Raw genomic sequence first — 87,447 nt, 5'->3', positions numbered from 1 at the left:
CCATCTTGCGCTGGTTGATCACCGCCCCCACCGCCAGCCCGATCGCGGCCTCGCCATGAAGAGGAGCGCGTTTGCGCCGTGTCGCATCCCGGATCCGCGCCAGTTCCGTCTCGGTGGCCACGAGCAGCGCCTCGCGCTTGCGCCGTCGTTCGGTCGCCAGGGCGGCGTTGCGACAGGCGATCAGCCGCTCGCCCGGATAATCGGGCGACGTGATCGCGGCGATATCGCGCTCGTCGAACAGCGACATCTGCAGCGGTCCTCGGCAAGATCCTGGATCTGCCCCGCGCGCAGGCAGCTGATCCAGTCCAGCCCCCGCCGGCTTGATCGTCTCGCGGATCCGCGCCGTGGTGATCATTCCGCGATCACCCACCAGGACGACGCGCTCGAGATGGAACCGGCGCTTGAGTTTCTCCACCTGGGCGGCGATCGTCGCCGGATCGGCGGTGTTGCCTTCGAACACTTCCACTGCGATCGGCCGCCCCTCGCGATCGCACAGCAGACCATAGACGATCTGCGGCCGATCGGGCCGGTGATCCCGGCTGTATCCGTGGTGTGCCAGTTCGCAATGCCGGCCTTCGAGGTAGGATGAACTGACGTCGTAGAGCACCAGCGTGCCGTCGCGCAGATGGCGCCTTGCAAACTCCCGTTCGATCCGCCCCTGCTGCGTGCCCAGCCAGTCCAGCGCCGCATAGATCTCGCGCTCTTCAATGACACCGAGATCAAGCATCTGCCCGAGGCTCGATGTTGCGGTCTCCGGGTTCAGGCCGCGCAGGGTCGAGAGCTTCGATCCCGGCGCGATCACCCGGCCGGCGATCAGCGCCAGGGCGAGACTGCGCTCGCGCGACGCCCTCCGGCCCAGCAGGCGGGGTATCCCGAGCTTGCGCATCATCCCGAGTGCCGCCGCCACATGACCATGCGGCAGCGAACGCCGGATCTCCAGCGCCTGATCGGCACCACCAACCACCGCGCCACCCGCGAGCAGCGCTCGTAGGCCATCGATCAACGCGGGCGGCATCTGGCTCAGATTGGCGATGGTACGCTTGTGAACCTTCCGCCCCTCGCGGAAACTCTCCCGCAACAGCACGGCCGGCGCCGATCGGCCATTCGGAACCACATCGATGAACATAACCCGAGCGAATCACAGATCGAGTCGCACCGCAAGCCCCATTTATGGACACAAAACGCTCGCAAGAAATCAGCGCTACGCGAGGCTATCCGCCACGTTCAGGTCATTCCCAAGTAAAACTTCAGGCTAGGGACCTCGTGCACGTCCGTGAGATGAAAAACGAGTGTCTCGTTTCGGTGCCAAGCTTCTACCCGAGTGGCGCCGGAGCGATTGTCAGCATAACCGTTGAAGGCAATGCATTTCGGGTAAGTGATCTCGGTTTTGGATACCGGGAATCAAAAATGGTGGGAGCTGAAGTGGTTTTTGTCCGTCGAGCCAAAAAGGCGGCGGATAGGATAGGCGTGCAGTTTCTCGACAGATCATTCAGTGCAATTGCGACGTTTGAGCAGCTTGCTGCTACTATCACTGATATTTCTGGCGTTTCCACTGAAACAACACATCAGGCAGTTGCGCGTATTCAAAACGAAGGTGAGGGTGAAGTTGCCTCTCATCTACTTGAGAAATTGACCGCTTTATTCGGAGCGTCCAACGTTGAAAGTATCCCGGACTTTCGGGGCGCATCTAGCCGTGAGTGGGATATTACTGCCGTTGTTAAAAAGGGGAAGCAAACAGCCGCGTTTAAAGCGGTAGGTAATCACGCCATGTCAGTTTATTACGCGCACGCGGCGCTTAATGATATAGCTCTGTTGAAGAACGCACCAAAAACCATTTCTGTTGTCAAAAACATTACTGAGATGGGCAATTTATACAATATATTGGCGCAGGTTGGAGATGTTATTGAAGAAGACGCTTCAAATGAAGCATTTAAAATGGCATTGGCAGCATAAATCGCGATGACTTTGACAGAAATTTTTCGGTTTCGATATAATCATGGTTTTATCTTCAAAAACATTTTTGTAAAAATACGTAAATAATTTCATTTTTGCCCAACATATAATCAAAATGCTGAGCAAAAGTTTTTGCTTCTTTTTTCAAAAAGAAGCTCTTTTGCTCCCCTTCCCCCGCCTGACCCCTCACACGGAGAAATACTTCGCGTGGGGGTTCAAAACGACGATGGCGCTGGTGGATTGTTCGGGGTGGAGCTGGAGTTCATCCGAGAGCGACACGCCGATGCGTTCGGCGTCGAGGAGGCGGAGCAAAAGACTCTGGTCCTCGAGGTTCGGGCAGGCGGGGTAGCCGAAGGAGTAGCGTGAGCCGCGGTAGGACTGGGCGAGCATTTTTTCCATGTCGCGGTCGTCTTCGGCGGAAAAAACCGAGTTCGGCGCGGATGCGTTTGTGGGTGTATTCGGCCATGGCCTCGGCCATTTCGACGGAGAGGCCGTGGAGGTAGAGGTAGTCCTGGTAGCGGTTTTCCTCGAACCAGGCGCGGGCGGTGTCGGAGGCTTTTTCGCCCATGGTGACGACTTGCAGGCCGATGACGTCGCGTTCGGCGTCGTCCACGTCGCGGAAGAAGTCGGCGATGCATTCGCCGTCGTCGCGGGGCTGGCGCGGGAGGGTGAAGCGGGCGAGTTCGGTGGCGCCGTCCTCGGCGAAGAGGATGAGGTCGTTGCCCTGGCCGGCGGCTTTCCAGTAGCCGTAGATGGCCTGGGGCTTGAGGATGGAGTCGGCGGCGCAGAGGTCGAGCATGCGCTTCATGACGGGGCGGAGTTCCTGGCGGGCCCAGCCCATGAAGTCTTCCAGCGACTTGCCCTGCTTGCGGAAGCCCCACTGGAACTGGAAGAGGGAGCGTTCGTTGATGTAGGGGACGAGGGCTTTCTGCGGGGCCTCGATGATTTTCGCACCCCAGAAGGGCGGGGTGAGGACGGGGGTTTCGCGGGTGAGGCGGCGGCGGCGGGCCTGGACGGCGGAGATGTCGACCGGCGCGAAGCCGCGGGCGTCGGCCTGGCCGAGGGTGCGTTTGGTGTTGCGGGCCTTGCCGCGGCGCTTGGACTGGAGGGCGGCGAGGTAATCGTCGAAGCCGTTGCCGGTGACCTTGTCCATCAGATGGAGGCCGTCGAAGGCGTCGCGGGCGTAGGCGACGCGGCCGGAGGCGTAGGCGGCGACGCAGTCTTCCTCGACATAGTTGCGGGTGAGTGCTGCGCCGCCGAGGAGGACGGGGATGTCGAGCCCCTGGCGGGACATTTCCTGGAGGTTTTCGCGCATGACGACGGTGGATTTGACGAGGAGGCCGGACATGCCGATGGCGTGGGCGCGGTGTTCCCTGGCGGCGGCGACCATGTCGGCCAGGGGGACCTTGATGCCGAGATTGACGACGCGGTAGCCGTTGTTGGTCAGGATGATGTCGACGAGGTTCTTGCCGATGTCGTGGACGTCGCCCTTCACGGTGGCGAGGACGATGGTGCCTTTCTGCTGGCCCTCGACGCGCTCCATGTAGGGTTCGAGGTAGGCGACGGCGGCCTTCATGGTTTCGGCGGATTGCAGGACGAAGGGGAGCTGCATCTTGCCGGCGCCGAACAGTTCGCCCACGGTTTTCATGCCATCGAGCAGGAGGTTGTTGATGATGTCGAGCGGGGCGTGGGATTTCATCGCCTCGTCGAGATCGTCGGCGAGGCCCTTGCGGTCGCCATCGACGATGCGGTCGCGCAGGCGGCCCTCGACGGTGTCGGCCTTGACCTTTTTCACGGCGTCGGCGGCCTTGCGGTCGGCGAACATTTCGAGGACGCGCTGGAGGGGGTCGTAATCCTCGCGGCGGCGGTCGAAGATGAGGTCTTCCATGACCTGCACTTCCTCGGGCGGAATGAGGTGCAGGGGGCGGATTTTGGAGACGTGGACGATGGCGCCGGTCATGCCGGCCTTTACCGCGTGGTCGAGGAAGACGGAGTTCAGCACCGCGCGGGCGGCGGGGTTGAGGCCGAAGGAGATGTTGGACAGGCCGAGGATGATCTGGATGTCGGGGAAGGCATCGCGGATCAGCCTGATGCCTTCGAGGGTCCAGAGGCCGAGCTTGCGGTCGTCCTCGTTGCCGGTGGCGATGGTGAAGGTGAGCGGGTCGATCAGCAGGTCGGATTGCGGGAGGCCGTGCTTGCGGCATGCGAAATCGACCAGGCGGGTGGCGATTTCGAGCTTCTGCGCCGGCTCCTTGGCCATGCCGACCTCATCGATGGTGAGGGCGATGACGGCGGCGCCGAACTTGCGGGCGAGCACCATGCGCTCTTCGGCGATGTGTTCGCCATCCTCGAAATTGATCGAGTTGATGATGGGCTTGCCGCCGTGGAGCTTGAGGGCGGCCTCGATGACCGGGGTTTCGGTGGAGTCGATCACCAGCGGCGCGTTCACCGAGGAGGTGAAGCGGGTGATGACCTCGGACATTTCGCCGAGTTCGTCGCGGCCGACGAAGGCGGTGCAGATGTCGAGCGCGTTGGAGGCCTCGGCGACCTGTTCGCGGCCCATGGCGACGCAGCCGTCCCAGTCGTGCTTTTCCTGGAGCTCGCGCCATTTCTTCGAGCCGTTGGCGTTGCAGCGCTCGCCGATGGAGAAATAGGCGTTTTCCTGGCGCAGCGGGGTGGCACCGTAGAGGCTGGCGACGGAGGGCATCCAGACCGGCTTGCGCGGGACCGGCGCGGGGCGGATTTCGCCATTGCGGCGGAGCATGGCGTCGAGGGCGGCGATATGCGGGGTGGAGGTGCCGCAGCAGCCGCCGATGAGGTTGATGCCGTCCTCGCGGATGAAGCGTTCGAGCCAGGTGGCGAGTTCGGCTGGGGCGAGCGGGTAATGGGTCTTGCCATCGACCAGCTCGGGCAGGCCGGCATTGGGCTGCACCGAGATCAGGCCGGGCCAGTTCTGCGAGAGGTAGCGGACATGCTCGGCCATTTCCTGCGGGCCGGTGGCGCAGTTCAGGCCGATCAGCGGCACGTCGAGCGCCTCGATCACGGTGGCGGCGGCGGCGATGTCCGGCCCGACGAGGAGGGTGCCGGTGGTTTCGACGGTGACCTGGACGAAGATCGGGGTATCGCGGTTCAGCTCGGCGCGGGCGATCTTCGCGCCGTTGACGGCGGCCTTGATCTGCAGCGTGTCCTGGCAGGTTTCGATCAGGATGGCGTCGACCCCGCCTTCGATCAGGCCGCGGCACTGCTCGGCGAGGCCGGCTTCGAGCGGGTCGTAGGCGATGTTGCCGAGGGTGGGCAGCTTGGTGCCGGGGCCGACGCTGCCGATCACGTAGCGGTCGCGCCCGTCGGCGAAGGTTTCGGCGGCCTCGCGGGCGAGTTCGGCGGCGATGCGGTTGATCTCGCGGGCGCGGTCGCCCAGCTCGAATTCGGCGAGGGTGATGGGCGAGCCGCCGAAGCTGTTGGTTTCGACCATGTCGGCGCCGGCTTCGAAGTAGCCGCGATGGATTTCGCGCACGAGGTCGGGGCGGGAGAGGTTCAGCACCTCGGTGCAGTTTTCCTTGCCCCAGTAATCGCGCTCGGTATCGAGGGTGAGGGCCTGGACGCGCGAGCCCATGCCGCCGTCGCACAGGAGGACACGGTGGCGGAGGGCTTCGAGAAGTGAAATTCCGGTCATGATGCAAGCAGATATAGGAACGGCGCGAGAATTCCAATCGGCGGCGGCGGGGGCGCGTGACGCCGGGCGGGATCAGGCGAGATGGCGGCGGGCGGCGGCGGCGACATCGCGGGTCAGGCGGCGCAGCGGGGCGGCGTGGAGGCGGGCCGCCGTCCAGTAGAGAGCGACGTCGAGCGGCTGGGCCGGGGGGAGTTCGACGAGGCGGCCGGCGGCGAGATGCGGCGCGGCGAGGGCGAGCGGGTGCAGGCCCCAGCCGAGGCCGGCCAAGGCGAGATCGAGAAAGGCGTGCGGCGAGGGCACGAAATGGGTGGGGCCGGCGAGGCTGACGCCGTGCGCCGCCTGCGCCCAGCGCGCCTGCAACGTATCGCGCCGGTCGAAGCGCAGATGCGGGGCGGCCGCCAGGGCGGTGGCGGTGACGCCATCCGGGAAATGGCGGGCAAGGAAAGCGGGGCTGGAGCAGGCGGCATAGCGCAGGGCGCCGAGCGGGATGGTGCGGCAGCCCTGGGCGGGATCGGGATCGGCGGTGACGGCGGCCAGCACCTCGCCGGCGCGCAGGCGGGCGGCGGTGCGGGATTCGTCATCCAGCACGAGGTCCAGGAGGGTTGAGCCATCGCGGCCGAAACCGGCGATGGCGTCGGGGAACCAGGTGGCGAGGCTGTCGGCGTTGACCGCGATGCGGATGGTTGGCGCATGGCCGGCGGCCGCCTCGGGCAGGAGCGGCGCGAGATCGGCTTCGAGCAGGTGAACGCGATCGGCATGGGCGCAGAGGCGGCTGCCCAGCGCGGTCGGCGTGCAGGGCTGGCCGCGGATGACCAGGACCGCGCCGATCCGCTCCTCAAGACCGCGGACACGCTGGGAGATCGCGGACGGGGTAACGCCGAGCACGGCGGCGGCGCGCTCGAAACTGCCTTCGCGGAGCACCGCGCGCAGGGCGGCAAGGGCGGGATAATCCAGCACGGGTGAAGCGATGCTTCATCGACATTAGAAAAACAAGCTTTCCTGTTTTGTCCGGCGCGCCCATAGGCGGACGCATGAGCGGATATGCAGCTTCCTTTCTCGCCGGGTATGCGGCTTCGGCGGCGCTGATCGTCGCGATCGGGGCGCAGAACCTGTTCGTGCTGCGGCAGGGGCTGCGGCGCGAGCATGTCGGCGCGGTGGTGGCGTTCTGCGCCCTCGCGGATGCGGTGCTGATCGCCGCCGGGGTGGGCGGGGTGGGCGCGTTCATCGGCGCCGCGCCGCGCTTCACGCTGGCGCTGACGCTGGGCGGGGCGGCGTTTCTCGGCTGGAACGGCATCGCGTCGCTCCGGCGGCGGGCGCCGACGGCCGTCGACCTTGGCGCGGGCGAGCGGGTGACGCTGCGCCGCGCGCTGCTGGCGACGGCGGGGTTCACCTTTCTCAACCCGCATGTCTATCTCGACACCGTGCTGCTGCTGGGCGCGATCGGGGCGACGCAGCCGGCGGCGCTGCGGCCGGTTTTCGCCGCCGGGGCGATGAGCGCCAGCCTTTCGTGGTTCGCCGCGCTCGGCTTCGGCGCGCGCGCGCTGCGGCCGGTGTTCGGCCGGCCCGCCGCGTGGTGGGTGCTGGACCGGGTGGTCGGCGTCACCATGCTGCTGCTCGCCGCCTCGCTGTTGCTGAAGGCCATGACATTCCCGGCATGAAGGCCGCCGGATTGCGGAGGCGGCGCTGAAGCGGGAAATAGCCCACGAGATGGAGGGCTGGATGACGGGGACCGGAGGCGACGGCGCGCGCGAGCGCGACAACCAGGGCGCGCACATGCGCGACAAACACGGCGCGCATCCGCACGACAAACACGGCGCGCATCCGCACGACAAACACGGCGCGCATCCGCGCGACAAACACGGCGCGCATCCGCACGACAAACACGGCGCGCATCCGCGCGACGGCGGATTCGCGACCGGGGTGGCGGCGGTGCTGTTCGCCGCGCTGGTCTGGGGCACGACGGGCACGGCGGCGACGTTCGCGCCCGCGGTCGGGCCGCTGGCGATCGGCGCCTGCGCGATGGGGATCGGCGGGCTGTTGCAGGCGCTGCTCGCCGCACCGCGCATCCTGCGCGACCTGCCGGCGCTGGCGCGGCACGGGCGGTTGCTGGCGGCGGGGGGCGTCGCGGTCGCGCTGTATCCCCTCGCCTTTTACAGCTCGATGCGGCTCTCCGGCGTTGCGGTGGGAACGGTGGTGACGCTCGGCTCGGCGCCGATCTTCTCCGCACTGATCGAGCGCGCGCTCGCCGGCACGCGGCTCTCCGCCCGCTGGGTTGCCGGCGCGCTGCCGGGGATTGCCGGCATGGCGCTGCTTGCCCTTTCCGAACCCGGGGCGACGGCGGGCGATGGGAGCAGCCTCGGCATCGCGCTCGGCCTCGTCGGCGGGCTGACTTATGCGCTCTATGCCTGGACGGCGCGGGGGATGATGCTGCGCGGCGTCCGCTCGATGGTGGCGATGGGGGCGACGTTCGGGATCGGCGGCGCGCTGCTGATGCCGGTGCTGCTGGCGACCGGCGGCGCCTTTCTCGACTCCTGGGGCAATGCGGCGGTGGGCATCTACATGGCGGCGGTGCCGATGTTTCTCGGCTATCTCTGCTTCGGCCTCGGGCTGGCGCGGATTCCGGTGAGTGTGGCGACGACGATCACGTTGGTCGAGCCGGTGGTGGCGGCGGTGCTGGCGGTACTCGTCGTCGGCGAGCGGCTGCCGGCGGCGGGCTGGGCGGGGGCGGCGCTGGTGCTCGCCGGGCTGGTGGTGACGGCGGCGCCGGGACGGCGCGGCGGCGGAGCGAAGGGAGCGTGACGATGCGGATCGGCGTGCGGTTCGGCGGCGCGGCGGGAGCGGATGAGGCGGCGCTGGTGCAGGAGGGTTTTGATCCGCCCGCCGACGTGGCGGCGGTGGCGCGGTTCGGCGTGGCGCCGGCGCGGCCGGGGCACGGGATCGGCTGCGCCTGCTGCGTGCCGCGCGGGCCCGCGGCGCTGGCGCTGACGGAGCTGTTTCTCGGCCGGGCGCGGGGGACGCTGCCGGATTTCGCCGCCGTCGTGGTTGTCGCGGATACTAACGGAGAAGCCGCCGTCCGCACCGCGCTGGAGACCGATATTCTGCTCCGCGCCCGGTTTTTCGCGCTGGACTGAAATTTTTTCCGGCTTGGCGCCTTCGCCTATTTTCATCGATTTATCAATATATTGTTGTTCGGACTGATGCGCCTGGCGGTGTGCCGGGGGCTCAGTTCCGTCGCTCCATGATGTTAGTATTATTGACGCACGTTAGCGTATCTACTAACAATACACTCATCCACGAAGGAGATGAGCGATGCCCGAACGCCGCATCTGGACCGACGCCGCCGACCAGACGATCCGCCGCATGCGGGGGGACGGGGCGACCTGGGCGGCGATTGCCGCCGTGCTCGGCCTGTCGCGCAACACGATCATCGAGCGCGGGCGGCGGCTCTGCGCCGCCGGCGGGCCGAGCCAGGCGGCGCGGCCGAAGCCGCCGCCGGAGGACGATCCGAACCGCCCGCCGCTGCCGGCCGGGCATCCGCGCTCCTGGGGGCTGCTGACGCGCGGGACGATTCTGGAGGGCGCGGCGTTCGTTCCTCTCGCCGCCCCCGGGCGGGAGGATGAGCGATGAGCGCGGCGCGGGCACATCGCGCGGCCGAAATTCGGGTGCGGCGTGCGGGCGAGGTGCTCGGCTCGGGGATCGGCGCCGCCGGCGCGGCGCGGCGGGTGGAGATCGGCCCCTGCCCGGCGGTGAGCGGGGCGGCGGACCCGATCGGCGCGATCGCGCAGCGGCTGGAGGCGGCAGGGGCGTGCCTGCTGGCGCTGCCGGAGCGGGGCTATTCGCCGCATCTGCGGATCAGCCGCTACGAGGTGGTGCGCAGCGCGCTCGACGCCTATGGCTGGGAGGCCTCGCGCATCCGCCCGCCGCACCCCTCGGGGGCGGAGATCGACCGGATGGACGAGGCGCTCGGCTGGCTCGCCGCGATTCCGGAGGAGCGGTTCGTGCTGCGGCGGATTCTGGGCGCGCGGGCGCTGACCCATCCGCTGACCGGGCGGCACCTGTTTCCCTGGCGCAGGCTCGGCGGCGTGCTGGGGGCGGACCACAAATCGGTCCAGCGTTGGCATCGCGAGGGGCTCGGGATCATCCACGCGGCGCTGGTCGCGGCGGAGCGAAAACTTGCCCAAAGCAGCGCGGCGGGCTAAGCCGCCCCATCCTTATCCAAGATCGGGTGTCATTTCATGAAGCAGCAGGCGAATCTGATCCGCGCCGGCCAGGTGATCGAGCATGATGGTCGCCGCTGGACGGTGCTCAAGCAGCAGATCATCACTCCGGGCAAGGGCGGCGCGTTCATCCAGGTGGAGATGCGCGACCTCAAGACCGGGAACAAGACCAACGAACGCTGGCGCACCGCCGACACGGTCGAGCGGCTGATGACGGACAACCGCGACTACACCTATTCCTATACCGACGGCGACAATCTCGTGCTGATGGACGGCGAAACCTTCGAGCAGTTTCTGGTGCCGGCAGCCCTGCTGGGTGACCAGGCGCCGTTCCTGCAGGACAACATGGCGGTGATCGTCGATCTCGTGGAGGGCGACCCGGTCGGCATCCACCTGCCGGCGACGGTGACGCTGGATATCGTCGAGGCCGATCCGGTGGTGAAGGGGCAGACCGCGTCCTCCTCCTACAAGCCGGCGAAGCTGTCGAACGGGGTGAAGGTGATGGTTCCGCCCTTCATCGAGGCGGGGGAGCGCATCGTCGTCCGCACCGAGGATTCGACCTACGTCGAGCGGGCCAAGGGCTGAGGCCGCGCGCGGCGGAGCCGCCGCGCCCGACCGTTTTCCGGAGTAACGAGCCATGACACCCCGCCGTTCCGCGCACATGACCATCATGGTCGCCGCGGCCCAGAAGGCCGCGCGCCGGCTGATCCGCGATTTCAACGAGGTCGAGCATCTCCAGGTCTCGGTAAAGGGGCCGTCCGACTTCGTCAGCCAGGCGGACATGCGCGCCGAGCAGACGATCCGCGAGGAGCTGGAGCGCGCCCGGCCCGGCTACGCCTTCCTGATGGAGGAAAGCGGCGCGCATGGCTCGGAGAACTGGGCGTGGCGGTGGATCGTCGATCCGCTCGACGGGACGACCAATTTCCTGCACGCGATTCCGAACTGGGCGATCTCGATCGCGCTGGAAAAGCGGCTGGCGGATGGCAGCAGCGAGATCGCCGCGGCGATGGTGATGGCGCCGGCGCTGGACGAGCTGTTCTGGGCCGAAAAGGGCGCCGGCGCTTATCTGAACGACCGCCGGCTGCGCGTGTCCTCGCGCAGGGAGTGGTCGAGCGCGCTGTTCGCCACCGGGATTCCCTTCGCCCGCACCGCGCCGCGCAACCGCCTCGCCTTCGCCCGCGTGCTCGGCGCGCTGATGCCCGAGACGGCGGGCGTGCGGCGGATGGGGGCGGCGGCGCTCGATCTCGCCTGGACCGCCGCCGGGCGGTTCGATGGCTATTTCGAATATGGCACCCATCCGTGGGACATCGCCGCCGGCGCCTTGCTGGTGCGCGAGGCCGGCGGCTACGCCACGGCACCCGATGGCAGCGATGCGGTGACCGGCGATATCGTCGCCGGCAATCCGCATATTCATGCGCGGCTGCGCGAGCTGGCGGCCTCGGCGCTGGAGAGTGCCAGGGCCTGAAACGAACCGGCCCGAGCTGGCCGGCCCGAGCTGGCCGGCCCGAGCTGGTCGGCCCGAGCTGGTCGGCATTGAGCGGCATGGGAGACATGCGCTAATGTCGGGCGGAATGCGACAGGGTTTTTTCCTTGCGGCGTGCGCGGCGGCCGCGGTCATGCTCACGGGTCCGGCGGGGGCACAGGTTGTCGTCAATCCGCAGGCGCTGCGCCAGCTCGGCGGCCCCGCGCCGGCCCGGAACCCGGCGGTGACGCGGCGCGCGATGCCGGATCGCCGGGAGGACCACCGGATTGCAGAGCATCGCAAACCGGCGCATCGCGCGGTGAGACATGCGGTGAAACATCCTGTGGCGGCGCATGTGGCGGCGGCGCGGCTGCCGATGCCGCCGCCGCCGCCGCCCGTCATCGCGACCAGGCGCCCTGCCCCGCCGCCCAAACCGCCGGCAAAACCAGTGGCGCCGGCGCCGCTCGTGATCGTGTTTCCGGGCGACGAGGCGACGCCCGGCCCGGCGGCGGCGGCTTCGGTCAGGCGGTTTCTCGCCGCCTCCCGGCCGCGCGGGCTGCGGTTTCTGGTGCGGGCGACCGCGCCGGGCGGCTCGGATGACCCCTCGGAGGCGCGGCGGCTGGCGCTGCGGCGGGGGCTCGCGGTGCGCGGCATGCTGGTCGCCGCCGGCATTCCGGCGCAGCGTATCATCGTGCAGGCACTCGGCGATGCGCCAGATGCGCCGGACGACCGCGTGACGCTGAGCACCCTTCCCTGAACTGGAGCGAACATGACCCGCCCGAACAGCTACCTGATCCGCATGCTGGTGTTTCTGGTGGTGGTCTATGGCCTGGCCGCTTTCCTCGCGCCGGTGCTGAAATCGTTCTTCCTCGCCAATCCGGTGGTCAATTCGGTGATCGCGGTGGTCGAGGTGTTCGGGATTTTCTGGAATTTGCGGCAGGTGATGCGGCTGAGCCCGGAAGTGGACTGGGTGGAGCGGTTCCAGCGCTCGCGCGCCTCGATCGAGCATGGGCCGAAGCCGCGGCTGCTGCTGCCGATGGCGAGGATGTTCGGCGGCCGGCAGGATGACGGGCGGCGGGTGACGCTCTCGGTCGCCAGCATGCGCACCATGCTCGATGGCATCGCCAGCCGGCTCGACGAAAGCCGCGAGACCTCGCGCTATGTCACCGGGGTGATGATCTTTCTCGGCCTGCTCGGGACGTTCTGGGGCCTGCTGAAGACGGTGCATGCGGTGGCCGCGGTGATCGCGGCGATGAACCTCGCGGGCGGGGATGTGAACGGGATGTTCGCCCAGCTCAAGGCCGGGCTCGCCGGGCCGCTGGCGGGGATGGGCACAGCGTTCTCATCCTCGATGTTCGGGCTGTCGGGCGCGCTGATCCTGGGGTTCCTCGACCTGACGGCGGGCCAGGCGATGAACCGCTTCTTCAACGATCTGGAGGAATGGCTCGCCGGGCTGACGCGGGTTTCGAGCGGCGCGATCGCCGCCGAGGCGGAAGGGGGGCTGCCGGCCTATGTGCAGGCGGTGCTGGAGCAGAGCGCCGAGACTGTCGAATCGCTGCAGCGCCTGCTGATGCGCAGCGAGGAGGGGCGCGGCGAGACGGCGCAGACGATCCAGGTGCTGAGCGAGCGGATGACGGTGCTGGCGGAATCGATCCAGGCCTCGCAGCGGGTGATGCTGCGGGTGGGCGAAGGGGTGGCGGCGCTTTCACGCATCGTCGAGCGCGGCGAGGAGCGCAAGGACAACGAGGTCGCGCGGGCGCATCTGCGCAATATCGAGCTGCTGATGGCGCGGCTGATCGCCGAGGCGGAACAGGGGCGCGTGCAGGGCCTGGCCGATCTGCGCCACGACCTGAAGATCCTGACCAGAACCGTGGCGGCGCGGTTCGACGAGGCGAAGGGCTGAGCCATGGCGCGCACCATTCGCGGCCGCAACAACGGGCTGGAGATCTGGCCGGGCTATGTCGACGCGCTGTCGACCCTGCTGATGGTGACGATTTTCGTGCTGCTCGTGTTTGTCCTGGCGGAGGCGTTTCTCTCGGTGGCGCTGTCGAGCCGGAACAAGACGATCGGCGCGCTGCGCAGCGAGATCGCGCAGCTTTCGCAGGTTCTGGCATTGCAGAAGGCGAAGACCGCCTCGTTGCAGGACGAGCTGTCCAGCATGGCGGCGCTGATGAAGGCGACGAAGACGCGGGAAGCGGCGCTGATGGCGGCGAATTCAACGCTGAGCTCGGCCAATGCGGCGCTGAACGCGAAGACCGCGACGCTCGGCGCCGCCGTGGCGGCGGCGGGCGGAAAGCTCGCCGGGCAGGTGAAGCTGAACGCTCAGGAGATCGCGACCGTCAGCCTGCTCAACCAGCAGATCGCGGCGCTGCGGTTGCAGCTCGCGACCATCGCCGCCGCACTCGATGCGGCGCAGAAGAAGGACCAGGAAGAGCATGTGCAGATCGCCGATCTCGGCAAGCAGCTGAACGAGGCGCTGGCGCGCAAGGTGCAGTCGCTCGAACAGTATCGCAGCGAGTTCTTCGGCGTGCTGCGCCAGGCGCTGGCGGGGCAGAAGGACATCAAGGTGGTGGGCGACCGCTTCGTGTTCGAGAGCGCGGTGCTGTTCCCCTCCGACTCGGCGCAGCTTTCGGCCACGGGCAAGGCGGAGATCGCCAAGGTGGCGCAGGCGATCGAAACGATCGCGCCGAAGATCCCCGCCAAGATCAACTGGGTGCTGAGCGTCACCGGCTATGCCGACAAGGAGGCGATCACCGGCGGGCCGTACAAGGACAATTTCGACCTCTCGGCGGCGCGCGCGCTTTCCGTGCTGCATCTGCTGATCGCGGATGGGGTGCCGAAGAGCCGGGTGGTGGCGGCCGGGTTCGGCGCGGATCACCCGATCGCCAGCGGCGACACGCCGAAGGACCTGGCGCAGAACCGGCGGATCGAGTTCCGGCTCACCTCGGCGGATTGAGCGGCCGCGCCCTGCCTTCGGCTCAGGCGACCAGCGGGGCGCGGAGGGCGGCGGCGCGGGCCCAGCTTTCGCCGGCGTCCTGGTCGAACAGTTCGGCGAGTTTCTTCATCATCGTGCCGCCGAGTTCCTCGGCGTCGACCAGGGTGACGGCGCGGCGATAGTAGCGCGTGACGTCGTGGCCGATGCCGATGGCGACGAGTTCGACGAAGTCGCGGCTTTCGATGTCGCGGATCACATCGCGCAGGTGGCGTTCGAGATAGCTGCCCTGGTTGACCGAGAGGGTGGAATCGTCGACCGGCGCGCCATCGGAGATGACCATCAGGATGCGGCGGTGCTCGGGGCGGGCGCAGAGGCGGCGATAGGCCCAGGCCAGGGCCTCGCCGTCGATGTTTTCCTTGAGCAGCCCCTCGCGCAGCATCAGGCCGAGATTGCGGCGGGCGCGGCGCCAGGGTTCGTCGGCGCCCTTGTAGACGATGTGGCGGAGATCGTTCAGCCGGCCGGGATTGCGCGGCTTGCCGTCCGCCACCCATTTCTCGCGGCTCTGCCCGCCCTTCCAGGCGCGGGTGGTGAAGCCGAGGATTTCGACCTTCACCGCGCAGCGCTCCAGCGTGCGGGCCAGGATGTCGCCGCACATGGCGGCGACCGAGATCGGCCGGCCGCGCATCGAGCCGGAATTGTCGATCAGCAGGGTCACCACCGTGTCGCGGAATTCCATCTCGCGCTCGCGCTTGAAGGAGAGCGGCAGCAGCGGGTCGGCGACGACGCGGGCGAGGCGGCCGACATCGAGCAAACCTTCCTCCAGGTCAAAATCCCAGGCGCGCTGCTGCTGGGCGAGCAGGCGGCGCTGGAGGCGGTTGGCGAGCTTGGAGACCACGCCGTGGAGATGCTGGAGCTGCTGGTCGAGCTGCTGGCGCAGGCGGGCGAGTTCCTCGGGATCGCAGAGCTGCGCGGCGCTGACCTCCTCGTCGAAGGCGCGGGTATAGGCGTGGTAGGCGGCGCCGGTGTCATCCTCCACCGGCTTGCGGCGCTGCTGCGGGCCGGCGGGCGCCTCGTCCGGCGCGGCGGCGGAATCGTCGTCGGTCTCCTCGTCGGCCTCGGCGTCGGAGGCTTCGGATTCGAGCTGATCTGGCGCCTCGGCGAGCTGGTCCTGGTCGTCCTCGCGGGTCTGCGGCTCGCCCTCGCCGGAATTGTCCTGCGAGAGGGATTGTTCGCCCTGCTCGCCCTGTTCCTCGCTGTCCTCGCCTTCTTCGGCCTCGGACTCGGCCTCGGCGAGGTCCATCACCGCGAGCAGGCGGCGGGCGGCGCGGGCGAAGGCGTCCTGGTCGGTGCGCTCGGCGGCGAGATCGTCCAGCGCCTGGTCGGCGTCGCCGGAGAGGGTTTCGCGCCAGAGGTCGAGAATGTGGCGGGCGGACTCGGGGATCGAGGCCGGGTCCATCCGCTGGCGGGCGAGCAGGCCGAGCGCCTGGGCGGTGGGGAGTTGCTCGGCGCGGCTCATCCGGTCGAGCCCCTCGGCCTCGGAATCCTCGTTCAGCTTGCGCTGGAGATTGGCGGCGACACCCTGCATGTGGGCGGCGCCGACGATCTCGACGCGGGCCTGTTCCAGCGCGTCGTAGGCGTCGCGGGCGTCGCGGGCGACGGGAGCGCGGGCGGCGTGGATGGCGTCGTCGTGATGGCGCAGGCGCAGCGCCATCGCATCGGCGATGCCGCGCAGCCGGGCCATCTCGGCCGGCGGCAGGGCGCGGGTGGGCGCCGGCAGGCGGGCGCGCTTGCCGGCGAGGCCCGCCGCACCCGGCTGATAGGCGACCTGCACCTCGTCCGACCCGGCGATGGCGCGCATGGCGCCGGCGGTGGCGCGCTTGAATTCCTCGCTGCGGGAGGGTTCGGCCGGCATCAGGCGCCGCGGCGGGGATGCACGCCGGTTTCAACCTCCGCGTTGAAGCAGCGCTGGTAGTATTCGGCGACGGTGGCGCGCTCGGCCTCGTCGCACTTGTTGAGGAAGGTGAGGCGGAAGGCGAAGCCGACATCGTTGAAGATGCGGGCGTTCTCGGCCCAGGTGATGACGGTGCGCGGGGACATCACGGTCGAGATGTCGCCGTTGATGAAGCCCGCACGGGTGAGATCGGCCAGGGCGACCATGCTCTCGATCCGCTTTTTCTCCGCGGCATCCGCCTCGGAGATGCCGAGCTTGGCCATGACGATGGAGACTTCCTGGCCGTGCGGCAGGTAGTTCAGCGTGGCGACGATGTTCCAGCGGTCCATCTGGCCCTGATTGATCTGCTGGGTGCCGTGATAGAGGCCGGTGGTGTCGCCGAGGCCGACGGTGTTGGCGGTGGCGAAGAGGCGAAAGGCCGGATGCGGGCGGATGACGCGGTTCTGGTCGAGCAGGGTGAGCTTGCCCTCGACCTCCAGCACGCGCTGGATGACGAACATCACGTCCGGCCGGCCGGCGTCGTATTCGTCGAAGACCAGCGCGCAGGGGTGCTGCAGCGCCCAGGGCAGCAGCCCCTCGCGGAATTCGGTGACCTGCTTGCCGTCCTTCAGCACGATCGCGTCCTTGCCGACGAGGTCGATGCGGGAGATGTGGCTGTCGAGATTGACGCGGATGCAGGGCCAGTTGAGGCGGGCGGCGACCTGCTCGATATGCGTCGACTTGCCGGTGCCGTGATAGCCCTGGATCATCACCCGGCGGTTGAGGGCGAAGCCGGCGAGGATGGCGATGGTGGTTTCGGGGTCGAAGCGGTAGGTGTCGTCCGTCTCGGGGACGTGTTCGGTGCGCTCGGAAAAGGCCGGGATGTCGAAGCCGCAATCGATGCCGAAGACCTCGCGCGCCGAGACGGTGCGGTCCGGCAGGTTGATCGCCGAGGTCGGCGTGCCGCGGGTTTCGGCCAGTGCAGCGATATTGTTCATCGGTCGTTCATCCTCACAGCTCGGGGTCAGACTACTCGCCATGGCGCGGCGCGCAAGGGATCAGGCGCCGGCGGCGGCGCGGGGCTGCCCCTCGGCCGGCAGGCGGGAGCGCAGCGTGGCATAGGCGAGGTTGATGGTCTTGAGGCGTTCCTCGGCGCTGCGGTCACCGCCATTGGCGTCGGGGTGGTGACGCTTGGCAAGTTCCTTGTAGCGGGCGCGCACCGCCTCGCGGGTGACGGGCCAGGCGAGGCCAAGCACATCGAGCGCCTCGCGCAGCTCCGGCGGGGCGCGCTCGGGTTCGGGCCGGCGGGGGCGGCCGATGCCGGAAAACGCGGCGAGTTCGGCCTCGACCGCCTCGCCGACGGCGCCGGCGCGGCCGAGCGGCCAGGTCGGGCGCTGCCAGGCGGTGTCGGCGCGCAGATGCGCCTCGATCTCGCCGGGGCTCATGCCCTTGTAGTAGTCCCAGCCGGCATTGTAGGCGCGGACATGCTCAAGGCAGAACCAGTGCCAGTCGCGCAAATTCTCGCGCGAGCGGGGGGCGCGGTATTCGCCGGGCTTGTCGCAGTCGGGCATGTCGCAGGCGCGGCCCGGGGCATCCGGGTCGGGCGCGAAGGCGCGCACGCGGCGGGTGGTCCGGGTCATGGGCATAGTCTCGTCATGACCGCTAATTTGCCCTTTGTCGGCGTCTTGGCAACCGGGCGGCGGCGGCGCACAATCCACCCATGACATCACGATCCGACCGAATCCGCGCGATCCTCGGCGAATGTTTCGCCCCCGAGCTGCTGGAATTGAAGGACGACAGCGCGAAACACGCCAGCCATATCGGCCGGATGACCGGGCCGGGCCACGCGCCGGAGGCGGGCGAGACGCATTACCGGCTGCGGATGGTGGCCGGGGCGTTCCGGGGGATGAACCGGGTGGCGCGGCAGCGGGCGGTGAACGAGGCGCTGAAGGCCGAGTTCGAGACCGGGCTGCACGCGCTCAGCCTCGACCTCAAGACGCCGGACGAAACCTGAGCGCGAAACCAGGCGCGCTGTTGCTGGACCGGCGCTTCGCGCCGCTGTTCTGGTGCCAGGCCTTCGCCGCCTTCAACGACAATTTCCTCAAGACCGCGCTGGTGGTGCTGATTCTCTACCGCGCGAAGGGCAGCCCCGCGCTGGTGGCGCTGGCGGGCGGGGTGTTCATCCTGCCCTACCTGCTGTGCTCGGGGATTGCCGGGGAGATGGCGGACCGGTTCGACAAGGCGCGGGTCGCGACCGTGGTGAAGGGGGTCGAGATCGGCGCGGCGGGGCTCGCGGTGGCGGGGTTTCTCGCCGGTTCGGTGCCGGTGCTGTTCGCCGCCCTGCTCGGCTTCGGGGTGCTGGCGGCGCTGTTCGGGCCGGTGAAATACGGGCTGCTGCCGGACCTGCTGGAGACGGCGCGGCTGCCGCTCGCCAACGCGATGGTGGATTTCGCGACCTTCCTCGCGATTCTGGCGGGGACGGCGCTGGGCGGGCTGCTCGGCGCGCGGGAGCCCTGGCTGCTCGGCGCCGTGGTGATGGGGTTCGCCCTGCTCGCCTTCGGGGCGGCGGCGCTGATCCCCGGCCGGGGGCGGCGCGGCCGGGGCTGAAGCTCTCGGCGAGCCCGGTGGCGGCCTCGGCGGATCTGCTGCGCACGCTGCGCGGCGCGGCCCCGCTGTGGCGGGCGGCGCTGGTCAACGCCTGGTTCTGGTTCGCCGGGATCACCTGCATGACGCTGCTGCCGGTGCTGACGCGGACGACGCTGATGCGCGGGCCGGGGGCGGTGACGCTGGGGCTGACGGTGTTCTCGCTTGGGATCGGCGCGGGGAGTTTTCTGGCCGCGTCACGGCTGCGCGGGCGGATCGCGCTGGCGCCGGCTTGGGGCGGGACGGTGGCGGTCGGCATCGCGGCGCTGGCGCTGGGGGCGCTGGCGGCGGCCGACCGGTTCGGGGTGACGCTGGCGCTGCTGTTCGTCGCAGCCCTCGGCGGCGGGGTGATCGCGGTGCCGAGCTTCGCCGCGGTGCAGGCCTGGGCGCCGGCGGAGGCGCGGGCGCGGGCGGTGGCGGGGACGAACATTCTCTCCGCCGCCGGGATGGTCGCGGCGAGCCTGATCCTGACCGCGCTGCTGCACGCGGGAATCGGGCCCCGTGCGCTGTTCGCGGGGCTCGGGGCGATCGCGCTCAGTCTCGCGCTGGCGGCGCGCCGGTAAATTTCGCCGGGCGCTTTTCGCGGAAGGCGGTCACACCCTCGGCGAAATCCGGCGTGCTTCCCATGCGGCGCTGGAGGTCGCGTTCGAGATCGAGCTGGGCGTCGAGCCCGTTGGCGCCGGCGGCGTTGAAGGCGGCCTTCATCGCGGCGAGCGCCTGGGTCGGGCGGGCGGCGAGATCGGCCGCCACGGCAAGGGCGGCGGCGAGGAAGCCCTCGTCGGGCAGGCAGCGCCAGATCAGGCCCCAGTCGGCGGCCTGGCGGGCGGTGATGGTCTCGCCCAACATGGCAAGGCCGCGGGCGCGGGCATCGCCCACCGCGCGGGGGAGGAAATGAGTGCCGCCGGCATCCGGGATCAGGCCGATGCGGATGAAGGCCTGGGTAAAATTCGCCGCCTCGCAGGCGAGCACGATATCCGCCGCGAGGGCGAGATTGGCGCCGGCGCCGGCGGCGACGCCGTTGACGGCGGCGACGATCGGCTTCGGCAGGGCGCGCATGCGGCGGACCAGCGGGTTGTAATGCCGGTCGATCGAGGCGCCGAGATCGCGCGGGCCGCCGCCGAGGGACTGGTTGAGATCGGCGCCGGCGCAGAACCCCTGCCCTCGCCGGTCAGCAGCACGGCGCGGACCGAATCGTCGGCCTCGATGGCGGCGAAGGCGGCGGCGAGCGCCTCGTGCACCGCCTCGTTCAGCGCGTTCAGACGGTCGGGCCGGTTGAGCTTCAGCACCCGCACCGCCCCGACGCTTTCCACGATCAGCTCTGCCGCCATTTCTGTTCCTCCCTGCGTTCCGGGCGACTAGTGTGCGCCTGTGCGCCGAGTATGGCGAGAACTGACGCATACGGCAATGAGGAGACGAAATGAGCATCTCGATCGCGATCCATGGCGGGGCGGGCACGATGCGGGCGGCGGACATGACGCCGGAGATGGCCGAGGCGCGGCACGAGGGGCTGCGGCGGGCGCTGCGCGCGGGCTGGGACGTGCTGAGCGAGGGCGGTTCGGCGCTGGACGCGGTGGCGGCGGCGGTGGTGATGCTGGAGGACGATCCGCTGTTCAATGCCGGGCGCGGGGCGGTGCTGACCGATGCCGGCACGCTGGAGATGGACGCCGCGATCATGAGCGGGGCGGATCGCGCGGCGGGGGCGGTGGCCGGGATCTGCGGGCCGGTGAACCCGGTGCTGGCGGCGCGGGCGGTGATGGAGACGACGCCGCATGTGCTGATGATCGGCGACGGCGCGCTGGCGGTGGCGCGGGCGGCGGGGCTGGAATTCGAGACCGAGACCTATTTCGAGACGCCGAACCGGCGGGCGGCGCTGGAGAGGGAGCTGGCGCGCCGGGCCACGGGCGCGCCGGACACGCGCTCGGACGCCGACCGGCACGGCACGGTGGGGGCGGTGGCGCGGGATGCGCACGGTCATCTCGCGGCGGCGACCTCGACCGGGGGGATCACCGCCAAGCGCGCCGGGCGGGTGGGCGACACGCCGGTGTTCGGCGCCGGCACCTTCGCCGATGACGAGACCTGCGCGGTGAGCTGCACCGGGACGGGCGAGGTGTTCATCCGCTACACCGCCGCCGCCGAGATCGCGGCGCGGCTGCGCTACAAGGGCGAGAGCCTGGCGAAGGCGGCGGCGGACGTGATCGCCGAGCTGGCGCCGCGCGGCGGCGATGGCGGGCTGATCGCGCTCGGCACTGGCGGCGACCCGGTGATGCCGTTCAATTCGTCCGGCATGTATCGCGGCATGATCGGCGGCGACAGGATGCTGCGCACGGCGATCCACCGCGAGGAATTTCGCGCCGTTGCGGTGTGAGTTGCTGGCATTTCCCTTGCACCGGGCGGGGCGTGACGCTAGCTCGTGCAGCTGAATTGGATGAGGATGAAGGCAGATGGCGTATAGAGTTGCAGTTGTCGGGGCCACCGGCGCGGTCGGGCGCGAGATGCTCAAGACGCTCGCGGAGCGGAACTTTCCCGCCTCCGAGGTGATCGCCCTCGCCTCCCCGCGCTCGGCGGGGCAGCAGGTGAGTTTCGGCGACGAGGCGATTCTCACCGTGAAGAACCTGGAGACCTTCGATTTCCGCGGGGTGGATTTCGGCCTGTTCTCACCGGGGGCCTCGATTTCGGCGGTGCATGCGCCGCGCGCCGCCGAGGCGGGGTGCATCGTGATCGACAACACCAGCCAGTTCCGCATGGACCCGGACGTGCCGCTGGTGGTGCCGGAGGTGAACACCCATGCGCTGGAAGCGTTCATGGCGAAGCCGGACTGGCGGCGGATCATCGCCAATCCGAACTGCTCGACGATCCAGATGGTGGTGGCGCTGAAGCCGCTGCACGAGAAATTCGGCATAAGCCGGGTGTCGGTCGCGACGTATCAGTCGGTCTCCGGCGCGGGCAAGGAGGGGATGGACGAGCTGGAGCGCGCGACAAAGGCCACCTATGTCCACGAGGTGACGAAGCCGGAAGTCTTCACCAAGCCGATCGCCTTCAACGTGATCCCGCATATCGACGTGTTCATGAAGGACGGGGCGACCAAGGAAGAGTGGAAGATGACGGTCGAGACCCGCAAGATCCTCGACCCGGACATCGCGGTGTTCGCGACCTGCGTGCGCGTGCCGGTGTTCATCGGCCATGGCGAGGCGGTGCATGTCGAGTTCGCCAACCCGGCCCCGCTGGAGGCGGCGCGGGCGGCGCTGCGCGCGGCGCCCGGCGTGACGCTGTTCGACGAGCGCGAGGATGGCGGCTACGTCACCCCGCTGGAATGCCAGGGCGAGGACGCGGTGTACGTGTCACGGCTGCGGGTCGATCCCACGGTGCCGCACGGGCTCGGCTTCTGGTGCGTTTCGGACAATCTGCGCAAGGGCGCGGCGCTGAACGCGGTGCAGATCGCCGAGACCATCATCAAGCGTGGGCTGATCGGCCGGAAGGCCGCCTGATTATCCGGGAAGGCCGATTGACGAGACCGCGTCGATCGGCCTAAACCGCTCCGCGTTGGCGGACGTAGCTCAGCTGGTAGAGCGCCAGGTTGTGGTCCTGGATGTCGTGGGTTCGAGCCCCATCGTTCGCCCCAATTTTTCCTCCTCACAGTTCCACCATGACAGATGTATCGGGTTCTCATCTCCGGGCGGTGATCCTGGCCGGCGGCGCTGGGCGGCGGCTCGGCGGGGTGGACAAGGCGCTGCTGATCCTGCACGGACGAACGATGCTCGATCATGCCATCGCCACACTCGCCGGACAGGTTGACGCCACAGCGCTCAGCGCCGCCGGCGATGCGGCGCGGTTTGCACGGTTCGGGCTGGAGGTGCTGGACGATGGGCGGCATCGCGGCAAGGGACCGCTGGCCGGGGTTCTCGCCGGGATGCGCTGGGCGGCGGCTTCAGGCGGCGAGACGCTGCTGAGCCTGCCGGTGGACACGCCCTTCGCGCCGCGCGACCTCGTGGCCCGGCTCGGCGCCGCCCCGGCGGAGGCGGCATCGCGCGGGCGGCGGCATCATCTCGTCGCACTCTGGCCGGTGACGGCGGCCGATGCGCTGGAGCGCTTCCTCGACGGACCGGGACCGTATCGGGTATCGGGCTTCGCGGCGACGATCGGGATGCGCGCGGTGGCGTTCGCTGACGCGCCCGACCCGTTCGTGAACATCAACACGCAGGCGGATCTCGACGCGGCGGAGGCCGGGCGGTGCTGAACGCCTTCATCGCCGATTTCCTCTATGCGGTGGTCGCGCTGTTCGTGATCATCGATCCGGTCGGCACCGCGATCATCTTCGCCGCGCTCACCATCCATGACGACGCGGCGAAGCGGCGGACGATCGCGAAGCGGGCCGCGCTGATCAGCTTCCTCGTGCTGCTGGTGTTCGGCCTTGCGGGGGAAAAGCTGCTGCGGCTGCTCGGGATCGGGATTCCGGCCTTGCAGATCGCCGGCGGCGCGCTGCTGTTCCTCTCGGCCAAGGACATGGTGACGGCGAAGGGCGAGTTGCGGGCGAGCAGCGAGGAGCGCACCGCCGCGAGCGAATCGACCGAGGATATCAGCGTGTTTCCGCTGGCGATTCCGCTGATCGCCGGGCCGGGCGGAATGACCACGATGGTGCTGCTGCACGCCAAGGCGGGCGGGCAGCCGGGCGCGGTGCTGGCCAACGCGCTGGCGCTGGCGGCGATGATCGTGGCCACCCTGGTGTCGATGCTGGGCGCGCGGCGGCTGGCGCGGCTGATGGGCACGACCGGGGCGAGCGTGGTGGGCCGGGTTCTGGGCATTCTGGTGGCGGCGCTGGCCGCACAGTTCATCATCGAGGGCACGCAGGCGGCGCTGCATCTCGGCTGAGGCGGAAATCTCCGCCGTTTTCAATATTGTAGATGCAACGCGGATTGACCGGACCGGAAGCGTCTGGCACCGTCATCGCAACGGGAGACGGGCAAATGACCAGATCTGAACTGATCGCCGCGCTGGCGGCGGATCATCCGCACCTGACTCTAGCGGATGTCGAACGCATCGTGACCGCGATGTTCGACCAGATGACCGCGACACTCGCCGCTGGCGGACGGGTGGAGCTGCGCGGCTTCGGCGCGTTCTCGGTGAAGCAGCGGCAGGCGCGGGCGGGGCGCAACCCCAGGACCGGCGAGACGGTGAAGGTGGACGAGAAGACCGTGCCGTTCTTCCGCGCCGGGCGCGAATTGCGCGAGATGGTCAACGCGGGCATGAAACCGCTCGAAGCCGGGGCGGATGACGCCGCGGACGATGACGACGACGAGGACGAGGAGTAGACCGCTGAAGACGATCCGGCTCAGTCTCGGGGCGCTGGTGATTCTGGCGCTGGCGATTTTCCTGTTGTCGAACCGCGCGCCGGTGATGGTGGCGTTCTTTCCGTTCGGCACGATGGGCACAGTGGCGCTGGGCGCGATCGTGCTGATCGCCTTCGGGCTGGGCGTGCTGCTGGGCATGCTGATCCATCTGCCACGGCGGATGCGGGCGCAGCGCCGGGCGAAGCGGGCCGAGCGCCAGCTCGCCGCGCTGCAGGCGCAGCCGCCGGCACCGGCCGCGCCGGCGGACGAAACGCTCAGCCTGCCGCCGGCCGCCTGAGATGGGCGCGGCAGGACATGGCGCGCGGCGGCTGATCGCCGCGATCGATACGCCTGCGCTCGATGAGGCGAGACGCCTGATCGGCGCGGTGGGGCCGCATTGCGGGCTGGTGAAGCTGGGGCTGGAGGCGTTCTGCGCCAACGGGCCGGCGCTGCTGGAGGCAGCAGCGGGGCATGACGTGTTTCTCGATCTCAAGCTGCACGACATTCCGAACACGGTGGCCGGGGCGGTGCGCGCGCTGCTGCCGTTGCGGCCGGCGATGCTGACGGTGCACGCCGCGGGCGGCAGCGCCATGATCGCGGCGGCGCGGGAGGCGGCGGAGATGGCGGGCGCGGCGCGGCCGCGATTGCTCGCGGTGACGGTACTGACCAGTCTTTCGGCCGGCGCGCTGGCGGAGACCGGGGTGGCCGGCGGGCCGCGCCAGCAGGTGCTGCGGCTGGCGAAGCTGGCGCTGGCCGCCGGGGCGGACGGGCTGGTGTGCAGCGCCGAGGAGATTTCGGTGCTGCGCGACGCGTTCGGCGCCGATCCGGTGCTGGTGGTGCCGGGCATAAGGCCCGCGGGCACGGATCATGGGGATCAGGCGCGGGTGGCGACGCCGGAAGCGGCGATCGCGGCGGGGGCGAGCTATATCGTGGTCGGCCGGCCGATCACCACGGCCGCCGATCCGGCAGCGGCGGCGGCTTCCATCGCCGCGTCGATCGGCTGATGGCGCGGGCGAAGATCTGCGGGCTGCGCACACGGGAGACCTGGCTGGCGGCGACGGCGGCCGGGGCGGACTGGGTGGGGTTCGTGTTCTTTCCGCGCTCGCCGCGATTCGTCACGATCGAGGCGCTGAAGGCGATCGGCGCCGATGCGCGGGTGCCGAGGGTGGGGCTGTTCGTCGCCCCCGAACCGGAAGCGATCGAGGCGGTGCTGAAGGTGCAGGACCTCGAATGTCTACAGATTTATGCCGGCGCGGCAGACTGTCGGGCGATGCGGGCGCGGTTCGGCGCGAAAGTGTGGCGGGCCGTGGGGGTTTCGGGCGTTGCCGACCTGCCGCGCGACGATGAGGGACTGGACGGGTTCGTGATCGAATCGAAGCCGCCGCCAGGCGCGGACCGGCCGGGCGGCAATGCGACCGCGTTCGACTGGGCGGTGATGCGGGGCTGGCGGGCTCCCGCCCCGTGGCTGCTGGCGGGCGGGCTGACGCCGGCGAACGTGGCTGATGCGGTGCGCGCGAGCGGGGCGGCGGCGGTGGATGTGTCATCCGGGTGGAGAGCGCGCCGGGAGAGAAATCGGTGCCGCTGATCCGGGATTTCATCGCGGCGGCGCACGCGGCCTGAGGCCGGGCCGACGGTTGCCAGGCGCGAGCTATTTCTGGGTGCGGGCGCAGAAATAGGTGGCGCGGCCGGACTGGACCGTGCGGCTGATGCCCGCGCAGGCGGCGGGGCCGGGGCAGCGTTCGCAGGGTTGGCCGGCGCGGTCGTAGACTTTCCAGGCGTGCTGGAAATAGCCGAGTTCGCCGGAGGGCTGGACATAGTCGCGCAGCGAGGAGCCGCCGGCGGCGATGGCGTCCGTGAGTGTGGTCTTGATCGCCGGCACCAGACGCCCTGCCCTGCCCCGCCCGATCGTGCCGGCGAGGCGATGCGGGAGGATGCCGGCGCGGAACAGCGCCTCGCTGACATAGATGTTGCCGAGGCCGGCGACGATCGACTGGTCGAGCAGGGCCGCCTTGATCGGGGTTTTCTTCCCCGCGAGGGATGCGGCGAGGGTGGCGGGTGAAAACGCATCGTCGAGCGGTTCGGGGCCGAGGCCGGCGATCAGGCGATGGGTATCCTCGGCCTCGGTCGCGACGAGGTCGAGCGCGCCGAAGCGGCGGGGATCAACGAAGCCGATCACGGCGCCGTCGTCGGTTTCGAGCGTGAGATGCTGGTGCGGCTGGGGGGCGGAATCGATCGTCATCCGGCCGGACATGCCGAGATGGATCAGCACCGACAGCGCGCGGTCGAGCCGCATGAACATGTATTTGCCGCGGCGGCGGAACCCCTCGACGCGGGCGCCGGAAAGGAACTGCACGAAGCCCTCGGGGATCGGCCAGCGCAGGTCCGGCCGGGCAAGGACGACGCGGGCGAGGCGGCGGCCTTCGAGCTTCGCGGCGAGGCCGCGCATCACGGTTTCGACTTCGGGGAGTTCCGGCATGGTGCGATTGGGGCTATAGCCTGAGCCCATGGCCGATACCAGCAGCGAGACCGTCGATTTCGGGTTTTCCACCGTGCCGCGCGGCGAGAAGCGGCGGAAGGTGCGGGAGGTGTTCGACAGCGTCGCCGGGCGCTACGACGTCATGAACGACCTGATGTCGCTCGGCGTTCACCGGCTGTGGAAGCGGGAATTCGTGTCGATGATGGACCCGCGGCCGCATCGCACGCTGCTCGATCTTGCCGGCGGGACCGGGGATATTTCGCTGCGCTGGCTTGCCGCCGGCGGCGGCCCGGTGCTGATGACCGACATCAACGAGGCGATGCTGCGCGTCGGCCGCGGACGGGCGGAGGAGCGGGCGCGGATCGACGGGATCGGGTTCGCGGTGGCGGATGCCGAGGCGCTGCCGCTCGGCGATGGCAGCGTCGATCGGGTGTCGATCGCGTTCGGGCTGCGCAACTGCACCGACAAGGACAGGGTGCTGGCCGAGGCGCGGCGGGTGTTGAAGCCGGGCGGGCGGTTCTTCTGCCTGGAGTTCTCGCGCTTGCAGGTGGCGGCGGCGCAGCCGCTCTACGAGAAATGGTCGTTCGTGGCGCTGCCGGCGATCGGCGCGCGGGTGGCGCAGGACCGCGAGAGCTATCAGTATCTCGCCGAGAGCATCCGCATGTTCCCCGACCAGGAGACGCTGGCGGGGATGATGCGGCGGGCGGGATTCGAGCGGGTGGCCTATCGGAACCTGAGCGGCGGGATCGCGGCGATTCATTCGGGATGGCGGCTGTGAGCGCGCGCCTCGCCGGGCGGCTGGTGCTGCTCGTCATCGGCGGGGGGATCGCGGCCTACAAGGCGCTGGAGCTGATCCGGCTGATCCGCAAGGAGGGCGGCGCGGTGCGCGCGGTGATCACCGCCGGGGGAGAGAAATTCGTCACCCCGCTTTCGGTGCAGGCGCTGTGCGAGGACCGGGTGCATACCGAGCTGTTCTCGCTGACCGGCGAGAGCGAAATGGGGCATATCCAGCTCTCGCGCAGCGCGGATCTGGTTGTGGTGGCGCCGGCCTCGGCGGATCTGCTCGCGAAGATGGCGGCGGGGATGGCGGATGACCTGGCGACCACGCTGCTGCTCGCCACCGACAAGGAGGTGCTGGTCGCACCGGCGATGAACGTGCGGATGTGGACGCATCCGGCGACGGTGGAGAATCTGGCGACGCTGCGGCGGCGCGGGGTTTCGGTGGTTGGGCCCGAGGAGGGGCCGATGGCCTGCGGCGAGTTCGGGCCGGGACGGCTGGCGGAGCCGCCGGCGATCCTGGAGGCGATCGTGGCCAGGCTCGGCGGCGACCGGACGCTGGCCGGGCGGCATGTGGTGGTGACCAGTGGGCCGACGCATGAGCCGATCGACCCGGTGCGCTACATCGCCAACCGCAGTTCGGGCAAGCAGGGCCACGCGATCGCCGCGGCGCTGGCGCGGCGCGGGGCGCGGGTGACGCTGGTCTCGGGGCCGGTGGCGCTGGCCGATCCGGCGGGGGTGACGGTCGTGCGGGTCGAGACAGCGCTGGAGATGCGCGCGGCGGTGCTTGCCGCCCTGCCCGCCGATGCCGCGGTGTTCTGCGCCGCGGTCGCGGACTGGCGGGTCGAGGCGCAGGGGCGGAAGATCAAGAAGACCGGCGCGCCGCCGGCGCTGGCGCTGGTGGAAAACCCCGACATTCTCGCGGAAGTCTCGCGGCTTGAGGGGCGGCGGCCGCGCCTTGTCGTAGGCTTCGCGGCGGAGACCGGCGATCTGGTCGCGCAGGCGACGGCGAAGCGGGCGCGCAAGGGGTGCGACTGGATCGTGGCCAATGACGTCGGCGCGGGAACCGGCATCATGGGTGGCGCCGAGAACGAGGTCGTGCTGATTACCGGCGGGGGTGCGGAGCCCTGGCCGCGCGCCGGGAAGGACGCGGTGGCGGAGCGACTTGCAGAGAGGATTTCAGGGATTTTCCAATGACGATTTCAGTTGCCGTGAAGCGGCTGGCGCATGGCGCCGGCCTGCCCTTGCCCGACTATGCCACCGCCGGATCGGCGGGGCTCGACCTGCTGGCGGCGGTGAGCAGCACCGTGCTGATCGCGCCGGGGACGCGGGCGCTGGTGCCGACCGGGCTCGCCATCGCGCTGCCGCCCGAGTTCGAGTTGCAGATCCGCCCGCGCTCGGGCCTCGCGCTCAAGCATGGGATCGTGATTCCGAACAGTCCGGGGACGATCGACAGCGATTATCGCGGCGAGATCCAGGTGATCGTGCTGAATGCCGGGCGCGAGGCGTTCGAGGTAACGCGGGGCATGCGGATCGCGCAGGCGGTGCTGGCACCGGTGTCGCGCCTGGTGTGGCAGGAGACCGACGATCTCGACCGGACCGCGCGCGAGGCGGGCGGGTTCGGCAGCACCGGCCTCGATTTCCCGATGGGGAACTAGCTCTCTAGGTCCGCCCTGCCCTGCGTGCGCGACCCGGTGAAGCGGGCGACGAGCGGGAAGAAAGCGGCATGGGGCAGCAGGCGCAGGATGCGCAGCGGGCGGGCCAGGCCCTCGGGGAAGGCGATGAGGAAGCGCCCGGCATCGAGCCCGCGCAGGATGGCGTGGGCGGCGGCGGCGGATTCCATCAGGAAGGGCATCGGGAAGCGGTTCTGCGCGGTGAGCGGCGATTTCACGAAGCCGGGGCAGATCGCCGAGATCGCCACACCGTGGCGGTCGAGGTCGAATTTCAGGGCTTCGGCGGTCGCGATCAGCGCCGCCTTGGTCGCCGAATAGGAGACCGAGCCGGGCAGGCCGGCGAGGCCGGCGAGCGAGGACATCAGCGCGATCTGGCCGCGCTTGCGGGCGATCATCGCCGGCATCGCCAGTTCGAGCGCGTGCGCGGTGCCGAGCAGATTCAGCTCGACCTGGCGGCGCAGGCGATCGGCGGTGAAGGTTTCCGCGGTATCGCGCTCATAGGTGCCGGCGTTGAGGATGGCGCGGGCGATCGGGCCGTCGCGGGTGATGGTGTTCACCGCCTCGCGCAGCGAGGCGGGATCGGTCACGTCGGCCGGCGCGACGATGATGCGGCTCGGATGGGTTTCGGCGAGGGCGCGAAGCTCGGCCTCGCGCCGTGCGGTGATGGCGACGCGCCAGCCCTGCGCCACATGCGCCTCGGCCAGGGCGCGGCCGATGCCGCTGGAGGCGCCGGTGATCCAGACGATGCCATCGGCGCTGGTGACGGGTTTCACACGCGGTCTCCGTGTTGCAGGCGGCGGCGCAGCAGGGCGGCGCGGTCGCGCAGGGCGTGGCGTTTGGACTCCGCCATCTTGTGCCACGTTCGCACCGGCATCGCCATGCGCGGATTGGCGGCGAAACGATCGGCGTGGCGGGCGATGAAATCCCAGTAGAGCGCGTTGAAGGGGCAGGCGCGCGGGCCGGTGGCGTCCTTCACGTCGTAATGGCAGCCCGCGCAGTAATCGCTCATGCGGGCGATATAGGCGCCGGAGGCGGCGTAGGGTTTCGAACCGACGATGCCGCCATCGGCGTGCAGCGCCATGCCGCGGGTGTTGGGCATTTCCACCCATTCATAGGCATCGGCGTAGACCGCGAGATACCAGCGATCGACCGCATCCGGGGCGATGCCGGCGAGGAGGGCGAAATTGCCGGTGACCATCAGGCGCTGGATGTGATGGGCGTAGGCGCGGCGCAGCGTCTGCCCGATCGCCTGGGCCATGCAGCGCATGTCGGTTTCGCCGGTCCAGTAGAAATCCGGCAGCGGAAGGTCGGCGCCGAGGGCATTCAGCGTCGCGTAGCCGGGCATGTGCCGCCAGTAGATGCCGCGGATGAACTCGCGCCAGCCGATTATCTGGCGGATGAAGCCCTCGACGGCGTTGAGCGGGGCGCGGCCGGCCGCGTATTCCGCCTCGGCGCGGCGGCAGAGATCGAGCGGGTCGAGCAGGCCGAGATTGAGCGGGACGGAGACCAGGGAATGGAACATGAAATCCTGGTCCGCCGCCATCGCGTCCTGCCAGTCGCCGAAGCCGGGGAGACGGCGGGCGAGGAAATCGGCGAAACCCGCCTCGGCGTCGCGCGCGGTGACCGGCCAGTCGAACCCATCGAGGCTGCCGTAATGAGTGGCGAAGCGGGCGGCGACGAGGGCGAGCACCTCGCGCGTTTCGTCCGCAGGCGGGAAGCGTTTCGCCGCGGGGGGCGCCAACCCGGCGGGCAGCGATTTGCGGTTCTCGGGGTCGTAGTTCCATTTGCCGCCGACCGGGTCGTCGCCCTCCATCAGGATGCGGTGGCGGCGGCGCATCTCGCGGTAGAAGAACTCCATGCGGAGCTGCTTTTTCGCGCCGGCCCAGGCGGCGAAATCGGCGCGGGAGCAGAGGAAGCGGGTGTCGTCGCGGATCTCGCAGGGGATGCCGGTCTGCGCCGCCCAGCCGCGCATGGCCTCGAGCACGCGGTATTCGCCGGGTTCGGTGGCGATGATGGCATCGGGCTTCAGCGCGGCGCAGGCGCGGGCGAGTTCGCCAGCGAGCGTGCCGGTATTCGCCGGATCGTCGAGCGTGACGTAGCGGACGGCGACGCCGCGGGCGCGCAGGGCCCTGGCGAAATGGCGCATCGCCGCGAGGACGAGCGCGATCTTCTGCGGATGGTGCGGGACATAGGTGCATTCCCCCATCACCTCGGCCATCAGCACCGTGTCAGCGCCGGGGTCGAGGCCCGCGAGGGAGGCGATGGCGGGCGAGAGCTGGTCGCCCAGGATGACGCGGAGCTGGCCGGGCATCAGCCGAGGATCGGGCGGTAGGTGATGTGGCCGCGATGATGGAAATCGAGGCCGGACCAGGTGTTGGCCTGGTTGTAGAAGACCGCGAGGCGGATCGGGCCGGAGAGCTGGTAGCGCGAGGCGGTGACGCTGCCGGAGGGCATGGCGGGCAGGCGGAACCAGCCCTCGCGGGTGACGGTCGGCCGGTCGGCATGGCCGGTCTGCATGTTGATCATCGGGCCGTTCAGCATCGCCTTGTTCCAGTAGGTGAGCGGCAGGGCGTCGGGCGGGGCGGTATGCCGGGCGATGCGGTTGCCGGAGATGACGACGCCGGCATCGGTGCGCTCGACATCGAGACGGATGCGGGTGCCGTTGTTGTCGATCGCGCTGGTGGCGGACTGGAAGGCGCCGCGCTGCCAGTGTTCGACGATATGGGCGCGGTAGGTGAAGAGCGGGATGCCGATGAGGCCGACCTTGAGATCGACGTGGTTGTCGACCGTCAGGCGCGTGCCATCGACGAGGAAGCGCAGATGCTGGACGCCGACATGGCTGCCGTTGCGATAGACGTCGAACGCGAGGCTGCGGTGCCGCGGCAGCCTTGGCGGCTTCAGAATGACGCCGGCGGCCGCCGCGAGAACGCCGCGCCGGGCGATGGGGATGTCGGTCATCGGTCCTCCTTCACGGTGTTGCGGTTACGGGCGCGGGCGGCGAACGGATGCCGATCCACCGCAAGCGCAATGCTCCGTTGTGATAAATAGGGCCGCCGCTCTGGATCGCGAGGGCGGAGCCGCGCATAAACGGGCGCCCAACCCTGCCGCGAAAGAAAAACATGCACCAGCTCATCCTCATGCGCCATGCCAAAGCCGAGCCGGCCCGGGGCGACCAGGCCGATCACGACCGCGCGCTGAGCCCGGCGGGGCGGGCGGCGGCGCAGCGCATGCGCGCCCGGCTGCGGGAGCTGGCGATCGAGCCGGACGTGGTGCTGGTATCCTCGGCGCGGCGCACGCGCGAGACGCTGGACGGCGTTGCGTTCTGGGATGGGCAGCCGATCATCGACGTGGTCGACGGGCTCTACATGGCGCCGGCGGCGCGGATGCTGGAGATGCTGCGCGAGCTGCGCGAGACGATGCTGAGCGTGCTGGTGGTTGGCCATAATCCGGGGCTGCACGAGCTGGCGCTGATGCTGGCCGCCGGCGCGCAGGAGCGCGGCGCGGCGCATGCCCAGCTGGAGGAGGGATTTCCGACGATGCGGGCCGCCGAATTCCTGGTGCTGACCCCCTGGCGCGAGCTGAAGCCGAAAACGACGCGGTTGCAGCGGGTGATCGACCCGCCTCCCGCGAGTGCTGCATGAGTGTCATGTTGCAGGCGCGAAGGTTGCGCGATCACGCCCGAAGGATTTACAAAACAGTCACCCAGATCGATTAGTCTCGGCACCCGACCGGGAAGCGGATCAGGACGGTTCGACCGGACAGCAGAGGAATCTTGACCATGAGCAGCACGACCGAAGGCGCGCACGCGACGCACGCGACGCACGCGACGCTTACGATACCCGGAAGCGACAAGACGGCCGAACTCCCGCTCCTGACCGGCACGCTCGGCCCGCAGGTGGCCGATATCCGCAAGCTCCAGGCGCAGACCGGCATCTTCACCTTCGATCCCGGCTATGGCGAGACCGCCTCGTGCGAGAGCAAGATCACCTATATCGACGGCGATGAGGGGGTGCTGCTGTATCGCGGCTATCCGATCGATCAGCTCGCCGAGAAATCGACCTTTCTCGAGGTCGCGCATCTGCTGATGTTCGGCGAGCTGCCGACGGAAGCGGAGTTCGAGGCGTTCAACCGCGGCGTGACCATGCACACGATGCTGCACGAGCAGGTGCGCCGCTTCTTCGACGGGTTCCGGCGCGACGCGCACCCGATGGCGGTGCTGTGCGGCGTGGTCGGCGCGCTCTCGGCCTTCTATCCGGAGAGCGTGAACGTGAACGATCCGCGGGAGCGCGAGATCAGCGCGTTCCGGCTGATCGCCAAGATCCCGACGATCACCGCCTGGGCCTACAAGTATTCGACCGGCCAGCCCTTCATGTATCCGCGCAACGATCTCTCCTATGCGGAGAACTTCCTCTACATGATGAACGCGGTGCCGCCGGAGCCGTATCGGAAGAACCCGATTCTCGAACGGGCGATGGACCGCATCCTGATCCTGCACGCCGACCACGAGCAGAACGCCTCGACCTCGACCGTGCGGCTCGCCGGCTCGACCGGGGCCAACCCCTTCGCCTGCATCGCCGCCGGCATCGCCGCCCTCTGGGGCCCGGCGCATGGCGGCGCCAACGAGGCGGTGCTGAAGATGCTCGGCGAGATCGGCCACAAGGACAACATCCCGGCTTTCATCGCCGAGGTGAAGGACAAGAACAGCCATACCAAGCTGATGGGCTTCGGCCACCGGGTTTACAAGAACTTCGACCCGCGCGCGAAGATCATGCAGCAGACCTGCCACGAGGTGCTGGGCGAACTCGGGATCAAGCACGAGCCGTTGCTGGAACTGGCGATGGAGCTGGAAAAGATCGCGCTGGACGACGATTACTTCGTTTCGCGCAAGCTCTATCCGAACGTCGATTTCTATTCGGGCATCATCCTCAAGGCGATGGGATTCCCGACCACGATGTTCACCCCGCTCTTCGCCCTGGCGCGCACCACCGGCTGGATCAGCCAGTGGATGGAAATGATCGCCGACCCCTCGCAGCGGATCGGCCGGCCGCGCCAGCTCTATACCGGCGCAGCAAAGCGCGACTACGTCTCGATCGACCAGCGGGGCTGAGATGATGCGGGATGCGCGCCGGACGGGCGGCGCGCATCCCTGCCCTGCGTAAATTCACCGAACCCGATCTTCATATCGGATAAATCCGATCCATCTATCGTCGCATGACGATCGATGCCGATCATGAGCGCGCGCCGGAGCTGGACGAGGGGCTGAAAGCCCTGGTGCATCCGGTGCGGCGCGCCATTCTCGCCAAGCTCGCCGATCCCGAACGGCATTTCGCCGGGCAGGAGCATCCGCTCGCGCTCGGCGTCTGCGCGGGGGCGATCGAGCGGAGCTGTCCGCTGTCGCAATCGAGCATTTCGGCTCATCTCGCCGCGCTTCACGCGGCCGGCCTGGTCGAGACGCGGCGGGTCGGAACCTTCGTGTTCTACCGGCGCAATGACGGCGCGATCGCAGCGCTGATCGGGGGACTCGCGAAATCCCTTGGTCTGCTGGACCCCACTCCCTGAACTCGCAGCATCAACCTGAAAGGCTGATCAATGTCGAAACTGTTCGAACCCCTGCAGGCAGGCGCCTTCACCCTGCGCAACCGCATCGTCATGGCGCCGCTGACCCGCGCGCGCGCCGGCGAGGCGCGCCTGCCCAACGCGCTGATGGGGCAGTATTACGCGCAGCGCGCCGAGGCCGGGATGATTCTCTCCGAGGCGACCTCGGTGACGCCGATGGGCGTCGGCTATGCCGCCACACCGGGCCTGTGGTCCGACGAGCAGGTGGCGGGCTGGCGCATCGTCACCGAGGCGGTGCATCGCGAGGGCGGCATCATCCTGGCGCAGCTCTGGCATGTCGGGCGGATTTCCGACCCGATCTTCCTGAACGGCGAGCTGCCGGTGGCGCCGAGCCCGATCGCAGCCGCAGGGCATGTGAGCCTGGTGCGGCCGGAGCGCCCCTTCACCACGCCGCGCGCGCTGGAGACCGACGAGATTCCGGGCGTGATCGAAGCCTACCGGGTGGCGGCGCGGAACGCCAAAGCGGCCGGGTTCGACGGCGTGGAGGTGCATGGCGCGAACGGCTACCTGCTCGACCAGTTCCTGCAGGATTCGACCAACAAGCGCACCGACCGCTATGGCGGCTCGATCGAGAACCGCGCGCGGCTGCTGCTGGAGGTGACGGACGCGGTGATCGGCGTCTGGGGTGCGGACCGGGTGGGCGTGCATCTGGCACCGCGCGGCGACGCGCATTCGATGGGCGATTCCGACCGGCTGGCGCTGTTCACCCATGTCGCCACCGAGCTTGGCAAGCGCAAGATCGCCTTCATCGCGGCGCGCGAGCACAAGGCGGCGGACTGGATCGGGCCGCAGCTTAAGGCGGCGTTCGGCGGCGTGTATATCGCCAACGAGAAGTTCACCCGCGAGACCGCCGAGGCGGCGATCGAGGCGGGCGAGGTGGACGCGGTGGCGTTCGGCCAGCTCTATATCGCGAACCCGGACCTGGTGGCGCGCTTCCGCGACGGGCTGGCGCTGAACCCGCCCGATACCTCGACCTTCTACCAGGGCGGCGCCGAGGGCTATACCGACTACCCGACGGCCGCGAAGCAGAAGGCGGCCTGAACCGGCGGGCCGGGGCGGTTTCGCTCCGGCCCTCCCACAACATGAAGGCGAGGAGCGGGCGATGCGGTTTGCGGGCAGGAAAGTGGTGGTGATGGGCGGCAGCCGGGGAATCGGCCTCGCCATCGCGATGGGATTTGCCGCCGAGGGGGCCGCGGTCGCGATCTGCGCGCGCGGCGCCGAGGCGCTGGAGGTGGCGCGGCGGGAGATCGCCGGGCATGGCGGGGTGGTGTTCGCCGCCCCCTGCGATCTGGCCGATGCGGAACAGATCGCCCGCTTCGTGCCGGACGCCGCTGCCGCGATGGGTGGCATCGACATCCTCGTGAACAACGCCTCCGGCTTCGGGATGACCGATGACGAGGCGGGCTGGGCCGCCGCGATCGGGGTGGATGTGATGGCGGTGGTGCGGGCGAGCCATGCCGCCCTGCCCTTCCTCGAGGCCGCCGAGGGGGCCGCGATCGTCAATCTCGCCTCGATTTCCGGCCTGCGCGCCTCGACCCGCAGCCAGCCTTATGCGGCGGTGAAGGCGGCGGTGATCAACTACACGATGTCGCAGGCGGCGACGCTGGCGCCAAAGCGGATCCGGGTGAACGCGATCTCGCCCGGCTCGATCGCGTTTCCGGGCGGGCTGTGGGAGCAGCGCAAGACGACCAACCCGAAACTCTACGAGGCGACCCTCGCCTCGATCCCGTTCGGGCGGTTCGGCACGGCGGAGGAAATCGCCGAGGTGGCGATGTTCCTGGCCTCGCCGGCGGCGCGCTGGGTGACGGGGCAGAACATCGTCGTCGATGGCGGGCAGATGCTCTGACCAGCAATATCGTGTTCTGGCTCAGTAATCGAACTGGTAGGTCAGGCCGACCGACTCGCCGGGGCCGGAACTGCCGCCGCTGCCGCTGTTGGACTGCACCTCGGTTTTCAGCTTCAGGCCCTTGTAGAGATTGATCTCGACCTTGGCGCCGGTGCCACCGCCGGTGGCGGATTGCTGGGCGCCGACATAGACGCCGGGGGCGACGTAGCGGCCGGCATTGATCGTCGGCGCGCTGGTGCCGCCGCCGATCGAGAGCTGGTCGAGCCCGAGCGCCTTGCGCAGCCCGCCGACCATATCCGGCCCGCCGCCGCCGATTCCGGCGAGATCGGCCAGCGAGGCGGCGAGCGAGGCGGCCTGCAGCGCCGAGAGATTCTGCGAGCTGGTGCCATAGAGCAGATGCGCCAGCACCTCGTCCGACGGCAAGGACGGGAGGCTGGAGAGCGAAATCTTCGGCGCGCTCGCCGGGCCGGTGAGGGCCAGGGTTGAAACCGTGCCGTCAGAGGCGGTGCCGCTCACTTCAAGGTCGATCACCGGCATCATGCCGTTGCCGTTGAAGCGGACGGTGCCGCGGCTGAGATCGAGCGTCTTGCCGCCAAGATTGAAATAGCCGCGGATCAGGTGGAAGCCGCCGGCAGGCTGCGGCGCGGCGAGCGTGCCGCCGACATGCAGCCTGCCGCCGAGATTGGCGAACAGCCCCTTGCCGCGCACGAACACCTCGTTGCGGGCATCGACCGTGAGATCGAGCGCCACGGGCGGCGCGGGGGCGGCGGGCGGCGGCGGACGGGCGCCCTTGCGCCGGATGTCGAGCCTGACCACCGAGGGCGGCAGGCCCTGCGGGATCTGGATGTTCGCCGTCTCGATCGCGACGGTGCCGGCGAGCCTGGTGCCGGTGTCGATATCGCCGGTGAGGCTGAGCGCGCCGCCGAGGCGCTCGGTCAGGATGTCGCTCGCGATCGGGCTCGCGTGGTGGAAGGCGATCCGCAGATCGACCGGCATTGGCTTGGCGAGGCCGAAACTGCCGGAACCGTCGATCGTGCCGGCGCCGGCCTTGGCCGAGAGACGGTCGAGACGGAGGGTGCGGCCGGCGGCGGTGATCGTGGCGTCGATCGTCGAAAGGTCGAGCCCGCTGGCGATGTTCTGCACCCGGCCGCCGGCCAGGGTGAGCGTGCCCGCGGCGCGGGGCGCGGCCAGCGTGCCGGTGACGCGGAGATCGGGCGTCACCGTGCCGCCGACCGCGGTGCCGCCCGCGGCCGTGAGCGGGTCGAGAAGGTGGAGATTGGCGGTTCCGGTCAGGGCGAGGTCGATGGCTCCCGCGGCCGAGAGCGGCGCGGTGCCGGCGAGTGTGAGATCCGCCCGGTTGCCGAGGGAAAGGCGCGCGGTGCCGCGGGCGCTGCGGCCGAGCAGGGTTTCATGCGCGGTGAGATCGGCCGGCGGCAGCGAGGCGGCGGGGCCGGTGAGCAGGCGCATGGATGTCGCCGCGAGATCGACCGTGCCGCGCGGCGCGCGCGGTGTGCCGGTCAGCCGGGCGCGGGCGGTGACCATGCCGGAGGCGGCGAGGCGCGGGTCGGCGGCGCGAAGCAGGGAGGCCGAGAGATTGTCGAGCCGGAACGACAGGTCCATCGGGCCGGTGAGCGCGAGCGGGGCGGTGCCGTCGAGGCTGAGACGGGCGGAGCCCAGCGTTGCGGCGATGCTGCCGCGCAGGGCATGGCCGCGCAGGGTCTCGCGGGCGGCGAGAGTCGCGCGCGGGAGCTTCGCGCCGGGGCCGGACGCAAGGCCAAGCCCCCTGCCCCGCAGCGTGACCGTGCCGGCGGGGGCTGCGAGCGTGCCGGTGAGATGGGCGGTGGCGTCGAGCAGGCCGGTGACGGCGAGGCGCGGATCCGCGGCGCGGGCGATGCCGGCGGGGAGATTGGTAAGGTTCGCGGCGAGATCGAGCGACGGGCGGATGCCGCCATCGGCGGTAAGTCGCGCCGCACCGCCGAGCCCGCCCAGGGCGATTGCGAGATGACGGATCGAGCTGGTCGGGCCGGCGCTGATGATGGCGGGGCCGAGCAGGCGGGCGGTGACGCCGCGGGCGGCGGCGTCGAGTTTCGCGAGGCGAATGGTGCGGGTCTTGCCATCGAGTGTCGCGGCGAGATCGAGCCGCGCCGGCTTGCCGGCGAGGCGGGCGAAGCGTCCCGCGGCGGTGACGGCGAGAGCGGTCTCGCTGCCCTTTGCAGTGAGGGTGAGGTTGCCCGATGCCGCCTTGCTCGTGACACCGGTGAGGGTCGCGGTGGCGGCGATCGCGGGTGTTTGCGCGAGATGGTCGATCGTCGCGTCGATCCGCGCGGCGCGGAGGGTGGCGATGTCGCCATAGGCGAGATGGCTGGCGGTGAGCGCGATGGCGGCGGGCGCGCCGGAGCGATGGGTGAAATCGGCGGTGAGCGCGCCGGCGAGCTTCAGGTGCAGCAGCGGGGCGAGATCGGCGAGGCGCGTCATGGCGAGGTGCAGCGCGCCGTCCGGCAGCAGGGCACCCGGCGCGCGGGTGATGCGGCCCTGCCCGCGCAGCGATTTCCAGGACAGGGTTTTCAGGTCGAGATCGAGAGCGCCGGCGGGGCTGCGGGCGAAGGTCGCGCCGAGCGAGAGCGGGGAGTCATAAAGCGCGCCGGCTCCCGTCAGTTTTCCTGTCGGCGCGTTGGGGAGATGGGTGGCGTCGATGGTGATGCGGAACGGGCCGGAGGGAACGCCCTTCGCGGTTACGAGACCGTCGATCGTGCCGCGCAGGGCGAGATCGTCCGGCGGGCCGGCGAGATCGATCGCCTCGGTGATCTGGCCGGCGAGAAGCGGATCGGCGAGGCCGAGGTCGGGCTGGGTGAACGTGCCCTTGAGGGCGACATGCGCGCGGGTGACGGTGCCGGCGAGATGCGCCTTCAGGGCGGCCATGTCGAGCGTCAGGCTGTGGATGGTGGCGGTGCGGTGCGCGAGGGTGAAATCGCCCGCGATTGTGGCGCGCTTGCCGACGAGGATGGGGACGGGTTTCGCCGCCTTCGTGATTTCCACCGTGTCGTCGACGTGAAGGTTGGTGACGCCGCCGCGATGCTTCACGACGACGCGCAGGACGGAGCGGCCGCCGAGCGTCTGCCTGCCGAGAGCGGCATAGGGCGCGAGTTCGGGAATGGTGATGGTGAGATTGGCGCCGGGGGCGGTTGGCGAAAGGTCGACCGTGCCGGTGCCGCGCGCCTTGAGATCGCCGAGGGCGCTGGCGAAGTGGAGGGCGGCATGGTCGCGCGGGCCGGCGATGCTCAGCGAGAGATCGACCTTCTGCTTCGCGAGATCGGGCTGGCTGGCGATGCCGGCGAAGGCGGCGATGGGGCCGCCGGGCGGTTCGTGGACGGTGAGATGCGCGCCGACCTTGCTCGCATCGAGGCGCGCGGCGAGGCGGTAGGTGCCGGCGCCGTCGAGCGAGGTGGCGTCGAGCGTGGCGGCGATGTCGTCGGGCGATTTCGCCCGGGCCTGGCCGGTGATGTTGAGCGCGAGCTTGTGGCCGAGCACGGGTTTCGCGAGCGCGAGGCGGCCGATGCCGAGATGGCGCAGGACCAGCGCGATTTTCGGGATGCCGCGCGCGGCGGATTGTTGCGGTTTCGGCTTCGCGGCGGCGGGGAGCGGCTGGCGCAGGATGTCGATGCGCTTCGCGGTGAGGTCGGTGATGTCGATGCTGCGGTGCAGGAGCGAAAATGGCGACCAGCGGAGCACGGCATCGTCGATGGTGAGCCACGCGCCCTTGCGGTCGGCGATCGCGATGCGCCTTGCGGCGATGTATGTCGGGAAATGCCCGGCTAGGCGGGTGATTTTGACCGTGCCGCCGGAGAGCGCGTCGATCTCGTGGGCGGCGAGGGTGCGGCCGGCGCCGGTGTTCAGCGCGATGCCAAGCGCGAGGCCAGCGAGGACCGGCAGGGCGACCAGGATACCGGCGATCCAGAGGATGGGCTTGACGATCCGGCGCATCAGAAGGCCTGCCCGAGCCCGATATAGACCGCGACGGAGGCGCTGCCGGGCGCGCGGTTGAGCGGGACGCCGACATCGACGCGCAACGGGCCGATGCCGGTGTAGTAGAGCAGGCCGAGACCGGCGCCGATGCGCAGCGTGCCGGTGAAGGGCGTGCCGTTGGCCGAGACCTGGCCGGCATCGATGAAGGGGGCGAGGCCGAAATGCTTGCCGATGCGCTGGCGGAACTCGGTCTCCAGCGCGTCGATCGCGGTGCCGCCCTCGGGAATGCCATCGGGGAAGAGTGGCCCGACCGTCTGGTAGGTGAAGCCGCGCACGGTGCCGGTGCCGCCGGCGTAGAAGCGCTGGTCGGGCGGGATGCCGAATTGCGAGCCGCCGAAGATGCGGCCGAGCACGCCGTGCAGCGCCAGCACGCCGCGGCCGGGGGCTTCCAGATTGATGTAGGTGCTGCCGGTGAGTTTGGCGATGACGAAAGGCTGCGTGGCGGCGCCGAGCGACAGGCTTGGGGTGAGGCGAAGGGTGAGCTTCACGCCGCGCGTGGGATCGAGGAGCGAATTCGCGGTGTCGTAGGACAGGGTGACGGGAAGCTGAAGCAGGCGGTAGGTGCGGCTTTCGCCCTCCTGGTTCACCTTCTCGAAGATGAAGCCGGCGCCGTAATCGAGCGTCAGATGCGGGCCGAGCGGGCGGGCGACGATGGCGCGACCGAGAAAGGCGGTGCGGCTATAGGCCGGCAGGTATTGCTTGAGCGCCTCGATCGTCGCGGCGATGGACTGGCCGGGACGGATGAAATCGGGCACGCGATAGGTCGCTTTCGCATCGTAGCCGGGAGCGACGATATAGGTGTGCTTGCCGAAGGTCGCGGTCTGGCTGCGGCCGCTGCCGGCGATGCCGGTGGCGCCGAGCGACAGGGTGAGGTTCTGCGCCGCGCCGAACAGGTCGCGGTCGGTCCAGGAGACATTGGCGTCGATGCCGAGATCGGAGGAGTAGGACGCGCCGAGGGCGACGGTGTGGCGCTTGCGCTCGCGCACCGCGAAGGTGACGGGCACCTGGCCGGCGGGGTGCGGCGCGGCGGCCGTATGGGCGGTGACGGAGGAGAACACGCCGAGGCCGAGAAGCTGGTCGCGCGCCGCGTCGAGCGCCGTCTGGCTGTAGCGCTGGCCGGGCCTGAGCGCGATGTGCCGGGCCATGAAGCGGCGGCGCATCCGCCGCATGCCGGTGAAGGTGATGGCGCCGACATCGACGCGCGGACCCATCGTGACCGGATAGGTGACGGCGAGCGTGTGCGTCGCGTCATCGGCTTCGGCGATGGGCGGGGCGACCTTCGCGAAGGCATAGCCGAGATTGCGCAGCCGCGCCTCCAGCCGGGATGCCGCGCCGACGAGGGGGGACGCGGCGGCCGGATCGCCCGGATGCACGCCGAGCGCCGCGATCGCGGCGGGGTCGGTGAGGCCGGGCGTGCTGATGGCGCCGACATGGTAGAGCGGGCCCTGCGCGATCGCCACGCGCACGCGGGCGGGCGGGTTTGCCGGCGCCTGTCGCAGCAGGTCCGGCAGAGCGGGGTCGGACAGGGCATGACCGTCGATGGTGATGGTGATCGTGCCGGAATCGTAGCCCTCGCTTTCCAGCACGGTGCGGAACGTGTCGAGATCGGCGCGGGCGCGGGCGATCAGCGCGAAGGGGCCGACCGCGAGCTTGCGGCGGAGGGTTTCAAGGCTCGAACTCTGGCGGATCAGCGTGTCGAGCGGAGCGTTGCCGGTGGCGACGAAGGCGACGTCATAAGGTTGCGGCTCGGCGGCAAGGGCGGATGGCGCGGGAAGCAGCGCGCCGGCGGCGAGAGCGAGCCCGACGACAGGCGCAAAACCGGGCAGGATGCGTGACAGCTCACGCGTCGCGCTACGAAATTTCCGCTCCTCCATCATCGGATGAGATAGGGGCATCCGCACGGATGCGCCATGCCGCCAAACGAATAGCCGGCCTCACGATCTCGTGATTGCGACCATCAACCGCGCCGGGCCGGGGCGGCATGCGGGGCGGTGAAGCCGAGTGTCGCGAACGTGGCTTTCATGTGCGCCGGCAGCTCTGCTTCCACGCTGAGCCGGCCGCCGCGCGGATGCGGCAGAACCAGGCGGCGGGCATGCAGGTGAAGCTGGCGGGGAAACCCCTCGGCGAAGGCGAGGTGCTCGCCATAGGGAGCATCGCCCAGGATCGGCGTGCCGATCGCCGCGCAATGGGCACGCAGCTGGTGGGTGCGGCCGGTGAGCGGATGCAGTTCGAGCCAGGAGAATTTCCGCCCGGCATTGTCGAGGGTGCGGTAATCGGTGATCGCCTTCGCGGCGTCCTCGTCATCACGGTCGGCGGGGCGGGTGCGCGCGCCCTGCGCGCCGCCGATGCGGGCGAGCGGCAGGTCGATCTGGCCTTCCATCGGGATCGGCAGGCCAACGACGATGGCCCAGTAGGTCTTTTCCATGTCGCGGCCGCGGAAGGCGGCGGCGAGGCGGTTGGCGGCGAAGGCGTTGCGGGCGAGGACGAGCACGCCGGACGTGTCGCGATCGAGCCGGTGGACCAGGCGGGGGCGGTCGGCGGCGTCGAAACGGAGCGCGTCGAGCATGCCGTCGAGATGCCTGGCGATGCCCTGGCCGCCCTGCGTGGCGAGGCCGGCGGGCTTGTCGATCACCAGCACATCGGCGTCGCGGTGCAGGATGCGGGCGTTCAGCTCCTTGATGTCCCATTCATTGGCCGCGACCGTCTGGCGCGGCTTCGGCGCCGGGGTTTCGGGCACCGGCGGAATCCGCACGACTTGGCCGGCGCCGAGATGGGTCGATGCCTCGGCGCGCTTGCCGTCCACCCTCACCTGCCCGGTGCGGCAGAATTTCTGGATCGCCCCCTGGGTGAGGCCGGGATGCAGGCTGCGGAGAAAGCGGTCGAGCCGCATGTCGGCCTGGTCGGGCTCGACGGTGACGATGCGGACGCTCATGCGCGGTCCTCCCTGAGTTTGGCCCAGTGCAGCAGGCGGCGCTTGATCTCCTGTTCGGCGCCGCGGCCGGCGGGGCGGTAGAAGGTTTCGCGGTTCATGCCGTCGGGGAAATAGGTCTGGCCGGAAAAGGCCTCTTCGCTGTCGTGATCGTATTCGTAGCCGGCGCCATAGCCGAGGTTTTTCATGAGTTTCGTGGGGGCGTTGAGGATATGGGCGGGCGGCGTCAGGCTGCCGGTGGCCTGGGCGGCGCGACGGGCGGCGCCGAAGGCGCGGTAGGCGGCGTTCGATTTCGGCGCCGTCGCGAGGTAGAGCACGAGCTGGGCGATGGCAAGATCGCCCTCCGGGCTGCCGAGCCGCTCATAGGCCTCCCACGCGGCGATGGCCTGGGTGAGCGCGGCCGGATCGGCGAGGCCGATATCCTCGACGGCGAAGCGGGTCAGGCGGCGGGCGATGTAGCGCGGGTCCTCGCCGCCGGCGAGCATGCGGGCGTACCAGTAGAGCGCGGCGTCGGGGTCGGAGCCGCGCATCGATTTGTGCAGGGCGGAGATGAGGTTGTAGTGCTCCTCGCGATCGCGATCGTAGAGGGCGGCGCGGCGGGCGATGAGGGTGGCGAGCGCCGCTTCGTCGAGCGGTGCTGGCGGGTTCGCGGCGAAGAGCTGCTCGGCCATGTTGAGGATCGCGCGGCCATCGCCATCCGCCATCGCGCGGAGGGCGGCGCGGGCGGCGTCGGTAAGGGCCAGGTCGCGCGCCATCTCCGCTTCGGCGCGGCGGAGCAAGAGTTCCAGCGCGTCGTCGTCGAGGCGGCGGAGGACGAGCACCTGACAGCGGGAGAGCAGCGCGCCGTTGAGCTCGAAGGACGGGTTTTCGGTGGTCGCACCGACGAGGGTGATGGTTCCCTCCTCGACCACGGGCAGGAACCCGTCCTGCTGGGCGCGGTTGAAGCGGTGGATTTCATCGACGAAGAGCAGCGTGCGCGCGCCGGTGCGGCGGCGGCGGGCCGCTTCCTCGAAGACGCGCTTGAGATCGGCGACACCGGAGAACACGGCGGAGATCTGCACGAAGACGAGGCCGGCGCGGTCGGCGAGCAGGCGGGCGATGGTCGTCTTGCCGACGCCGGGCGGGCCCCAGAGGATGAGCGAGGCGAGGCTGCCGCGTTCGAGCATGCGGGTCAGCGTGCCGTCCGGCCCGACGAGATGCGGCTGACCGATCACCTCGGCGAGTGCGCGCGGGCGCAAGCGCTCGGCCAGCGGCACGGCGCCGCGCGGGGCGGCGGCAGGCGCGGGCGCGGCATCGCCGAAAAGATCGCCGTCGGGAGATGGGGTGCGGGCCATCCGGCCTCTATAGTTCAATCGCGCCGATAGAGCACGCGCAGCACGACGAACCAGTCATACCGCGGGTCGACGATCGTGCCGTCGCGGTGCAGGAGGGTGCCGCGCGCGGTGAGCGGGACATGGGTGAGTGCCACCGTGTCATCGACATTGCCGCCGATGATGGAAAGCTCGGTCGGCGTCGCGACGACGACGATGGCGCAGTGCGCGGGGAAATATGCCCGGCGCGGCAGATCGGCATAGGTGATGTGGGCGGCGCTGGCGCGGCCGGCGCAGATGAGATCGCCGGGCGCGGGGGCGTGGGTCGCGGGATTTTCGGCGCGGAGTTCGGGCGGTTTCGCGCCGTGAGCGGTGGCGTCATGGGCGGCGCGCCAGGCGGCGTCGATATACTGCGCATGGTCGGGCGCGTAGGGGAAATCCGGGCCGGCGCCGGCCATCCGCATGACATAGGAAATGAAGGCGGCGGACCAGGCGTAGCGACCGTTCACCGCGCGCGGGAAGACGCGGCCCGCCGCATCGTGCTTGCCGGTCCAGCGGTCTTCGGGACGGCCGGCGTTCATGCCGATCCACCAGTAGAGCCCGACTTCCTGCCAGCCGGCATTGTCGCGCTCCTGCAACGCGGGGGGTGGCAATGCGGGGTCGTCATCGGCGGGGCCGTCGATGACGGGGCTGCCCCAGTAGCGCCACTCGCCCTCGGCAACGCCGATGGCGGCGCTGCGCGAGAACGCGGCATAGGGCTTGTTGGCGAAGGGCGGCGCGTGCGCGTCCGGCCGCATCGCGCAACCCGCAAGTGCTGCGAGCAGTGCAACAAGGCCGAGGGCGCGGCGCGCCGCCGTGTTCACGCCGCCGTCTGCAACGCCTGGTCGGGGAACATCGCGGCCAGCGCCGGCGCGCTCGCCGCACAGATGCCGCGCTCGGTGATCAGGCCGGAGACGAGGCGCGCGGGGGTGACATCGAAAGCCGGGTTGGCGGCCGGGCTGTCCTTCGGGACGATGCGGACGGTCATCATCGCGCCATCGAGCGCGCGGCCGGTGATGGTGGTGACCTCGGCCGGCGCGCGTTCCTCGATCGGGATCGAGCCGAGCCCGTCGGTAATCGTCCAGTCGATCGTCGAGGAGGGCAGCGCCACGTAGAAGGGCACGCCGTTGTCGCGCGCGGCGAGCGCCTTGAGATAGGTGCCGATCTTGTTGGCGACATCGCCGGCGCGGGTGACGCGGTCGGTGCCGACAATGACCATGTCGACCGCGCCGCGCTGCATGAAATGACCGCCGGCATTGTCGACGATCACGGTGTGCGGCACGCCGTGCTTGCCGAGTTCCCAGGCGGTGAGCGAGAAACCCTGGTTGCGCGGGCGGGTTTCATCGACGAGGACATGAACGTCGATGCCGGCATCGTGCGCCATGTAGATCGGCGCGAGCGCGGTGCCCCAGTCGACCGTCGCGATCCAGCCGGCATTGCAATGGGTGAGGATGTTGACCCGGTGGCCGGCCTGCGCGCGGGCGCGGATGAGGGCAAGGCCGTGCTCGCCGATGGCGCGGTTGGTCGCCACATCCTCGTCGCAGATCGCGGCGGCCTCGGCATAGGCGGCATCGGCGCGCTCGGCGGGGGGATGCGCGGCGAGGGTGCGCTGCATGCGCAGGAGCGCCCAGCGCAGATTGATCGCGGTCGGGCGCGTTGCGGCGAGCATGGGAATGACCGTCGCCAGCGCCTCGTCCGACGGGTCGGCGCGCATGGCGAGGGCGACGCCATAGGCGGCGGTGGCGCCGATCAGCGGGGCGCCGCGCACGAGCATCGCGCTGATCGCGTGGGCGACCTGCTCCGGCGTGGTCAGCCGCGGGATTTCGATGGCCCAGGGCAGCCTGGTCTGGTCGATGATGCGAACCGACCAGCGGTCGGATTCATCGATCCAGATCGAACGATAGGGTGTGCCGTCGATTTTCATCTCTCACCTCGAAACTGCGTCCGCCGATCTGGCGCGAGGCGGGCCGCCGCGTCAATCGCCGCGCGCGCATGGCGTGGTTCCGGGCGATGATTCCGCGCTTACGCGTTGGATGAGTGGCGCGCTTACGCGTTGGATGAGTGGCGCGCTTACGCGTTGGATGAGTGGCGCGCTTACGCGTTGGATGAGTGGCGCGCTTACGCGTTGGATGAGTGGCGCGCTTACGCGCGACGATGCAGCGCGCAGATGAGGGTGAAGAGGCGACGTGCGGTGTCGAAATCGAGCAGCACCTTGCCATCGAGCCGGGCCATGACGAGTTCGGCGCCCTCGTTGTGCAGGCCGCGGCGGCCCATGTCGATCGCCTGGATCCGCGCTTCGCGGCCTTCGGCGACGGCGGCGGCGTAGCTGTCGAGCAGCATCTGGTAATCGCGGATCATCGAGCGGAACGGGCCCGGAGCGAGGACGAGGGTTTGCAGCGTTTCGTCGGACTCGTCGCGAATGTCGAAGACGAGCCGGCCATCCTGCACCGAGAGATGCAGGATGGTCGCGGCGTCGGGATGCGTGGCGAGGGCGAAACGGTTGTCGGCCGCGAGATCGGCGATGGCCTGGTTGCGGTCGGCCTCCTGCATCGGCGAGAGCACGCCGCCGAACTCCTCGTCGAGCACGACACGGCGCAGACGGCCGCGGATGGCGGACGCGCCGTCAGCCATTGCCGGACGGCACCACCCTCGGCGCCGGGCGCAGCAGGTTGACCTTGAGCATGATCGCGAGCGTGGCACCCTTGATCGGCCGCATCATCAGCAGGATCAGCGCCAGGGTCAGCGGCACGAAGATCAACAGCGAGGCGACCCAGCTCATGCCGCCGTCATAGTCGGTGAAGACCATGAGCAGGATGACGATATGCAGCGCGATGACGAGGGTGAGATAGATCGGCGCGTCGTCGCACGGTACGCGGCCGAGCGGGGCGGCGCAGGACGCACATTCGCGCCGCACCTTGAGATAGCCCTCGAAGGCCGAGGCCTCGCCGCACGCCGGGCAGCGCATCGACAGACCGCGGCCAAGAGCGACGCCCCAGCCCGGCATGGCGACTTCGTGCTTCGTCCGCCCGCGCGGTGCAACCCAGGTGATATCGGTGTCGTCGGCCACGCTCGGATTTCCCCTGGCAATGTCCGGAACAATCTCCAGACCTTGACATGATCGACCCGAAGCGACGCGGACGCAAGCCTTTCAGCGCCTCGGCAGAGTGGGAATGCGTGGAGCGCAGGACGGAACTCGCATGACGCTCGACAGTCAAGACGATGCGAAACCGCATCGCGTCATGGAAAAAACGCAAAAAATGGGCACAAGACAAGGAATTGCCGACGCTTTTTGTTGACATCGCATATTCATACGGCCGATAGCGGAAATTGCGTGCGCCGCGCGATTCGCGTCGCAGAACTGTCGAGAGCCGATCGGTCAAATCGAGTAACGCACGCGAAAGGGAAGGATGGACACTGGCCGCAATGCCGCGAAGCCAGGCCTCGAAACGACGGGAAGACTGCCTGCACGACGATGACAACCGCGATGGCGTCACCTCAACTAACCGGACATCAACGGACCCGCGCCGCAAAATCCAGCGAGGTTAGAGCAGCAGAGGCAACGCGGCCCCGCACAGGGCGATTGCGGCCTCCATCATTGTCAAGGGCATGGCTGACCGCGTTACCCGCAACCCCGAGCGAAGGAACAACCTCGTGACCAAGCAAACCGAACCGCGCGCCAAGGCCCTCGCCGTACGCGCCAGCACCAAGACAGCCACCGCGAAAACCGCCGCGAAAGCCAGGACCGCAACCGCCAAGGGCGCGGCCGCGAAACCGGCGACGAAGGCAAAGCCGAAGTCGATTCCTGCAAAGATCGCAACTCCGAAGGCGGTTGCGAAAAAATCCGCGGCAGCGCCGAAGACAGTGAAAAGCGCCGCCGCCAAGACGGCGCCAAAAGCGGCTTCCGCCGCGAAGGCGACCGCCGCCAAGGCTTCTGCCACGAAAGGGGCGGCGGTGAAGACCGCCAGCGCCAGGGCAGCCACCGCAAAGGCGGCTGCGGGGAAGACCACTGCGAAGGCGACCGCTACGAAGGCGGCATCGACGAAAACGGCTGCGACGAAGACGGCCGCGGCGAAGACAAAGACCAAGACGGCAGCGGGCAAGGCCACGACCGCGAAAGCGGCGCCGAAGACGGCCGCCGCCAGTGCCAGGACGGCGGCGAAAAAATCCGCCCCCGCCAAGACCGCGACGAAGCCCGCCGCCGTGGCGAAAGCCGGAGCGAAGACAGGGGCGGAGACAGGGGCGAAGACAGGGGCGAAATCTGCCGCAAAAACCGCCGCCGGCAAGCCGGGCAGCGCGAAAGTCGCTGCGGCGAAGAGCGTGGTTGTGAAGGCGACGGCGGCGAAGCCGGCGCCGAAATCGGCCGCGAAGCCCGCGACGAAGACAGGCGGCAAGGCCGCCGCGCCAGCCAAGACGGTGAGCCGCACCGCGGCGACGACCCGGAAGACCGCGAATGGCAAACCGACCAGCGCCGCCCGCGCCATGCCGGACCGGCGCGCCGCGAAGCCGGTTGTCGCACGGCCGTCTGCAGGACGCACCCGCAAGACCGAGCCCGCGACGCCGGCCGCCCCCCCGGCGCCGGACGTCACCCCGGACGGCGAGGATAGCGGGACCTGATAATTGTTGTTATCGATTGATGATAAATAAATATCGATAAATCACCGTATTCCGACCGGGTGAAATCATCCGGTCGGAATACGCGGTCGGCTTGCGGAATCAGCCTTTCGCGGCTATGCCGGCGCGTGACCGGTGGGAGGATGGGCAGGCGTCCTTCAGGATGGTGAGCGAGGTCAGCTTGCCGGTCATCACGAAATTGCCGAAATCGAGCCGCACATCACGCGAGACGCCGTTGGCGAAATAGCGCATTTGCGTGCGGAAATCCGGCTCGTCGTCCTTTTGGGTGCGAGGCCAGAAGCCGATATCCACCAAGGTCGAGGGCAGTTTCGAGAGTCCGGCGAAGCGGTCGCGCCGGGGCTGCCGGTGATCGAGAATGGCGACAAATGTGTGCTCGGCCCCGTGGCTCGACGTGCCATCGAACAATGGCGGGTCGATGCCCTGCTTGCCGGCCTCGGCGGCCTGCAGAATGGTGCGGGTGTGCGCCATTGGGAACAATGTTCCGGGCGGCAGTTTTTCGGTGCGCCCCTGCGGAACGAGATAGGTCACCTCGCCGCCCTTCGGGCCCATCACGGCGGTGCCCTGATCCTGCACCTTCATCGAGGTGCCGTTGCCCTGGCGGAGCAGGAAGGTGAAGCGCCGACCATTCTTCGCCTCCCAGGTATCGTAGTCGCTGACAGTGCGGCTCAGCGTGCCGTCCTGGTTGCGGATCAGCAAGGTCATTTTCTGGCTGACCGTGTAGGCGCCGCAGGTGTTGCGGACGTCGAACACAAGGCGGCCGGTGGCGCCGGTGACGGAATGGCCGCGGACCTTGGAAAGCGTCAGCGTGTAGCTGGCATTCTGCCCGACCAGATGGATGGGCGCGCCGGCTGAGGCAACGGCGGGAAGGGCAAGTGCGGCGAGCAGGGCCGCAACGGGCAGAGTTTTCATGGGCCGCGCCTCCGGCGGCCGCCGCGCCGCTTGTCGGGGTCGTAGCCGCCGCCGCCGGGGCCGAGCGGCTCGGGCGTGCGGTTGCGTGGCCGGCGCTGCGTTGCACTCGGCGCGGGCGGCGGCGTCAGCCCGAGATCGAGCGCCTCAAGCCGCTTGATCTCGTCGCGCAGGCGCGCCGCTTCCTCGAATTCCAGATCGGCCGCGGCGTTGCGCATCCGTTTCTCCAGTTCAGCGATGGTCGATTTCAGATCCTTGCCGACGAATTCGGTAGCACCGCTGTCGCGGATCGGTGCCACGGTAACGTAGTCCTGTTCATACACCGAATGCATGATCTCGCCGATCTGCTTTTTCACGCTTTGCGGCGTGATGCCGTGCGCCGTGTTCCAGGCGGTCTGCTTGGCGCGGCGGCGCTCGGTCTCGTCGATCGCGTATTTGAGGCTGCGGGTCATCGTGTCGGCATACAGGATGACGCGGCCCTCGACATTGCGGGCGGCGCGGCCGATCGTCTGCACCAGCGATGTGGCGGAGCGGAGGAAGCCTTCCTTGTCGGCATCGAGAATGGCGACGAGCATGCATTCGGGAATGTCGAGCCCCTCGCGCAGCAGGTTGATGCCGACCAGAACGTCGTAGGCGCCGAGCCGAAGATCGCGGATGATCTCGATGCGTTCGAGCGTGTCGACATCCGAATGCAGGTAGCGCACGCGGACACCGTTTTCGGTGAGGTATTCGGTCAGGTCCTCGGCCATGCGTTTGGTCAGCGTGGTGACCAGCACGCGGCCGCCGGCCTGCGAGGTGGCGCGGCATTCGGCGAGCAGATCGTCCACCTGATGCTCGACCGGGCGGACATCGATGACGGGATCGACCAGGCCGGTCGGGCGGATGACCTGCTCGGCGAAGACGCCGCCGGTGCGCTCCATCTCCCACGGGCCGGGGGTTGCGGAGACGAAGACGGTCTGCGGCCGAAAACTCTCCCACTCCTCGAATTTCAGCGGCCGGTTGTCGATGCAGGAGGGCAGGCGGAAGCCGAATTCCGAGAGGATCGACTTGCGCGCGAAGTCGCCCTTGAACATGCCGCCGATCTGCGGAACGGTGACATGGCTTTCATCGACGATGAGCAGCGCGTTATCCGGCAGGTATTCGAACAGGGTGGGCGGCGGATCGCCGGGATTGCGGCCGGAGAGGTAGCGCGAGTAGTTCTCGATTCCCTTGCAGGAACCAGTGGTTTCCATCATCTCGATGTCGAAGGTGGTGCGCTGCTGCAATCGCTCGGCTTCGAGCAGCTTGCCGGTTTCGGTGAAGTCGTGCAGCCGCTGCTGGAGTTCCACCTTGATCTTGCCGATCGCCTGGGTGAGCGTCGGGCGCGGGGTGACGTAGTGGCTGTTGGCGTAGATCGCGATCGCGGGCAGGTCAGCCACTTTTTCGCCGGTCAGCGGGTCGAATTCGGCGATGCTCTCGATCTCGTCGCCGAACAGGGTCACGCGCCAGGCGCGGTCTTCGTACTGGCTCGGGAAAATATCGACCGTTTCGCCGCGCAGGCGGAAGGTGCCGCGCTGGAAGGCGGCATCGTTGCGGCGGTATTGCAGTTCGACCAGCGCCTTGGCGAGGCGGTCGCGGTCGATCGAGCCGCCGACTTCGAGGCGGACGACCATCTGGCTGTAGGTCTCGACCGAGCCGATGCCGTAGATGCAGGAGACGGAGGCGACGATGATGACATCGCCGCGCTCGAGCAGCGCCTGGGTGGCGGCGTGGCGCATGCGGTCGATCGCCTCGTTGATCTGGGCGTCTTTTTCTATGTAGGTGTCGGTGCGGGGAACGTAGGCTTCGGGCTGATAGTAGTCGTAGTAGGAGACGAAGTATTCCACCGCGTTTTCCGGGAAGAACGACTTCATCTCGGCATAGAGCTGGGCGGCGAGGGTCTTGTTGGGCGCGAGGATGAGCGCCGGGCGCTGCACCTGCTCGATCACCTTCGCCATCGTGAAGGTCTTGCCGGAGCCGGTCACGCCAAGCAGGACCTGGTCGCGCTCGCCGTCCCGCACGCCGCGGACGAGATCGGCGATGGCGCCCGGCTGGTCGCCGGCGGGCGCGTAGTCGGAGACGACGCGCAGCGGCTTGTGCATCGGCCGCGCCCCCTGACGCTCGGGAATGAACGGCAGGCGGGGCGCGGCGATGGCGGTGGACATGCGGATGCGGTCCGGGTTCAGCCGTGCGGGGTCAGGACTTCTTCGACTCGACGAGATGCTTCATCTCGTCCATCGCCTCGGAGAAGCGCTTGTTCAGCGTCTCCACCGCATCGTGGCTGGAGCGCTGGATGAGATCGCCGAGATCGCGCATGTTGGCGACGGCGCTTTCATAGGCGTTCTTGAGCAGCTCGGCCTGTTTCGCCGCGCGATCCTGCGAGCCGGTCACGGAGGCGAGGCCGCGCAGCTCCTCGGAGAGTTCGGTCATGGTTTTCTGCATGATCTCCATGTGCCGGCGGGCGACCGCCTGGGCCCCCTCAAGGGCGACGCGATTGGCTTCCGACAGCGCCTCGAGATTGCGGCGATAGGCGGCGAGCACGACCTCGACATCCGCCATGGCGGGAAGCTTCATCGCGCTGAACGCCTTGGTGAAGTCGAAATCCGGCAGGAAGGATGGCATCGCGCCATGTTCGGCGCCGTGCTTGGATTTGGGGGATTCGGCCATGGAACGACTCCTCTCCTTGAGATGGGGCATCGATGAGCGGCAGATCGCGCTGCCGCCATAACTCTAGACCCGGCGCCACGGAATCGCGAGGGCTTATATGCCCTCCGCCGGGTCAGCCGAAAGGTCAGGCTCAGGGGTGAAGCTGGCATCGTCACCGGGGTCGGCGGCGAGCGGGCGGGTGCCGTTGAGCTGGAGGGCGGCCTGCTCGGCGCGGGTCAGGGCGGTGTCGAGGGCGGCCATCGTCGCCGAGAGATCCTCGCTGTCGTCACGCAGCCAGGCTCGCACGGTCCAGGCCCAGACGGCGAGCAGCCCGCGCTTGCGCAGGGCGCCGCGCAGCCCGGCGGCGGAGACGCCGGCACCTTCCAGCATCCAGCCCATCGAGGCGAGATTGGCGCGGGCGAGCCAACAGGCGAGCAGCGGGTCGGTCGGGACATGGCGCAGCAGGGCGATGACGCCGGCGCGATGCTGCTGGAGGAAATCGATGCGGCGCATGACGATGTCGAACAGCCGGTCGCGCACCGCGCCATCCGATGCCGCACCGTGCAGGGCGTGCATGTCGGCAAGCCGGCCGAAACGGGCGAGGATCATCCCGGTGCAGGCGAAACTGCGGCGGGCGCGATCGAGATCGAGCCCGCCATGCCGGGCGGCGGCGGCGGCGGTGACCCGGCGCCACCCCTGGCTGGCGCCGAGATCGAAGGCGGCGGCGACCAGATCCTGTTCGAAACGTTCCGTGCTGCTCATGGGTGCAGATTTAGGATGGCGGGGCCGTGCTGCCAACCGCCCTGCCCCGCCGGCAATGCCACGCTGCGGATCAGACCCGTTCGCTGATCGCGATCGCGGCGCGGCAGCCGGCGCGGATCGCCCCCGAGAGCAGGCGATAGAACGGCGCCTGCTCCGCCTCGTTGGCGAGGCCGATGTCGCGGTGTTCCAGCTCTTCCTGGCGGAAGGTCTCGATCGTCGCGGAAAGTTCGGGCTCGGCATCGCCCAGGCGGTCGCGCTGGGCGGCGTAATGCGCGTCGATGGTTTCCTCGACGGCGACGGTGCAGGCCATCGCGGCGCGCGGGCCCATCGCCGCGGTGGCGGCGCCGAGGGCGAAGCCGGCGATGCGCCAGAGCGGCAGCAGCGCGGTCGGGCGCACCCGGCGCTCGCCGACCAGGCGGGAGAACGTGTCGAGATGGACCTGCTCCTGCGCCTTCATGTGGCGCAGCGTGTCGCCATGGCGGCCGCGGCCGAGCACGGCGAGCTGGCCGGCATAGATCTGCTTGGCGCCGAACTCGCCGGCATGGTCGACCCGGATCATGCGGGCGATTTCCGCGCGCGGCGGACGATCGCCGGGGAGATAGTCGATGTCTGTGCTCATGCGTTGCTCCGTTTCTCACGGAAGATATGCGCGCTTGCCGCCAGCGCCACCACCAGCGACCAGATCAGGTCCATCGTCGCGAAGGACACCGGCAGGAAGGGGATGAGAAACACCGGCGCGTCGCACGAGGCGGAGGGGCGGAGCGGCAGGTTGGCGCCGAAGGACGGCGGCGGCGCGTTGCATTCCGGCAGCGGGCTCTTCCACCAGTGCTGCTCGGCGCCGACATGGACGAAGGCGATCGCCACGTTGACGAAGAGCGCGAGGGCGGCGAGGCCGATCAGCACCCGGGCCGGCAGGCGCGGCAGGATCGCCGCGAGGATCCCGAGGGCGGCGGCGATGCGCCAGGGCCAGCGCTCGATATAGCAGAGCGGGCACGGGATCATCCGCAGCACGTCCTGGGCGAAATAGGCGGTGCCGAGGGCGGCGAAGGCGGCAAGGGCGAGAAACAGGCCATAACGCCGGTGCGATGTCATGCTGCGGATATGCCGGAGGGGCTGGCGGCGCGCAATCCGGCGGGGCGCAGGCCGGGCATCACGATCAGTGGCGCCGGTGCCCCCGCCGGGCGGTTCATGCCTTTGGCAGGGCGGCGGCGGCCTCCATCACCGCCTTCGCATGACCGGGCACTTTCACGCCGCGCCAGGCCTTCGCGATGCGGCCATCGGCGCCGACCAGGAAGGTCGAGCGGTCGATGCCCATGTATTTGCGGCCATACATCGACTTCTCGACCCAGGCGCCGAAGGCCTCGACCACGGCGCCGGCTTCGTCGGAGGCCAGCGGGAAGGCGAGATCGTATTTGGCGGCGAATTTCTCCAGCGCCGGCATCTTGTCCTTGGAGACGCCGATCACGTCGATGCCGATGCCGCCGAGTGCCGGCAGCGCCTCCTGGAAGGCGCAGGCTTCCTTGGTGCAGCCGGGCGTGTCGGCCTTCGGGTAGAAATAGAGAATGAAGGGCCGGCCCTTGTAGCCGGCCAGCGAAACGGTGCGCCCGCCGGTCGCGGGCAGGGTGAAATCCGGCGCGTGGTCGCCTTCGGCAACGCTCATGCTGTGTCTCCTCGTGGATTGGTGATGCCGCGCGGATCGCCGAGATGGCGCACGAAGGACGTGCGGACGACGGCGGCCTGCGCCTCCATCGTGGCGATGATCCCGTCGAAATCAAGCGCGCCGGCGGCGGCGAGAATGGGGGCCAGGGCTGATTTCGGAGATTCGGAGCGGGGATCGGCGAGGCCGGTGATGCGGCGCATGGCCTGCACGGCGCGATACCAGCGATCGGCCGCGGCGAGCGCGCCGGCCTCGTCGGGGGCGAGCGCGCCGCAGGCTTCGAGGGCCGCGAGCGCCTCGGCGGTGCGCTGGCGGAACCGCGCGGGCTGGCCGCGGAAATGGACGAGTTGCAGCGCCTCGGCGATGAAGCCGAGCTCCATCATGCCGCCGGCGCGGTGCTTGAGGTCGAACGAGCCGGCGGGCGGGGCGTCGCGCGCGAGGCGGGCGCGCATCGCCACCGTATCCGCGCGGGTGGTCGCGGGCGGGACATCGCGCGCGAGGGCGGCGCGGATTTCGGCATCGACCACCGGCGCGAAACCGCGGGTGGCGGCGAGCACACGCGCGCGGGTCAGCGCCAGGCGTTCCCAGGTCCAGGCTTCCTCGGCGTGGTAGCGGCGGAAGGCGGCGCGCGAGACGGCGACCGGCCCCTTGTTGCCGGACGGGCGGAGCCGCATGTCGACCGCGTAGATCGCCCCCTCGGCGCCGGGAGCGGTGATGGCGGCGACCAGCGCGTGCGCGAGGCGCGAGAAATACTGGCTCGGCGGCAGGCGGGCGGCGGCGGCTTCGGGCGGGTGGTCGTAGATCAGCATCAGGTCGAGATCGGAGCCGGGCTGCATCTCGCGCGCGCCGACCCGCCCGAGCGCGACGATGGCGAAGCGCCCGCCCCGCACCCGGCCGTGGCGGGCGGCGAAATCGGCCATCACCCGGGGCAGCAGGGCGGCGAGCGCGGCATCGGCGAGATCGGTCCGCCAGGTCGAGGCCTGATCGGCGTCGATCCGGCGTTCCAGTGTCGCGACCGCGAGGTGGAATTCCTCGCGCCGGACGAAGCGGCGCAGCGTGTCGAGCGCGGTTTCGAGATCGGCGGCGTCGCGCAGCAGGCGGCGCAGCGCGGGGCCGGGACGGGTGAAGCGGGCGACCGGGGCGAGCAGCGCATCGAGCGCGCCGGGATGGGTGGCGAGATGATCGGCGAGCGGCGGCGCGGCGCCGAGAACGGTCGCCAGCCGGTCGAGCAGCGCGGGGTTGTGCTGGAACAGCGAGAGCAGGCTGACGCCGGCGCTCTGGCGTTCCAGCATCCGGTCGAACCGGCGGAAGGCGAGATCGGGATCGGGCTGGCCGCCGAGGGCGCGCAGCAGCGCCGGCAGGATGGAATCGAGCAGTTCGCGGGCGCGCGCGGTGCGCAGCGCCGGCAGCGTGCCGTTGCGCCAGAGCCGGAGCCTGACCGCGAGATGTTGCGGATCGGCGAAGCCGAGCGTCCGCGCCTGCGCGGCGAAGGCGGCGGGGGCGGCGCCGGACTCGCCGGGATCGGGCGCGCCATCCTCGTCGCGGCCCGGATCGGCGTCGAAGAAATCGGCGAAGAGGGCGTTCACCGTCTCGCAGAGCGCATCGAGCCAAGCTGCGAAGCGCGCGGCGTCCGGCATGTTCATGAAGGTGGCGAAGCGGGCGAGGCCGGCCTCGGTCTCGGGCAGGGTGTGGGTCTGGCGATCCTCGACCATTTGCAGCCGGTGCTCGATCTGGCGGAGCGCGCGATAGGCGGCGGCGAGGTCGCGCGCGGCGGCGCGCGGCAGGTGGCCAGCGGCGGCGAGCGCGCGCAGGGCCGGCAGCGTGGCCGGGATGCGCAGCGCCGGCTCGTGCCCGCCCCAGACCAGTTCCAGCGTCTGCACGATGAACTCGATTTCGCGAATGCCGCCGCGGCCGAGCTTGACGTCGCGCCCGGCGATGCGGCCCGGGGCGTCGCGGCGGCGCTGGTCGATCCGCCGCTTCATCTCATGGATTTCGGCGACCGCGGCGAAATCGAGATTGCGGCGCCAGATGAAGGGGCGGATCTGCTCGAGGAAGGACGCGCCGAACGCGCGGTCGCCGGCGACCGGCCGGGCCTTGGAAAACGCGGCGCGCTCCCACGTGCGGCCCTGGCTTTCATAGTAGCTGAGGGCGGCGGCGAGGCTTATGACCGGCGGGGTGGCGGCGGGATCGGGGCGCAGGCGCAGATCGACGCGGAAGACCATGCCATCCGCATCGCGCTCGGTGAGCAGCGGGACGAGATCGCGCGCGAGACGCGCCATGGCGGATTGCGAATCGTCCCGGTAAACGGAAGATGAAGGATCGAACAGCAGCACGAGGTCGATATCGCTCGAATAGTTCAACTCGCGCGCGCCGAGCTTGCCCATGCCGAGCACGGCGAAGCGGCTCGCCCGTTCGGGATCGGCCGGATCGGGCAGGCTGATGGTGCCGCGCGCGTGCAGGTGGCGCAGCAGATGGCGCAGCGCGAGGCCGATACTGGCATCGGCAAGGTCGGACAGCGCGGCGGTCACCTGCTCGACGCTCCAGGCGCCGGAGAGATCGGCCAGCGCGATGGCCAGCGCGGCACGCCGCTTGGCCTCGCGCAGGGCACGGCCGATCGCGGCGCGGGTGGCGAGCGGGTCGGCATCGCGCAGCAGGGCCAGCGCCTCGGCCATCACGGCGCCGGCGCCCTCGGCGAGCACGCGCGGCGGGATGTCGGGTTCGCGCAGGGCGAGATGGGCGAGATGCGGGGCGTTGCCGCCGAGACAGTCGAGCAGGGCGCGGCCGGGTGCCGCATCGGCGAAATGTCGCGCGGCGGGGCCGATCGCGGCGAAGTCCGCCGCGAACGACGCGGCGGCGCGCGTATCGGCGGGCGGCGGAAATCCGGGGGCCGGCGGCAGGAACTCGTTCATGCGGCCGGGAGTGTTCGATGAGGCGGCGGCTGCGTCAAGCCGGGCGGGTCGCCGGGCATGTCGGCCATCACGGCGCGCGGCTGGCGGGCACGCTGGTGCTGGTTGTGCTGTTGCTGCTGGGGGTCGCGGCCTGGCGGCTCGGCCAGGGGCCGGTGGACCTGCCGCCGCTCGCCGCCCGGATCGGGGCGGCGGTGAGCGCCGCCGAGCCGGGACTGACCGTCACGGTGGGGCGCGCCGGGCTGGCCTGGGAAGGGTTCCGGCGCGGCGGCGCGCCGATCGACCTGCGCCTGGCCGACATTGTCATCCGCAACCGCTCGGGGGCGGTGACGGCGCGAATCTCGACGCTGCGGGTGCGGCTCGGCCTGGCCGCGCTCATTCGCGGCGCGATCGCGCCGGTCAGCATCGTCGCCCATCAACCCGCCATCGTGTTCCGCCCCGCCTTGCAGCCGGCGAGCGGGCTGGCGACGCCGCCGGTCGCGATCGGGGCGCTGCTGACCCTCATTTCGCAATCGCCGCGGACCGGCCGGCTCGATCTCGCCGATCTGCGGCGCATCCGCATCACCGGCGCGCATGTCGCCATCGAGGCGGCGGGCGCGTTGCCCGGGCTTGCGGCGAACGATGGCGCGCTGGTCTTCACCCGCCGAAAGGACGGGCGGATGAGCGGCACCGCGCGCGCCGATTTCCGCCATGGCGGCGAGACGATCCCGCTGGTTCTCACGATCGTCGGCGAGGCCGGCGCGGGGCGGGTGACGGCGCTGCTCGGGCCGTTCGATCCGGCGCGGCTGATCCTGCCCGGCAGCCCGTTCGCGGCGGTCGATCTGCCGGTGATGGTCGCGGCCTCGTGGCCGGTGGGGCGGTTCGGCACGCCGGAACTCGATCTCGGCGTGAGCGCTGGCGGCGGGAGCATCGCCGCGGGAACCGGGCAGGTGCCGCTCACCGGCCTGCAGGCCCACGCGGTAGCGACGCGGGACGAGGTGAATCTGCGCGGCGCGCGGATCGGTCTTGCCGGGGCGGGCGGCGCGGCGGGGCCGGTGGTGCGGCTGCACGGCCGCATCGCGCTGCGCGGCGCCCTGCCCGCCACGCTCGACGCGGCGATCGACCGCCTCGATGCCACCGACCTGCCGCGCGACTGGCCGCAGGGCGTGCTGGCGGATGCGCGGCGCTACGTCACCCGGCACATCACCGCCGGGGTGGCGCGGGATGGGCGGTTCCACGCCATGTTCGATCTCGCGACCGGCGCGCTCGCACCGGGGGCGGCAACCGGCAGCTTCGCCGCGCGCAATGTGCGGCTCGACTGGTTCCCCGGCGCGCCGCCGATGACGGGGCTGGCCGGAACGCTGCACTTCACCGCGGATGACGCGCTCGACATCGACGCGACGGCGGGCCGGCTCGGCGATCTCGCGCTGCGCGGGCACATGCGGATCACCACGCTCAGCCGGCACGACCAGACGGCGATCATCGACGCCCGTGCGGCCGGCGGGCTCGCCGATGCGCTGGCGCTGCTGCGCGCCCCGCCGCTCAGGCTGGCGGCGGGCAGGTTGCGGCTGGACAAGGCGAGCGGGCGGGTGTCGGCGCGGATCGAGGCGAAGGTGCCGCTGATCCGCCGGCTGGCCCTGGCCGATATCACGATCAGGGCAACGGCGGGGCTGGCGGCGCTGCATCTGCCGCTGCCCTTCGCCGGGCTCGCGCTCGAGGACGGCAGCGCGGCGCTGGAGGTCGATCCGCACCATCTGGCGCTGCATGGCAGCGGAAGCGTCGCGGCGACCGCGACGCGCTTCACCGCTTCCATGGCGCTGCCGGGCGGGCCGCTCACGCTGGTCGCGCAGGCGGACCCGACGCGGAAGGCGCTGGCGCGGCTCGGCATGCCGGTTGCGGCGTGGCGGGCGGGGGCGGCACCGCTCACCGTGACCTATCGCGACCGGGCGGGCGGCGGCGAGCTGGATATCGGCGCCGACCTGACCGGCACGACGCTCGCCGCGCCGGTCTTTGGCTGGCGCAAGGCGGCAGGGCAGCCCGGCCGGGCAACGCTGCGGATCGGGCTTGGCGGCGGCGCGTTCGGCGGGCTGGAATCGGCGCATCTGGAGGCGCCGGGCCTGCTGTTCGACGGGGTGCGGCAGGCCGGTGATCTGAGCATCGAGGCGGCGCGGCTCGGCGCGTTGCGGGGCAGCGGCACGCTGACGCCGCCGGCAGCGCCGGGCCGCCCGTGGCGGGTTTCGCTGGCCGGCGGAACGCTCGATCTCGCCGGGCTGGTCGCCCGCGCCCGCGCGCAGGCGGGCACCAGCGCAGCACCCACCAACCCCGCGCCGCGCCCCGCACCGCGCCCCGCATCGCCCGGCCCGGCCTGGCAGCTGCGCGCGCGGTTCGCCCATCTGCGCCTGCATGCCGCACCGGCGCCGCTGGCGGGGGCGATGGAGATCACCGCGACGGGAGCCGGCGCCCGCCTCGCCGGGTTGGAGGCGACACTGGCGCAGGCGCCGCGCAAGTCCGCGCGGCTGAATTACCGCAGCACCGGCGGGATGACGCGAATCCGCCTCGACGCGCCGGATGCCGGCGCGCTGCTCGCGGCGGCGGGCGTGACCGGCGGGGTGAGACGCGGCACGCTGACGCTGGACGCGACGCGGCAAAACGGGCTGACGAAAGGGCGCCTCGGCATTGGCGATTTCCGGCTGACCGAGGCGCCGGTGATCGCGAAGGTGCTGCAGGCGCTGACCATTTACGGCATGCCGGCGGCGACGTCCGGCCCCGGCCTTGCGTTCACGAGGCTGGTCGCGCCGTTCACGATGAAAGGCCAGGTGGTGTCGCTCGGCGGGGCGCGGGCATGGTCGCCCTCGCTCGGGTTCACCGCCACGGGCCGGATCGATCTCGGGCAGAAGCGCTACGACCTCTCAGGCACGATCGTGCCCGCCTATGCGCTGAACACCCTGCCCGGCCGGATTCCGCTGATCGGCCGGCTGTTCAGCCCGGAGAAGGGTGGCGGGCTGTTCGCCGCGCGCTACACCGTGGACGGGCCGTTCGGATCGCCACGGGTGATGGTCAACCCGGTCTCGGCGCTGGCGCCGGGATTCATTCGCGACCTGTTCGGCATCGGGCCGCCCGAGCCGAAATCAAAGCCTTGACGCAAACGGCAGGAAGCATCCGCAAAGATTGACTTGCCGAACGGCGCCCCATAGATCATCCAACAGAGGACAGCGACGCGAAACGCCAAACCTGTGGAGTGACCATGAAGCTGCTGGTGCCTGTGAAGCGTGTGGTTGATTACAATGTGAAGGTCCGGGTGAAATCGGATGGCAGCGGGGTCGAACTCGCGGGCGTGAAGATGTCGATGAACCCGTTCGACGAGATCGCGGTCGAGGAAGCGGTGCGGCTCAAGGAAAAGGGCATCGCCAGCGAAATTGTCGCGGTGTCGATGGGCGTGACGGCCTGCCAGGAGACGATCCGCACGGCGCTGGCGATGGGAGCCGACCGCGGCATCCTGGTCGAGACCGACGCCGAGTTGCAGCCGCTCGCGGTGGCGAAGATGCTCAAGGCGCTGGCCGCGCGCGAACAGACTGATCTCGTGATCATGGGCAAGCAGGCGATTGATGACGACATGAACGCCACCGGGCAGATGCTCGCCGCCCTGCTCGGCTGGCCGCAGGGCACCTTCGCGAGCAAGGTGGCGATCGCCGATGGCACGGTGACGGTGACGCGCGAGGTGGATGGCGGGCTGGAGACGGTCGCGCTCAAGCTGCCGGCGGTGGTCACGGCGGATCTGCGGCTCAACGAGCCGCGCTACGCCTCGCTGCCGAACATCATGAAGGCGCGCAAGAAGCCGATCGAGACGGTGAAGCCGGAGGATCTCGGCGTCGACCCGGCACCGCGGCTGACCACGCTGAACGTGGCCGAGCCGCCGCAGCGCAAGGCCGGGGTGAAGGTCGGCTCGGTGGCCGAACTCGTCGAGAAACTGCGCAACGAAGCGAAGGTGATCTGATCATGGCTGAGGTTCTGGTTCTCATCGAGCACGATGGCGCGCATGTGAAGCAGCCGGCGCGCAGCGCGGTTGCGGCGGCGGCGAAGCTCGGCACGGTGCATGCGCTGGTCGCCGGCGACGGCGTGGGTGGCGCGGCTGCGGAAGCGGCGGCGATCGCCGGGGTGGACAAGGTGCTTGTCGCCGACAGCCCGGCGCTGGCGCACGCGCTGGCCGAGCCGCTGGCCGAGCTGATCGTCAAGCTTGCCGGCAATTACACGCATGTTCTCGCCGCCTCGACCGCGACCGGCAAGAACGTGATGCCGCGCGCCGCCGCCCTGCTCGACGTGCAGCCGATCAGCGACATCGCCGGTGTGGTGGATGCCGATACTTTCGTCCGCCCGATCTATGCCGGCAACGCGATGGCGACGGTGAAATCCGCCGACGCCAGGAAGCTGATCACCGTGCGGGCGGCGAGTTTCGATCCGGCCCCGGCCGAAGGCGGGACGGCGGCGATCGAGACGATCGAGGCCGGGGTGGATGCCGGCGGTTCGAGCTTCGTCGGCGCCGAGCTTTCCAAGAGCGAGCGGCCGGAGCTGACGGCGGCGCGGATCGTGATTTCCGGCGGGCGCGGCATGCAGAACGGCGAGAATTTCGGCAAGCTGCTCGATCCGGTCGCCGACCGGCTGGGTGCTGCGGTCGGCGCCTCGCGCGCGGCGGTCGATGCCGGGTTCGTGCCGAACGATTACCAGGTGGGGCAGACCGGCAAGATCGTCGCGCCGGATCTCTATATGGCGGTCGGCATTTCCGGCGCGATCCAGCATCTCGCGGGGATGAAGGATTCCAAGGTGATCGTCGCGATCAACAAGGACGAGGACGCGCCGATCTTCCAGGTCGCCGATTACGGCCTGGTGGGCGACCTGTTCACCGTGCTGCCGGAGTTGCAGAAGGAACTCGGCTGAACGCGCGGGTTTGAACGACATCAAGGCGCCGGGCGGCCATGGAGCATCATCCGATCAGATGGAGTCATCTGATCGGATAAAGAGGCTTTATTTATCAACATCATGATTGATTTTCCTAGTGTCCACTTTCAATCTGAAATCCATCGGATTTCAGATTCAGGACACTAGCGGCTAGCCCGGCCTCTATTTCGATCGGAAGGAAATGCAGATGGAGATCAAGACACTCGGCGTGCTCGGCGCGGGCGCGATGGGCAACGGCATCGCGCATGTCGCCGCCCTTTCCGGGCTCGATGTCGTGCTCGTCGACACCGCGCAGGCGGTTCTGGACAAGAGCATGGCGACCATGCGCAAGAACCTGGAACGCCAGGTGCAGAAGGGCACGATCGATGCCGCCGCGGAGGCCGCCGCGCTCGCCCGCGTCTCGCCCATGACCACGCATGACGCCTTTGCCAAATGCGACATGGTGATCGAGGCGGTGCCGGAGCGCGAGGAGATCAAGCGCGCGGTCTATGCGCAGGTGATCCCGCATCTCGCGCCGCACGCGATCCTCGCCTCGAACACCTCGTCGATCTCGATCACCAGGCTCGGGCGCGCCTCGGGAATCGCGGAGCGGTTCGTCGGCATGCATTTCTTCAACCCGGTGCCGATGATGAAGCTCGTCGAGGTGATACGCGGGCTGGAGACGGCGGATGCGACGGTTGCCGCCGTCGAGGATCTGGCGAAGCGGATGGGCAAGATCACCATCGGCGCACAGGACATGCCGGGCTTCATCGTCAACCGCATCCTGGTGCCGATGCTCAACGAGGCCGTGTTCGCGCTGCATGAGGGGATCGGCGACGTGGTGTCGATCGACAACGGCATGAAGCTCGGCGCCGGGCACCCGATGGGGCCGCTGACGCTGTGCGACCTGGTCGGGCTCGATGTCGCGCTGGAGGTGATGCGCGTGCTGCATGCCGGGCTCGGCGAGGACAAGTATCGCCCCTGCCCGCTCTTGGTGAACTATGTCGAGGCCGGCTGGCTCGGCCGCAAGACCGGGCGCGGCTTCTACGATTATTCGACCAACCCGCCGACGCCGACGCGCTGAAGCGGAATCGTCACGGAAAACCCGGCGCCGCGCGGCGCCGGGTTTTTGCGCTTCAGAGGCGCTGCTTCAGGATTTCCACTGGCTGAGCACGACGCTGGCGATGATCAGCGCGCCGCCGAGCACCTGGGCCGGGGCGAAGATCTCGCCGAAGGCGGCGCCGACGAGCCCAGCCCAGACCGGCTCCAGCGTGTAGATCAGCGTGGCCCGGTTGGCCGGAATGCTGCGCTGCGCCCAGTTCTGCGCGACCAGGACGAAGGCGGTGGCGAGGCCCATGCCGGTCATCGCCGCGAAGGGAAAGGCGTGGGTGGTGAGCATGATGCCGCCGCGCACCGCCTCGACGGCGAGGGAGATCACGCTGACGGTGACAAGCTGGACGATGGCGATGCGGCGCGGATCGGCGGTGAGCGCGCTGTGGCCGATCAGCACGATTTCGAAGGCCGCCCCCAGCGCGCCGGCGAGGGTGAGCCACTGGCCGCGGTCGAAGGCGAGCGAGAGCCCCGTGACGCCGGAGACGAGGACGAGGCCGGCGAAGGCGAGCGCGAGGCCGGCAATCGCGAACAGGCCGGGCGGCGGCGGAAGATCAGGAATTCGAGCAGCGGGACCATCGGCACGTAGAGCGCGGTGAGAAACGCGGACTCGCCGCTCGCCACGGTGCGCAGCCCGTCCGCCTGCAGGCCATAGCCCAGGAACAGGACGAGACCGATGGTGACGCCGCCGGTGATCTCCCGCCGGGTGAAGCTCGCCGGATGCGGGCGGGTGACCAGCACGACGGCGAGCGCCGCGACGCCGAAGCGCCAGCCGACAAAGGCGTAAGGCCCGATATAGGGCAGCGACAGGCGGGTGAGCAGGAACGTCCAACCCCAGATGACGGTCACCGACAGCAGGACCAGGACCGGGGCGTTCGGACGCGACAGGAAGCCGGAAACCGGCGATGAGGGGCGGGCGATATCGCTCATGCGCCATCATCAACGCGATCGGCGCGCGCGCGGCAAGCCCGCCCGGTCAGACGAGGCGCAGCCTGGCTTCAACGACATCCTCCTCGCCCTGGATATGGGCGATCGAGAAGCCGAGATGGCGGATGAAGGCGAGCATCGGGTGGTTGTCGGCCAGGACCTGGCCGACGAAGTCGACCACGCCCTCGTCGCGCGCCCAGTCGATCAGGTCGCCCATCAGGACCGAGCCGAGGCCAACGCCCTTCGCGCCGCTCTCGACGAGGATGGCGAACTCGCCCTCGGTGCCGTCGGTATCGGAGCGGACCAGGCGGGCGACGCCGACCGTCTCGCCGGTCGAGGATTCGACCGCGATCAGGGCGAGTTCACGGCCGTAGTCGACCTCGGTGAGGCGGACCACCTGCTCGGGGGTGAGCTGGCGGACGGCGGAGAAGAAGCGGAAGCGGACATCCTCGGGCGTGAGGCGGGAGAACAGGCGCTGATGGGCGGCGGCGTCTTCCGGGCGGATCGGGCGGATCTGGAATCCCCTCCCCTTCAGCGTCAGCGCGTGGGCGAGATGGGCAGGATAGGGGGTGATCGGCAGTTTCGCGCGGCGTTCGCCGGGCGCGTGCAGGGTGATCCGCACATTGGCCGCCACCACCCCCGCGCCGGTGGCGAAAAGCGGATCGACCTCCAGGCGCTCGATTTCCGGCCAGTCGACCACGAGCTGGCTGATGCGGACCAGCGCGCCGGCGACGGCGGCGCGATCCGCCTCGTCGATGCCGCGGGCGGGGCGGAGCAGCGCGTTGCCGCCGGCGCGGCGGATCAGCCCCTCGGCGAGCTTCAGGTTGAGCGGCGGCAGATCGAAGGCGAGGCGCGAGGCGTCCGCCGCATCGCCGCCGCCGGGGCCGAAGCCGATGGTGGGACCGACGAAGGGCTGCTCGCCGACCAGGATGCGCAGTTCGCGCGCGCGGGGGAGCTGGCGCTGGACGAGGAAGCGCGCGCCCTCGGGGAAATCACCCCGGCGGCGCAGGCGGGCGGTGATCAGGGCGGCGGCGGCGCTGGCGGAGGCGGCATCCGGCAGGTCGAGCGAGACGCTGCCCTCGGGCGGCGCTGCGCGAGATCGGGGTGGGACACCTTCACCACCACCGGAAAGCCGATCGACGAGGCCGCCGCCGCCACATCCTCCGCCGCATCGACGATGCGGGTTTCGGCGGTCTCGATGCCGTAGGCACGCAGGATGGCGAAGCCGGCATCCTGCGGCAGGGCGATGCGGCCGCCATTGCGGGCGAGAGACAGGGCGGCGTGGACGGCGGCGCGGTCGGGGGCGACATCGAGCACGGCGGAGGGCGGCAGTTCGCGGGCGGCGGCGCGGATGGCGGCGTAACGGAGGAGGTCGCCAAACCCCTCTACCGCGCGTTCCGGCGTGGCGAAGGCGGCGACCCCGGCTTCGGCCAGGCGGCGGCGCTGCGGGGCGGCGGTGGTCTCGCCGAGCACGGCGGCCAGCAGCGGCGCCCTGATGCTGCCCGAACAGGCGATCAGCCCGGCGATCGCGGCATCGTCCGCCGGGCCGGACGGGGCGTGAATGACCAGCACGCCGCCCACCTCGGGGGAGGCGGCGAGCATGGCGGCGACATCGGCAAGGCGGGTGCCGGGCGCGTCCGGCAGGGCGATCGGGCCGGAGGCAGGCGGCATGTCGCCGAGCAGCAGGCCGAGAACCCGCCGGGTTTCGTCCGACAGCACGGCAAGCCCGATCCCGGCGGCGAGCGCCGTATCGGCGGCAAGGCGGCACGCGCCCTCGCTGTTGCCGAGAATGGCGAGGCGCTCGCCCTGGGCGGGGCGGGCGCGGGTAAGGGTTTCGGCGGCGGCGAGAAATTCGCCGAGGCTGGTGGTGAGCAGGACGCCGGCGCGGCGCAGCGCGGCCTCGAACCCGGCGAGCGCGATGCCGCTGGGATCGCCCAGCCGCGCGCCGGGGACGATGGCGACGATCGGGCGCAGGCGCGCCGCCGCGCGGGCGGCCGAGAGGAACAGCCGCGGATCGCGCAGCCCGGCGATTTCCATCAGGATCGGGCCGGTTCCAGGGTCGCGCGAGAGATGATCCAGCACCCGGCCGAAGCCGATATCCGCATTGCCGCCGATGCCGACGACATGGGAGAAGCCGATGCCGTTGGGCGCCGCCCAGTCGATCACCGCGCGGGCGAGCGCCGGAGACTGGCCGAGCAGCGCAACGCGGCCGGGCGGCGGCGGCATGTGGCTGCGCAGCGCGTTGAGCCGCGCGGCGGGTGCCGCGATGCCGAAGGAGCGCGGGCCGATGACCCGCACGCGGGCGGCGAGCGCCATCTCGCGCAGCCCTTCGACCGCGGCATAGACCACCGCCGCGCCGCGGACGCGGCCGGCGAGGCCGGCGATGACACCGGGAACCGCCTCCGGCGGATCGGCGACCAGGGCGAGATCGACACCCGCCTCATCCTCGCCGGGCCGGACGATGCGGCCGGGGAAGCCGCCCGCCACGAGCGAGTCGCCGAGGGCCTGGCCGACCGCTGTCTCCGCGCCCGAAAGCAGCACGGATTTCGGCGTGAACAGGGCTTCGGGATCGAAGCGGTTGACGATGGAATAGCCCAGCGGCTTCATCGCGTCTCCTTCGGCACGGGGGCCGGAAACAGGGCTGGCGCGCGCAAGGCACCCCGCGCGGCGCCGGCGCGACGTTCGGGATCGGCCGGGAGACTAGACCGATCCGCCGCCCGATGAAACCGCCCCTGCGGGCAGCGCCGGATCAGCCGATCGGATGGCGCGAGGCGCTCAGCTCGACGGGCCGATGATTTTCGGCGCCGGCAGGGCGGCGCCGCTGCCGACATAGGCCGGGTTGGCGTTGCGCACGCAGCTTGCGATCATGTCGCGGCGGGCGTGGATGCGGGCCAGGCGATCATAGGGCGCCGCGGCATCGGGCGTGCCCTGGAACGGGGTGGCGAACTGGTCGGTGCGGGAGAGATAGGCGTAGTCGTGCATCCGGTCATAGGCGTTCGCCTGCCGCGTGCAGGCGGCGATATCGGCCCGCTCGGCCGGCGAGGCGGGCGGCGGCGCGCCGAAGGTGCAGGCGGCGAGTGGCAGGCTCAACAAGGCCAGGGTCAGGATCGGGCGCGGCATGGCGATTGTTCCTCGGAGTGGCACGGCAGCAGTTGCGCGCGCAGGGCGTTCTCGTCGAGAGCGCCCGTGTCGGTCAAGCCGGTGCGGGCGGCCGCGCCGAGCAGCGCGCCGTCGAGCTCGGCGGCGCCGCGGTCGAGCCGTACGAAACGCGCCGCCCACCCTCCCTGCGCGAGCAGGGCGACGAGGCCGAGCAGCCGCAGGCAGACGGAGACGCCATGCGCCGTCGAGAGATCGGCAATGCGGTCGACCGAGGAGGCCCAGACCCTGGCGTCGCGATCGCGCAGCACGACATCGGGGCCGCCGGCGAAGCGGAAGCCGCGGCGCGGCCCCTCGGCGCCGGCGCGGGCGGCGCGGTGCGCCGCTTCCCAGGCCTGTTCGAGATCGCGCTTCTGCACGCGCGGCAGCCGTGTCGGCGGCAGCGGCACGAGATGCAGCTCGGTGCCGTCGGCGGCGACGGCGCGGGGAATGGCGGGGGCCATGTCCCTCAGATGGCGATCCGCACGCCGAGTTCCACGACGCGGTCGGACGGGATCTTGAAGAATTCGGTGGCCGAGATCGCGTTGCGCAGCATGAACAGGAAGATCGCGCGGCGGATGAAGCCGAGCTTGGGGACGGTGGCGGCGACGATGGTTTCGCGGCCGAGGAAATAGCTGATCTGCATCGGGCTGAAGGGCAGGCCCCGCTCGCGCAGCAGGTCGAGCGCGCGGGGGATGTTGGGGCTTTCCATGAACCCGAAGGAGAGCAGCACGCGATAGACCCCCTCGGAGAGTTCCTCGATCTTGGCGCGCCGCGCATCGCCCACGAAGGGAACGCCGGGATTGCGCACGGTCACGAACACCACGGTTTCGTGCAGCACCTTGTTATGCTTGAGGTTATGCAGCAGCGACGACGGCGTGTATTCGGGATTGCCGGTCAGGAAGACCGCGACGCCGGGAACCCGGACGATGCGCGATTGCGGCAGCCGGCCGAGAAAGGAGGCGAGCGGCAGGCTGTCCTGCTGCCAGCGCTGGTGCAGCAGGGCGCGGCCGCGGCGCCAGGTGGTCATGATGGTGATGAGGCTGAAGCCGATGGCCAGCGGCACCCAGCCGCCCTCGAACACTTTCAGCACGTTGGAGCTGAAGAAGGCGAAATCGACCAGCCCGATCGCGCCGAAGACCAGCACGGTGCGGCGGAGCGGCCAGTTGAAGTGGCGGAAATAAACGAAGGCGGCCAGCGCGTTCGTCGACAGGAAGGTGCCGGTGACGGCGATGCCGTAGGCCGAGGCCAGCGCGGCGGAGGAGCGGAAGCCGAGCACCAGCAGCACGACGATGACGAGCAGGAAGCTGTTGACCGGCGGGACATAGATCTGCCCCTGCTCGGTCTCGTTGGTGTAGCGGATCGGCATGCGCGGGAGCAGGCCGAGCTGGGTGCTCTGCCGGGCAACCGAATAGGCGCCGGAGATCACGGCTTGACTGGCGATCACTGTCGCGACGGTCGCCAATATGACCATCGGCACCACCAGAGCATGCGGCAGCAGAAAGAAGAACGGGTTGCTCGCGGCGTGCGGTTCGCGGATGACGAGCGCTCCCTGGCCGAAATAGTTGAGCAGAAGGCAGGGCAGGACGAAGAACAGCCAGGACACGCGGATCGGCTTCGCGCCGAAATGCCCCATGTCGGCGTAGAGGGCTTCCGCGCCCGTCACCGCAAGGACGACCGAGCCGAGCGCAACGAAGGCGAGAAGATCGTGCCGCATGATGAACGCGGCGCCGTAGACAGGAACCAGCGCGCGCAAAACATTCGGGTGAATGAAGATCTGGTGAAGACCAAGCGCGCCGATCACCACGAACCAGATCACCATGATCGGGCCGAACGCTCCGCCCACCCGCGCCGTGCCGAACCGCTGGACGAAAAACAGCACAAGAATGACCGCGATGGCGATCGGAAGCACGAATTCCTTGAGCCCCGGGGAAACCACCTCCATGCCCTCGACGGCGGAAAGCACCGAGATGGCCGGGGTGATTGTCGCATCGCCGAAGAACAGGCCGGCACCGCAGATGCCGATGATGCCGATGATCCATTTCGTCCGGCCGGATTGGGTGACGCGCTGGGCGAGCGCCATCAGCGAGAGCGTGCCGCCCTCACCCTCGTTGTCGGCGCGCATGATCAGCAGGACATATTTGATGGTGACGGTTATGACCAACGCCCAGAAGATGAGCGAGAGCAGACCGAGGACGTCGGATTCCTGAAGTTTGTTGCCCGGGAAATATGATAGCGAGGCCTGCACCGCGTAGAGCGGCGAGGTGCCGATATCGCCATAGACGACACCGAGCACGCCGATCAGGCCGGCGAGACGGAGCTTCTCGCCGGGAGAGCCGTGCGGCGCGGCGGTTTCGCTCAAGCGGCGCTCCCGTCCCGGCCGCGACCGATCGGCGGCACCTCGCCGGTCATGCCGGCGAGCACCTCGGCGACATGGCGCACGGCGACGGGCTTGCCCTCGCGGGTCAGCCGGCCGGCCATGTTCAGCAGGCAGCCGAGATCGCCGGCGAGCAGCAGGTCCGCACCGGTGGAGGCGATATCGGCCGTCTTGTCGGAGACCATGCGGGCCGAGATGTCGGGGTGCTTGACGCAGAACGTGCCGCCGAAGCCGCAGCAGACCTCGGGCGTGTCCATCTCGACGAGTTCAAGTCCCTCGACGCGGGAGAGCAGCGCGCGCGGCTGCTCCTTGACGCCGAGTTCGCGCAGACCGGCGCAGGAATCGTGATAGGTGGCGCGCTGGGGAAGGGCGACATCGAGGCCGGAGAAGCCCATCACGTCGACCAGGAAGCTGGTGAGTTCGAAGGTTTTCGCCGCGATGGCGTCGGCCCTGAAGCGCAGGTCGGGGTCAGCCTCGAACAGGCCGGGCATGTGCTTGCGAAGCATGCCGGCGCAGGAGCCGGAGGGGGCGACGACATAGTCGTAGCCGGCGAGCGCGGTGAGCAGGCCCTCGGCCAGGGCGCGGGCGGTTTCATGATCGCCCGAATTGTAGGCGGGCTGGCCGCAGCAGGTCTGCGCCCGTGGCACCTCGACCGTGCAGCCGGCCGCCTCGAGCAGGCGGATGGCGGCGAAGCCGACGCTCGGCCGGTAGAGATCGGCGAGGCAGGTGACGAACAGGGCGACGCGCGGGCGCGCCGCGGCGGCTTCACTCATGAGGACGCTCCCTTGGCGGATGACGATGTGGCGGCCTGCCGGGGCAGGAAGACGAAGATGCGGCCGGTTTCGGCCTCGGCGCTCGCCCGCGCCGCGGCCTCGCTGCCGAGACCGAAGAAGACTTGCAGCGCCGAGGTGCCGTGGGCGCCGACATCGACATCCTGCGCCGTGGTCAGGCGCGCGAGGGTCTTGGTGGCGATAAAGACGGGCGCGCCGAGCGGGATCGTCTTCGCGTCGACCGCGGCCGAGCCTTGCGGTGCCAGCGGCACGCCCAGCGCGCCCGGCGTGCCGAGACCATCCGGCACGCCGCTTATGCGCTTGAAGAACACGTAGTTCTTGTTGGCGTCCATCAATCCGCGCGCGGCGGTGGGATGGGCGAGCAGCCAGGCGCGGATCGAGGCGATCGAGACCTGGTCCGGCTTGAGATATCCCTTCTCGACCATCAGCTTGCCGATCGGCGTGTAGACGCGGCCATTGGTGCCGTCGAACCCGAGATCGATCAGCGTGCCATCGGGCAGGCGCAGCCGGGCCGCGCCCTGGAGCTGGATCATGTAGGCATCCACCGGATTCTTCACCCAGGCCACGACCTTGGCAAGGCGGCGAATCGCGCCGCCCTCGATCTCGGCGCGGCTGTAATAGGGAACCATGGTGCCGTAACGCAGCCGGCCGACGATGCGCCGCTTGCCCGTCGTGTCGCGGAAGGCGGCGAGATTGGCGTCGACCAGGTCGCGCGGGCGGGCATAGATCGGCACGACATAGCCGCGTTCGCGGATTTCCGAACCGGGATAGACCGGCTCGTAATAGCCGGTGACGCGGGTGGCGCCTGTGGCGGCATAGGGCACGAGCCAGGTCTGGAAGAAGCTCTGCGCCGCCGCCGCGTCATCCGGCGGCACCGACTTGGCGGCGGCGCAGGCGTCGCGCCAGTCACCGGCCTTGCCGCCGAGCGTGTCGGCGAGGCCGGCGCCGCCCAGCGCCTGGTCGACCGGCATGACCGAGATCACCTTGCAGGAACGCTGGAACGCCGGCAGGCCGGCGACAGCTTCATCCACGTTCCAGCCCGGCAGCGCGCTGTAGGCGACACGGGACAGGCCCCCGGCGGCGGTATCGGGTCCGCCGGGGCGCGGCAGGGCGCAACCGGCGAGCAGGAGGAGGGCGGCGAGGCACGCCGGGGCATGACGCGACATGATGGCGCGCATGGCTCAGCCGCTACGCGCCGCGGCGAGCCGCCATGTCGGGTCGGCGGCGCCGAGCTGCTTCTCGAAGGTCCAGAGATCCACGATCTCGGTCATCGACTCGGTGCCGGCGATCACCTGGCCCTGGCCGTCACGCGTGTAGTTCTGCTGGTCGGAGACGAAGCGAACGACGATGACCGCCTCGCCGCCGATGGTGTCGGCCTCGTCGATCGTGGTCTCGACGAGGCGGAGAATTTCGGTGTGCTGGGTTTCGCCGGCCGCGTTGCGCGCGTCGATCGCCTGCTCGAACGTGGCCAGCACGGACGGCGTCAGCAGCGATCGCAGCACGGCGACATTGCCGGCGGCGAAGGCGAGCACGATGCGGCGGAAACTGGCCTCGGCCATTTCGAGAAAGCGAGGCGGATCGAAACCCCGCTCCGCCTCGGCGATGCGGGCGAGAGCCTGGCCGACGACCGTATGCGGCGCTGGCAGCGGACGCGCGGGGCGGGGCGGCTCGGCGACGCCGTCGATGACCGGCGGCCCGGACTGACGCGCCGCGCCGCCGGCGGGGGGCTCGGCCATCGGCGGCCGCTCGAAGCCGGTGCGGCGGCCCAGCACGCTGCGCAGGCGCAGCGCGAGGAAGCCCGCGACCAGCGCGAGAAGAACGATATCAACGGGAAATCCGGTATGCATGACGACAACGACACCTGTTTATGCGGGCGGGCCCCTCCCCTCGTGATAGGCCGAGCGCGCCGCGCCCGCAACCGCGAGGCAGAGCGCGGCGGTTTGCCGAAGCCGCCGGCTCGGGCTATCGACAGCACCATGATTCTGCTTCGTCACGGCCAGAGCGAGTTCAACCTCCACTTCACGGCAACGCGGCAGGACCCGGGAATCGAGGATCCCGGCCTGACGGAGCAGGGGCACGCGCAGGCCGCCGCCGCCGCCGCGGAGCTGGCGGCACGCCCACTGCGGCGGCTCATCGTCTCGCCTTACACGCGCGCCTTGCAGACGGCGGCGCCGATGCTCGCGCAACGCCGCCTCGATGTGGTGATCTCGCCGGATATCCGCGAGCGGTTCCACTTCACCTGCGATGTGGGCAGCCCGCCGGATCGCCTCGCCGCGCGGTTTCCGGATCACGACTTCACCCATCTGCCGCCGCGCTGGTGGCCGGAGCGGACGGAATCCGAAGCCGCCGTGATCGAACGCGCCAACCGCTTCCGCGCGGCGATGGCGGCGCGGCCGGACTGGCGGCAGACCATCGTGGTCAGCCATTGGGCCTTCATCCTCGCACTGACCGGACAGTCACTGACCAATGGAACGTGGATCGAGTATGATCCCGCCTCGCCGCCGCCGTCGTCGCTGACCTGGCGCCCCTGACCGCGGACCGGCGCCGGAGATCTTGAAACGTGCGCTGGACATCCAGATTTCTGCCGTCGAACAAACATTCATGCGCCAAGGCGGGCGCGGAAAGGCGGCGGGCGCGTGACGGGACGATCGGAGGCTGCCGCATGAGGCTGTTTCGCCTCGCCTCAGCCGCCCTGCTGCCGCTGGGTCTTGCCGGGTGCGCCGTCGGCCCGGCGTTTCACCCGCCGAAAACCCCGGTTCCGGCCCGGTTCGCCGCGGCGGCGGAGGCCAAACCGGCCTGGCCGAAACCGGGATGGTGGCGCCAGTTCGGTTCCCCGGAACTCGACCGGCTGGTGGCGGCGGCGAAGGCGCATAACTTCACCGTAATCGAGGCGATCGACCAGCTCGAGGCTGCCAACGCGCAGGCGCAGATCGCCGGCGCGCCGCTGCTGCCGGCGATCACGGCCAGCGGCAACGGATCGTTTCAGCAGGCGCAGACGAGCACCCAGGCCGGGCTGCGGACGGTGGATACGCGCAGCTTCACCGCGACCTTCCAGGCCTCCTACCAGCTCGATTTCTGGGGCAGGAACGATGACGCGCTGCGCGCGGCGCAGGCGAACGCGGCGGCGGCGGCATTCAACGCGGCGACGGTGGCGCTGACCGCCGAGGCGTCGGTCGCCACCGTCTATTTCCAGGTGCTGGCGTATGAGGACCAGCTTGGCATCGCCCAGCGCAACCTCAAGGCCGCCGAGGGGCTGCTGGCGCAGCTACGGGCGGAATTGAAGGCCGGCATCGTCGATGCGCCGAGCGTGGCGCAGCAGGCCGCGCTGGTCGCATCCGAGCGGGCGAACATTCCCAACCTCGTCTCGCAGCTGCGCCAGGAAGCGATCGGCCTTGGGATTCTCACCGGGCAGGCGCCAGAATTCCTCCGCGTCCATGGCGGCTCGCTCGGCGCGCTGCGCGTCCCGGCACTGGCGCCGGGGCTGCCGGCGGGCCTGCTGACGCGGCGGCCTGACATCGCGGCGGCGGAGGCCACGCTGATCGCCGCCAATGCCAATGTCCGCGGCGCGATCGCCGCGTTCTTTCCGTCGATCACGCTGACCGGCTCGGGCGGCTGGCAGAGCAAGGCGCTGAACCTGCTTTTCGCCCCCGGCTCGACGCTGATTTCGGCGGCCACCTCGATCGCCCAGCCGATTTTCGAGGGCGGCGCGCTGAGCGGACAGTTGCGGGTGAGCCGGGCGACCTATCGGGAAGATGTCGCGAAATACGAGCAGGCGGTGGTGCAGGCGTTCACCGATGTCGAGACCGCGATGACGGCGCTGCGCTACGCGACCGCGCAGGAAGCGTTGCAGCTTGTCGCCGTCGCCCGCGCCCGCGCGGCGCTGGACGGCGCTCAGGCGCAGCTCAGGGCCGGCGTGGTCGATATCGGGACGGTGCTGAACGCCGAGCAGACCCTGCTGTCGGACGAGACGACGCTGGTGACGGCGCGGCTGACCCGGCTCGATGCCGCGGTCAATCTTTACAAGGCGATGGGCGGCGGCTGGACGGCCGGTGCCGGCAAGGATCACTGACGATGGCGAAACGGCGCGGACGGATCATTTTCGGACTGGTGGCGCTCGCCCTGGCCGGCGCGGTGGCGTATCGGCTCGCGCACCGGGCGAAACCTCAGCGCCGCTTTGCCGCGACCGCGATCCCGGTGAAGGTGGCCAAGGCGACACGGCAGAACGTGCCGGTATATCTCGACGCGCTCGGCACCGTCGTCGCCTATCACACGGTGACGGTGCAGCCGATGATCACCGGCCCGCTCACCCGCATCCTGTTCACCCCGGGCCAGTTCGTGAAGACAGGTGACGTGCTGGCGGAGATCGACCCCGCACCCTATCGCGCGTCCCTCGACCAGGCGGAGGCGAAGCTCGCGCAGGACAAGGCGAGCCTGGCCAACGCGGAACAGCAGGCGCGGCAATACGCTTCGCTGGTCAGACAGAACTACACCTCGAAACTGCAGGCGGCGACGGCGCTTGCCACCGCCGCCGAGGACCGCGCGCTGGTCAAGCAGGACGAGGCCAGCATCGAGACCGACCGGATCAATCTCGGCTACACGCGGATCACCGCGCCGATTTCCGGGCGCACCGGAATCCTCCAGGTGAATGCCGGCAACATCGTCGGCCCCAACACGACCGGCGGCATCGTGGTGATCAACACGCTGCAGCCGATCTCGGTGCAGTTCAGCCTGCCGCAGCAGGACCTGCCGCAGATCGTCGGCGCGATGAAGCGCGGCAAGGTCGACCTGCTCGCGACCGAGGAAGGCGACCCGCAGACCGCGAAGGTGCTCGACCGCGGCACCCTCGCCGTGCTCGACAACACGGTGAACGCCAGCACCGGCACGCTGACGCTCAAGGGCACGTTCGCCAATCCCGATCTCACGCTCTGGCCGGGCGCTTATGTGAATGTCCGCACGCTGGTGCGGACGATCGGCGATGCGGTGACGGTGCCGCCGGTCGCGGTGCAGCAGGGGCCCGGGGGCAGCTTCGTGTTTCTCGTGAAACATCCGGCCAAACCCGGCGGCGCCTTCACCGTGGTGGACCGGACGGTGACGCTGGGCGTGCAGACGGCGAGCGATGTCGTCATCACCAGCGGACTGGCCCCCGGTGACGAGGTGGTGACCGAGGGCAATTCGCGCCTCAAGGGCGGATCGGCGATCAAGATCGTCACGGATACCGCCGGCAAGCCGTGAACATTTCCGCCCCGTTCATCGCCCGGCCGGTCGCGACGTCGCTGCTCGCGATCGCGTTGTTGCTGATCGGCGCGCTGGGGTATCGGGCGCTGCCGGTCTCCTCGCTGCCGCAGGTGGATTTTCCGACCATCCAGGTGGTCACGAAACTTCCCGGCGCCTCGCCGGACACCGCGTCGAAACTGCTGACCGCACCGCTGGAGCGGCAGTTCGGGCAGATCGCCGGGCTGGCGGCGATGAGCTCGATCTCGAGCCAGGGGACCAGCGCGATCACGCTGCGCTTCGACCTTTCGATGCCGATGACAACGGCGGCGCAGGACGTGCAGGCCGCGATCAACGCCGCCTCGGGCACACTGCCGCCGAACCTGCAATATCCGCCGACCTATTCCGAGGTGAACCCGGCGGACGCGCCGATCCTGACGCTGGCGCTGACCTCGCGCACGCTGCCGCTCGATGCGATTGCCGATGCGGCGCAGACCCGCCTGGTGCCCAAGCTCTCGCAGGTGAAGGGCGTGGGCAAGGTGACGGTCGAGGGCGGGCTGACCAGGGCGATCCGCATCGACGTGAACCCCGCCCGGCTCGCCGCCTATGGCGTGTCGCTCGAGGATGTGCGCAACGCCATCGCCAATGCCAACCAGTCCGGCGCCAAGGGCGCGCTGGATGGGCACAATCAGGCCTACACGATCGGCGCCAACGACCAGATCACGGTGCCGGCGCAGTATCGCGGCCTGATCATCGCCTATCGCAAGGGCGCGCCGGTGCGGCTTGCGGCGGTGGGGACGGTCGGCTCGGGCCTCGAGAACGACCTGCAAAGCGCCAGCTATGACGGCACGCCGGCGGTGGTGATCGACATCCAGCGTCAGCCGGGGCGAACATCGTCAGCACGGTGGCGGATGTGCGGGCGGCGCTGGCGGGGCTGCGCGCGGCGATGCCGCCGGGGATCGATGTGAAGATCGCCGCCGACCGGACGGGGACGATCCGCGCCTCGGTGCGCGATGTGCAGATCACGCTGATCACCGCAGCGCTGCTCGTGGTGCTGGTGATCTTCCTGTTCCTGCCCAATCCGCGCGCGGTGCTGGTGCCGGCGGTGGCGCTGCCGCTCTCGATCATCGCGACCTTCGCGGTGATGAACGAGCTTGGCTTCCAGCTCGACAATCTTTCGCTGATGGCGCTCACCGTGGCCTCGGGCTTCGTGGTCGACGACGCGATCGTGATGATCGAGAACATCGTCCGCTTCATCGAGCAGGGGGAATCGCCGCTGCGGGCCGCCTATCTCGGCAGCGCGCAGATCGGCTTCACCATCGTCTCGCTCACCGTGTCGCTGGTTGCCGTGTTCATTCCGCTGCTGTTCATGCCCGGGGTGATCGGCCGGCTGTTCTCGGAATTCGCGGTGACGCTGTCGATCGCGGTGGTGATTTCGGCGGTGGTGTCACTCACGCTGACGCCGATGATGAGCGCGCGGCTGCTGCGCGGCGCCGAGGCCTCGCAGCCGGGGCGGATCGCGCGCGCGGCGGAGGCGGCGCTGGCGGGGCTGCGGGAGCGCTACCGCGCCGGCCTCGCGTGGAGCCTGCGTCACCAGCGGCTGATGCTCGCGACGTTCGGGGTGACGGTGGTGGCGACCGGCATCCTGTTCGCGATCATTCCCAAGGCCTTGCTGCCGCAGGAGGATACCGGCGCGATCGTCGCCGTGACCGAGGGGGCGCAGAGCATTTCGCTCGCCGCGATGACCCGGCTGCAGGACCGCGCGATCCGCGCGATCCGCGCCGATCCGGCGGTCTCCGGCGTCACCTCGCTGCTCGGCTCCGGCCTGGCCAATCCGACGCCGAATACCGGCCGGCTCGGCATCACGCTCAAGCCGATCGGCCAGCGCGCCGCGATCGGCGCGGTGATGGCACGCTTGCAGGCGCGGCTTGCCGGGATTGCGGGGCTGCACGCCTACATGCAGCCGGTGCAGGACATCACGCTCACCTCGCGGGTCTCGCCCACGCAATATCAATACACGCTCACCGATGCCGACCAGGCGGAGCTTGACGCCTGGGCGCCGAAGATCCGCGCCGCCCTCGCCGCGCTGCCGCAGCTCACCGATCTTGCGAGCAACCAGCAGAACGAGGGGCTGGAGACCTATATCGACGTCAACCGGACCGCGGCGGCGCGGCTCGGCATTTCGATGGCGACGATCGAGGCGACGCTCTACGACGCGTACGGCCAGCGACAGGTCAGCACGATCTATGAGCAGAACGCGCAATATCGCGTCGTGCTCGGGGTCGATCCCGCCTATGCGCGCTCGCCGCAGGCGCTGGCCAGCCTTTACGTGCCGACCGGCAGCCTTTCGACCAGCACATCGACCGCGTCGCTCGGCCCCGGCGGGTCGGTGAGCGGAACCGGCACCACGACCACGGGGGCTGCCGGCAGCGCCGGCACGAGCGTTGCCGGCGAGGTGCCGCTGCTGGAGGTGGCGAAGATCGACCAGCGCTACGGCCCGCTCGCGATCACAAGGGAAGACCAGTTCCCCTCGGTCACGCTCAGCTTCAACCTCGCGAAGGGCGCGTCGCTCGGCACGGCCGAGGCGGCGATCGGCCGGGCGGAGCGGAACCTCGGCGTGCCGGATACGGTGAGCGGCCAGTTTTCGGGGGCGGCGGCCGCGTTCGAGACCTCGCTCGCGCAGGAGCCGTGGCTGATTTTCGCGGCGCTGCTCGTCATCTACATCGTGCTCGGCGTGCTTTATGAAAGCACGATCCATCCGGTGACGATCCTGTCCACCCTGCCCTCGGCCGGGATCGGCGCGCTGCTCGCGCTGATGCTGTTCGGCGCCGATTTCACCCTGGTGGCGCTGGTCGGCATCGTGCTGCTGATGGGCATCGTGAAGAAGAACGGCATCATCATGGTCGATTTCGCGATCGAGGCCGAGCGCACGCGGGGGGTGAGCCCGGAGGCGGCGATCACCGAGGCGGCGATCCTGCGGTTCCGCCCGATCATGATGACGACGATGGCGGCCCTGCTCGGCGCGGTGCCGCTGGTGCTGGAGGGCGGCGCAGGGGCGGAGCTGCGCGCGCCGCTCGGCATCACCATCATCGGCGGGTTGCTGGTCAGCCAGTTGCTCACACTGTTCACCACCCCGGTGATCTATCTCGCGATGGACCGGCTGCGGCCGGCGCGGCGGGAAGCGCCAGCGGCGCAACCCGGCCCGGCGGACTAGGCGGTGAACGTCTCCTCGGTCTTCATCCGGCGGCCGATCGGCACGACGCTGCTCGCCCTCGGCATCCTGATCGCGGGTATCCTGTCCTATCTGAGGCTGCCGGTGGCACCGGTGCCGAGCATTCCGATTCCGGCCATCGTCGTTTTCGCCTCCGACCCGGGGGCCTCGCCGGCGGTGATGGCGAGCACCGTCGCGGCACCGCTGGAACACGCGCTCGGCACGATTCCGGGGCTGAACGACATCCGCTCGCAGAACTCGGTGGGGTCGACATCGGTGGTGGTGCTGTTCAATCCGGGACCGGATATCAGCGTCTATGCCCATGCGGTGCAGGCCGCGATCAACGCCGCCCTGCCCAACCTGCCCTCCTCGATGCCGCGGCGGCCCTATTACAAGGAATTCAACCCGGCCTCGCGCCCGGTGATGACGCTCGCGCTCACCTCGGAGACGATGAGCCTCGGGCAGATCTACAACGTTGCCGACACGGTGCTGGACCAGCGGCTGGCGCAGGTGCCGGGGTGGCGCAGGTCGGCATTTATGGCGGCGGGTCGCCGGCGGTGCGGATCCGGCTGCATCCGCAGGCGCTCGCCGCCGCCGGGCTGACCGGCGCCGATGTCTACAACGCGGTGCGCAGCGCCAATGCCACGCAACCGCTCGGCGTCATCGAGGGGCCGCACCGGGCCTGGACGCTGGTGGCCAACGGCCAGATCTCGGCCGCCGCGCAATATCGCGACATCGTGCTGAAATCGGCATCCGGCGCGCTGCTGCGCCTGTCAGATGTCGCCTCGGTCATCGATGGGGTCGCCAATACCCAGCTTTCCGCAACGGCGAATGGCAGGCCGGCGATCACCATCGAGATCACCAAGACCGCCGATGCGAATATCATCCGCACGGTGGAGGGGATCCGGAAACTGCTGCCGGACATCCGCACCTGGCTGCCGCCCTCGGTGAAGCTCTCGATCCTGAACGACCGCACGACGACGATCCGCGCCAGTGTCGCCGACATCCAGATCACGCTGCTCATCACCATTCTGCTGGTGCTGGTGGTGGTGACGCTGTTCATGCGCCGGCTGACCCCGACGATCGCCGCCGGCATCACCGTGCCGCTCTCGCTGGCCGGAACCGTGGCGGCGATGTGGGCGCTCGGCTTCACGCTCGACAATTTCTCGCTGCTCGCGCTGACCGTCTGCGTCGGCTTCGTGGTCGACGATGCGATCGTGATGATCGAGAACATCGTCACCCAGCACGAGCGGGGGCTGAGCGGCATCGAGGCCGCGCTGGTGGGGGCGCGGCAGATCGGCTTCACCGTCGTCTCGATCACCGCATCGCTCGTGGTCGTGTTCCTGCCGCTGACGCTGATGGGCGGCATCATCGGCGACCTGTTCTACGAATTCGCGATAACGCTTTCGATCGCGATCCTGATTTCGGGCGCGATCTCGCTGACGGTGACGCCGATGATCTGCGGGCGGTTCATGGGGCGGACGCCGAAAGCGGGGCGGGATTCGCGGCCGGCCCGCGCGATCGACCGGCTCTATCGCCGCAGCCTCGATGCCTATGCAAGCAGCCTCGACTGGGCGCTCGCGCATCGCTGGCTGATGCTGGCGAGCTTCGCGCTCACCGTGGCGCTCACCGTGTTTCTCTACATCAAGGTGCCCAAGGCGTTCATTCCCGAGCAGGATTCGGGGCTGATCATCGGCCATACGATCGCGCCGTCCGACGTGTCGTTCTCGCGGATGAAGCGGCTGGAGGGGCGCGTGGTCGCGACCATTCTCGCCAATCCGGCGGTCGAGGCGGTCAGCTCGCGGATCGGCGTGGCCAACGGATTTTCCACCGCCAACCGGGGCCACATGTTCATCCAGCTCAAGCCGCTGTCGCAGCGCAGCGCCTCGGCGCAGCAGGTAATGACGCAGCTGCAGGCGCGGCTGTCGCAAATTCCCGGCATCTCGACGACCATGTTCGTGGGGCAGGACCTGTTTTTCGGCGGCCAGTCGAATGGCGGGGAATACAGTTTCTCGATCGTCGATCCCTCGCTCGCGGGGCTGGCCGATGTCACCGCCGAGATCGAGCGCAAGCTGCGCACGCTGAAGCAGATCGGCAATGTCTCGACCGACCAGGACAAGGCGCAGACGCAGATCACCGTCGAGATCGACCGCAAGGCGGCGGCGCGGCTCGGCGTCTCGATCGCGGCGATCGACGACGCCTTGCAGAACGCCTTCGCGCAACGGCAGATTTCACGGATCTACGAGGCGCAGAACCAGTATTCCGTGGTCCTGAAAGTGCCGGAGGGGCTCGATCGCTCACCCTTGGATCTGCAGCACGTCTATGTTGCCGGCACCGGCGGGCCGGTGCCGATCGCCGCCGTCGCGCGTCTGGTGCGGGCGACGGCACCGCTCTCCGTCACCCATCTCGACGGGCTGCCCGCAGGGACGATCAGCTTCAACGTCGCCAAGGGGCCGCGCTCGGCCAGGCGATCGCGGCGGTGAAACAGGCGATCGCGGAGCTGCCGCTGCCGGCCGCGGTGAAGATCAGCTTCGGCGGCAATGCGCGCTATTTCCTGCAATCGCTGAGCGCCGAGCCGCTGCTCATTCTCGCCGCGCTGGTGGCGATCTATATCGTGCTCGGCGTGCTCTATGAGAGCCTGGTGCAGCCGCTGACGATCCTCTCGACGCTGCCCTCCGCCGGCGTCGGCGCGCTGCTGGCGCTGCTGCTCACCGGCACGCCGCTCTCGGTCATCGGCATCATCGGTATTTTCCTGCTGATGGGGATCGTCAAGAAGAACGGCATCCTGCTGGTGGATTTCGCGCTGAACGCCGAGCGCGCGCACGGCATGACGCCGGCCGAGGCGATCCGCGCCGCCTGCCTCGAACGCTTCCGGCCGATCATGATGACAACGCTGGCCGCCGCCCTCGGCGCCCTGCCGCTGGCCTTCGCGGTCGGCACCGGCGAGCAGTTGCGCCGGCCGCTGGGCATCGCGGTGATCGGCGGGCTGATCGTCTGCCAGGCGCTGACGCTCTACACCACGCCGGTGATCTATCTCGCGGTCACCGGGTTCGGCCGGCGCCGGGCGCGGCGGCTGGCGACCATGCCGGCGGAATGAGGCATGATCAGCCGGCGATCTGCATCTCCCGCGCCTGTTCGAGCGGCCAGCGCGGCCGGCAGCGCACGGCGAGCGGGTCGGCCCCCTGCCCTGCGCGCAGGCGCTCGATCGCCGCCCAGGCGACCATGACCGCATTGTCGGTGCACAGGCGCAGCGGCGGCGCGGCGAGCGGCAGGCCGGCTTCGGCGGCGACGCTGGCCAGCGCGGCGCGCACCGCCTTGTTGGCGGCGACCCCGCCGGCGACGACGACCGCCGTCGCGCCCGGCAGCATGGCGAGGGCGTGGCGCAGCCGGTCGGCCAGGGCGGCGACGACCGCATTCTGGAAGGCGCGGGCGAGATCGGCGGCGAAATCATGCGGCAATCCGCCGTCCGGCTGGCGGGCGACGAGCTGGGCTACGGCGGTCTTGAGGCCGGAGAAGGAAAAGTCGCAGCCCTGGCGGCCCAGCATGGGGCGCGGCAGGCTGAACTGCCCATCCCGCCCCTCGGCGGCGAGGCGCTCCAGCGCGGGGCCTCCGGGATAGGGCAGGCCGAGAAGTTTCGCCACCTTGTCGAACGCTTCGCCAGCGGCATCGTCAAGCGTGGTGCCGAGCCGGCGGTAGCGCCCCACCCCCTCGACCGCGATCAGCGCGGTGTGCCCGCCGGAGACGAGCAGCAGCAGATAGGGGAACTCCGGCGCGGCGGCGCCCGCATCCGGCAGGCGCGCGGTGAGCGCATGGGCTTCGAGATGATTGACCGCAAGAAAGGGCACGCCGGCGGCCAGCGCCATGCCGCGCGCGGTGTTGGCGCCGACGATGAGGCCGCCGATCAGGCCGGGCCCGGCGGTTGCAGCGATCGCGGCGAGGCCGGACGGCGCGGCGCCGGATGCGGCCAGCGCGCGACGGACCATGTCCGGCAAGAGGGCGAGGTGCGCGCGGGCGGCGATTTCCGGCACCACGCCGCCGAAGGGGGCATGATCGGCGATCTGGCTGGCGACGAATTCGGCGCGGATCCGCCCCGCGCCGTCGAGCACGGCGCAGGCAGTCTCGTCGCACGAGCTTTCGATCCCGAGAACCAGGGAGTCGGGGCCGAACCCCGCGAAACTTGCGGCTTTTCTTTCCATCCCGTTCCTTTTAAGCAGAGGAGATGCACCAGGAAAGCTCGTCGGGCGGCAAGGTCGCCCCCCATTCCGGCCGCCGGCTGCCCCTGCGGGTTGGCACGCGCGGATCGCCGCTCGCCGTCCGGCAGACGGACATGTTCCTCGCCGCGCTGCGCGAGATCTGCCCCGCGCTCGGATTCGCGCCGGACGCCTTCGCCCCCGAGATCATCAGCACGACGGGCGACCGGGTGACCGACCGCCCGCTCGCCGAGATCGGCGGCAAGGGGTTGTTCGCCAAGGAAATCCACGAGGCGCTGCTGGACGGACGAATCGATTTCGCTGTGCACAGCCTGAAGGATCTGGAAACCACCCTGCCCGATGGCATCATCCTCGCCTGCACGATGAAGCGCGAGGACGCGCGGGATGCGCTGATCCTCGCCGACGGGCTCGGCGCGGCGAACGCGGGCGACATCTGGGCGAGCCTGCCGAAGGGCGCGCGGGTCGGCACCTCGTCGGTGCGGCGGCAGGCGCAGCTGCTGCATGCCCGGCCCGACCTGCAGATCGGCCTGCTGCGCGGCAATGTCCGCACCCGGCTGGATGCGGCGCGCAACGGCACGTTCGATGCGACGCTTCTCGCCCTCGCCGGGCTGCGGCGTCTCGGCTTCGAGGAGGAAGTCAGTGCCGCGGTCGACCCGGACGCGATGGTGCCGGCCGCTTGCCAGGGAATCGTTGGCATCACCGTTCGCGCCGCGGATACGCGGCTCGCCGAGCTGCTCGCCGCGATCGAGAATCACGAGGCGAAGGCGGTTTCCAAGGCGGAGCGTGCGCTGCTCGCCGCGCTCGACGGCTCCTGCCGGACGCCGATCGGCGGATATGCGCGGCTGCTGCCGGATGGCAACCTGCATCTGACCGGACTCACGGCGCGGCCGGATGGCAGCTTCCTGCTCAAGCGCAGCGAGGTGGCGAACGCCGCCGACGCGGTGCGGCTGGGGGCGGAACTCGGCGCCTCGCTGCGGCGCGACAGCCCGGCCGACATCTTTCTTGACTGAAACGGGCGCAACCGATCCGCTCACCATATTGGTGACCCGCCCCGAACCGGGCGGCAGCGCCACCGCCGCCGCCCTGCGCGCGGCCGGGCATGTTCCGGTTCTCGCCCCCTGTCTCGAGATCGAGGCGCTGCCGGCAGCGCTGCCGGCGGTGATGGACGCCATCGTCGTTGCCAGCGCCCAGGCGCTGCCGGGATTGCCGCCAGCCCTGCGCGCCGTGAAGCTCTTCGCGGTAGGCGATGCCACCGCCGCGCGGGCGCGGGCCGCCGGGTTCATCTCGGTCGCCAGCGCCGCGGGAACGGCGCGGGATCTCGCGGCGCTGGTGGGCGCGCGGCTCGCGTCCGGCGCGCGGCTGCTGCTGGCCTGCGGCGCGGGGCACAGCACGGATCTCGCCGCCGACCTGCGCCGCCGCGGCTTCCGGGTGACGCGCCGCGTGGTCTATCGCTCGCGCCCGGCCCGGGAACTCGACGCGGCGGCGCGGGCGGCGCTGGAGGCCGGCGACGTCGACCGGGTGATGGTATTTTCGCCCGCGAGCGCGCGCAGTTTTGCAACCCTCGTCACCGCGGCCGGGCTCGACGGGGCGCTGGCCGGCGCGGTTGCCGTGGCGATCAGCCCGGCGGCGGCGGCCCCGCTCTCCCGCCTGCCGTTTCGCGAGATCCGCAGCGCGGTTTCGCCCGATCAGGATCACATGTTACCCTTGTTGCCATGAGCGAGCACGACCCGAATCACACCCCGCCCGAGTCCTCCGCCACCGCCGATCCGGCACCAGCCCCGGCGCCCGAGCCGCAGGCCGCCGAACCCGCTGCCACACCGGATGCGGCAGGCGCGTCCCGGCACCGGCGCAAGGCGATCGGCCTCGTGGCGGTCGCGATCCTGTTGCTTGCGGGCGGCGAGCTCTTCCTGTTCCGCGCCCAGCTCGGCGCGGCGGGACAATCGGCCCGGATCGACCAGCTCTCGACCCGGCTCGGCGCGCTGCGCGACCGCGTCGCGGCGCTGGAGCAGAAACTCGCCAGCGTTGCCACGGCGGCAGACAAGCCGGCGCCCGCCGCACCCGCCCCGGCCCTGCCCGCCGATCTCGCGGCACGGATCGGCAGGATCGAAACCAGCATCGCGGCGCTGTCGACCACCACCCTCGCCGATCATGCGGCGGTGACGCGGCTTCGCCAGCAGAGCGGCGACCTGCCGGCGCTGGTGACGAAGGCGAAAACCCTCGCCCTGATCGCGCAGGCCAGCCTGAACCTGCAGAACGGTCTGCCGCTTGGCGAGATTCCCGGCGCGCCGGCGGCCCTTGCGGTTTATGCCGCGGCGAAGCCGCCGACGCTTGCCGGGCTGAAGGCGAGCTTTGCGACCTATGCCGTGGCGGCGGCGCGCGAAGCGGGCGACGCGACGGCGCAGGGCGGCTTCTGGCAGCAGGCGACCGCGCGGGTGGAAAGCCTCGTGACCTTGCGGCATGGCGACAAGGTGCTGGTCGGCAGCCTGGCGGAGGGCATTCTCGGCAAGGCGCGCGCGGCGCTGGCGCGGGACGATCTCGGCGCCGCGGTGAACGACCTCGCGAAGCTGCCGCCCAAGGCCGCATCGGCCATGAAGCCCTGGACGAATGAGGCGACCGGGTTGATCGCGGCACGGGCGGCGCTGGCCGCGATGGCGGAGAAAGCCTGATGCTGCGCGCCTTCCGCTTCGGCCTTGTGGCGATCGTCCTGCTCGGCATCACCTGGTATCTCGCCAGCCTGCAGGGGCAGGTTACGGTGGAGATCGGCAGCTATGCCGCCAGCGCGTCGACGCCGGTGGCGATCCTGCTGCTGGCGCTTCTGGTCGCCGTGGCAATTCTGGCGCTGGGCCTGCTGCGCGGTGCGCTCGGCCTGCCCCGGCGCGTGGCGGCAAGACGCGGACGCGCGCGGCGTGATGCCGCCGACGCCGCCTCGCTGCGCGCACTCGCCGCGCTCGCCGCCGGCGATATCGGCGCGGCTTCTGGCCATGCGCGAACGGCGCGGCGCCACGCGCCCGATGCGCCATTGCCGCTTTACGTGAGCGCCGAAACGGCGCGGCAGAGCGGTGATGCGACGACGGCGGAGGCGCTCTTCGCTGACCTCGCCAAGCATGGCGACGCGGGGTTTCTCGGCTGGCGCGGCCTGCTGAGCGCGCGGCCGCTGCCGCAGGACGATCAGGATGGGCTCGCACTTGCCGCCGAGCGGGCGCGCAAGGC

Annotated in this window: 77 protein-coding genes, 1 tRNA gene and 6 pseudogenes; 44 read left to right on the top strand and 40 right to left on the bottom strand. The window is 69.8% G+C overall.

Annotated features, from left to right (window positions below):
- A partial coding sequence (locus ACIDOCELLA78_RS89295; RefSeq protein WP_249675839.1) for an IS1634 family transposase occupies positions 1–1,126 on the bottom strand: 1,126 nt, incomplete at its 3' end.
- Positions 1,127–1,263: 137 nt separating this feature from the next.
- Here ACIDOCELLA78_RS89295 and ACIDOCELLA78_RS89290 point away from each other — a divergent pair.
- Positions 1,264–1,953, top strand: a complete 690-nt coding sequence (locus ACIDOCELLA78_RS89290) for a hypothetical protein (protein WP_201728750.1) — start codon at positions 1,264–1,266, stop codon at positions 1,951–1,953.
- Positions 1,954–2,139: 186 nt separating this feature from the next.
- On the opposite strand, the pseudogene metH reads toward ACIDOCELLA78_RS89290, so the two are convergent.
- Positions 2,140–5,626: pseudogene (metH, locus tag ACIDOCELLA78_RS89285) on the bottom strand (methionine synthase).
- 72 nt (positions 5,627–5,698) lie between these two features.
- A complete protein-coding gene (locus tag ACIDOCELLA78_RS89280) occupies positions 5,699–6,583 on the bottom strand; it encodes a LysR family transcriptional regulator ArgP (protein WP_201728749.1) in 885 nt (294 codons plus the stop codon).
- 74 nt (positions 6,584–6,657) lie between these two features.
- Here ACIDOCELLA78_RS89280 and ACIDOCELLA78_RS89275 point away from each other — a divergent pair, with 74 nt between their 5' ends.
- The 10 genes from ACIDOCELLA78_RS89275 to ACIDOCELLA78_RS89230 all read left to right on the top strand — a co-directional run bounded on the left by ACIDOCELLA78_RS89275 (position 6,658) and on the right by ACIDOCELLA78_RS89230 (position 14,261).
- Positions 6,658–7,284, top strand: coding sequence for a LysE/ArgO family amino acid transporter (locus ACIDOCELLA78_RS89275; RefSeq protein WP_201728748.1), 627 nt, complete (start codon positions 6,658–6,660; stop codon positions 7,282–7,284).
- 61 nt (positions 7,285–7,345) lie between these two features.
- Complete coding sequence (locus tag ACIDOCELLA78_RS89270; RefSeq protein ID WP_283770836.1) at positions 7,346–8,425, top strand: DMT family transporter; 1,080 nt, start codon at positions 7,346–7,348, stop codon at positions 8,423–8,425.
- Between the two features lie 2 nt (positions 8,426–8,427).
- A complete protein-coding gene (locus ACIDOCELLA78_RS89265) occupies positions 8,428–8,757 on the top strand; it encodes a hypothetical protein (RefSeq protein WP_201728747.1) in 330 nt (109 codons plus the stop codon).
- A gap of 178 nt (positions 8,758–8,935) precedes the next feature.
- Entirely contained in the window at positions 8,936–9,253 is a 318-nt protein-coding gene (locus tag ACIDOCELLA78_RS89260; protein ID WP_201728746.1) for an AsnC family protein, read from the top strand.
- Positions 9,250–9,825: a DUF6362 family protein gene (locus ACIDOCELLA78_RS89255; protein ID WP_201728745.1), complete on the top strand. Its 576-nt coding sequence runs from the start codon at positions 9,250–9,252 to the stop codon at positions 9,823–9,825. The genes ACIDOCELLA78_RS89260 and ACIDOCELLA78_RS89255 overlap by 4 nt, the downstream gene beginning before the upstream one ends.
- 36 nt (positions 9,826–9,861) lie before the next feature.
- Positions 9,862–10,428, top strand: coding sequence for an elongation factor P (gene efp, locus ACIDOCELLA78_RS89250; protein WP_201728744.1), 567 nt, complete (start codon positions 9,862–9,864; stop codon positions 10,426–10,428).
- A gap of 52 nt (positions 10,429–10,480) precedes the next feature.
- Positions 10,481–11,308, top strand: coding sequence for an inositol monophosphatase family protein (locus ACIDOCELLA78_RS89245; RefSeq protein WP_201728743.1), 828 nt, complete (start codon positions 10,481–10,483; stop codon positions 11,306–11,308).
- A gap of 151 nt (positions 11,309–11,459) precedes the next feature.
- Positions 11,460–12,062 (top strand): hypothetical protein, encoded by a 603-nt coding sequence (locus ACIDOCELLA78_RS89240; RefSeq protein WP_249675837.1) that lies wholly within the window; start codon positions 11,460–11,462, stop codon positions 12,060–12,062.
- A gap of 12 nt (positions 12,063–12,074) precedes the next feature.
- The gene (locus ACIDOCELLA78_RS89235; protein WP_201728741.1) at positions 12,075–13,208 is read left to right on the top strand and encodes a flagellar motor protein MotA; all 1,134 of its coding nucleotides are present in this window, start codon (positions 12,075–12,077) and stop codon (positions 13,206–13,208) included.
- 3 nt (positions 13,209–13,211) lie between these two features.
- A complete protein-coding gene (locus ACIDOCELLA78_RS89230) occupies positions 13,212–14,261 on the top strand; it encodes a peptidoglycan -binding protein (protein WP_201728740.1) in 1,050 nt (349 codons plus the stop codon).
- Positions 14,262–14,283: 22 nt separating this feature from the next.
- Here ACIDOCELLA78_RS89230 and cobT read toward each other — a convergent pair whose 3' ends face one another.
- From cobT to ACIDOCELLA78_RS89215, 3 genes are read right to left on the bottom strand one after another with little or no spacing between them, the layout of a single operon-like run.
- The gene (cobT, locus tag ACIDOCELLA78_RS89225; RefSeq protein ID WP_201728739.1) at positions 14,284–16,152 is read right to left on the bottom strand and encodes a cobaltochelatase subunit CobT; all 1,869 of its coding nucleotides are present in this window, start codon (positions 16,150–16,152) and stop codon (positions 14,284–14,286) included.
- Complete coding sequence (cobS, locus tag ACIDOCELLA78_RS89220; protein ID WP_201728738.1) at positions 16,152–17,168, bottom strand: cobaltochelatase subunit CobS; 1,017 nt, start codon at positions 17,166–17,168, stop codon at positions 16,152–16,154. Before cobS ends, cobT begins: the two co-directional genes overlap by 1 nt.
- A 60-nt stretch (positions 17,169–17,228) precedes the next feature.
- Positions 17,229–17,816 carry a J domain-containing protein gene (locus ACIDOCELLA78_RS89215; protein WP_201728737.1) on the bottom strand — a complete coding sequence of 196 codons (588 nt, stop codon included), beginning with the start codon at positions 17,814–17,816 and terminating at the stop codon, positions 17,229–17,231.
- Between the two features lie 74 nt (positions 17,817–17,890).
- On the opposite strand from ACIDOCELLA78_RS89215, the gene ACIDOCELLA78_RS89210 reads away from it, so the two are divergent.
- Genes ACIDOCELLA78_RS89210 through ACIDOCELLA78_RS89200 form a run of 3 tightly spaced genes read left to right on the top strand, consistent with a single transcriptional unit; the run spans position 17,891 to position 19,376 of the window.
- A complete protein-coding gene (locus ACIDOCELLA78_RS89210; RefSeq protein ID WP_201728736.1) occupies positions 17,891–18,184 on the top strand; it encodes a BolA family transcriptional regulator in 294 nt (97 codons plus the stop codon).
- 20 nt (positions 18,185–18,204) lie between these two features.
- Positions 18,205–18,777 (top strand): MFS transporter, encoded by a 573-nt coding sequence (locus ACIDOCELLA78_RS89205; protein ID WP_201728735.1) that lies wholly within the window; start codon positions 18,205–18,207, stop codon positions 18,775–18,777.
- Positions 18,778–18,794: 17 nt separating this feature from the next.
- The gene (locus tag ACIDOCELLA78_RS89200) at positions 18,795–19,376 is read left to right on the top strand and encodes a hypothetical protein (RefSeq protein WP_201728734.1); all 582 of its coding nucleotides are present in this window, start codon (positions 18,795–18,797) and stop codon (positions 19,374–19,376) included.
- Here the strand turns inward: ACIDOCELLA78_RS89200 and ACIDOCELLA78_RS89195 are convergent.
- Positions 19,348–20,141 (bottom strand): annotated as a pseudogene (locus ACIDOCELLA78_RS89195) (enoyl-CoA hydratase-related protein). The gene ACIDOCELLA78_RS89200 and the pseudogene ACIDOCELLA78_RS89195 overlap by 29 nt on opposite strands.
- An 89-nt stretch (positions 20,142–20,230) precedes the next feature.
- On the opposite strand from ACIDOCELLA78_RS89195, the gene ACIDOCELLA78_RS89190 reads away from it, so the two are divergent.
- The 9 genes and pseudogenes from ACIDOCELLA78_RS89190 (at position 20,231) to ACIDOCELLA78_RS89150 (ending at position 25,757) form a co-directional block, all read left to right on the top strand.
- Positions 20,231–21,178: an isoaspartyl peptidase/L-asparaginase family protein gene (locus tag ACIDOCELLA78_RS89190; protein ID WP_201728733.1), complete on the top strand. Its 948-nt coding sequence runs from the start codon at positions 20,231–20,233 to the stop codon at positions 21,176–21,178.
- A 76-nt stretch (positions 21,179–21,254) separates the two neighbouring features.
- Positions 21,255–22,298 carry an aspartate-semialdehyde dehydrogenase gene (locus tag ACIDOCELLA78_RS89185; RefSeq protein WP_201728732.1) on the top strand — a complete coding sequence of 348 codons (1,044 nt, stop codon included), beginning with the start codon at positions 21,255–21,257 and terminating at the stop codon, positions 22,296–22,298.
- Positions 22,299–22,356: 58 nt separating this feature from the next.
- Positions 22,357–22,432 (top strand) — tRNA-His (locus ACIDOCELLA78_RS89180).
- Positions 22,433–22,456: 24 nt separating this feature from the next.
- Entirely contained in the window at positions 22,457–23,047 is a 591-nt protein-coding gene (mobA, locus tag ACIDOCELLA78_RS89175) for a molybdenum cofactor guanylyltransferase MobA (protein WP_201728731.1), read from the top strand.
- Positions 23,041–23,679 (top strand): MarC family protein, encoded by a 639-nt coding sequence (locus ACIDOCELLA78_RS89170; protein ID WP_201728730.1) that lies wholly within the window; start codon positions 23,041–23,043, stop codon positions 23,677–23,679. The genes mobA and ACIDOCELLA78_RS89170 overlap by 7 nt, the downstream gene beginning before the upstream one ends.
- Positions 23,680–23,774: 95 nt before the next feature.
- The gene (locus tag ACIDOCELLA78_RS89165; RefSeq protein ID WP_201728729.1) at positions 23,775–24,119 is read left to right on the top strand and encodes an integration host factor subunit beta; all 345 of its coding nucleotides are present in this window, start codon (positions 23,775–23,777) and stop codon (positions 24,117–24,119) included.
- A complete protein-coding gene (locus ACIDOCELLA78_RS89160; RefSeq protein WP_201728728.1) occupies positions 24,094–24,435 on the top strand; it encodes a LapA family protein in 342 nt (113 codons plus the stop codon). Before ACIDOCELLA78_RS89165 ends, ACIDOCELLA78_RS89160 begins: the two co-directional genes overlap by 26 nt.
- 1 nt (position 24,436) lies before the next feature.
- Positions 24,437–25,141 (top strand): orotidine-5'-phosphate decarboxylase, encoded by a 705-nt coding sequence (pyrF, locus tag ACIDOCELLA78_RS89155; RefSeq protein ID WP_201728727.1) that lies wholly within the window; start codon positions 24,437–24,439, stop codon positions 25,139–25,141.
- Positions 25,141–25,757, top strand: a pseudogene (locus tag ACIDOCELLA78_RS89150) (phosphoribosylanthranilate isomerase). The gene pyrF and the pseudogene ACIDOCELLA78_RS89150 overlap by 1 nt, the downstream one beginning before the upstream one ends.
- A 28-nt stretch (positions 25,758–25,785) precedes the next feature.
- On the opposite strand, the gene mutM reads toward ACIDOCELLA78_RS89150, so the two are convergent.
- The gene (gene mutM / locus ACIDOCELLA78_RS89145) at positions 25,786–26,613 is read right to left on the bottom strand and encodes a bifunctional DNA-formamidopyrimidine glycosylase/DNA-(apurinic or apyrimidinic site) lyase (RefSeq protein WP_201728752.1); all 828 of its coding nucleotides are present in this window, start codon (positions 26,611–26,613) and stop codon (positions 25,786–25,788) included.
- A 28-nt stretch (positions 26,614–26,641) separates the two neighbouring features.
- Between mutM and ACIDOCELLA78_RS89140 the strand changes: the two genes are divergently transcribed.
- Genes ACIDOCELLA78_RS89140 through dut form a run of 3 tightly spaced genes read left to right on the top strand, consistent with a single transcriptional unit; the run spans position 26,642 to position 29,048 of the window.
- Entirely contained in the window at positions 26,642–27,391 is a 750-nt protein-coding gene (locus tag ACIDOCELLA78_RS89140; RefSeq protein WP_201728726.1) for a class I SAM-dependent methyltransferase, read from the top strand.
- A complete protein-coding gene (gene coaBC, locus ACIDOCELLA78_RS89135; RefSeq protein WP_201728725.1) occupies positions 27,379–28,587 on the top strand; it encodes a bifunctional phosphopantothenoylcysteine decarboxylase/phosphopantothenate--cysteine ligase CoaBC in 1,209 nt (402 codons plus the stop codon). The genes ACIDOCELLA78_RS89140 and coaBC overlap by 13 nt, the downstream gene beginning before the upstream one ends.
- Positions 28,584–29,048 carry a dUTP diphosphatase gene (gene dut / locus ACIDOCELLA78_RS89130; RefSeq protein WP_201728724.1) on the top strand — a complete coding sequence of 155 codons (465 nt, stop codon included), beginning with the start codon at positions 28,584–28,586 and terminating at the stop codon, positions 29,046–29,048. The genes coaBC and dut overlap by 4 nt, the downstream gene beginning before the upstream one ends.
- On the opposite strand, the gene ACIDOCELLA78_RS89125 is transcribed toward dut, so the two are convergent.
- From ACIDOCELLA78_RS89125 to ACIDOCELLA78_RS89115, 3 genes are read right to left on the bottom strand one after another with little or no spacing between them, the layout of a single operon-like run.
- A complete protein-coding gene (locus tag ACIDOCELLA78_RS89125; protein ID WP_201728723.1) occupies positions 29,045–29,836 on the bottom strand; it encodes an SDR family oxidoreductase in 792 nt (263 codons plus the stop codon). The genes dut and ACIDOCELLA78_RS89125 overlap by 4 nt on opposite strands.
- Positions 29,833–31,374: a cryptochrome/photolyase family protein gene (locus ACIDOCELLA78_RS89120; protein WP_201728722.1), complete on the bottom strand. Its 1,542-nt coding sequence runs from the start codon at positions 31,372–31,374 to the stop codon at positions 29,833–29,835. Before ACIDOCELLA78_RS89120 ends, ACIDOCELLA78_RS89125 begins: the two co-directional genes overlap by 4 nt.
- A complete protein-coding gene (locus ACIDOCELLA78_RS89115; protein ID WP_201728721.1) occupies positions 31,374–32,021 on the bottom strand; it encodes a DUF6134 family protein in 648 nt (215 codons plus the stop codon). Before ACIDOCELLA78_RS89115 ends, ACIDOCELLA78_RS89120 begins: the two co-directional genes overlap by 1 nt.
- 179 nt (positions 32,022–32,200) lie before the next feature.
- Between ACIDOCELLA78_RS89115 and ACIDOCELLA78_RS89110 the strand changes: the two genes are divergently transcribed.
- The 5 genes from ACIDOCELLA78_RS89110 (at position 32,201) to ACIDOCELLA78_RS89090 (ending at position 36,525) form a co-directional block, all read left to right on the top strand.
- Positions 32,201–32,704 carry a histidine phosphatase family protein gene (locus ACIDOCELLA78_RS89110; protein WP_249675834.1) on the top strand — a complete coding sequence of 168 codons (504 nt, stop codon included), beginning with the start codon at positions 32,201–32,203 and terminating at the stop codon, positions 32,702–32,704.
- Positions 32,705–32,841: 137 nt separating this feature from the next.
- On the top strand, positions 32,842–34,170 hold the full coding sequence (gene gltA, locus ACIDOCELLA78_RS89105) for a citrate synthase (RefSeq protein ID WP_201728719.1): 1,329 nt from the start codon (positions 32,842–32,844) through the stop codon (positions 34,168–34,170).
- A 104-nt stretch (positions 34,171–34,274) separates the two neighbouring features.
- On the top strand, positions 34,275–34,622 hold the full coding sequence (locus tag ACIDOCELLA78_RS89100) for a helix-turn-helix transcriptional regulator (RefSeq protein WP_201728718.1): 348 nt from the start codon (positions 34,275–34,277) through the stop codon (positions 34,620–34,622).
- Positions 34,623–34,652: 30 nt separating this feature from the next.
- On the top strand, positions 34,653–35,720 hold the full coding sequence (locus ACIDOCELLA78_RS89095; protein WP_201728717.1) for an alkene reductase: 1,068 nt from the start codon (positions 34,653–34,655) through the stop codon (positions 35,718–35,720).
- Positions 35,721–35,781: 61 nt separating this feature from the next.
- Positions 35,782–36,525 carry an SDR family NAD(P)-dependent oxidoreductase gene (locus ACIDOCELLA78_RS89090; protein WP_201728716.1) on the top strand — a complete coding sequence of 248 codons (744 nt, stop codon included), beginning with the start codon at positions 35,782–35,784 and terminating at the stop codon, positions 36,523–36,525.
- 21 nt (positions 36,526–36,546) lie between these two features.
- Here the strand turns inward: ACIDOCELLA78_RS89090 and ACIDOCELLA78_RS89085 are convergent, their stop codons facing one another.
- From ACIDOCELLA78_RS89085 to ACIDOCELLA78_RS89005, 17 genes are all read right to left on the bottom strand, one after another.
- Positions 36,547–40,506 (bottom strand): translocation/assembly module TamB domain-containing protein, encoded by a 3,960-nt coding sequence (locus tag ACIDOCELLA78_RS89085; RefSeq protein WP_201728715.1) that lies wholly within the window; start codon positions 40,504–40,506, stop codon positions 36,547–36,549.
- A complete protein-coding gene (locus tag ACIDOCELLA78_RS89080; protein WP_249675831.1) occupies positions 40,506–42,443 on the bottom strand; it encodes an autotransporter assembly complex family protein in 1,938 nt (645 codons plus the stop codon). Before ACIDOCELLA78_RS89080 ends, ACIDOCELLA78_RS89085 begins: the two co-directional genes overlap by 1 nt.
- Before the next feature lie 62 nt (positions 42,444–42,505).
- The gene (locus ACIDOCELLA78_RS89075; protein WP_201728713.1) at positions 42,506–43,480 is read right to left on the bottom strand and encodes an RluA family pseudouridine synthase; all 975 of its coding nucleotides are present in this window, start codon (positions 43,478–43,480) and stop codon (positions 42,506–42,508) included.
- On the bottom strand, positions 43,477–44,811 hold the full coding sequence (locus tag ACIDOCELLA78_RS89070) for a replication-associated recombination protein A (RefSeq protein WP_201728712.1): 1,335 nt from the start codon (positions 44,809–44,811) through the stop codon (positions 43,477–43,479). The genes ACIDOCELLA78_RS89075 and ACIDOCELLA78_RS89070 overlap by 4 nt, the downstream gene beginning before the upstream one ends.
- Positions 44,812–44,825: 14 nt before the next feature.
- Positions 44,826–45,650, bottom strand: a complete 825-nt coding sequence (locus ACIDOCELLA78_RS89065) for a DUF2272 domain-containing protein (RefSeq protein WP_201728711.1) — start codon at positions 45,648–45,650, stop codon at positions 44,826–44,828.
- On the bottom strand, positions 45,647–46,750 hold the full coding sequence (gene mtnA, locus ACIDOCELLA78_RS89060) for an S-methyl-5-thioribose-1-phosphate isomerase (RefSeq protein WP_201728710.1): 1,104 nt from the start codon (positions 46,748–46,750) through the stop codon (positions 45,647–45,649). Before mtnA ends, ACIDOCELLA78_RS89065 begins: the two co-directional genes overlap by 4 nt.
- A 218-nt stretch (positions 46,751–46,968) precedes the next feature.
- Complete coding sequence (locus tag ACIDOCELLA78_RS89055) at positions 46,969–47,457, bottom strand: UPF0262 family protein (protein ID WP_201728709.1); 489 nt, start codon at positions 47,455–47,457, stop codon at positions 46,969–46,971.
- Positions 47,450–47,893 carry a DUF983 domain-containing protein gene (locus ACIDOCELLA78_RS89050; protein ID WP_201728708.1) on the bottom strand — a complete coding sequence of 148 codons (444 nt, stop codon included), beginning with the start codon at positions 47,891–47,893 and terminating at the stop codon, positions 47,450–47,452. The genes ACIDOCELLA78_RS89055 and ACIDOCELLA78_RS89050 overlap by 8 nt, the downstream gene beginning before the upstream one ends.
- A gap of 475 nt (positions 47,894–48,368) precedes the next feature.
- The gene (locus ACIDOCELLA78_RS89045) at positions 48,369–49,307 is read right to left on the bottom strand and encodes a hypothetical protein (protein ID WP_201728707.1); all 939 of its coding nucleotides are present in this window, start codon (positions 49,305–49,307) and stop codon (positions 48,369–48,371) included.
- A gap of 232 nt (positions 49,308–49,539) precedes the next feature.
- Complete coding sequence (locus ACIDOCELLA78_RS89040) at positions 49,540–50,367, bottom strand: cell envelope integrity EipB family protein (protein WP_201728706.1); 828 nt, start codon at positions 50,365–50,367, stop codon at positions 49,540–49,542.
- Entirely contained in the window at positions 50,364–52,547 is a 2,184-nt protein-coding gene (uvrB, locus tag ACIDOCELLA78_RS89035) for an excinuclease ABC subunit UvrB (protein ID WP_283770835.1), read from the bottom strand. Before uvrB ends, ACIDOCELLA78_RS89040 begins: the two co-directional genes overlap by 4 nt.
- A gap of 31 nt (positions 52,548–52,578) precedes the next feature.
- A complete protein-coding gene (locus ACIDOCELLA78_RS89030) occupies positions 52,579–53,049 on the bottom strand; it encodes a phasin family protein (RefSeq protein WP_201728705.1) in 471 nt (156 codons plus the stop codon).
- Between the two features lie 93 nt (positions 53,050–53,142).
- Complete coding sequence (locus ACIDOCELLA78_RS89025; protein WP_201728704.1) at positions 53,143–53,790, bottom strand: TetR family transcriptional regulator; 648 nt, start codon at positions 53,788–53,790, stop codon at positions 53,143–53,145.
- A 70-nt stretch (positions 53,791–53,860) separates the two neighbouring features.
- On the bottom strand, positions 53,861–54,409 hold the full coding sequence (locus ACIDOCELLA78_RS89020) for a demethoxyubiquinone hydroxylase family protein (protein WP_201728703.1): 549 nt from the start codon (positions 54,407–54,409) through the stop codon (positions 53,861–53,863).
- A complete protein-coding gene (locus ACIDOCELLA78_RS89015) occupies positions 54,406–54,882 on the bottom strand; it encodes a disulfide bond formation protein B (protein ID WP_201728702.1) in 477 nt (158 codons plus the stop codon). The genes ACIDOCELLA78_RS89020 and ACIDOCELLA78_RS89015 overlap by 4 nt, the downstream gene beginning before the upstream one ends.
- A 94-nt stretch (positions 54,883–54,976) precedes the next feature.
- The gene (bcp, locus tag ACIDOCELLA78_RS89010; protein WP_201728701.1) at positions 54,977–55,450 is read right to left on the bottom strand and encodes a thioredoxin-dependent thiol peroxidase; all 474 of its coding nucleotides are present in this window, start codon (positions 55,448–55,450) and stop codon (positions 54,977–54,979) included.
- On the bottom strand, positions 55,447–58,356 hold the full coding sequence (locus ACIDOCELLA78_RS89005; RefSeq protein WP_201728700.1) for a bifunctional [glutamine synthetase] adenylyltransferase/[glutamine synthetase]-adenylyl-L-tyrosine phosphorylase: 2,910 nt from the start codon (positions 58,354–58,356) through the stop codon (positions 55,447–55,449). Before ACIDOCELLA78_RS89005 ends, bcp begins: the two co-directional genes overlap by 4 nt.
- A 17-nt stretch (positions 58,357–58,373) precedes the next feature.
- Between ACIDOCELLA78_RS89005 and ACIDOCELLA78_RS89000 the strand changes: the two genes are divergently transcribed.
- The 4 genes from ACIDOCELLA78_RS89000 to ACIDOCELLA78_RS88985 all read left to right on the top strand — a co-directional run bounded on the left by ACIDOCELLA78_RS89000 (position 58,374) and on the right by ACIDOCELLA78_RS88985 (position 64,348).
- Positions 58,374–61,472, top strand: a complete 3,099-nt coding sequence (locus ACIDOCELLA78_RS89000; RefSeq protein WP_201728699.1) for a DUF3971 domain-containing protein — start codon at positions 58,374–58,376, stop codon at positions 61,470–61,472.
- A gap of 104 nt (positions 61,473–61,576) precedes the next feature.
- On the top strand, positions 61,577–62,326 hold the full coding sequence (locus tag ACIDOCELLA78_RS88995; protein WP_201728698.1) for an electron transfer flavoprotein subunit beta/FixA family protein: 750 nt from the start codon (positions 61,577–61,579) through the stop codon (positions 62,324–62,326).
- Between the two features lie 2 nt (positions 62,327–62,328).
- On the top strand, positions 62,329–63,264 hold the full coding sequence (locus tag ACIDOCELLA78_RS88990; RefSeq protein ID WP_201728697.1) for an FAD-binding protein: 936 nt from the start codon (positions 62,329–62,331) through the stop codon (positions 63,262–63,264).
- 208 nt (positions 63,265–63,472) lie between these two features.
- Positions 63,473–64,348 carry a 3-hydroxybutyryl-CoA dehydrogenase gene (locus tag ACIDOCELLA78_RS88985; protein WP_201728696.1) on the top strand — a complete coding sequence of 292 codons (876 nt, stop codon included), beginning with the start codon at positions 63,473–63,475 and terminating at the stop codon, positions 64,346–64,348.
- Positions 64,349–64,414: 66 nt separating this feature from the next.
- Here ACIDOCELLA78_RS88985 and ACIDOCELLA78_RS88980 read toward each other — a convergent pair whose 3' ends face one another.
- The 11 genes and pseudogenes from ACIDOCELLA78_RS88980 to ACIDOCELLA78_RS88930 form a co-directional block, all read right to left on the bottom strand.
- A complete protein-coding gene (locus ACIDOCELLA78_RS88980) occupies positions 64,415–64,774 on the bottom strand; it encodes an EamA family transporter (protein ID WP_249675829.1) in 360 nt (119 codons plus the stop codon).
- The gene (locus ACIDOCELLA78_RS88975; protein WP_249675827.1) at positions 64,768–65,304 is read right to left on the bottom strand and encodes a DMT family transporter; all 537 of its coding nucleotides are present in this window, start codon (positions 65,302–65,304) and stop codon (positions 64,768–64,770) included. Before ACIDOCELLA78_RS88975 ends, ACIDOCELLA78_RS88980 begins: the two co-directional genes overlap by 7 nt.
- A 46-nt stretch (positions 65,305–65,350) precedes the next feature.
- Entirely contained in the window at positions 65,351–65,935 is a 585-nt protein-coding gene (locus ACIDOCELLA78_RS88970) for a GNAT family N-acetyltransferase (protein WP_249675844.1), read from the bottom strand.
- 33 nt (positions 65,936–65,968) lie between these two features.
- A pseudogene (locus ACIDOCELLA78_RS88965) lies at positions 65,969–66,322 on the bottom strand (acetate--CoA ligase family protein); the annotation flags it as partial.
- Positions 66,322–67,908 carry an acetate--CoA ligase family protein gene (locus ACIDOCELLA78_RS88960; protein ID WP_283770834.1) on the bottom strand — a complete coding sequence of 529 codons (1,587 nt, stop codon included), beginning with the start codon at positions 67,906–67,908 and terminating at the stop codon, positions 66,322–66,324. The gene ACIDOCELLA78_RS88960 and the pseudogene ACIDOCELLA78_RS88965, both read right to left, overlap by 1 nt.
- A 168-nt stretch (positions 67,909–68,076) precedes the next feature.
- On the bottom strand, positions 68,077–68,421 hold the full coding sequence (locus ACIDOCELLA78_RS88955; RefSeq protein ID WP_201728695.1) for a hypothetical protein: 345 nt from the start codon (positions 68,419–68,421) through the stop codon (positions 68,077–68,079).
- Positions 68,403–68,900 carry a hypothetical protein gene (locus ACIDOCELLA78_RS88950; protein ID WP_201728694.1) on the bottom strand — a complete coding sequence of 166 codons (498 nt, stop codon included), beginning with the start codon at positions 68,898–68,900 and terminating at the stop codon, positions 68,403–68,405. Before ACIDOCELLA78_RS88950 ends, ACIDOCELLA78_RS88955 begins: the two co-directional genes overlap by 19 nt.
- A gap of 5 nt (positions 68,901–68,905) precedes the next feature.
- Complete coding sequence (locus ACIDOCELLA78_RS88945) at positions 68,906–70,798, bottom strand: potassium transporter Kup (RefSeq protein ID WP_201728693.1); 1,893 nt, start codon at positions 70,796–70,798, stop codon at positions 68,906–68,908.
- Positions 70,795–71,586 carry a (Fe-S)-binding protein gene (locus ACIDOCELLA78_RS88940; RefSeq protein WP_201728692.1) on the bottom strand — a complete coding sequence of 264 codons (792 nt, stop codon included), beginning with the start codon at positions 71,584–71,586 and terminating at the stop codon, positions 70,795–70,797. The genes ACIDOCELLA78_RS88945 and ACIDOCELLA78_RS88940 overlap by 4 nt, the downstream gene beginning before the upstream one ends.
- A complete protein-coding gene (locus ACIDOCELLA78_RS88935; protein WP_249675824.1) occupies positions 71,583–72,770 on the bottom strand; it encodes a murein transglycosylase A in 1,188 nt (395 codons plus the stop codon). Before ACIDOCELLA78_RS88935 ends, ACIDOCELLA78_RS88940 begins: the two co-directional genes overlap by 4 nt.
- 15 nt (positions 72,771–72,785) lie before the next feature.
- Positions 72,786–73,451: a Tim44/TimA family putative adaptor protein gene (locus ACIDOCELLA78_RS88930; protein WP_201728690.1), complete on the bottom strand. Its 666-nt coding sequence runs from the start codon at positions 73,449–73,451 to the stop codon at positions 72,786–72,788.
- Between the two features lie 129 nt (positions 73,452–73,580).
- Here ACIDOCELLA78_RS88930 and ACIDOCELLA78_RS88925 point away from each other — a divergent pair, with 129 nt between their 5' ends.
- From ACIDOCELLA78_RS88925 to ACIDOCELLA78_RS88905, 5 genes and pseudogenes are all read left to right on the top strand, one after another.
- Positions 73,581–74,135 carry a histidine phosphatase family protein gene (locus ACIDOCELLA78_RS88925; RefSeq protein ID WP_201728689.1) on the top strand — a complete coding sequence of 185 codons (555 nt, stop codon included), beginning with the start codon at positions 73,581–73,583 and terminating at the stop codon, positions 74,133–74,135.
- A 131-nt stretch (positions 74,136–74,266) separates the two neighbouring features.
- Positions 74,267–75,673 carry an efflux transporter outer membrane subunit gene (locus ACIDOCELLA78_RS88920; protein WP_201728688.1) on the top strand — a complete coding sequence of 469 codons (1,407 nt, stop codon included), beginning with the start codon at positions 74,267–74,269 and terminating at the stop codon, positions 75,671–75,673.
- A 2-nt stretch (positions 75,674–75,675) separates the two neighbouring features.
- Positions 75,676–76,836 carry an efflux RND transporter periplasmic adaptor subunit gene (locus ACIDOCELLA78_RS88915; RefSeq protein WP_201728687.1) on the top strand — a complete coding sequence of 387 codons (1,161 nt, stop codon included), beginning with the start codon at positions 75,676–75,678 and terminating at the stop codon, positions 76,834–76,836.
- Positions 76,833–80,029: pseudogene (locus ACIDOCELLA78_RS88910) on the top strand (efflux RND transporter permease subunit). Before ACIDOCELLA78_RS88915 ends, ACIDOCELLA78_RS88910 begins: the two are co-directional and overlap by 4 nt.
- 3 nt (positions 80,030–80,032) lie before the next feature.
- Positions 80,033–83,123: pseudogene (locus tag ACIDOCELLA78_RS88905) on the top strand (efflux RND transporter permease subunit).
- Between the two features lie 7 nt (positions 83,124–83,130).
- Here the strand turns inward: ACIDOCELLA78_RS88905 and tsaD are convergent.
- A complete protein-coding gene (gene tsaD / locus ACIDOCELLA78_RS88900) occupies positions 83,131–84,222 on the bottom strand; it encodes a tRNA (adenosine(37)-N6)-threonylcarbamoyltransferase complex transferase subunit TsaD (RefSeq protein WP_201728686.1) in 1,092 nt (363 codons plus the stop codon).
- A 23-nt stretch (positions 84,223–84,245) separates the two neighbouring features.
- On the opposite strand from tsaD, the gene hemC reads away from it, so the two are divergent.
- From hemC to ACIDOCELLA78_RS88880, 4 genes are all read left to right on the top strand, one after another.
- Positions 84,246–85,247 (top strand): hydroxymethylbilane synthase, encoded by a 1,002-nt coding sequence (gene hemC, locus ACIDOCELLA78_RS88895; protein ID WP_201728685.1) that lies wholly within the window; start codon positions 84,246–84,248, stop codon positions 85,245–85,247.
- A complete protein-coding gene (locus ACIDOCELLA78_RS88890) occupies positions 85,240–85,953 on the top strand; it encodes a uroporphyrinogen-III synthase (RefSeq protein WP_201728684.1) in 714 nt (237 codons plus the stop codon). The genes hemC and ACIDOCELLA78_RS88890 overlap by 8 nt, the downstream gene beginning before the upstream one ends.
- Positions 85,950–86,903, top strand: a complete 954-nt coding sequence (locus ACIDOCELLA78_RS88885) for a hypothetical protein (RefSeq protein WP_201728683.1) — start codon at positions 85,950–85,952, stop codon at positions 86,901–86,903. The genes ACIDOCELLA78_RS88890 and ACIDOCELLA78_RS88885 overlap by 4 nt, the downstream gene beginning before the upstream one ends.
- A partial coding sequence (locus tag ACIDOCELLA78_RS88880; protein WP_283770832.1) for a heme biosynthesis HemY N-terminal domain-containing protein occupies positions 86,903–87,447 on the top strand: 545 nt, incomplete at its 3' end. The genes ACIDOCELLA78_RS88885 and ACIDOCELLA78_RS88880, both read left to right, overlap by 1 nt.

Source organism: Acidocella sp. C78, from assembly GCF_907164655.1.
Note: the sequence above shows the minus strand (reverse complement) of the source record. Positions and strands in the feature narration are given on the sequence as shown.

Excerpts from the sequence above, each read along its gene's own strand:
- ACIDOCELLA78_RS89275 (WP_201728748.1), top strand. The coding sequence starts at position 6,658 with ATGAGCGGATATGCAGCTTCCTTTCTCGCCGGGTATGCGGCTTCGGCG.
- ACIDOCELLA78_RS89270 (WP_283770836.1), top strand. The coding sequence starts at position 7,346 with ATGACGGGGACCGGAGGCGACGGCGCGCGCGAGCGCGACAACCAGGGC.
- ACIDOCELLA78_RS89265 (WP_201728747.1), top strand. The coding sequence starts at position 8,428 with ATGCGGATCGGCGTGCGGTTCGGCGGCGCGGCGGGAGCGGATGAGGCG.
- ACIDOCELLA78_RS89260 (WP_201728746.1), top strand. The coding sequence starts at position 8,936 with ATGCCCGAACGCCGCATCTGGACCGACGCCGCCGACCAGACGATCCGC.
- ACIDOCELLA78_RS89255 (WP_201728745.1), top strand. The coding sequence starts at position 9,250 with ATGAGCGCGGCGCGGGCACATCGCGCGGCCGAAATTCGGGTGCGGCGT.
- efp (WP_201728744.1), top strand. The coding sequence starts at position 9,862 with ATGAAGCAGCAGGCGAATCTGATCCGCGCCGGCCAGGTGATCGAGCAT.
- ACIDOCELLA78_RS89245 (WP_201728743.1), top strand. The coding sequence starts at position 10,481 with ATGACACCCCGCCGTTCCGCGCACATGACCATCATGGTCGCCGCGGCC.
- ACIDOCELLA78_RS89240 (WP_249675837.1), top strand. The coding sequence starts at position 11,460 with ATGCTCACGGGTCCGGCGGGGGCACAGGTTGTCGTCAATCCGCAGGCG.
- ACIDOCELLA78_RS89235 (WP_201728741.1), top strand. The coding sequence starts at position 12,075 with ATGACCCGCCCGAACAGCTACCTGATCCGCATGCTGGTGTTTCTGGTG.
- ACIDOCELLA78_RS89230 (WP_201728740.1), top strand. The coding sequence starts at position 13,212 with ATGGCGCGCACCATTCGCGGCCGCAACAACGGGCTGGAGATCTGGCCG.
- cobT (WP_201728739.1), bottom strand. The coding sequence starts at position 16,152 with ATGCCGGCCGAACCCTCCCGCAGCGAGGAATTCAAGCGCGCCACCGCC.
- cobS (WP_201728738.1), bottom strand. The coding sequence starts at position 17,168 with ATGAACAATATCGCTGCACTGGCCGAAACCCGCGGCACGCCGACCTCG.
- ACIDOCELLA78_RS89215 (WP_201728737.1), bottom strand. The coding sequence starts at position 17,816 with ATGCCCATGACCCGGACCACCCGCCGCGTGCGCGCCTTCGCGCCCGAC.
- ACIDOCELLA78_RS89210 (WP_201728736.1), top strand. The coding sequence starts at position 17,891 with ATGACATCACGATCCGACCGAATCCGCGCGATCCTCGGCGAATGTTTC.
- ACIDOCELLA78_RS89190 (WP_201728733.1), top strand. The coding sequence starts at position 20,231 with ATGAGCATCTCGATCGCGATCCATGGCGGGGCGGGCACGATGCGGGCG.
- ACIDOCELLA78_RS89185 (WP_201728732.1), top strand. The coding sequence starts at position 21,255 with ATGGCGTATAGAGTTGCAGTTGTCGGGGCCACCGGCGCGGTCGGGCGC.
- mobA (WP_201728731.1), top strand. The coding sequence starts at position 22,457 with ATGACAGATGTATCGGGTTCTCATCTCCGGGCGGTGATCCTGGCCGGC.
- ACIDOCELLA78_RS89165 (WP_201728729.1), top strand. The coding sequence starts at position 23,775 with ATGACCAGATCTGAACTGATCGCCGCGCTGGCGGCGGATCATCCGCAC.
- ACIDOCELLA78_RS89160 (WP_201728728.1), top strand. The coding sequence starts at position 24,094 with ATGACGACGACGAGGACGAGGAGTAGACCGCTGAAGACGATCCGGCTC.
- pyrF (WP_201728727.1), top strand. The coding sequence starts at position 24,437 with ATGGGCGCGGCAGGACATGGCGCGCGGCGGCTGATCGCCGCGATCGAT.
- mutM (WP_201728752.1), bottom strand. The coding sequence starts at position 26,613 with ATGCCGGAACTCCCCGAAGTCGAAACCGTGATGCGCGGCCTCGCCGCG.
- ACIDOCELLA78_RS89140 (WP_201728726.1), top strand. The coding sequence starts at position 26,642 with ATGGCCGATACCAGCAGCGAGACCGTCGATTTCGGGTTTTCCACCGTG.
- coaBC (WP_201728725.1), top strand. The coding sequence starts at position 27,379 with ATGGCGGCTGTGAGCGCGCGCCTCGCCGGGCGGCTGGTGCTGCTCGTC.
- dut (WP_201728724.1), top strand. The coding sequence starts at position 28,584 with ATGACGATTTCAGTTGCCGTGAAGCGGCTGGCGCATGGCGCCGGCCTG.
- ACIDOCELLA78_RS89120 (WP_201728722.1), bottom strand. The coding sequence starts at position 31,374 with ATGCCCGGCCAGCTCCGCGTCATCCTGGGCGACCAGCTCTCGCCCGCC.
- ACIDOCELLA78_RS89115 (WP_201728721.1), bottom strand. The coding sequence starts at position 32,021 with ATGACCGACATCCCCATCGCCCGGCGCGGCGTTCTCGCGGCGGCCGCC.
- ACIDOCELLA78_RS89110 (WP_249675834.1), top strand. The coding sequence starts at position 32,201 with ATGCGCCATGCCAAAGCCGAGCCGGCCCGGGGCGACCAGGCCGATCAC.
- gltA (WP_201728719.1), top strand. The coding sequence starts at position 32,842 with ATGAGCAGCACGACCGAAGGCGCGCACGCGACGCACGCGACGCACGCG.
- ACIDOCELLA78_RS89100 (WP_201728718.1), top strand. The coding sequence starts at position 34,275 with ATGACGATCGATGCCGATCATGAGCGCGCGCCGGAGCTGGACGAGGGG.
- ACIDOCELLA78_RS89095 (WP_201728717.1), top strand. The coding sequence starts at position 34,653 with ATGTCGAAACTGTTCGAACCCCTGCAGGCAGGCGCCTTCACCCTGCGC.
- ACIDOCELLA78_RS89090 (WP_201728716.1), top strand. The coding sequence starts at position 35,782 with ATGCGGTTTGCGGGCAGGAAAGTGGTGGTGATGGGCGGCAGCCGGGGA.
- ACIDOCELLA78_RS89085 (WP_201728715.1), bottom strand. The coding sequence starts at position 40,506 with ATGCGCCGGATCGTCAAGCCCATCCTCTGGATCGCCGGTATCCTGGTC.
- ACIDOCELLA78_RS89080 (WP_249675831.1), bottom strand. The coding sequence starts at position 42,443 with ATGCCCCTATCTCATCCGATGATGGAGGAGCGGAAATTTCGTAGCGCG.
- ACIDOCELLA78_RS89075 (WP_201728713.1), bottom strand. The coding sequence starts at position 43,480 with ATGAGCGTCCGCATCGTCACCGTCGAGCCCGACCAGGCCGACATGCGG.
- ACIDOCELLA78_RS89070 (WP_201728712.1), bottom strand. The coding sequence starts at position 44,811 with ATGGCCCGCACCCCATCTCCCGACGGCGATCTTTTCGGCGATGCCGCG.
- mtnA (WP_201728710.1), bottom strand. The coding sequence starts at position 46,750 with ATGAAAATCGACGGCACACCCTATCGTTCGATCTGGATCGATGAATCC.
- ACIDOCELLA78_RS89055 (WP_201728709.1), bottom strand. The coding sequence starts at position 47,457 with ATGGCTGACGGCGCGTCCGCCATCCGCGGCCGTCTGCGCCGTGTCGTG.
- ACIDOCELLA78_RS89045 (WP_201728707.1), bottom strand. The coding sequence starts at position 49,307 with ATGGCGCGGGCGGCGCTGGTCGGTTTGCCATTCGCGGTCTTCCGGGTC.
- ACIDOCELLA78_RS89040 (WP_201728706.1), bottom strand. The coding sequence starts at position 50,367 with ATGAAAACTCTGCCCGTTGCGGCCCTGCTCGCCGCACTTGCCCTTCCC.
- uvrB (WP_283770835.1), bottom strand. The coding sequence starts at position 52,547 with ATGTCCACCGCCATCGCCGCGCCCCGCCTGCCGTTCATTCCCGAGCGT.
- ACIDOCELLA78_RS89030 (WP_201728705.1), bottom strand. The coding sequence starts at position 53,049 with ATGGCCGAATCCCCCAAATCCAAGCACGGCGCCGAACATGGCGCGATG.
- ACIDOCELLA78_RS89025 (WP_201728704.1), bottom strand. The coding sequence starts at position 53,790 with ATGAGCAGCACGGAACGTTTCGAACAGGATCTGGTCGCCGCCGCCTTC.
- ACIDOCELLA78_RS89020 (WP_201728703.1), bottom strand. The coding sequence starts at position 54,409 with ATGAGCACAGACATCGACTATCTCCCCGGCGATCGTCCGCCGCGCGCG.
- ACIDOCELLA78_RS89015 (WP_201728702.1), bottom strand. The coding sequence starts at position 54,882 with ATGACATCGCACCGGCGTTATGGCCTGTTTCTCGCCCTTGCCGCCTTC.
- bcp (WP_201728701.1), bottom strand. The coding sequence starts at position 55,450 with ATGAGCGTTGCCGAAGGCGACCACGCGCCGGATTTCACCCTGCCCGCG.
- ACIDOCELLA78_RS89005 (WP_201728700.1), bottom strand. The coding sequence starts at position 58,356 with ATGAACGAGTTCCTGCCGCCGGCCCCCGGATTTCCGCCGCCCGCCGAT.
- ACIDOCELLA78_RS89000 (WP_201728699.1), top strand. The coding sequence starts at position 58,374 with ATGAGGCGGCGGCTGCGTCAAGCCGGGCGGGTCGCCGGGCATGTCGGC.
- ACIDOCELLA78_RS88995 (WP_201728698.1), top strand. The coding sequence starts at position 61,577 with ATGAAGCTGCTGGTGCCTGTGAAGCGTGTGGTTGATTACAATGTGAAG.
- ACIDOCELLA78_RS88990 (WP_201728697.1), top strand. The coding sequence starts at position 62,329 with ATGGCTGAGGTTCTGGTTCTCATCGAGCACGATGGCGCGCATGTGAAG.
- ACIDOCELLA78_RS88985 (WP_201728696.1), top strand. The coding sequence starts at position 63,473 with ATGGAGATCAAGACACTCGGCGTGCTCGGCGCGGGCGCGATGGGCAAC.
- ACIDOCELLA78_RS88975 (WP_249675827.1), bottom strand. The coding sequence starts at position 65,304 with ATGAGCGATATCGCCCGCCCCTCATCGCCGGTTTCCGGCTTCCTGTCG.
- ACIDOCELLA78_RS88960 (WP_283770834.1), bottom strand. The coding sequence starts at position 67,908 with ATGAAGCCGCTGGGCTATTCCATCGTCAACCGCTTCGATCCCGAAGCC.
- ACIDOCELLA78_RS88955 (WP_201728695.1), bottom strand. The coding sequence starts at position 68,421 with ATGCCGCGCCCGATCCTGACCCTGGCCTTGTTGAGCCTGCCACTCGCC.
- ACIDOCELLA78_RS88950 (WP_201728694.1), bottom strand. The coding sequence starts at position 68,900 with ATGGCCCCCGCCATTCCCCGCGCCGTCGCCGCCGACGGCACCGAGCTG.
- ACIDOCELLA78_RS88940 (WP_201728692.1), bottom strand. The coding sequence starts at position 71,586 with ATGAGTGAAGCCGCCGCGGCGCGCCCGCGCGTCGCCCTGTTCGTCACC.
- ACIDOCELLA78_RS88935 (WP_249675824.1), bottom strand. The coding sequence starts at position 72,770 with ATGTCGCGTCATGCCCCGGCGTGCCTCGCCGCCCTCCTCCTGCTCGCC.
- ACIDOCELLA78_RS88930 (WP_201728690.1), bottom strand. The coding sequence starts at position 73,451 with ATGCATACCGGATTTCCCGTTGATATCGTTCTTCTCGCGCTGGTCGCG.
- ACIDOCELLA78_RS88925 (WP_201728689.1), top strand. The coding sequence starts at position 73,581 with ATGATTCTGCTTCGTCACGGCCAGAGCGAGTTCAACCTCCACTTCACG.
- ACIDOCELLA78_RS88920 (WP_201728688.1), top strand. The coding sequence starts at position 74,267 with ATGAGGCTGTTTCGCCTCGCCTCAGCCGCCCTGCTGCCGCTGGGTCTT.
- ACIDOCELLA78_RS88915 (WP_201728687.1), top strand. The coding sequence starts at position 75,676 with ATGGCGAAACGGCGCGGACGGATCATTTTCGGACTGGTGGCGCTCGCC.
- tsaD (WP_201728686.1), bottom strand. The coding sequence starts at position 84,222 with ATGGAAAGAAAAGCCGCAAGTTTCGCGGGGTTCGGCCCCGACTCCCTG.
- hemC (WP_201728685.1), top strand. The coding sequence starts at position 84,246 with ATGCACCAGGAAAGCTCGTCGGGCGGCAAGGTCGCCCCCCATTCCGGC.
- ACIDOCELLA78_RS88885 (WP_201728683.1), top strand. The coding sequence starts at position 85,950 with ATGAGCGAGCACGACCCGAATCACACCCCGCCCGAGTCCTCCGCCACC.